Origin of the sequence: Williamsia soli (genome assembly GCF_017377795.1) — a bacterium.
Lineage (GTDB): Bacteria > Actinomycetota > Actinomycetes > Mycobacteriales > Mycobacteriaceae > Williamsia > Williamsia soli.
Window position 1 is genome coordinate 398427 of sequence record NZ_JAFRDR010000004.1, and the last position, 107742, is coordinate 506168.

Genomic DNA, 107742 nt, shown 5'->3' on the forward strand with positions numbered 1-107742 from the left:
ACGGTCACGAACTGTCCGTCGACATCACCCCGGTACAGGCGCGCTGTAGCTGGGCGGTGGGCTGGAAGAAGCCGGAGTTCTTCGGCCGCGACGCACTGCTGGCGGAGAAGGAAGCGGGACCCGCTCGCCGACTGTGGGGGCTACGCGCCCTCGGCCGGGGCGTGCCGCGCGCCGATCTGGGCGTCCTCGGTGAGGCAGGCGGCGACAGCATCGGGGTCTGCACGTCCGGTACGTTCTCGCCGACGTTGAAGACCGGTATCGCGCTGGCGCTGATCGATTCGGCAGCCGGTGTCGTGAAGGGAGACACGGTCGTGGTCGACGTCCGTGGACGTCCGCTCGAATGTGAAATCGTGTTGCCGCCCTTCGTGACAGGAAGCACCAACTGATCGGCGAACCCCTCGCGTCGCGGGGCACTGGAGGACGGGCGTTACGATTGTTCAATGACCTTGGAGTTCGTCCGGACCGAGCACCCGCAGCCGGTGTCGCAATCGCGCCGTGCCGACATCCTGGAAGCACCGGGATTCGGTAGGCACTTCACCGACCACATGGTCGTGATCGATTACACCGCGGACAAGGGTTGGCACGACGCGAACGTGGTGCCTTACGGGCCCATCGCGCTCGACCCCTCCGCGATGGTGCTGCACTACGCGCAGGAGATCTTCGAAGGGCTCAAGGCCTACCGCCAATCCGACGGCACCATCGCCTCGTTCCGTCCAGATGCCAACGCCGCACGCTTGCAGCGTTCGGCGCGACGGCTGGCAATGCCCGAGCTGCCCACCGAGGACTTCATGGCGTCGCTGCGGGCGCTGCTCGAGGTCGACCACGAGTGGGTTCCCGCAGCCGGAGGCGAATCGTCGCTGTATCTGCGGCCGTTCATGATCGCGACCGAAGCCGGTCTCGGTGTGCGTCCGGCGAGTGAGTACCGCTATCTCTTGATCGCCTCGCCCGCCGGAGCCTACTTCCCGCGGGGCGTACACCCCGTGAGTGTGTGGTTGTCCACCGAATACGTCCGCGCCGCGCCCGGTGGGACCGGCGCGGCCAAATTCGGCGGCAACTACGCGGCCTCCCTCCTCGCCCAGGCCCAGGCGGCCGATCACGGCTGCGATCAGGTGGTCTGGCTCGACGCCATCGAACGTCGGTTCATCGAAGAGATGGGCGGGATGAACCTGTTCTTCGTCTTCGGCTCCGGTGCCGACGCCAAATTGGTCACGCCCGAGTTGTCGGGGTCGCTGCTGCCGGGCATCACCCGTGAGTCGCTGCTGCAGCTCGCGACCGACGCCGGCTTCGACGTCACCGAGCGCAAGATCAGTGTCGAAGAGCTGCGCAAGGGTGTCGCGTCGGGAGAGATCACCGAGGTATTCGCCTGCGGAACTGCGGCGGTCATCACCCCGGTCGGGCACGTGAAGGGCGACACCGACGATTACACCATCGCGAACGGGGAGCCGGGCGAGGTGACGATGGCGCTCCGCGACACCCTCACCGGGATCCAGCGCGGAACGTTCGCCGATACACACGGCTGGATGTCGACTCTGTACGGGAACTGACGCTCGTCGTCTCCGAACCGGACCTGACCCGGCAGCGCGGCGAGACTGCGGCGATGAAGCGGCCTACTCGGCCGATGGCTTCGTGGCGGCAGTCTCGGTCAGGCGACGGTTGTCACTCCGACGCCGTCAACCGGCCAGCACGACGCACAGCGCGATCAAGGTGCTCAGTTCGATGAGGGAGCCGAGCACATCGCCGTTCATCCCACCGAAACGCTGCGCGCAATGGGCGCTGAACAGCCAGGCGAACAGAGTCACGACGACGACGGCGATCACACCTGGCACCGGTAGTTCAGGGCCGACCGCAAAACCTACGGCGAGCGCACCGAGTACCCAGAACGGGATGGTCAACCGCTGGGTGCCTGCGGTGAGGCCGCCGAACTTGGAATCTGCGGCAGGAGGCAGCGTGATGCGGCAGCCGATCACCGTGACCACTCGCGAGATGAAGCCGACGAAGATGAATGCCGCCCAGTTGTTCTCCTGCATCAGAGCGCCGTAGCCGACGGCCTGGGCGACCATCACGATCACCAAGGTCGCGGCGCCGAACGGTCCCGTTGAGCCGCTGTGCATCACTTGGTGGACTCGGGCCGGCGGACCGTAGCAACCGAGCCCGTCAGCGGTGTCGGACAGTCCGTCCAGGTGCATGCCGCGAGTCAGGACGGCGAGCAACCCGACGATGAGTAACCCGCACAGCAGTTCCGGGAGTTCGGTGTGGCCCAGCCCGAAGGCGGCGGCCGCGGCGATGGCACCGAGGACGCAACCGACCAGGGGCGTGGACCCGATGGCAGCACCGCCCAGAGAACGGTCGAAAGGCCCGGCGGGTTCGGGTACGGGCAGAATCGTCAGCCACGAGAACGCGGTCTGCGGGCCACGGATCGCGCCGCGCAGACTCATCTCTCCGGGTTCACCGACGTCGGATCCGCCGCGCCGCTGACCGCGGCTTCGGAGAAGGTGGCCATCGAGGCAAGGGTGGCGACCGCGGACTGGACCACAGGCAACGCGGTCAGTGCGCCGCTGCCTTCGCCGAGCCGCATCGAGAGATCCAGCAACGGTTCGAGGTCGAGTTGCCTCAGGGCGATGCTGTGTGCGGGTTCCGCGGACCGGTGACCGGCCAGCCACCATTCCCGTGCGCCCGGTGCCATGTCGTTGGCAACCAGGGCCGCGGCGGTCACCACGAGACCGTCGAGGATGACAGGCGTTCGGCGAAGGGCCGCCTGGGCGAGAAAGCCTGCCATGGCGGCTATCTCGGCTCCGGCCACCGTGCGGAGCAGCTCCAGTGGCACCCGTGCATGAGGACGTCCCCGTCGCATACCGTCACGGACCGCGCCGGTTTTGCGGATCCATCCGTTGTCGTCGATACCGGTGCCGCGACCGACCACGACCACAGGTTCGGAATCGGTGAGCAGTCCGACGAGGATCGTCGCGGGTGTGGTGTTGCCGATCCCCATCTCGCCGGCCATCAGCAGATCGGCGCCGGAATCGATCTCCTGGTCGGCGATGGTGCGTCCGGCGGATATCGCAGCCCGGGTCTCCTCGGTGGTCAGCGCATCCTCGCGGGTGAGATCTCCGGAGCTCCTGCGAACTTTGAAACGGCTGATCGCTTCAGGGGTCTGGGCATCGACCGCGAGGTCTTCGACTCGGACCCGGGCTCCATGGACGCGTCCGAGCACGTTCACGGCCGCGCCGCCGGCGGCGAAGTTCGCGACCATCTGCGCCGTGACCTCCGGAGGGAACGCCGACACGCCTGCTTTCGCAACGCCGTGATCCCCGGCGAAGACGACCACGGTCGGGGCTTCGAACGGGGCTGGTGGGCACACACCCTGGCAGGAGGCCACCCAGATCGCCACCTCTTCGAGCCGGCCGAGCGAGCCCGGCGGCTTGGTGAGCTCGCCTTGCCGGTGGCGAGCTTCGATCGCCGCAGCCCGGTCGGGCGCCGCGACGAACTCGAACTGCTCGGGAAGTTCGAACTCGGTTGCTGCGCGGATGCTCTCGGGCGGCGTCGTCCCGGCTTCGGGTGCGAAGTCAGGTGTCGCCGCCGTCTCCGGCGAATCCGAGTCCGCCGTCGCATCGATGGAAGGTTCGTTCGGAACGGCGAGCGGAAGAGCTGAGGGGGAGTAGGTGTTCGCCGTGCCCAATTCGAGAACTTGTCCGGCGACGATCAGGACCACCCGGTCGCAAGCAGCAGCGATGGCGCTGTTGAGCAGGCCCAGCTGGTCCTGGAAGAGGCGGCCTGCCGGTGTCGGTGCCACCAGGGACAGGCCCACCTCAGGACTGATGATGACCAGATCACCTGTGAACTCGGACACCGCTGAGGAGATCTCGTCTATGACGCCGGACATGTCGAAGTCGTCGTCGCTCCAGCCGCCGACCGAGTCGATATGGCGGCTGACCCAGCTCCCGAGGTCGTCGACAAGGGTGGCGGTGCGCGAGTCCGAACGCAATTCGGCAGCGACGTCGCCGGTTTCGATGGTGGTCCACTCCGCTGGACGGCGGACCCGATGTTGCGCTATCCGATCCGACCACTCGGGGTCTCCGGTGGCAGGGTTTGCCGCCGTGGCCAGATACCGAACCCCGGTGTGCGGAAGAAGCCCTTCACCGAACGCTGATTTACCCGAACGAATTCCACCCAGAACCAGAGTTCGCATCCCGGTCAGACCGCGTCACCAGGTTTGACCTTGGGCCGCGGCGCCCGCATGAACCGCATCTGCATGGCGCGGCTGAAGCCGTACCAGCCGAGTTTGAAACCACCGTCGGTGGTGCTCGGGAATCGTTCGCGGACACGGTTGTTGAGGATCCGACCGAGTAGCACGCCGTCGATCACGAGGAAGATCACGAAGATCAACATCAGCAGGGTGGCGTACACGGCGATGGCCGGGACGAACATCACGATGATCAGCATGATCGCGAACGGCATGAACAGCCCGGCGAAGTTGCGCCTGGAGTCGACGATGTCGCGGGCGAAACGTCGGGCCTCACCCTTGTCGCGCGGCATCAGATAACGCTCTTCGCCGTCCATCATCTTCTCGCGCTGATCGGCCCGTTGCCGGCGGCGCGTATCCGACTGCGCCTTCTTCTCTTCCTTGCTCAGATTGGCCGAGCTGCCCTTGAGTTCTTTCTTGCGCGCTCGGGCCTCGGCCCGCGTCGTCGGGGCTGGGGCGACCGGGCCGCGGCGCCTGCCCTCGGCGTCGCGCCGTTTCGGCGTCGGTCGGCCCTTGGCCTCGGTGTACCGGCGCTTGGCCGCAGCTTCATCCACGGTCAGCGCGACGGTGGTGTCAGCCGCGTCGTCGGCGTCGACGTCGTCTTTCTTCCAGGGCAACTTCACCCGTCCAGATTATCGCGAGCGTGCGCTGCTGGAGCGGGCCACCCTTCATATACTCGGGCGATGAAGGCTTTGATCGCCCCCGATTCGTTCGGCGACACCTTGACGGCCGTCGCGGCAGCCGAGGCGATCGCCGCGGGATGGACCCTCGGACGTCCCGCCGACGAGCTCTCGCTGGCTCCGCAATCCGATGGTGGGCCGGGTTTCGTGGCGGTGCTCGCCAGCCGTTTCGGAGACGTCCAGACCACGCGCGTCAGCGGTCCACTCGGTGCGATGGTCAGCGCGCACTGGCTTCTGGACCGGCGCGACGGCCGCTCCATCGCCTACATCGAGTGCGCACAGGCGTGCGGGCTGCATCAGCTCGGCGGGTCGCCGACGCCGCGGACCGCGCTCACTGCGGACACGTTCGGTGTCGGCGAACTGGTCGCAGCAGCAGTGGCGGCGGGCGCCGACCAGATCGTCGTGGGCTTGGGGGGCAGTGGCAGCACGGACGGTGGCCGCGGGTTGATCGACGGGCTCGGAGGGCTGGCGGAAGCTGCGAGACTGCTCGGGCCCGTGCAGCTGGTGGCGGCATCCGACGTCGAGAACCCGCTGCTCGGGCCGGAGGGTGCGGCCGCGGTCTTCGGCCCGCAGAAGGGGGCCGACCCCGCGACCGTCGCGATGCTGGAAGAGGGACTCGCGGACTGGGCCCAGGTGCTCTCCGGGCTGGCGGGCCGCGACATCTCGGTCGAACCGGGAGCGGGCGCCGCCGGTGGACTCGGTGCGGCTCTGCTGGCGTTGGGTGCACAGCGCGTGCCGGGGGCCACGGTGATCGCCGAGGCGACCGGGCAGGCCGAGATCATCGCCGGCGTCGACCTGGTCATCACGGGGGAGGGCAAGTGTGACGAACAAACCCTCAAGGGCAAGGTCGTGGCGGCGCTGACGGCGGCGGCGCGCGGCCGGGGCATCCCGACCATCGTGCTCGCCGGCCAGGTCGCGCTGACCCCGGCGCAGCTCGCCGAAGCCGGGATCACGCAGGCGCGGTCGATCGTCGAGGTCGCAGGATCGGTCCAGGTGGCCATGGACGACGCGGAGAACCAGCTCGAGAAGCTCGCCCGGCGGGTCGCAGAGGCCTGGTGATCGATCCCGGGCGCGGACGACGCGGCACGCGGGAATAGGCGGAGCAGGAGTACGGTTATAGGCGACGGAAGTTCGTATCCGATACCTGGCAACCAGGAATCGCACGCCTACGCCCCGCACACTGAGGAGAATCCATGACCGCATCGAACGACACCGCTGTGCAGACCGAGACAGAAGCGCCTGCGCACGGCGTGATTCTCACCGATGCCGCTGCTTCCAAGGCCAAGGCCCTGCGCGAGCAGGAGGGCCGTGAAGAACTCATGCTCCGTATCGCCGTCCAGCCCGGCGGCTGCGCGGGCCTGCGCTACCAGCTCTACTTCGACGACCGCAATCTCGATGGCGATCTGGTCGTGGAGTTCGACGGAGTCGGCCTCGCAGTCGATCGTATGAGCGCTCCGTATGTCATGGGAGCCAGCATCGACTTCGTAGACACCATCGAGAAGCAGGGTTTCACGATCGACAACCCGAACGCCACCGGCAGCTGCGCCTGCGGCGACTCGTTCAACTGACGCCTGAACCTCTCACCAGGTAGCTCGACCCCCGCACCGCAAGGGACCGCATCCAAGTTCTTCGGATGCGGTCCCTTTGGTTTCGATATTCTTTACGCGCGCACATCCGGTGGGGCCCACCGGGGGACACCCGGCCCCGAAGGTAGCGTTGAGCCATCTGTCAGGTGACAAGAAAGGTTCTTCTCCGTGGCCATCGCCATTTGTGGATCCATCGCGACCGATCATTTGATGCGCTTTCAGGGGAAGTTCTCCGAGCAGTTGCTCGCCGAACACCTGAGTCACATCTCCCTGAGCTTCCTCGTCGAGGAATTGGTGATCCGCCGGGGCGGCGTCGCCGGCAACATCTCCTACGCCATGGGCGTCCTGGGCGGATCCCCGTTGCTCGTGGGTTCGGTCGGTAGCGATTTCGACGACTATCGTCGCTGGCTCGAGGGCCACGGGGTGGACACCCGCGGGGTGCGGGTGTCGGACACCGCGCACACCGCCCGGTTCATGTGCACCACCGACGACGAGATGGCCCAGCTCGCCAGCTTCTACGCGGGCGCGATGAGCGAGTCGCGGGAGATATCGATCTCTGCCCTGGCCTCGGAGTTCGGCACACCGGATCTGGTGCTGGTCGGTGCAGACGATCCCGACGGGATGATCGCGCACAGTCGCGAGGCCCGAGAGCTGGGTATCCCTTTCGCGGCTGATCCGTCCCAGCAGCTGGCGCGACTCGACGGCGAGCAGGTGCGAGACCTCATCGAGGGCGCGGCGTTCCTGTTCACCAACGAATACGAGTGGGGTCTGCTCCGGCAGAAGGCCGCGCTCAGCGAGGAGCAGGTCGCCAAGACGGTCGGCTTGCGCATCACGACACTCGGCAGCGGAGGCGCAGAGATAGTCGAGGCCGACGGCTCACGCACCCACGTCCCGGTGGTGCCGGAGACGGCGAAGGTGGACCCGACAGGTGTCGGTGACGGATTCAGGGCCGGGTTCCTGGTGGGTAACGCGGCGGGACTCAGCCACGAACGTAGTGCTCAGCTCGGATCCATGGTCGCGGTCCTGGTTCTCGAGACCGTCGGCACCCAGGAATGGGTGTGGGATCGCGCGTCGGCACTGACCCGCCTCGCCGGCGCCTACGGGGACGACGCGGCTGCGGAGATCTCGGCCATCCTTCCGGCGTAAACGCCACACGCGCCGCCAATACGAAGACGCGCCACAAATATGTGGCGCGTCTTCGTATTCGTGGCGCGTGTTCGGTGGGGGGTCAGAGTTTGACGGGGTAGCGGTGATCTTCGATCGCCGGGACGATCGTGCCCTCGACGAAGATGCCGTGCCAGATCATGAACACCAGGACAGTCCACAGTCGTCGACTGTTGTCGACGGTGCCCTCGCGGTGTTCGGCCAACATCGTGCGCACTGCATCCTTGTCGAAGATGTGGTCGGTCTGCGAGTGATCGATGGTCTGATGTGCCCAATCGTAGAGTTCGGTGCCGGCCAGCCAATGCCTCAGTGGCACAGGAAAACCCAGCTTCTTCCGGTGCAGGACGTGGGCCGGGACGATTTGCTCGAGGGCCTTACGCAGTGCGTACTTCGTGGTGCCGTGCGAGATCTTCTCGTCGAATGGCAACGCTTCCGCGACCCGCATCACCTCCGGGTCGAGGAACGGCACGCGTAGTTCGAGCGAATTGGCCATCGTGATCTTGTCCGCCTTGACGAGGATGTCCCCGCGCAGCCAGGTGAACAGGTCCAGATGCTGCATCCGGGCCACCGGATCCCAGCCCGCGGAGATCGCGTAGATGGGGGCGGTGACGTCGGTGTGAGTCCACTCGGGCCGAAAGTCCTTGAGTACCGCACGGAGTCGAGCGTCGTCGAAGCTCCTGGCGTTGCCGTAGTAGCGCTCCTCGAGGGTCATCGACCCGCGGTGCAGGAGGCTTTTGCCGCGCCTGCCCTCGGGGAGTCGGTCCGACAGGCGGCCGGCGGCAGCCCGCAGGCCACGGGGGAGTCGTTCGAAGGGCTTGAGCGACAACGGCTCCTTGTAGATCGTGTAGCCACCGAACAGTTCGTCGGCCCCTTCGCCCGAGAGCACCACCTTGACGTGCTTACGCGCTTCTCTGGCGACGAAGTACAGGGGTACCAGTGCCGGGTCGGCGACCGGATCATCCAGGTACCAGACGATCTCGGGGATCGCGGCCGCGAACTCGGCGGGACCAACCACCTTCACCACGTGCTTGGCGCCGATTGCGGCGGCCGACTCCGCAGCGACATCGACCTCGGAATACCCCTCGCGCTCGAATCCGGTGGTGAAGGTGATCAGGTCCGGGTTGTGCTTGATCGCCATGGCGGCAATGGCCGTGGAGTCGATGCCTCCGGACAAGAAGGATCCGACCGTGACGTCGGCGCGCATGTGCTTGGCCACCGAATCCAGCAGAGCCTCGGCGATCTCGTCGTAGCGCGCCTGCTCGCTGCCCTTGGTGAAAGGGCGGACCGCGAATTGTGGCGTGAAGTAGCGGTAGACCTTCGGGAGCTGGCCGGGACGCAGTGTCGCGTAGCTGCCGGATTCGAGCCGCCTGATGCCCGCGTGCAGCGTTTCCGGCTCCGGAACGTACTGCAGGACGGTGTAGTGCTCGATGGCGCGGTTGTCGAGTGCGTCGGTGACGCCGACCCTGTCGATCAACTCCAGCAGGCTCTTCTTCTCGCTACCGAAGACCGTGCCGCCCGACCCCGACGCGATGAAGAGCGGCTTGATCCCGAACGGATCGCGAGCGAGGAACAGCGAACGCTCGACGGTGTCCCAGAGGGCGAACGCGAACATCCCGCGCAGTCGCGACACCGCGTCCGGACCCCAGTGATGGAAGGCGGCGACGATCGCTTCGCCGTCCCCTTCGGTGCGGAACTCGGCGCCCTCGTCGCGAGCCAACTGGGCCCGGATCTCGAGGTAGTTGTAGATCTCGCCGTTGAAGACCAGTGCGTACCGCTCAGGGGTCTCTGGAGGGCCCCAGCGCAGCGGCTGGTGTGAATGCTCGATGTCGATGATCGAGAGCCTGTTGAAACCGAAGACGACGTCGTCGTCGTTCCAGGTTCCCGGCTCATCCGGACCGCGGTGGCGCATGCAATGCGATGCCGCGGCCATGAGTTCGGCTGATTCTCCCGCTGACGCGTCGCTGGACAACAGACCTAGCAGACCACACACGAAAAATGCCTCGATTCGTCCTGGGAGAACACGCGGAACACGCCCGAGTATGCCGCAATCAGGGGTTGCTCTGCCCGTCCGGCCTGCCAAGGGGTGGACCAAGAACCCGGGCGACGGCGCGTTCGCAACCCAACTACGAATGTTGCTGTCGCTTGGTCTACGCTGCGTAGTACACGAGCTACCAATCGTGGGTGGCTGTGTGGCTGTTTCCAGTCAGAGGGCAGGGTAGGAAGGCGTGAAATTGGCACACGGTGGGCGACCTCCGGCATCGGCTACGCGTCAGCACCGCGGACGTCGAATCAAGCAAGTCAGCGCAGCCTTCTTTCTAGGCGTCGGCGCTCTTGTGTTGTCGAGCTGCAGCGCTGAAGAAGCATTGCGGTTCGGCTGGCCCAAGGGCATCACGCCTGAGGCAGAAGACATGCGGCACCTCTGGACGTGGTCGGTCATCGCCGCCCTCGTGATGGGTGTTCTGGTGTGGGGTCTCACGTTCTGGACCGTCACCTTTCACCGCAAGAAGCCCGGTGGTGACGAGTTCCCCCGGCAGACGGCATACAACGTCCCGTTGGAGTTGACCTACACGGCCATCCCCTTCGTGATCATCGCGGTCCTGTTCTACTTCACGATCATCGTGCAGAACGATGTCGAGGGTAAGCAGCCCAATCCCGATGTCGTCGTGGACGTCACCGCCTTCCAGTGGAACTGGAAGTTCGGATATCGCACCGTGACCAAGGCGGACGGCAAGGTCTACAACGGATTCGAGAAGGACGGCAGCCCGTACGACGCACAGGTCGCCGAGCCCGATCCGACCGAGGAAGAGGAAGCGCACAGCGCTCCAGACGACCAGAAGAACAACGTTCGCAACTACCTGAAGTTCGACAAGATCGAGACGATCGGTACCTCTGATGAGATCCCGGTGCTCGTATTGCCGACCGGTAAGCGGATCGAGTTCGAGATCGCTGCGGCCGACGTCATCCACTCCTTCTGGGTGCCTGAGTTCCTGTTCAAGCGCGACGTGCTGCCTTTCCCGAAGCAGAACCACACGGACAACCGTTTCCAGGTCAGCTCCATCGATCGTGAAGGCGCCTTTGTCGGCCGGTGTGCCGAGATGTGCGGCACCTACCACTCGATGATGAACTTCGAGGTCCGTGCGGTGAGCCCGGATCAGTTCGAGGACTACATCGACTTCCGTGAGGCCAACCCGAACGCGACGAATGCTCAGGCGCTCGAATCGATCGGACAGACGCCGACGGCGATCACGACCAAGCCCTTTGATACCAAACGCGGCACCCAGACAGCGTCGAACTAGTCAGCCAGGAGCTACGAGATGAGAATTGAAGCGCGGCTCTTCGAGATCCTTACCGGGTTCTTCTTCCTGGTGGCGGTCGCGTACGGACTGGCCACCGGATTGACGAGCAAGAATGTCGAGTGGGTCGGTGTGACAGGTCTGGTCATGACAGGTGGCCTGACCTTGATCATCGGAACCTACTTCCGTTTCGTGGCCCGCCGGGTGGACATCCGCCCAGAAGACTACGAAGACGCTGAGGTGGCCGACGGATCAGGCGAATTGGGCTTCTTCAGCGCAGGCAGCTGGTGGCCGGTGCTGATCGCTCTCGGCGCCGCGACTTTCGCTGTCGCGCTGGCCATGGCGAACTTCTGGCTCGTGGCATTCGCTGCGGTCTGCATCATCGGTGCAGTGGCCGGGCTGGTCTTCGAGTACCACGTCGGGCCTGAGAAGCACTGATACACGCACCCTCTCAGCTCCCAGGTCTGCACCTCGACGTGCAGCACACCTGGGAGCTGAGTGCTGTCCGGGCCACCGAGCTCAGAGCGCTCTTGGACCTGGCGTTCGCAGGCGACTTCGCCGACACAGACTATGACCACGCCCTCGGTGGGGTGCACGTGTTCGTCACCGACGCCGCCGGCACGATGGTCGGGCACGCCGCGGTTGTCGCCCGGTCGATGATGATCGACCGCGCGCCACGCCGAGTCGGCTATGTGGAAGCCGTCGCTGTGGATCCGGGCCGGCAACATCAGGGGATCGGCGATCAACTGATGACCGCGATCGAGCGAGTCATCGTGGGGGCCTACGACTTCGGTGCCCTCAGTGCCAGCCAGGCCGGACTGCGGTTGTACCGCTCTCACGGGTGGCGCCCCTGGGAGGGGACGGTGTCGGCGATGACACCAACGGGGGTGATTTCGACGCCCGACGACGCGGACAGCGTATTCGTCTTCGGGGGTCCTCAGCCTGCCATCGGTGAGCTGACGTGTGATTGGCGCTCAGGCGACCTCTGGTGACCTTCTCGCCTGAGCGGGTCCTTGGACTCCCTCAGGTCGACGCTGCGCAGGAGACCATGTGCAGCAGTGGAAACGGACGCCCGTCGGCGTCGATCTCAGACCGTCCGACGGTCACGAAACCGTGGCGCCGATAAAAAGCGACCGCATCGGGGTTCTGTTCGTTGACATCGAGCTCAAGTCGCGGGATTCGGTCGAGCGCCTCGCCGAGGAGCGCGCCACCTATGCCTCGGCCGCGGTGGTTGTCGTCGATGAAGAGCATCTCGAGCCTGTTGCCGTCGGTACCCGAGAACCCGACGGCCCGACCACCGGTTCTGGCGACGCGTAATGTGACCGCCGGGAGGTAACTGTCGGCCACCTTCGGCGCGTAGAAAGCGATGTCATCGTGCGTCAGGAACCCATGGGTGGATTCAACTGAGCGCCTCCAGATCCTGGCAAGCGCGGGAAACTCTGCCGGGTCGTGACAGCTGACAATTTCGATGGTGCTCACGAATGCACAAGAGTAACAACGGCACGGTCGGCGTGCATAACGGCACGGTCGGCAGCTGAAACGGCACGGTCGACGTGGGGGAGGGGAGCGCCCGTCTTCCGTAGGCCGGGGACAAAAAAGACCGGCCTGCAGAGTGCAGACCGGTCTTTCTCTCATGTACTGATCAGTCGATGAACGGGTCTCCGCCACGCTTCTGGAGTTCGCGCAAAGCCTCGTGCTCCTTGTGGTGAGCCTTGGCTTCGAGCTCCACGTTCTTCTGCTGCTCCTCGGGAGGGTCGGCCAGCATCAGCGAGCCGGTACCGGGGGCACCTGCGGATCCGAGCTTGTTCATTCGCTTGGGCAGAGCCGCACCCTCGTACGGCAGCGGGATCGGGTGGCCATGGTCGTCGACCGGCCCGAGTGGCTGGTGCAGCTCGATGAACTCACCGTGCGGCAGGCGCATGATGATGCCCGTTTCGATGCCGTGTTCCAGCACGAACCGGTCACTGCGCTGCAGGGCGAGAGCCCACCGGTAAGCGATGTAGTAGGCGAGTGGCGGGATGATGATCAACCCGATACGACCCATCCACGTGGTCGCGTTGAGGGATACATGGAACTTCAACGCGATGATGTCGTTCATACACGAGATCGTCAGGATGATGTAGAACGAGATCGCCATTGCGCCGATACCGGTACGCACCGGTACGTCGCGCGGACGCTGCAACAGGTTGTGGTGCGCCGTGTCGCCGGTCAGTCGCTTCTCGATGAATGGATAGGCGAAGAGTATTCCGAACACGATGCTCAGGACCACAACCACCCAGAAGATGGCTGGGATCGTGTACGCGTTGCCGAAGTAGATCTCCCAGGCCGGCATCAGTCGGGCCAGACCGTCTGTCCACATCATGTAGATGTCAGGCTGAGAACCTGCGGACACGTGTGCCGGGTTGTACGGTCCGAGCACCCAGACCGGGTTGATCTGCAGCACGCCGGCCATGATCGCCAGGATGCCGAAGGTGACCGCGAAGAACGCACCGGACTTGACCGCGAAGACCGGGAGGATGCGAACACCGACCACGTTCTTCTCCGTGCGGCCCGGGCCGGGGAACTGGGTGTGCTTCTGGTACCAGACCAGCGCCAGGTGGGCACCGATCAGAGCCAGGATGATTCCTGGGAACAGCAGCACGTGCAGGATGTAGAGCCTCGGGATGATGATGTCGCCGGGGAACTGGCCTCCGAAGAGTGCCCAGTGGATCCAGGTGCCCACCACGGGGATACCGAGGACGATGCCCGACATGGCGGCGCGGACGCCGGTGCCCGACAGCAGGTCGTCGGGGAGCGAGTATCCGAAGAAGCCCTCGAACATCGCCAGCACCAGCAGGAAGCAGCCGATGATCCAGTTGGCCTCACGCGGACGCCGGAAGGCGCCGGTGAAGAAGATGCGGGCCATGTGAATGATGATCGACGCCGCGAACAGCAGGGCTGCCCAGTGGTGGATCTGGCGGACGAAGAGCCCACCGCGCACCTCGAAGGAGATGTTCAGTGTCGTCTCGTAGGCCTTTGTCATCATGACGCCGTTGAGCGGTTCGTAGGCACCGTTGTAAGTGACCTCGGACATCGACGGATCGAAGAAGAACGTCAGATAGACGCCCGAGATCAGCAAGATCACGAAGCTGTAGAGGGCGATCTCACCGAGGAGGAATGACCAATGGGTCGGGAAGACCTTGTTGATCTGACGGCGCATACCTGCCGCGAGGTGATACCGAGAATCTACTTCCTCGGCCTGCTGTCCGATCTTGCTCATGGTCGATCCTTCCCCTTCCCGCGTTCCCAGAACGCGGGGCCTACGGGTTCGATGAAGTCGCCGGCGGCCACCATGAAGCCCTGCTCGTTGACCGTGATCGGCAGCTGCGCGAGCGAGCGTGCAGCTGGGCCGAAGATGGGCTTGCCGTATTCAAGGGCGTCGAACTGTGACTGGTGGCACGGGCACAAAATACGGTTCGTTTGCTGCTCGAACAGTGAAGTCGGGCAACCGAGGTGCGAGCAGACCTTCGTGTAGGCGTAGTAATCGCCGTAGTTGAAGCTCTCCTGGCCCTGACGCTTGATCGCTTTGGCAGCGTCGTTGGGGCGAAGGCGGATCAGCATGACGGGGTTGCTGATATAACGCAGGCCTTCGATCAACTTGTGCCGTGATTCTTCGGTCTCGCCGGTGCCGTCCGAAACCCGCCACGGGAACACGGTCTCCATACCACCGGCGTCGATGTCCTCGGGACGTACCAGCACGACGGACATCGGATTACCGGTGTCGCGGCGTAGGAAGATGGTCTCGTTCGGGTTCTCCGGGGGGTTGTAGATCGGTGACCAGCCCGTGTGCCACAGGGGCGAGTTCTTACCCTCGGCCCAGGGGTTCTTGATGATGCCGCCGAGGAGCGCAACCACGCCGGTGACCGCGAAGGTTCCGAGACCGAAGAGTCCGGCGCCGATGATCATCTTGCGTCGCGGCAGGGTCGAGGTGTTCAACGAATCGCCCAGCTCGGCGACGATCGTCTTCTTGTCGGTCTCGTTGGAGCCACCGTCGTGACGGTCCTGGACCGAGATCTCCTCGGGGATGAACTTCTTCGTGAACTGCACGGCGCCGATGCCGATTGCGAGAATCGACAGACCGAAGGTGATGCCGAGCAGCGGGGTGTTCAGGAGGTAGGCCCGGTAGTTGTCGCCTCCGGGCATCACGAACTCCCATTGGTTGAACAGGAAGATCACGAAGCAGGCGATGGCCGAGATGCCCGAGAGGGCGAACCAGAAGGCGACGCTGCGCTCAGCGCGCTTCTCGGCCTTGGTACCCGGCTCGGGGAACCGCTCGCGGCGATGGATGACCTCTACGCCGTCGAGGTTGGTACCGAGTTTGACCAGCTCATCGTTGGTCATCGCATCGAGCTCGTCCTGGGTGGGAGCTGCCTTTTGTTGATCACTCATGTTCGAGATCCCATCCACATCGCGGCGGCGACCACAGCCACTACGCCGATGACCCACATCGCCATGCCCTCGGATACCGGGCCGAACCCGCCGAGCCCGTATCCACCGGGGTTGCCCGAGGTGGTTGCGTACTTGACATAACCGATTATGTCGCGTTTTTCCTGATCCGTCAGTTGCCGGTCGGAGAACTTGGGCATGTTCTGCGGGCCGGTCAGCATGGCGGTGTATATCTCTTGCTCGTTCGGGGCGTCCAGCGCGGGGGCGAACTTGCCCGACGAGAGGGCGCCACCACGACCGGTGAAGTTGTGGCACGAGGCGCAGTTGAGGCGGAACAGTTCGCTACCACGGCCGATGTTGTCGCCGCGCAGCTCGCCCTGCTCGATGACGGGATACCCGTCTTTGAAGATCACGTTGCCTTCGGCGTCCTTGGCGTAGACGACCTGGGGTCCGCCACCGACCGACTGGATGTACGCACCGAGCTGGTCGATCTGAGCCTGCGTGAACTTGGCCGGCTTGCGCACGATCTGCGCCTCGCCGCGAACGGCGGGCATGCGGCCCGACGAGACCTGGAAGTACACGGCTGCGTCACCGACGCCGACGAGGGACGGACCGCGTTCGGCCACGCCTTCGAGGTTCGCGCCGTGGCACGTGATGCACGACGTCTCGTAGAGCTTCTTGCCGTCCTGGATGAGTGCCGCGCTGGACTCGCTGTCGGCCTTGGCGACCTGCGGGTCCGGCGTGATTGCACTCGCCAGACCACCTGCGACGACGAGTCCGGCCAACAGCAGCAAGATTCCTGATGCGCGACGGCGCAGTTTGCGACGCGACTTGGCTTTCTTCGCGTCTATCCGGCCTGCACCCTCGCTCAGGGTGCCCGGGGCCGAATCCCCGGGTGAGGTGGGTGGGGGAGATGAACTCATCTGTATCTCTCTGCTTAGCGGACTGACTTTGCCTGGGCTGAAGATCGGTCTCGGCGCGTTACCGGATGAAGTAGATGGTTGCGAACAGTGCGATCCACACGATGTCGACGAAGTGCCAGTAGTACGACACGACGATCGCAGCGGTTGCCTGCGCCGGGGTGAACTTGCTGAGCCTCGTACGGATCAGCAGGAACACGAAGGCGACGAGTCCACCGATGACGTGTAGGCCGTGGAAGCCGGTGGTGATGTAGAAGACCGACCCGTAGGCGCTCGACGAGAGCGTGGTGCCCTCGTGGACCAGGTGGTAGTACTCGTACGCCTGTCCGGCGACGAAGATCGCGCCCATGATCAGGGTGATCGTGTACCACCGGCGAAGGCCGAACACATCGCCGCGCTCCGCGGCGAACACACCGAGCTGGCAGGTGACCGAGGACAGGATCAACACCGTTGTCACGGGGATCGCCAAGGTCAGATTGAGCTCGGTGGGCTCCATCGGCCAGTTGCCGTAGTTTCCGGCCCGCGCGACGAAGTACATCGCGAATAGTCCGGCAAAGAACATCAGCTCGCTCGAAAGCCACACAATCGTGCCGACGCTGACCATGTTGGGTCGGTTCAGCGAGTGCACGCGCTGGGTGATAGCTGATCCTGTGGGTGCTGCAGCGCTAGTCACCCCAGAAGTATGACGGTTCGTAGTAACCCCTGACTACTTGGGTCCAGGTTTTTTTTCGGGCGGATACGCAGACCCTGGTAGGGGGCGGCAAAACCCCAGGATTCGGCGTGTCCCGGACATGCCAAACCGGCACCTGGGAGGCTGATGGGGTGGCACGTGACGTGAACGGGAACCCGATCGAGGCATCGCGGTGGAAGCAGTGGACCTCGCGACTGGGTGGCAACCGAAAGCCCAACGCGGAGTTGTCCGTCGACGATCCGGAGCTGGTCGTCACTGCGGAGAGTTTTGACGACAGTGTCGCCGCGTCGACGACGTTGTCCGATTCGGCATGGCGCGAAGACGAGCAGTCGGTCCTGCGCCATATTTTGGTCGTGCCTCCCGGCGCTGTTCAGAAGGCCGTCGAGCTGGCGGCGCAGGACCATTATCGACGTGTCCCGGTGCCGGCCCAGGCGTCCAGGGGGATCGATGTCGAGGGTGAGTTGTTCGCGCTTGCCCGGGTGCAGCTGATCGATGCCCTGCACGTATCGCAGGAACGGTCGCGGATGGCCGGATTGGCGCAGCGGCACGGTGGCACGGTGCTGGCCTGGCAGGTGTTGCAGCCACCTCGATAGGCTCTGGGCCGTGACCCATTCCGATGCGCAGGCCCGCACGTGGCCATTGATACTCGGTGCCCTCTCCGCCGGCCATGATCTCGACGTGGCCGATGCGGAGTGGGCGATGAACGAGATCATGTCCGACAGTGCCACCTCGGCCCAGATCGCGGCGTTCGGGGTGGCACTGAAGATCAAGGGTCCGGTCTCGGCGGAACTGCGTGGTCTGGCGGCGGGGATGCTCAGTCACTCCACCGTCGTACCGACCTCGGTTCCTTGCATCGACATCGTCGGGACGGGCGGGGACCGGTCCAACACGGTGAACATCTCCACCATGACCGCTGTCGTGGTGGCAGCGGCCGGGGTACCCGTCGTGAAACACGGGAACCGCGCAGCGTCCTCCAAGAGTGGCGGCGCCGACGTCCTCGAGGCCCTGGGCGTCAAGATCTCCCTGACCGCCGATGGTGTCGCCCGGTGCGTCGAGCAACTCGGTATCGGGTTCTGCTTCGCTCCGGTCTTTCACCCCGCTTTGCGCTTCACCGCTGCGGCCCGCAAGGAGATCGGTATCCCCACCGTCTTCAACGTCCTCGGGCCGCTCACGAACCCGGCTCAGCCGAGTAGCGGGCTGGTCGGATGCGCATTCGCTGATCTCGCGCCGGTCCTCGCGCAGATCTTTGCCGAGCGCGGACATTCGGTGTTGGTGGTGCGCGGTGATGACGGTCTCGATGAACTGACCACAACCGCGACGTCGACGGTGTGGCAGGTCGCGGGCGGCACAGTACGCAGGCAGGTGGTCGACCCGACCACCATCGGGCTGGCCCGCGTCGAACTGTCGGCCCTGCAGGGCGCCGATGCCGAATACAACGCCCGGGTCGCCCACGAGCTGTTCTCCGGGATGACCGGTCCGGTGCGCGACGCTGTATTGCTGAACGCGGCAGGGGCATTGACTGCCTACCGGCCCCGCCCCGACATCGATCTCCACATACAACTGCGGGAGCAACTGACCGTGGCGGCCGCTGCCATCGATTCAGGTGCTGCAACGGCACTGCTGGCCGACTGGGTGCGGCTGAGCAACTCTCTGTAGAGGTCTATTCGCCGATCGAGAAGCCCGCGTCGATGTCGGCGCTCGAATAGCTCTTGAAGGCGATGTGCGTCGCGCTGTGCTTGACGCCGGGCAGCCGGTTGATGCCCGCGGTGACGACGTCGGCGATGTCGCTGTGTTCGCGGACCCGGATCTTGGCGATGAGGTCGACGTCACCCGCGCACGAGAACACCTCTGTGACCCCGGCGATGTCGGCCACCGCCTGCGCGGTCTCCGGGATCTGATGAACATCGGTCTGGATCAGGACGATCGCGGTAATCATGCGTCCAGACTAGTGCCGCGAGATGCCGGTGTGCGGGGGCCGGCGGCCCCGCCGCGGTGCGACAGGACGGGCACTGGCACGGGTGCTGGAGAGCTCCTTCGCCCGGGGGAATCGTGTTCCGCGGTCTCCCGCAGGGTTCGGTGGGCCGAGCCGACCATCTCCCGCCACTGTGTCCAGCGGGCGCCACCATGCAGTGGAAGGCTCAGACCGCTTGTGGCGCAAACGATCCTGACGCCGGGTGTGGTCAGCCAGCGATAAATCAGCGCCACTTCCTCGTGCGGGGCGCCGTGGAGTGGGCCGGGGTCGGGGATCACGGTCTCGGCGGCAGCCGCGAGCGCGGCGACAACAGGCATCGGCGGGACCCCGCGCGCTGCGACACCCGCACTGGCCAGGCGGCCGTGGCGGATCACGGCGAGTTCCCAGCCGCCGCTGCCGTCCGGACCCGCCGCCACCAGTTCGGATATCCGGGCGAGGGCGGCCAGTCGTTGACACCGTTCGAGTTGTCCCACCAACTGGTCGAGTCGGTCACGCAACCGCGCCGCGTTCTCGAAGAGTTCGGCGTCCGACAACGCCATGAGGCGATCGAGGGCAGCGCGGACGGGGGTATCGGTCCGTCCGGTGAGCAGGCCGGCGGTGATCTCGGCGCGGGAGGAGTATTGCGGCGCTGACAACGGCGTCGCCGTCGCGCCGTGACATCCGCCGACCAGTCGGCGCCCGTCCGGGCCGACCTCGCACGTGTGACTACCACCGGCCTTCAGGGCGGTTCGGCAGGTCCGGAGCCCACAGCTCTCGGCGATGAGGTCGGCGACGTCGTAAGCGACCGCCCTCGAACGGAAGGGACCCAGAGCGACCGCGGACGCGTTGCGGCTGATCTTGAGCCGGGGGAAGGCCTCGTCGGTGAGGCAGATCCACCACCCGAGGTGGGGGAATTTGGATCGTCGGTTGTACGGCGGCGCGTGAGCGCCGAGCAGTCGCAGTTCGCGAACGCCCGCCTCGAGTCGGTGTGCGCATTCGACGTGATCGACCCGGGTGGCCAGCGCGACCATCTCTTTGATGCGCGTACGGCTCTCCGAGCCGGTGAAATAGCTGCGCACCCGTCGTCGCAGATCCACAGCCGTACCCACGTACAGGACCTCGTCCGAGGGACCTCGGAACATGTAGATACCTGGGCCAGGCGGCAAATGTTCTGCCAGTACTCGTTTGTCACGGGTCTCCTTGGGTACCCCGGGCAAATAATCGAGGAGATCGCGAAAGGATTCGACGCCCAGATTCCCCACGCGTTCGAACAAGCGGTGCATCACCTCGACGGTGGCGCGGGCGTCGTCAAGGGCTCGATGGGTCGGCCGCGTCTGGACCCGGAACAGATAGGCCAGCGCGGACAACTTCACAGTGGGTGCTTCGTCCTTGGTCAGTACGCGGCGGGCCAACTTCACGGTGCACAGCACCCGACGGAATGGCCAGGGGTGGCCCATGGCGGTGGCAGCGGCTCGAAGGAACCCGGTGTCGAAGCCGGCGTTGTGAGCGACGATGACCGCGTCCTTGGCGAACTCGAGGAACGCCGGGAGTACCTCTTCGATCGTGGGCGCTTGATAGACCATGGCCTCGGTGATCCCGGTCAGCCGAACGATGTGTGGCGGAATCCCGCGCTGCGGGTCCACGAGGGTGGCGAACTCGCCGATCAGCTCACCGCCGCGCACCTTCACCGCTCCTATCTCCGTGATGCGGTCGTGGGCCGAACTGCCGCCCGTGGTCTCCAGATCAACCACTACGAACGTGATGGACCGCAGCGGCGCGTCGTCCGGGTGGCTCAGCGCGGGATCTTCGAACGAGAGCTGAGTCCCATTGGCCTCATCGGTAACACTCACCCCACGAACACTAGTTCGAAGCTCTGACACATACACGCGCACCGCGCTGTGGGCGGTGATCCGGGCCACGCGTACGCCGTCGTGACAGCGACCGAAAAGGGTTGTCGGACGGTGCCGCTAGCGTCCGGGGCAATGGATCAAAAGTTGGCGATCCGGCCTCAGGGAAAACCCTGAGGGCCCCCTAAGAGGGGTCGGCGACCGAATGAGACGGAGATCACAATGCTTCTGGACTGCAGCACCTGCCCGGGCCGACACATCGCCTGCGACGACTGCATGATGACCGTTTTTTTGGGGCCTGTCGGGGTCCCGAGCAGCAAGAACTCCGAAGTTCGCTGTGATGAATTCGTTATTGACGACGCGGCCAACATCGACGCGGCCATCGCACTGTTCAGTGCGGCCGGCATGTTGTCGAAGGCTGACACACACGATCACGTTCGTCGGATCAACGCAGGTAAGGCCCCATTAGTTCCCGAAGAAGGGGCTCATTTGTGGGCCATGTGAGGCGACACGCCGCAGGCTCCTCTGTCGTCCCCCTAGTGGACACGGGCCACCACCGTTTCGTAACCTTCCTGAGACCTTACGAAAGCGTCCCCTCCAACCGGAGAGGATCGTGAGGTCGCCGCTCAATCACCTACCAAGGTGAGCCGGGGAACCACTGATGTCGACCACAAGTCACATCCGGGGTGAATCCCACCGGACCCTGAGGCCGAAAGGATCTCGGGGTTCAACGGGTAGGGCCATCTTCCGGCCCGAATCCGACAGCTAACCCGGTCGGCGGACAGGGAAGAAACAAGGAGACCTCGCTTCGTGGCGAAACATCGTTTGCAACAGCCGAACCGCGGCATGAAAAGTGCCCGTGGCGCATTGATCGCCGGTTCCATCACGCTCGGCGCAATGGGGATGGCAGCTGCACCGGCCATGGCCGCACCGATCACCGTCCCAGGCGTCGGAACATTCGACATCCCGGGCGTGACCGAGGGTCAGATCCCGAATGAACTCAAGCCCCAGAACATCCTGCCGCAGGCCGCTGCTCCGCAGGCGAAGCCCGTCGGCCAGATCGCTGCCGACGCCGCCGTGAGCAAGATCGGTTCGCCGTACGTCTACGGCGCCGCAGGCCCGGATGCCTTCGACTGCTCCGGCCTCGTCTACTGGTCGCATCAGCAGGCCGGACAGAACATCCCGCGTGACAGCTACGGCCAGCTCGGTGGCGGCACCAGCGTGAGCGCTGCCGACGCACAGCCCGGCGACGTCGTCATCTACAACGGTGGCGGACACGCCGGCATCTACATCGGCGGCGGCCAGGTCGTGCATTCCTCGACCGAGGGTGTGCCCGTGGCGAAGATGGGTCTCAACGACCAGTCGGTCCTCGACATTCGTCGCTACTGAGCGACAACAATTGAACACGGCCACTTGGGCGGGATCGCTGATCACAGCGGACCCGCCCAAGTGGCTTCCGGGCCGGGTCCTCGAGCGGGGGCGCGCCGATAGCGACGTCGCCGCCGCGGAGGGCTGTGTAGCCTGGCCGGGTTGGGGTGGGTGCTGAATTGTCACGGCCCGCGCGAGCGGGCCCGCTGCAGGTATTGAGGAGTTACATCGTCGTGGTGCGTGTTCGATATGTCGCCGTGATGCGGACACTGATCGCCGCCGTTGTGCTGGCGCTGGCGGTTGCCCTGGGGGCGGGCGTACCGGCGGGTGCCGAACCCGGTCCTCGGAGCCCAGACGACATGCTCACCGAGTACAAGTCCCTCGGTCGTGAGGCAGAGCAGGCCACCGAAGCCATCCACAGCACAACAATCGAACTGACCAAGCAACGTGAGGCGGTCGCGGCAGCCACGACGGAGGCCGCCGCCGCAGACCAGACCCTCGCGGATCTGAAGAAGCAGGCAGAAGGGCTGCAGGGTGCTGTCGACGCCCTGGTCAATGCCAGCTACAAAGGCGCCCGGGTCAACCGGTTGTACGCCGTACTCGTCAGCGACTCACCGCAATCCCTGCTCGATCAGATGTCCGGCCTCGAGATGGTGTCCCGTCAGACCGTCGACGACGTCCGCACGTTCACGCTCGCGAACGAGAAGGCGGAGGCGGCCAAGAAGTTGGCCGACGACACCAAGGCGAAGGCCGAGGCGGCGGTCGCGACCGCGGAGAAGACCAGCGCCGACCTGCAGGCCAAACAGAGTGAGCGGGTATTCAAGGCCACCGAGATCAGAGCGATGTACGAGGCCCTCACCGGAAAGCAGCTCGCCGAGCTCGCGGGCCCCAAGATCGAGTTCAACGCCGCGATGCTTCCCAAGGGCACCGCGCCCGAGGTCATCGCAGTGCGGGCCGCACTCACCCGGATCGGTGATCCGTACGTATGGGGTGCCACCGGGCCGGACCAGTTCGACTGCTCAGGTCTGATGGTGTGGGCGTACAAGCAGGCGGGCAAGACCCTGCCGCGGTCGAGCCAGGCCCAGTTGGCGGGCGGCACCGCCGTCGACAGGAACGACATGCGCCCGGGCGACCTGATCATCTACTACCCCGACGCCACGCACGTCGGTATGTACGTCGGCAACGGGTACGTCATCCACGCCTCCACCTTCGGCGTGCCGGTCAAGGTCGAATCGGTCGATGGTGCCGGCCCGTTCAACTCGGCCCGCCGGTACTGAAACCCACGGTGCGAAAACCTTCCACGCCAGAGAACGAGCAGGGCGGTGCCCGCCGTGGGCGCCGGTGGGTATGGGTTGTGGTGGCCATTGCCGTCATCGTGGCCGTTGCGGTCACGCTCACTGTCACACTCACGGGCTCCGGCGCAGACAGCGGTACGCAGACGCGAGAGAGCACGCCGCGGCCACAGAATCCGTTTGAAGAGGCCCGCACCCTGGGAGTTTCGCAAGTTCTGGCGGACTACAGTGCCGCTCTGCGCGACGGCGATGCGGCGACAGCGGACGCGGCGCTGGACGAGTCGGCGACGGAGATCCTGCGGGATCGCACCCGACGATCCGCGGAGGGAATCGGTGATCTGCCGATCTCCACCTTCGAATATCGCTTGTCGAGCACGCGTGGCCCTGAACGGCTGGTGCCCCCCGAGTTGCAGGCTCGACTCGACGCCCAGGGCAGCAGCGACTCGTGGGTGGCGCCGGTGCAGTTGCGATACGCCTATGAGGGCATCGACAGCGCTCCCGTGGTGCTCGAGGTGCCGATGGTGATGGCGAGGTACCCCGACGGCTGGAAGATCGTCGCCGACTCCGGGCCCCTGTTCGGTGAGCCGGGTCCGGCAGGCCAGGTCTGGCAATACGATGAGCCTGCTGCCAGGCCGGTGAGCACTCCGCCAAGCAAGTCGCTCGTGCTGACTAACGGCGCCTCACCGTTGACCGACGAGCTGGCGGGACTGCTGCCCGCGGCCACCGAGTCGGTGACAGGCTTCTGGGGTACGAGGTGGGCCCAGGGTGCCGGCGTGATCGTTGCGGGCTCCGACGAGGAGTTCGCATCCATCGCCGGTTCGAGCCAGGCGGATGCCGACGCTGCCGCGGCGGTGACCATCTTCGGCTCCATCGATCCCGCGGGACCGACCGCGCTGGGTCAACGGGTCGTGTTCACTCCACAAGCGGCCGGGCTCGATCCGAACACTCTCGCCGTCGTGTTGCGGCACGAGCTGTTCCACGTCGCCGCACGGACCGCTACCGCAGCAGCCGTTCCGGTGTGGGTCACCGAAGGCGTTGCCGAGTACGTGGGCAGACGTGGAACCTACACCCGACTCGAGCAGGCCGCCCCTGCGCTGGCCGCGGAGATCGCCGCGAACGGTGCGCCCGCCGATCTCCCGGCCGATGCGAACTTCGCACCGAGCAATCCCGATGCCGCGCTCGCGTACCAGTCCGCCTGGTCGGTCGCGGCGTTCATCGCCGACACCTACGGTGATGACAAACTCAAGCGCTTCTACGTCGCACTGGCCGGTGCCGACCAGCCGACCGACCCGGCTCTCGTAATCACCGCGCAGAACACCGCGGCGCAGATAGTGCTCGACACCTCGCGCGATGATCTGGTCAGCCAGTGGCGCGCCTGGCTCGGCCGGCAGGTCTGACGCAGCTACGGTGGGCCAATGCATCGGACGCTGTTGGTCACCAACGACTTTCCGCCCCGGCAGGGCGGCATCCAGTCGTACCTGCAGAATTTGGTCGACCGTCTGCCTGCCGGCGAGATCATCGTCTACGCGCCGAGATGGCGTGGTGACAGCCACGTGCGTTTCGACAAGGAGCAGCCCTACGAGGTCGTACGGCACCCCACCACGCTGATGATTCCGACGCCGATCGTCGCTCACAGGGCAGCCGAACTCGTTCGCGCACACCAGGTGGACACTGTCTGGTTCGGTGCGGCGGCTCCGCTCGCGACCCTGGCGGGAACCGTGCGCCGTGCGGGTGCGAGCCGGGTCGTCGCGAGTACGCATGGTCACGAAGTTGGTTGGTCGATGCTCCCGCTTGCCCGGCAGACGCTGGGCACGATCGGGCGTGGCACCGACGTCATCACGTACGTCAGCACCTATACCCGTGGCCGGTTCGCGGCCGCTTTCGGCCCGCGTGCGGCACTGGAACACCTGCCTCCCGGCGTCGACGTCGACCGGTTCAGGCCCGATCCGGTTGCGCGACAGAACTTTCGGGAGCGTCACGGACTGGGCGGGGCTCCGACCATCCTCTGCTTGTCACGACTGGTTCCGCGCAAGGGCCAAGACATGTTGATCCGGGCATTGCCCGAGGTACGCGCGCAAATCGACGGCGCAGTCCTGATGATTGTCGGGGGCGGGCCCGATCAGCGTCGATTGCGTGAACTGGCGGCCGCGACCGGGGTGGCCGATCACGTCGTCTTCACCGGATCTGTGCCCGCCGACGAACTCGCCGGGTACCACAACATCGCCGACGTGTTCGCGATGCCTGCCAGGACCCGCGGTCGTGGGCTCGACGTCGAGGGGCTCGGAATCGTCTACTTGGAGGCGTCCTCGACGGGGATACCGGTGATCGCCGGTGACTCGGGCGGGGCACCGGAGACCGTTCGACCGGGTGAGACCGGACTCGTGGTCGACGGCCGATCGCTTCCGGAGCTGGTCGAGGCGCTCACGACCATTCTCGGCAATCGCGAACTGGCCGAATCGATGGGGCGGGCAGGCCGCGAGTGGGTGCAGTCGCGGTGGCGGTGGGAGCACATGTCGTCGCGGCTCGCGCAGCTGCTGTGACCTCTGGATACCGGAACAAGTAAGGGTTTGTGATGGGCGTGCCGGGTCGATATGTGAAGCTAATGCGGTGACCAGAATTCAGGTTGCCGACCAGACGTTTGTCGCGGCGCCCGCAGAATCGGCGACGGAGCTGATCTCCGACCGCGCGAACTGGCGTCGCTGGTGGCCGGACCTGCAGTTGACCGTCGTCGAGAATCGAGCCGAGCAGGGAGTGCGCTGGAAGGTGAGTGGCCCGCTGAACGGAACCACCGAGCTCTGGCTGGAACCGGTGCTCGATGGGTTCGTGCTCCACTACTTCTTGCATGCGGAACCGACATCGCAGTTGCCGACCGAGCCCCGCGCACTGATGACCGAGGTCGGCAAGATCAATCATCGTCGGCGTGTTGCCGGTCGTGCGATGTCGTTCGAGGTGAAAGACCGACTGGAGGCCAGTCGCCATGTCGGGGGACCGGCGGCAGGAGAGGGCGGAGTCGCGGCATCCGGGGGTGCCAGATGACGGATCGCACTGAGCAGTCCATCGTCATCAACGCCGATGCGCAGGCCATCATGTCGGTCATCGCCGATTTCGAACAGTATCCGAAGTGGGTCTCGGCCGCCCGTGACGTCCAGGTGACGGTTCCCGGTGCGTCAGGTCGGGCCCGGCAGGTCCGGTTCGTCTTGGATGCCGGTGTCCTCAAGGACAACTACGAGTTGAGCTACGACTGGTCGACAGACGGCAATTCGGTGACCTGGGATCTGGTCAGCAGCGATCTGCAGACTGCCCAACACGGGCGTTACCAGCTGGTGCAGCAAGCCCCCGGGTCGACGAAGGTCACCTATGAGCTCAGCGTCAGTCTTTCCATCCCGATGATCGGCCAGCTCAAGCGTCGGGCTGAGAAGGCGATCACGGACGCAGCGCTCAAAGAACTCAAGAAGAGGGTCGAAGGCTGATCGATCTAGCGCCCATCCACCTCGTACTCGGTGCGGGCGGGGCGGGAACCACCACGGTCGCGGCGGCCGGCGCCGCCGGCGACCGGGAGGCTCGTCGCACCGGCCGTCGGGGAAAGACCTTGCTCGTAACGCTGGACAGGTTCCACTCGGCGGCGACTGTATTCGGTGTCTTTTCTGTTCCGGGAGAACCCGTTCCGGCCTCGCAGCAAGTTGATCTGCTCGAACTCGACACGATGGCGATGCTCGAGGACACCTGGGGGACGGTGCGCTCGGCACTGGCTGCCGGCGAGTTGACGGGTACCGGTGTGCCCGGGGTAGGTGCTTTACTCGCAGGACTCGATCCCGAAGAGGTGCTGGGCCTACCCGGCGTCGAATCGCTGCTGGCCCTGCGCCGGATCAGGGATGAGGCGGCGTCGGGGTCATGGTCGCGGGTCGTGGTGGACCTGTCGGGCGGAACTGACCCATTCGAGTTGTTGCGTGTTCCGCAGATGGTTTCCGACACCATCGAGAGGCTGTGGCCGAGGCACCGGCGACTGGCGGCGTCGGCAGACAATGCCCGCATAGCCAGGGTCGTCGCGGTGCTCGACGAGCTCGTCCGTGACTGCGCGGATGTCGACGAACTGCTGTTCGACACCGCCGGCGTCGATGTTCATCTCGTGGTCGGCGCCGATCGCCACGGGGTGGCGACAGCGGAGCGAGCACTCTCGGTGCTGCAGGTGATGGGACTCCCGCTCAGTACCGTGCTGGCCAATCGTGTTCTCCCGGAGAATCTCTCACCTGCGACGACAGGCGTCGGTGCGACGGGGCCGGCCGCGTGGTGGGATGAGCAGCTCGGTGTCCAGGCCGCTGCCGTCGAACGGATTCGGGACATCACCTCGGGTGCCGAATTCATAAGCCTGCCATGGCTTTCGGAGCCGATCGACTCGGTGTTGACGTTGCGGCGCCTTGGGGTGCGTATCGGGTCGCGGCAGATGGACACAGTGGGGCCGCAAGCGGCCAAGGTCGAGCGCGAATCGGGTTCAGGGGTCGATTCGATCTACCGGATGAGCTGGAGACAGGCGCTTCCGGACCCCTCGGGGCTGCAATTGGGTCGCAGCGGTGACGATCTGATGATCACCGTGAGTGGAGTGCGCAGGCGGGTGCGACTACCGTCGGTGCTGCGTCGATGTCTGGTCTTGGGAGCCCAGTGGGACGGCGGGGTACTGACGGTTCGATTTCGCCCTGACCCCGGTCTCTGGCCCGAGACGTAGCAGATAGGTAACAATGACGGGCATCGCATGAGCCACCCGACCGTGAAGGCAGCGTGAACGAGAGAAGGCCGGCTTGACCCATCAGCATGGCGGTGACGCAGACGGTGCTCGGTCAGGCTCGGATGCCGAGGCCTGGCGTGCCCTCATCCTCGGCGTCCTCGAGCGTTTCGACGCGCTGGCGGCAGGCCTACTCGGCGAGGGCGGCGTGCGAACCGGCGAATCCGGTGGTCGGGCAGGCGCCCGAGGTGGACCCGGGCCACCGACCGACTTCGCCGGACAGGCGCGGATCGCCCTCGACGGGATCATCGAAGAGGCAGGTGAACTGCTGTGGCAGATTCTGGGACAGCTGATCGCGATCTTGGAGGCGATCCAGGCTGCGCTGGAGCAGGTGATCGGTGCAGGCGCGGCGGCGCCCGCGCCTCGCTCGCCGGGTGAGACCGGGCGCGATGCGGCGTATCAACCCATCACAGTTCGCTTCGAACCCGTACGTGACGACGGCGTGGACAGGACGTGAGCGCCGCACCCCGGCACGGCGCGGGTAGAGGGGACATGGCCGTCGGTATCGACATCGGCGGGACGAGCATCCGGGCGGCAGTCGTCGACGAGAACGGCCAGGTGCTCGACACCGTCCGGTCTCAGACCCCCACGACGGCGACTGCGCTCGAGAGCTGTCTCGACTGGACCGTCGCCGAACTGGCAGAACGCTGGACGGTGACGGCGGTCGGACTCGCAGTGGCCGGATTTCTCACCACCGACCGGCAGGTGATCCGGTTCTCTCCGCATCTGCCGTGGCGCGAGGCCCGCGTCGCCGAGGAGATGACGGCCCGAATCGGCCTTCCCGTGTTCTGCGAGCATGACGCGAACGCCGCAGCGGTGGCCGAATATCATTTCGGAGCGGCCGCCCGCGGTCACAACACCCTGGTCATCGCGATCGGCACCGGTATCGGTGCCGGATTGCTCCTCGACGGTGAGATCTACCGCGGGAGTTTCGGCGTCGCCCCCGAACTCGGACACCTGCGCGTGATGCCCGACGGCAGGCCGTGCTCGTGCGGAAAGTTCGGATGCTGGGAACGATATTGCAGCGGTACGGCACTGGTGGACACCGTCGTCGAGCTGATCGCGGACGGCGGCATGTGGAACAGCCAGCTCGCCCGGGAGATCACCGACGATCCCGGTTCGCTGACCGGTCGCCGGATCGCTGCGGCCGCCCATGACGGCGACGCGCTCGCGTTGGCGGCGTTTGCCGAGTTCGCCCGCTGGCTCGGGCTGGGGCTCGCGATGGTGTGCGACGTCTTCGATCCCGATCTCGTGGTCTTGGCCGGGGGCGTGGGGTCGTCCTCAGGGCTTTATCTCGACGAGGCCCGGGAGCACTACTCGGCGTTGCTGACCGGAGCAGGACACCGGCGGATGGCACGCATCCGCGGAACCCAGCTCGGAGAGGCGGCGGGAATGATCGGTGCCGCTCAGATCGCCAGGATGGGGGCCAGGGCTGTGACGGACCAGCGCCCGGGTGGGTAAAGTTCTCGGCGTATGTGGTGTCGGCAACAGCGGCGGGGCGTTTGTGGCTCGTCAGAGAGTGAGAAGACATGTGGTACTGGGTCTTCAAATACATCCTGATGGGACCTGCCCTGCGGGCCCTGGGTCGGCCGAAGGTCGAAGGGCTGGAGAACATCCCGGCCAAAGGTCCGGCAATTCTCGCCAGTAATCACCTCGCGGTCGTCGACAGCTTCTACCTTCCGCTGATGGTGCCGCGCCGGATGTACTTCCTCGCCAAGAGTGAGTACTTCACCGGCACCGGTGCCAAGGGCGCGTTCCAGCGGTGGTTCTTCAATGCCTCGAGTCAGATCCCGATCGACCGCACCGGCGCCGACGCCGCGGCCGGTGCGCTCGTGTCGGCTCGTCGCAAACTCGACGTCGGTGATCTGATGGCGATGTATCCCGAGGGCACCCGGTCTCCGGACGGTCGGCTGTACAAGGGCAAGACCGGCCTGGCGCGGATCGCGATGGAATGCGGTGTCCCGGTGATCCCCGTGGCGATGATCGGGACGAGTGAACTGAATCCGCCCGGCACCACGATCCCGCGCCTTGGTCGCATCACCGTGAAGATCGGGAAGCCGCTCGACTTCAGCCGCTACGAGGGCATGGAGGGCAACAGGTTCATCGAACGCGCGGTCACCGACGAGATCATGTACGAGCTCATGCACTTGAGCGGGCAGCAGTACGTCGACGTCTACGCCGCGACACTCAAAGAGCAGCCGGCCGCCGAACCGGTGACCGAGACGCCCCCGGCGGCCTGACCCGCCGGTGCGCTACTTCTACGACTGCGAGTTCATCGAGGACGGCCGCACGATCGAGTTGGTCTCGATCGGGATGGTCGCCGAGGACGGCCGTGAGTTCTACGCCGTGTCAACAGAATTCGACCCTGATCGGGCCGGCCAATGGGTGCGGACGAACGTTCTGCCCAAGCTCCCGTCGCCGGCGTCGAAGGCATGGCGCTCTCGCGCCCGGATCAAGGAAGACCTGCTCGAGTTCGTGAACGCCGGACCCGGGACCATCGAGCTGTGGGCCTGGGTCGGCGCGTACGACCACGTGGTCCTATGCCAGCTGTGGGGTCCGATGACGGCGCTGCCCAGAGAACTCCCGCGCTACACGCGTGAGTTGCGGCAGCATTGGGAATGCAGCGGGCGCCCCGAGTTGCCCGCTGCGCCCAAGGATGCGCACGACGCGCTGGCAGACGCACGGCACAACCTCAACAAGTGGCTCGCCATCGAGAATTCGGTGAACCGGCCGCAGTGATCCGGGCATGAATTGGGTTCGGATGTCGGCGGGGCATTAGGCTGGTCTGGTGGTGAACTGGACCGTAGACGTTCCGCTTGATGAACTCCCTGAGCTGCCGCCCCTGCCCGGCGACCTCGCAGCCCGATTTGCGGCGGCGCTGACGAAGCCCGCGTTGCAGCAGCCGAGCTGGCCGGAAGACAAAGCACGCGCGATGCGTACCGTGCTCGAAAGCGTGCCGCCGATCTGCTTGCCCAACGAGGTGGAACAGCTCAAGGCCCAACTCGCCGAGGTCGCGCTCGGTCGGGCATTCCTGCTGCAGGGAGGCGACTGCGCAGAGACGTTCGCAGACAACACCGAACCCCACATCAAAGGCAACATCCGGACGCTGCTGCAAATGGCGGTGACGCTCACCTACGGCGCCAGCCTGCCCGTGGTGAAAGTGGCGCGCATCGCAGGTCAGTACGCCAAACCGAGGTCGTCGGACACCGATGCACTGGGCCTGCCGTCGTACCGCGGCGACATGGTCAACGGCTTCCTGCCCGAGTCGACCGTCCGCGAACACGATCCGTCCCGGCTGGTCCGCGCCTACGCCAACGCCAGCGCCGCGATGAACCTGGTCCGCGCGCTCACCGGGGCCGGCCACGCCGACTTGCACCGGGTGCACGACTGGAATCGGGAGTTCGTCCGTACCTCGCCCGCGGGCGCCCGATACGAGGCCTTGGCCTCCGAGATCGATCGTGGCCTCAAGTTCATGGACGCCTGCGGTGTTCGGGACTCCAACCTCGAATCGGCCGACATCTACGCCTCACACGAGGCCCTGGTCCTCGACTACGAGCGCGCGATGTTGCGCCTGGCGGACGATCCGGCAGACCCCGACAGCGGCAAGAAGGTCCTCTACGACCTGTCGGCCCACTTCCTCTGGATCGGGGACCGCACCCGCCAGCTCGACGGCGCCCACATTGCGTTCGCGGAACTGATCGCCAACCCCATCGGACTCAAGATCGGTCCGAGCACCACCCCCGAACTCGCCGTCGAATACGTCGAACGGCTCGACCCGAACAACGAACCCGGCCGGCTCACACTCGTCGCGCGGATGGGTAACGGCAAGGTTCGGGAGTTGCTGCCCCCGATCGTCGCAGCCGTCGAGGCGACCGGCCACAAGGTCATCTGGCAGTGCGATCCGATGCACGGCAACACCCACGAGGCCAGCACCGGATTCAAGACCCGCCACTTCGACCGCATCGTCGACGAGGTGCAGGGCTTCTTCGAGGTGCATCACGCCCTCGGCAGTCACCCCGGTGGCGTCCACATCGAATTGACCGGTGAAGACGTGACCGAATGCCTCGGTGGCGCGCAAGACATCTCGGACCTCGATCTCGCAGGTCGCTACGAAACCGCCTGCGACCCACGGCTGAACACCCAGCAATCGTTGGAGCTGTCGTTCCTGGTTGCGGAGATGCTGCGAGGTTGATCGCGGGTTAACTGAGTGCGCTCGGGCCTGGTTTGGTCGGGCCGGGTTTTTGCCGGGTCGGGTTTTGGGGTTTGGTTCTTGTCTCACCAGCTGTGTTTTTTCGCTCCGCTTCGCTACGCGGGGCGTGCGGCCCTTTATCGCGTGCTCTTCCTCCGTCGACTCAGTCGCTGCGCTCCCTCGCTCCTCCGTCCAGAGCACGCGGGCCGCACGCGGGCGGGGCGAGTTCGCCTTGCTCACCGCCCTAGGTGGCCTTCCGTTGAGCGTGCCGATATCACCGTTGAGCGTGCCGAAACAGCCGTTGAGCGTGCCGAAACAGCACGGTCGGCGGTCAGATCGGCACGGCCGTCGACCCGCGAGCGAAGCGAGCCAAGGACACGTCTCAGTCCTTGACCAGGCCACCGTCGACCACGAGGTTCTGTCCGGTCACCGCACGAGACCACGGTGACGCGAAGAACAGGACAGCATCTGCGAACTCCTGTGGTGTGGTGACACGTCGTAGCGGAGTGCTCTCGGCGATCAGATCGAACACCGCTTCCGGAGTCGCGGAACTGGCATCGGTGGTGCGGAGCAATCCGCCGGAGACCATGTTGACGGTGATGCCCTCCGGTCCGAGATCCGCGGACAGGGTGCGGGTCAACGCCAGCAACGCAGCCTTGGCCGCGGTGTAATCGTGGTACGGGACCACCGGGTTCTGAACGAGGTTGGTACCGATGGTGATGATGCGGCCGAAACCCGCTTCGCGCATGCCCGGCAAGGCCGCCTGGGTGGTGTGTAGTGCGGCGGCGACGCTGCCCTTCAGTTGCGCATCGAAGTCCGGCCACGTGATCGTGTCGGCTTTCGGCCGGCCGTCACCGTTGAACGAGAAGTCGACGAGGGCGTTGTTGACGACGGTGGTGATCGGTGAGCCGAAATGCGCTCGCGCAGCGTCGAACAGGGCGGCCACCGACTCGGGTTCGGTGACATCTGCGCCGACGGCAAGTGCCTGATCGGAGCCGAGTTCGGCGACGAGGGACTCCGCGGCATCCTTGCTTCGCAGATAGTTGATGACCACCTTCGCGCCCTGGGTGGCAAACCCCCTTGTGATCGACTGGCCGAGCCCACGGGCCCCGCCGGTGATCAGCACGATCTGCTGTTCGATGGATTGCGCGTTCTTCGACGGCATGATGGACATCCCTCCGCCAGTACTAACTGGTCAGGTTCAGCGGGTCTGATCTCAGCCGAGAGGATTCGGCACCCCGTGTCGCCAACAATCAGATCACAGGAGCGGGCTTGCGCGGACGTCGGGCACCGGGTGCCCGACAATTCGCTGCTCGAAACGCCCCGAAGTCAGGGGATCGAGGTGATGTCGACCGTGGTGCCCTGTTTGATGCGGGTTCCGCCAGAAGGACTCTGGCTGACGACGATCGAGATACCAGACCCTGTCAGGCCCCTACTGTTGACCTTCAGCCCGGCGTCGCCGAGTTTGCGTTTGGCCGTGCCGACTGTGTCGCCGGTGACATCGGGGACGCTGACGGCATCGGACACGAAGATTCGTACCACGGGATTGCGCGGGTCCACACGAGCGCCGAAAGCCGGGCTCGCGGAGGTGATCTCGCCGGCCTTGGCGGTGCCATCAGTGGACGTTCCGCCATCCTGGGCGATCAGTCCGGCGTCCTGCAAGGTCCGCCGTGCCTCATCGGGTGTCATGCCCGACAGATCGGGAACCGCGATGGCGTCAGAGACGATGAGGTCGACGGTGCTTCCGGGTTCGGCCATCACGCCGGCGCCGGGACTGGTGCCGATCACCTTGCCGCCGTCGATGTCCGGGCTGAACTCTTTGCGGACGTTCCCCGTCTTGAGCTTCGCTGTCCCCAACAGCTTGGTGGCATCGTCCTGGTCACGACCTGACACATCGGGGACGGAGATGGGTTCGGGGCCGCGACTGGTGGTGATCTGGATCTCACTACCGACGGGCACCGTGGTTCCGGAGTTGGGCGTCAAGGAGACCACGGAGCCCTTGGGTGCGGTGTTGCTGTATTGCTGCCGGGCCACCTTGGGTACGAGAGTGCGGTCGCGCAGGCGCTGCTCGACTTCGGGCAGGGGGTCGCCGGCGCTGAGGTCTGGAACCTTCGGCTGCCCGACCGAGTACGCCAGGGTGACGTCGGAGAACCGGCTGACGCGGGTTCCCGGGACCGGTTGCGCCGACATCACCTGGTCGACGGGGAGATCGTTGTCGAAGGTCGGGTCGTCGACCACGTCGAGTCCGGCGTCTTCGATGGCCTCCGTCGCGGCGACGCGGTCCATCCCGGTCAGTTCCGGAACAGTGGTGAAGCGGCCCGACCCCAGCCACCAGCCGCCGACCCCGAGAAGAGTTGCCACGAGCATCACGACCAGCACCCAGATGAGTGCTGTACGACGGGATTTGCGGCGTTGTTCTGCGTAGGCCGAGGCCTGCGACATCATCGCCGTCGACGGGGGAGGAGGGCCCGGTGGGCCCTGCGGGCGTGGAGGCCCTGGCAGCGGCTGCTGATGGCGGGTGTCGGGTGGGAGGGTCTGGATCCGCGTCGGATTGCGGCCACCCTGCTGCGGTGGCGCGGACGGAGAGGCGATCGGATCAGTTCCATCCGGGTCGCCAGGTGGGCCCGCCGGGGGCCGCTGCTGGCGGTCGCGGAAGGCGACCATGGTCTCCCGTTCCGCCGAGCGGGTCGGGGCAGGCACCGTGAACGCGGGCAATTCGAGGTCGGCAGCGATCTCGGTGAGCACTTCGCGCATGTGGTAACCGTCGCGATACCGGTTCTCGGGGTTGCGGGCGGTCGAAGTCAGGACGAACTCATCGAACTCCGGTGGTACGCCCGGTATGAGCGAACTCGGTGCGGGTACGTCGTTGTTGAGCCGCTGATAGGCCAGACCCAGAGCAGTGTCTCCGGTGAACGGGGTTCTGCCGGTGAGCATCTCGAAGACCAATATGCCTGTGGAGTAGACGTCGGAGCGGGCGTCGGCGGACGCGGATTCGACCTGCTCGGGGGACAGGTACGCGGCGGTCCCCAGGATCACGCTGTTCGACGTGATGCCCGCTGCGGCGATGGCGCGCACCAGGCCGAAGTCGACCACCTTGACTTCGCCTTCGTCCGAGATCAGGACGTTCTCGGGTTTGACGTCGCGGTGCACGAGGCCGGCGCGGTGGGCTGACCCGAGTGCTCCGAGGACCGGTGCCGTCACGGCGGTCACGGCGTGGGGTGGCATCGGGCCGCGTTCGCGCAACAACTCGCGCAGGGTGCCGCCCTGTACCAATTCCATGACGAGAAACGCGTAGTCGCCGTCCGCGCCCTGGTCGTAGACGGCCACGAGCCCGGGATCCTTGAGCCGGGCGACCGACCTCGCCTCGAACTCGAGGCGGGCCAGGAACTGCGGGTCTGCCGAGAATCTCGGATCCATCACCTTGACGGCGACAGGCCGATCGAGCCGCAGATCCATTCCGAGGTAGACGCTGGACATGCCGCCGCGGGCGATGAGCGCATCGATCCGGTAGCGGCGCTCCAGCAGCATGCCGATCAGCATGTCGGAGGGAGCGTTCACAGGCGTCAGATCCTTTCGCGGCCGGACAGGTGGGCAGATTTACGAGTCCACAGTAGCGACGCCCGGTCTAGAAACGATCACGAGCGCGGGTGTGTACGGACGAAGCGGAGTGGAGTTCGGCGTTTTCCCGGTCGGACAGGGGGAGCGACTCGACTGCACACCGGCCCGCTCGGTAGTGTCACCTGCGTGGGTTCCGTACCGCTCTCAGAAGACACGCTGCCTGCTGACACAGAGGTTTTGTCCGTGTCCCAGGTTTCCTCCCGAATGGGCTTTTCCAACAGCAAGGTCCTCAATCTGATCACCGATGAGCGCCTGCTCGCGGTGCGCCGTGACGGACAGGTCGCCATCCCGGCGCTGTTCTTCGACGGCCCGGAGATCACCAAGCACCTCGTCGGCTTGATCAAAGTGCTGTTCGACGGCGGGTTCAGCCGCGACGAGGCCATGAGATGGCTGTTCGAGGTCCATGATGACCTGGGCATCTGCCCGGCGGAGGCGCTGCACGGGCACCAGGCACGCGAGATGGTGCGCCGCGCCCAGGCCGAGGCTTTCTAGCAGCGTCCGCCGCGCACCAGAGCCGCGGCGATGTGGCCCATCCGGGCCGGTTTCGACAGGCGGGCTCGCTGCGTCAGGACGCGGTAACCGTCTTGTTCGACTTGATCGAGGATGGCTCGGTACATCGTCAGTGCGGCCCTGATCCCGGGTCTGCTGGCGGGGGCCAACAGGGCGATTCCGGGCTCCGCGAGCCGATACTCGGCGCGGGTGATGGCGATCAGATGCGCCAACGCCCGACGCAGCTGCGGAGGTACCTGCCCGTTGCGACGGCACCGTCGGAGCATTGCTCCATCCACCCCGAACGTGGCGAGTTCATCGGTCGGCAGATAGATACGGCCGCGGTCGAGGTCTTCCCCGGCGTCGCGGATGAAGTTGGTGAGCTGAAAGGCGTCGCCCAGCGCCCGCGCTGCCGGCATCGCACTCGCGACCTCCCCGACTGTTCCCAGGATGGGCAGCATCTGTAACCCGATCACGCTCGCCGACCCGTACATGTATTCGCGTAACTGTTCCATCGACCGGTAGGTGGCCACGTGCAGGTCGCTGTCGGGGAGGTCCATCCGCATGGATCGCAGGAAGGCGTCGAAATACTCGTGGGGGATCCCGAACGCGGCCGAGGTATCGGCGACGGCCAGCACCTCGAGGTGTTGTGCTCTGTGGTCGGGATTCTCCAGCGCGGCGTGCAGGTCTGCCTCGATGTCGTCGAGCCGACCCAGCCGATCCGGCCCGGTCGTCGTGTCGACGATGTCGTCGACCATTCGCGCGAACCCATAGAGTGCGTAGACGCCGCGGCGCCGTGCCGGAGAAAGCAATTGGGTTCCGCGATAATAGGTGCGCCCGTGAATCGCGATGAGTTGTTCACAGTGCGCGTAGGCCGTCTCGAGGCGGGTGCCGGCCGTCATGAGGCAGGATCCGCGCCGTCGGCGGACCGACCGCGGGTCAACCGCCGGATCCGCAGGGGATCGCGCCGCACCAGGGACCAGCCGGCGAGCGCCGAGAGAGCAATCGCGACGATCACATCGGTGATCTCGTACATGAAGATGTCATCGCTCGGCCCGAATACCTGGAGCAGGAACACACTGAACGCCACGATGGCGACCAGACCTCGGCGATCGATGGTGAAGACTGCGGCAATCACCAGCGCCCAGGTGTAGTACCAGGGGAGCGTCGACGGCTCGAGCAGCAGAACCGCGAGCATCGCCCACGCCATGCCCTTGACCGCATCACGTTCACTGCCCCGGAACCGCACCCAGAGTCCGATCAGCGTCAAGGCCAACACGACCGAGCCGATGGACCTGGCGACGTCGAGAACGGGAAGCAGTGGAAGGCTCACGAACGGTGACGAGACGAGAGTGGTCAGGTGTGCCATCGCGGTGGGAACCGTGAGCCAGTTGATGATCTTGGCGGCCCAGGTCAGTCCGAGCAGCCATCCGAATCCGTGGCCGACGAGCAGGGTCAGCACACCGAAGATGACTCCACTGAGTCCGACGATCCAGGCCAGTACGCCGGCGACGTCGACAGGTCGGACGCCCGTGGGGTCGCCGTCGGACGGCGCTCGTGCGTGCCGGTCTTCCCGGATGTGCGAGATCCAGATCCACAGCACGAAAGGGATCGCGACACCGGCGGTGATCTTGATCGAGGCGGCCAGTGCCAGCACGCTCACCCCCGCAATGTGTCGGCGCTGGACCACCAACGTGATCCCCGCGATGAGCACGCCCATCATCAACAGCTCGACGTGCGGGCCGCCGACGAGGTGGATCAACACCAGTGGATTGAGGACGACCACCCAGATGGCCATCGCGGGGTCGGTACCGAAGTGGCGGGCGAGCCGCGGCAGCGCCCAGAGGGTCAGCAACAGTCCGGGTAGCAGGACGACCCTCATCACCAGCACACCTGCGATCGGCTGGTCACCGGTGACGGTGGTGACCAGGCGGGTCAGTGACATGAACGCCGGGCCGTAGGGCGCGGTGGTGGTTGCCCACACCTGTGCCATCGAGTCCAGGAGCGGTCCGGGCCGGACCACCGGGCCGTCGGAGTACGGATTGAACCCGTCCCGCAACAAGGCACCCTGCGCGAGATAGGCGTACACGTCGCGGCTGTAGAGCGGCACCGCGATCATCAGCGGGGCGGACTGGGCCAACGAGGCCCAGCCGAGAGCGCGGGTGGGACGATCAGGGGATGGGTCGGCGCTCAGGGTGCGCCCCACCTGGACCCACGAGATGACCATGAGCGCCACCCCCAGCCAGAAAGCGAGGCCGCTCAACGTCTTCCCGTGACCGAAGTAGAGCCACGTCAGGTGCATCGTCTGCAACGACGTCTCGTTGCGGGGGACGTCCCCGACCCCGAAGCTGCCTGCGGCGACGAGCAGAGAACCGGCACACCCCAGCAGCACCTGGCGACCGAGGTCGGTGCGGCAGAAGTCACCCATCGACACCCGGGCGCGGGTCAGTCGCGCTCGGACACCGCTGGCCGGCATCGACGTGGACGTGGACATCGCCGTGGAGTTCCTATTCGCCTGTGATGCGCTGGGCCGCGAGTCGTCCGGAAACCAGCACGGGCGGAATCCCCACACCGGGCACCGTGGAACTACCCGCCAGCACGACGTTGTCGGCGCCCGGTACGAGATTGCGTGTGCGCAGTGGGCCGGTCTGCGGGACGGTGTGGGCTGCGGCGAACGGTGTCCCCGCCGCCATACCCGCCGCCGCCCAGGTGGCCGGATCGTCGATGCGGGCGATCCTGAAGGTCTCTCTGATGCCTGTGTAACCGCGGGTCTCGAGGACGGCCAGCACTTCCCTCACGTAGGGTCCGGCGAGCTGCTGCCACGGTAGGGGTGCCGAATCGAGGTTGGGGCATGGTGCGAGAACCGTGACCGATTCGCCGGCGGCGCTGATGCCGTGCCCGGGGTCGGAGAGGCCGGGCCTGTTGATCAGCAGGGAAGGGTCGCTCATCAGCCGGCCCCGACCGCTGCGTGCGGTCAGCTCCCGAAAGGTCTTGGACCAGGCGGCGCCGAAGTCGAGGGTGTGGTGACCGCCCGGCCACCCGGCGGTGACGTCGGTGGGAACCACGCCGTGGGCGACGACGGCGCTCGGTGAGTAGACGATCCGGCGCGAGCGCCCGGTGCGACGGTGCCCCAGGAGGCGGTCGGTGACGGGGGCGTCGGTGGTGAAGACTGCTGCGTCGCAAGTCCAGACGCGCCCGTCGGTGCTCGTCACCGAGGTGACGCGGTCGCCGGTCCACTGGACGCTCGACGCGGCAGTGCCGAGTTCGACGCGCCCGCCTGCGTCGTGCAGGGCTCCGGCCATGACCTCGGCGACGCGCCCCATCCCGCCTCGCGGGTAGTACACGCCCATACTGATGTCCATGTGGGCGATCACCGCGTATACGGCTCGCGCGCGCTCAGGCGGTACACCGGCGTAAAGGGCCTGAAAGGTGAAGGCGCGCAACAAGCGTTCGTCGGTGACGAACTCTCCCACGCGCGCAGACAACCGGCCCAGCGCGCCGAGCCGCAGCAACGCGGCAGCCCCGGCGCGCGTGGCCGGATCGCGGGCGAGAGAGAGCGCCGAGTCGAAGTTCCGGTTGATGAAGGTGTCCATCTCCACGGCGTACAACTGCCTGAGCCACTCGGTCAGTTCGCGGTAGCCGCGGGCCTGTTGCGCCCCGAACACGTCGGTGATGGCCGCCGCGAACCGATCCTGGTCGCGGTGCACGGCAAGCTCGGTGCCGTCCGCGTAGCGCATGTTGTACGTGGGATCCACATCGATGAGATCGAGCCGGCGTGCTGCGTCCTCCCGCTCGACGCCTACCGCGGCGAGGGGGGCGTGCACCAGCTCGGGCATCGTGAGAATGGTTGCGCCGGTGTCGAAATGGTTGTCGCCGATGGTTTCCGTGGCGACCCGGCCGCCCGGGTGTGCGGCGGCTTCGAGCACGGTGACCTCTCGCCCCGCGCCGCGCAGATGGAGAGCCGCGGTCAGACCCGAGAGCCCGGCGCCGACCACGACTATCCGATCGGTGGGGCCCGAGACCGAAACGACCATCACGCCCGCCGTTGCGTCATGGAGGTCGCCAGTTCAGCGAGGTCCGCCTTCGCGGTGGCGGGGGCACTGCTCGTGGACAGGGTGATCAGTGCCGATTCGACGAGCTCGCCGATCTGCGACTCGACCTCGGCAACCGCGCCGCTGTCAAGGATGATCTGGGTCGTCTCGGCCAATTCCGCCGCGTCGAGGTCTTTGCCGATGCGCCGGCGCAACACCTGCGCTGCGGCGGGGTTGTCGATGTCACTCGAATTCAATGCGGCAGCGAGCAGCGCCGTCCGTTTGCCTGAGATGATGTCGTCGCCCGCGGGTTTGCCGGTCACCTCGGGGTCGCCGAACACGCCCAGCAGATCATCGCGGAGTTGAAAGGCGACGCCCACGTCGGTTCCGAACGAGCGAAGGGCTCCGATCAGGTCTGCGTCGGCGCCGCCGATGGCGGCGCCGAGCTGCAGCGGCCGCTCCACCGTGTAGGCAGCAGTCTTGAAGCGCATCACCCGATGGGCCGCCACGGGCGACTCGTCGCCGGCGGCCTCAGCCGTGATGTCGAGGTACTGACCGGCGAGGACCTCGGTTCGCATCCCTGCCCAGATGTCCGCGACCGCGGCGACCACATCCGGGGTGAAGCCGGCGCCGAAGAAGAGGTCGTCGGCCCATGCCAAAGCCAGGTCACCGAGCAGGATCGCGACACCCTCGCCGTACGACCCTGGGGAGCCGTGCCACCCGGAGTCGCGATGGAGTCGCTCGAACTCCCGGTGCAACGTCGGATGCCCGCGCCGGGTGTCGGATCGATCGATGATGTCGTCGTGGATCAACGCGCAGGCCTGCACGAACTCGAGGGCTGCGCACACGGTCAGCATCTGGTCGGGGAGTGCCCGGGCGGGGCCCGCAGCCTGGTATCCGGCCCAGGCAAAGGTCGGGCGCACCCGCTTGCCACCCCTCAGCACGAATCCGCCCATCGACTCCACCGCCTCGGCGAACCCGGGGGCGATGTCTGAAGCTGCAGCTCGGCGCTCTGCAAAGATCTGTCGCAGTAGCGCGGAGGTCGCCGCTGGGACGTCGCGAAGGGACTCGATGGGCACCTGGTCACCTTAACCGCGGGGTGACAACCGGCTCGGCCGACCGGGCGACGTGGTCCGGCTCGCCTGGGCAATCGTATGATTGCCAGGTGAGTTCGCAGCTACCCCAGACATCGATCGTGCAGCGGCTGGCCGAGCCACATCCGGGGCCGGTTCCGTTTTCCGTCGAGTTCTACCCGCCCCGCGATGAGCAGGCCGAGGCGCGGCTGTGGCGTGCGGTGCGCATCTTCGAGCGGATGGGTCCTGCATTCGTCTCGATGACCTACGGCGCCGGCGGGTCGACCCGCGACCGCACCCTGCGGATCGTCGGGCAGCTGGCCCGCGAGACCACGTTGCTGCCGGTTGCTCATCTGACCGCGGTCGGGCACAGCGTGGAGGAGTTGCGGGCGATGGTCGGCGGCTTTGCCGATCAGGGGATCACCAACATCCTCGCGTTGCGCGGCGATCCGCCCGGTGACCCGCTGGGCGAGTGGGTCAAGCACCCCGAGGGGCTCGAGTACGCTGAGCAGCTCGTCCGACTGGTGCAAGAGCTCGGCGACTTCAACGTCGGCGTCGCATCGTTCCCCGAAGGCCACCACAGAGCTCCCGACCTCGACCACGACACGAAGTATCTGGTGTCGAAACTCCGTGCCGGAGCTCAGTATTCGATCACCCAGATGTTCTTTGACGTCGACGACTTCCTTCGTTTGCGTGACCGGGTGGTCGCGGCCGATCCCGAGCAGGGCGCGAAGCCACTCATTCCGGGGATCATGCCCATCACGTCCCTGGCGTCGGTCCGTCGCATGGTGGAACTGTCGGGTTCGGTGCTGCCCGCCGACATCGATCGGCGCCTGGCAGCGGCGGCCGGTGGCGGACCGGAAGAAGACCGGGAAGCTGTCCGGGCCGTTGGTATCGATCTCGCCACGCAGATGGCGCAGCGGCTCATCGCCGAAGGTGTGCCGTGCCTGCACTTCTGCAGTCTGAATTTCGCCAAGGCGACCAGCGAGGTGCTCGAGCGCCTCGGTATGAACGTGATGGCTGCCTGAACCATCGCGGTCAGGGCGCCAGCGCTCGTCCCTTCCAGATCAACTTTCCGGTGACACGGGCCCGCAGTGAGTCTGCGACAGCCACCGCGCTCACGACCATCGACAAAGGGTGCGCGATCGCCGAGATCACGTCGAGGCCACTCAGGGTGCCTGTCTCGGCGCGACGGGCGATCAGGCGAGAGGCGATGCCACAGGCGAGTGCTGCCGCAGCCCGTTCTCGCCGCCGTCCGGACGCGAGGTCGAGAAGTGGGATGAGGTTTGCGCAGCCGAACACAACGGCGACAGCGACGGCCCCGGCCGGACCACCGAATTCCGTTCCGAGCCAGCGTCGATAGCCCTGCCAGGTCTCGGCGGGACCGTCGTACATCCGGCAGGACGCCACGTCTTTGCCACTGCGGACGGTCGAGCCGAGCCCGATGTCGCGGTACTGCCGTGCGAGCGCGAGGTCGTCGGTGATCTTGCCGCGCACCGACGCATGGCCACCGGCCCGCCGGTAGTCGATGCTCGAGGTGATCAGGAATTGACCGTTCGCCACCGCCATTGATCTCCACTGCAGCCGTTCGGACACGCCCAAAGGCACCGAGCCCAACCATGACCAGCACAGCAACGGCTGGACGAGGTGCTCGAAGAAGGATCCGGCGCGCTGCGCGGGCCATACAGACAGCAGGCCGCCTGCGTCGATGCAGGTGCGCACGCCCCGGGCGAGGGCAGTTGGTGACAAGCGCACGTCGGCGTCGACGAATACGACCATCCCCTCGCCGACGCGATCGGCGAGCAGGGTCATGGCGTGGATCTTCCCGGTCCAGCCCGGCGGTGGTGGAATGTGATTGCGACGCAACTCGAAGCGGGGGTCGTCGGCGATCGCGGCGGTCGCGACCTCGCCGGTCCCGTCGGACGAATCGTCGTCACAGATCAGTACCCGCAGATCCGCGATCCCTGTCTGGGCCCGGAGGTCCGAGATCAAGGACGCGATCCGCGAGGCCTCGTCGCGCGCCGGGATGCACACCCAGACGGGTTCGTCGATCAGCCGGCCGGGTTCGGCCAACGATCCGACCCGCTGGACATTGGCAAGTGCCACAGCCACGTTGACTGCCGACAACCCCAGCGGTAGCCAGCCGATCAGCGGGTCGACCGGTCGTCGTCTCGAGTGCCGCCTGGCGTCGCAGAGCTCTGCCGGGTGTCCACGGGTCGTCGGGTCGGGGCGCCGGGGCGAGGTGATTGATCACGGTTGACCCAGGCCAGCGCCACGACGATCACCGTGACGGCCAACGCGATTCCCGCCATCAGTCCGGTCCATCCTGTGAACGCGGCGGTTCCGGGTTCTTCGTAATTCGCCTCGGCGGTCATGGGTGAGGCCTTGCCGATCTCAGGCTTCCACGACACCGCGTCCTCGCCGTCCTGCTGCCCGTTGGTGGCACTGACCGGCCCGGCGAACTGGACGGAGAACTCGACATAATCTCTGCCCGGCGCGAGGCCCTGCAGATCCGCGGTACCACGGAATGCGACGACATCGCCGCGACGCTGTGCGTTGAGGTCCATGGTCACCGACGTGTCCGGATACGCGTCGTCGACCAGTTCTCCGAGTTGGGTGAACTGTCCGAGGGTCGCCTCGGTGAAGGTCGCGCGGGTCCCGATCAACCCGTCTCGTTTGAACTCGGTCGCGCTGACCACCGACTCCAGCGACTGCGGGACGACGATCTGAGGGCCTTTTTCCTGGCCGACGTCCTTCTCGGCCAGCACCATGGCTCCCCAGAGGCGGTCGCCGAATTCGGTGGGCGAATTCGAGCAGGCCGCGAGTGCGGGACCGCAGACCAGGACCAGCAGGGCAAGAACCAGGCTCACGGGGCCGCGGCGCTGCCGGCCGCGGGGCTGTCGGGTGATCTGAGGCACGCGACTATCGTGCCATTAGTGCTGCGCCGGCGTGGAAAGGGCGCGCTCTCGTGCGTTCAACGTGGGGTCAGGCGGCCCCTGCCGACTGCGCCGAACAGGCAGATCGCGGCAGGAACACCGACGATGCCCATTCCGATCAGCCCGTAGGGGACTGCGGCGGGCAAGTCCGGATCGTCGAGAAAGACGAGAAAGGCCAACGCTGATCCGAGCCAGGTCCAGGTGAACCAGCCGATGGGGGTGATCGCCGAGCGCCAGGTGATGACGATCGGCTGCCGGTCGATGAACGACAGGAGCGTGAACATCACCGCGGCGACCCCGGCCCAACCGAGGAAGTTCGTGATGGGGATCTGATCGATGCCCGGCAGGCCGGCATCCCGGGCCTCCCAGGTCCACAACCCCGCGCTGACCATCTGCGGATCGAGATACAGGTCCCAGCCGACCATTCCCGCAGTTGCAAGTGGGACCCGGAACCACGGTGCTGTCGTGATGAATGAGCTGACCCACCAGATGCAGTAGCCACCGGCCGTCCAGGCCAGGCCGATGACGATCGGCACGTCAGCGATCGACGGGCCGATCCGGCCGGTGGCGTACTCGTAGGCGCCGAACGGGAAAGACGTTGCGGTACCGATGATCTCAGCGCTCCAGCCGACACCCGCAGTTGCCGCGACCATCGCCACCGTCCGAAGGGTGCCGAGGCGGGCTGCCGAATGGAGCACCATCGCCGCGGCTGAGGCGAGCACCACGGTGACAGTCACGTGATCCCGGGTGGTGCCGTCGACGAGTGGGTAGGTGATCTGCGCTGCGATGGATACGACGAGCAGTGCGGCCGATAGTGCAAACCGGGTGTCCGGTGACGTCATCCCCATCGACCGCGGGTGATCTTCGACAGGGTCGAACGTCGGCCGGCCAGCACGGCGGTGGCGGCAATCCGACCACTCGCCCCACATACTCCGCCACCGGGATGGGTGGAGGCACCGGCCAACACGAGGCCGGGGGCACCGGGGATACGGTGCTGGGCCATTTCCGGGTGGGGCCGCCAGATCATCATCTGATCCAGCGACATCTCGACGTGCATGATGTTGCCCCCGGTGAGCCCGAGTTCGGTCTCGAGATCGGCCGGCGTCTGGATCCGGGTGTGCTCGATCGAATCGGAGAACCCCGGCGCGTGCCGGTCGAGTTCGGCGACGATGCCGGCTGCGGCCTCGGCAGCGAGGTCGCTCCAGCTGCGACCCCCGGAGAGGCGGTATGGGTGCCACTGCGCCCACAGGCTTGTCGAGTGGTGCCCGGCAGGTGTCAGCGTCGGGTCGATCGCGGAATAGCTCATCGCCACCAGGGCCGGACGGCGTGGCAGATCGCCCGCGGAGGCATCGGCATACGCCCGGGCGAGTTGTCCCCGGTCCGTCACGAGCAACCCGAGTGCTGAGTGGACTCCGGCGTCATCGCCGATCCCGCGATAGCTGGGCAGTGCGGTACCGCCGAGGCGCACCGCCATCCCGATCCCGTTTCCGACCCGGATCTGTGCTGCCCAGCGATCGGCGGTCGCGGAATCGAAACCGCCGGCCCGCAGGAGCTTCAGGGTGGTGAGGATGTGACAGGCACTGACGACCGAGCGGGCCCGCTGTTCGCTGCCGTCCTCACATCGCACCAGCCAGTCGTCGCCGCGCTTCTCCAGGGCCGTCGCGGCGGCGGAGAGCCGTACCTCGCCGCCGTCTGCCTCGAGTTTGCGGACCAGGGCTTCGGTCAGAGCTCCGCTGCCACCGATCGCGCGGCCAGGTGGGATGGTGTGCATCGCGGCGGCAAAACCGACCATGGGGGCGGTTCCGGGCTCGTTCATCGGCGGCCCGGACTGAGCGCCGAACCAGGCGAGAGCCGCCTTGAGCTGTTCGGACTCGAACCAATAGTCCAGCAAGGAGTCGCCCGACATCAGGAACTCCTGGGACAGTCCGAGGCCGGACGACGCCCCTTTGCCGGGTATGCGGCCCTGCAGGCCCCAGAATGCTTTTCCGAGCGCGATGGGGGAGGGCGAGGAGGTGAATGCCGACATCATCGCAGCCGACCGCTCGGACCAGACGGCCACGAATGCGCGGTAGGCCTCGGCGTCGGCTGCGCCGCAGGCATTTTCGATGGACGCGCACGTGCGATCGAGGTCTTTGTAGAAGATGATCGGCTCGTGGGTGTCGCTCGCCGGGCTGAATGCCCACGGGTCGCAATCGATGTAGCGGAGACCGTGATCGGCCAGCGCCAGTTCTTCGAGGATCGGCGTGTGCCGGATCATCAGGTGCGCCGATGATCCACGATCCACCCGGTATCCAGGGAACCGCTCCACGGTCGACACGGCGCCACCGGGGATGCTGTCGCGTTCGACCACCACGACCCGTTGTCCCGCGGCGGCCAGATATGCGGCGGCAACAAGACCGTTGTGGCCCGCTCCGATGACGACGGTGTCGATCATTGATGCTCCTACTTCAGTGGCAGAGTTCGACCAAGTACAGCAAATGGTCGTGGGTCCCCCGAGAAAGTGAAGCGACGCAACACGTCGGCGAACCCCAGCCGACGGTAGAGCCGCCACGCGCGGTTGTTCTCCTCGCTGATCTCAGGGGTCGAGAGCAGGACTTGCGGTTCGGTTCTGTCGGCGAGCAGGCGCACCAGCAGCGCCTCGCCGATCTGCTGACCCTGGGCGGCGGGGTGCACGTGCAGTTCGGTCAGTTCGAAATAGTCGTCGGTGATCGACCGGATCCGCTCCGGATCGGCCCCCGCTCGGGTCAGCCCTGAGCGAACCTGCTGGTTCCACCATTGATCGCCCGCACCGCGGTATCCGTACGCGATCCCGACGATGGTTTCCTGCGAGGAGGCGGCGCCGGGCGACTCCACGGCCGCGACCGCTTGCCAGCCGGGACGGTGGACGTGCTCCTGCCACAGGGGAGCGCGCTGCACCTCGGTGCCCTCCGGATAGTTCATCGCGGTCACGTACACCGTCAAGGCATCGGGTAACCACGTCCGTGCGTCTTGGGCCGAAAGGTCCACGAGCCGGATGGGCACAGAAGTTTCCGCCTTCTTCGCTTGAGGGTTGTCGCCGTCGTAGGTATATTGAATATGTCGAACGGGTGTTCGAGGCTTCAACCTCCGCAAAGGCCAAGCCACATCGTTGCCCGCACGACGTGAGGGCGGTCCGGTGGTCGACGAGGGAAGCGTGGGCCACCGGACCGGACCCACACGGACACGATGCCGACGGAAGGATCACAACAGATGTCGCCGACAATCTCGCATCCGTCACGTGGGACGGCGGCTGCGCGCAGCCTGAAATCGAACCCGCTTCCGGATCCGGCCCAGATCATTTCGGCCCGCGACCTGCTGGTGCGAGCAGAGTCCCGGCTCCGCGAATCCGACGTTGTGACCGATCCCACCGAAGAATTCAGTGCGCTCTACCAGTCGGCGCTCAGGGCGGCCGGTGCGGTGCTCGCCGTGACCGAACGGCCGACGCGTCGGCGGGGCTCGCGAAGCGCCTGGTCTCGGTTGCCGCAGGCGGTTCCGGAGATGACGGGTTGGGCCACCTACTTCGCAGGTCTGTCGCGCCTTCGTGCGGACGCCGAGGTCGGGCTCCGCGCGGTCTCGGAGGAGCAGATCGCATCATTACGACCCCGCGTGGACGAGTTCCTGCACGCTGTCGAAACCGAAATCGTTCGACGCGAGCAGGGTAAGTCGTCGAAAATGCCCGCCGGAGCGGCCTGAACGCGGGAATTTCGCTCAGATGGACCAATCTTGACGAACTTGTGGCGGGGAATGGTGGTCGGGACTTCCAACACCTCGTATCATTTCAAGTGGGCCCACCGCAGTGGGCCCGGGCAACCGGAATCGTCCCCCGCGAGCTCTACGGAAACCACGTGCTGAAGGAGGGGGCGGGTGCCACTCTCAGAGCACGAGCAGCGCATGCTCGAACAGATCGAAAACGCTCTGTACGCAGAAGACCCCAAGTTTGCGTCCAACGTCCGATCGCGTCGCTTCGGCGGCTCCACTGCTCGTCGTCGCCTGCAAGCGGCGGTCTTGTTCATAGTTGGTCTGGTCCTTCTCATCGGAGGGTTGGTCGTAGACGTGATGATCGGCGGTTTCCCCATCATCAGTCTCGTCGGATTCCTGGTGATGTTCGGCGCCGGCCTGATGGCTTTGTGGGGTTCACGAAGCGGTCCGGGTCCGGCAAGCGGTGCCGCCGCGGCGGGGTCTTCCCCCCGTAGGTCTTCGGGTCGTGAGCCGCGCCAGGGCCGTAAGTTCTCCGAGCGGATGGAAGAGCGGTTCAACCGCAGGTTCGAAGAGGAGTAACCCAGGGCTCGAAAAGTTCTGCAAAACCGCGTATCGCCATTGCGATACGCGGTTTTTTTATGTCCAGACCCCGTGAGGTCCCGCTCACCCCCACCTTCCCCACTCTCGCCCACTTCGTGGCAAATATGCCGCTCCTGTGACTGCAGTGACCCATGGTGTACCCGTGCGACGTTCATATCGGTCCGAAACGCGCTGACCTAGGAATGGTGCCCCACCACTCCACGCGCCTTCTGCCTGCACAAATGAGCTGGCGTGCCGAAAATCAGCGAGTTAGGGGGTGGAAAGTGGAGAGTTGTGGGGTATGGTGGTGCTTGTTGGTGGGAGAGCCCGGAATCTCCCAATCAACTGGGTTGGAGGTGTCGACATGGCTGACGCTATGTTTTTCGGCACCTACACGCCCAAGCTCGACGACAAGGGGCGGCTGACGTTGCCCGCCAAGTTCCGAGATGCATTAGCGGGAGGCGTGATGATCACAAAAGGTCAAGATCGCAGCCTTGCGGTGTATCTGCGGGATGACTTCTACGAGTTGGCGCGAAAAGTGCTCAGTTCGCCGAAGAACGACCCGGCGGCCCGTGCGTTCCAGCGTCAGTTGAGTTCGGGCACAGACGAGCAGAGGCCCGATGGGCAAGGCCGGATAAGTCTGGCATTGGACCATCGTCGCTATGCGGGTCTGGCCAAAGAGTGTGTGGTGATTGGAAACATGAGCCACCTGGAGATCTGGGACGCGCAGACGTGGCGCGACTACCAGGACGAGCACGAGGAGAACTTCTCGAGCGTGGGCTTCGACGCGCTGGATGCGGTCGAAGGGCCGTAACGCCAAGCGGACTCACGTGGGTGAATCGAGGCCTCTGCCCGATCCGACCCTGACGCACTTCCCCAGCGCCAGGTTCGGTCGGGCAGGGACCAGGACTCATCCACGGGTAGCCGCACCAGCGATGTGAATGATGTTGCCGACCTCTTTATGTACTCAGACACACGCGAAGGGGCTCAGCATCGTGGATCACGCCGAAAATGTATTCGGACACATCCCGGTAATGGCAGAGCGCATGACAGAGCTGCTGGCTCCCGCGATCACCCGACATGATGAGCACGGTCGCGGTGCGGTGTATGTCGATGGAACGCTCGGAGCCGGTGGGCACACAGAATTGGTGGCGCGAACCTTTCCCGGAGTGTCGATCATCGGGATCGATCGTGACGAGTACGCACTTGCGCTCGCCCGAGAGCGCCTTTCATCTTTCGGCGAGCGGATCACGTTCGTGCACCTGCGATACGACGACATCGTCGAAGCGCTGCGGGTGGCCGGCGTGGCCGCTTATGACGCAGGGCTCTTCGACCTCGGCGTATCGTCAATGCAACTCGATCAGGCCGACCGCGGCTTCGCATACTCTGTCGACGCCCCGCTCGACATGCGGATGAACGCCGACGATCCGCTGACCGCGGCAGACGTGCTCAACACCTACTCGCACGGCGAGCTGGCCCGTGTCCTCTCGGAATACGGCGATGAACGGTTCGCCGGGAAGATTGCGTCTGCCGTACTGCGCGAGCGTGAGGTCGAACCGTTCACGACAAGCGCCAGGCTTGTCGAGTTGCTGTACCGGTCGATTCCGGCCGCGACGCGGCGAACGGGGGGACACCCGGCCAAGCGCACGTTTCAAGCGTTGCGAATCGAGGTCAACGGCGAGCTGACGTCACTGCGTGCGGCGTTGCCCGCCGCGCTCGATTCACTGGCCGTGGGTGGCCGGCTCGCGATCATGTCGTATCAGTCGCTCGAGGACCGCATTGTCAAACGGGAGTTCACAGCGCGTACGACGTCGACCACACCGCCCGGTCTACCTGTCGACTTGCCCGGTACCGCACCGGAATTCGCGCTTCTGACCCGTGGCGCCGAGCGCGCATCTGACCCAGAAATCGAGCTCAACCCACGATCGGCGTCCGTCCGGGTGCGGGCTGTCGAACGGATCGCCAGGAGGAATCAGTGACCATCACCGACGATCAGGCGAGTACTCGCGAGCGCAGGGCCCCGTCGGCACGGAAGGCAGACGGCACCAGGGTGCGCTCGGCGGCGGCCCAGCGGGCGCTCGACAAGCGCCGCAAACGTCTTGGGAGCGAGACGGTTTCCGAGCGCTCGGCACGCGGCGCGCGGGTCCGTTCGGTTCCGGTCGAGAAGGACAAGGCGAATCCGCGCTCGGTCGTCGGCGTCACCTTTGCGCCGTTGCGCGCCGCGAGGCGGGTACCGTTCGCGGTCGTCGTGGTGGCCATGCTCCTCGCCGGTCTCGCGCTCACCTTGTGGCTCTCGACCAAGTCCGCTCAGGACTCCTATCAACTCGGTGTCGTTCGTGAGCAGAACGAGCAGTTGTCCGATCGTCGTGACGCACTGAAAAAGGCCTACGAATCCGGGGATTCGGCTCCAGAGCTCTCCGACAAGGCGGGGGCACTGGGGATGATCCCGGGAAATGACAAGGCCCGCTTGGTGGTTGGTCCCGATGGGAAGTCGTTCGTGGTCGGTGAGGTCAAGCCGGCCGATGGACCGAAGGCGCCGTCGATGAATGATGCACCCGCTGCGTCGCCGCGAACTCCGACCACCTCGGGGCGCCCGAGCACCACGCCCATGCCGGGTGTTCAGGGCACACCGATCGGAGCCGGCACCACACCGGAGGCCACGACGCCGAATCCGGCGACCCAGGTGCAGCCGGCTCCCGATGGGCAGACTCCGGCAAATCCGGCAGCGCCACCGACCTTTTCGAATGTTCTGCCATCAACTGGCGGCGCGCCGGGCTCAAATTCGGGCCAAACACGTTAGCGCACCGGAGAATTGACAACCATGAAGTCCGTATGTGCGAGGAGCGCAGGTATCCGGTGCGCTGAACGCAAAGGGTGTGGCCGATGACCCGGCCGACCCGCGGCGAACGACGCACCGTCCGTCGCGCCGGCGGACGCGAACGAATGGGACCATCGCGGCGGCCTCGAGGCAGGCAGGGGAATGGCGGCGCCTCAGGTGCCCGCGCCACCGAAAACCCGGGAGGTGCATCGCGGTCGAACGGTGTTCGTAGCGGTTTCCCGGTGGGCGGTTCGGCGCATGGTCGGGGAGAAGCGGTCAAGGCGGGGCGGCAGTTCCTTGTGCGGCATCGCTTTGCCACCGCGCTGATCCTGCTCGTCGTGGCGGTGGTCGCCATCAAGATGGTGATGCTCCAGATCGTGGATGCGCCGGGGCTGTCGGCAGAGGCCGCGAGCCAACGAGCGGTGACCGAGGTCCTACCGGCCAAACGCGGCGCGATCGAAGACCGCAACGGTAAGGCGATCGCGTATACCGACGATGCCCGCGCACTGACCTTTCAGCCGGTGAAGGTGCGCAAGGAGATCGAGGAGGCACACACGAAGAACTCTGCCCTGCCGGACGTGTCCACCAGGATCAGTCAGATCGCAGCGGGGATCAGTGCCGAGCTCGGGGGTGAGTTCGAGGAGTCGTCTCTGCGGGAACTGCTACAGAGCGACGAGAGCTTTGTGTACCTCGCCCGTGCCGTCAGCCCGGAGGCCGCGAACAAGATCATCGACGAGTTCCCGGAGGTCGGGTCCGAACGGCAGGACATCCGCCTTTATCCCGGTGGTCCGTTGGCCGCCAACATCGTCGGCGACGTCGACTTCGACGGCAATGGTCTGATCGGACTCGAATCATCCATGGATTCCGTGCTTTCGGGTACCGATGGCTCGCGGACCTACGACCGCGGTTCCGACGGCGCGGTGATTCCAGGCAGTTCACGCAACCTGCATCCATCGGTCGACGGTGGCACCGTGGAACTCACCATCGATTCCGATGTCCAGTGGTACGTGCAGAACCAGGTGCAGCGGGCCAAGGAATTGTCCAAGGCCGAGAACGCCTCTGCGGTGGTGCTCGACGTGAAGACCGGCGAGGTTCTCGCCATGGCCAACGACGGCACCTTCAATCCCGCCAAACCCCTTGATGAGCAGGGTGATGCGCAACTCGGTGACCTGCCCGTCACGTCGCCGTTCGAACCTGGTTCGGTGAACAAGATCATCACCGCGGCAGCCGCGATCGAGTACGGCGTGACCACCGCAGATCAGGTTCATCAGGTGCCGGGCAGCATCGACATGTCTGACGTCACCGTGAAAGACGCCTGGGCGCACGGGGTCGAGCCGTACACCACCACCGGCATCTTCGGTAAGTCCTCGAACGTCGGCACCCTGATGCTGGCAGACAAGGTCGGTGAAGACCGGTTCGCCGACATGGTCAAACGATTCGGACTCGGTCAGCGTGCCAATGTCGGGCTACCGGCGGAGAGCGCCGGAGTGGTACCGGCCCGCAGTCAGTGGTCCGGCGGTACGTTCGCCAACCTGCCGATCGGGCAGGGCCTGACGATGACGTTGCTGCAGATGACCGCGATGTATCAGGCCATCGCCAACGACGGCGTCCGCATCGAACCGCGAATCATCAAGTCCATCAACGGCGACGGTCAGGAGGGCGAACTCGCACCGCCCGACGGGGTGCGCGTGGTCAGTCCGCAGACCGCCAAGACGGTGCGCGACATGTTCCGCGCAGTGATCCAGAATGACCCGATGGGTGTGCAGATGGGCACGGGGTCGAAGGCCGGGGTACCCGGGTACCAGATCAGCGGCAAGACCGGAACCGCACAGCAGGTCGACCCGAACTGTGGCTGCTACTCGCAATCGAGTTACAACATCACCTTCGCCGGCATCGCGCCCGCCGACAACCCGCGCTACGTGATCGGCATAATGCTCGACAATCCCTCGCGAAGCAGCGATGGCAGCGGCGGGCAGAGCGCGGCACCGCTGTTCCAGACCATCGCTTCGTGGATGCTGCAGCGCGAGCAGGTACCACTCTCGGCCGAGCCCACCCCACCACTGGTGTTGCAGGCGAACTGATCCGTCGGCGGTATGTTGTGGAAATGTCTGCTCCCGAGAACTCGGTGCTGCGCCCAGCCGTGGTGACACCGACCGAAGTCGCGGTGCTGTCGGCGGCGAGTGGTGCGCGGATCGATCTGATCGGCGCCGTCACCGAGAAGACCGAGGTCACCGGCGTCACCCTGCGCGCGCAGCACGTACGCACCGGCGATCTCTTCGCCGCCCTGCCCGGTAGCAAGGTGCACGGTGCTCAGTTTGCCGCCGATGCTCTGGCCGCCGGGGCCACCGCCGTGCTCACCGACCGGGTGGGCCGCGACATCGTCGAGGCCATCGCGGGGCCGATCGATTGCGCCGTCCTGGTTCATCCCCGGCCGCGTCAGGTGCTCGGGGAGCTGAGCTCGCGGATCTACGGTCAGCCCTCGCGCCGGATAACGCTGGTCGGTATCACCGGTACCTCTGGCAAGACCACCAGCAGTTACCTCACCGAGGCGGCTCTGATGGCGGATGGTCACTCCGTCGGCCTGATCGGCACGGTTGAGACACGTATCGCGGGTATCCGTCAGCCGAGCGCACTGACCACACCGGAGGCCCCGGAACTACAGGGTCTCCTCGCTGCGATGCTCGAGCAGGGCGTGGACGCGGTCGTCATGGAGGTCTCGAGTCATGCCCTCGAGCTCGGCCGGGTGGACGGCAGCGTATTCGGGATCGGAGCGTTCACCAATCTCTCGCAGGACCATCTCGACTTCCATCCCACGATGCGCGACTACTTCAACGCGAAATCGTTGCTCTTTCAACCTGATTCGGCGGTGCACGCGTTGCGCACCGTCATCTGCGTCGACGACGAATGGGGCCGGGAGATGGCCCGTATCGCCGGCGAGAACGCGATCACCCTTTCGACCGGCGACACCGCGGCCCACTGGCACGCCGGCCCATCGGACGTTGCCGTCGACGGAAGTCAGACGGTGACGCTGACCGATCCCGATGGGGACACGTTCACGATGACCGTCCCCATGCCGGGACGATTCAACGTGGCCAACGCCTTGACCGCCGTCGTGATCGCCTCCGTCGCCGGCGTGGCGACGACCGTCGCGATCGAGTCGATCAGCGAGGTCGCGGTACCAGGCCGGGTCGAACGGGTGAGTCGAGGGCAGGACTTCCTCGCTGTGGTCGACTACGCGCACAAGCCTGCTGCGCTCGAGGCAGTCATCGAGACGCTACGCGGTCAGGCGAGCGGGCGGATCGCGGTTGTGGTGGGGGCCGGTGGCAACCGGGACACGGGCAAACGGCCGCTCATGGGAGCGGCCGCGGCGCGGGGCGCGGAGCTGGTGGTGATCACCGATGACAACCCTCGAACGGAAACGCCCGCCGAGATCCGGGCACAGGTGCTGGCCGGCGCGCACGCTGTGGCCCCCTCGGCCCGACCAGACGGCGCGGAAGCCGTGCGCGAGATCGGGGATCGCGCCGAGGCCATCCGGGCAGCGGTGGCGTGGGCGCAGCCCGGCGACGTGGTGCTCATCGCCGGCAAGGGCCACGAAGCCGGACAGGAGATCCATGGCGTCAAACACCGGTTCGACGACCGGGTCGTCCTTGCCGAGTCGATCGACGAGATTCTGATTGCGCGCACTGCTCCCGCTGCCGATGGGGCGGCTCGATCCCGGAGGCACGATTGACGCCGCCGACGCGATTGACGTTGTCGGACGGACGCACGGCGGGTCATCTGCTGTCCCAGCCGACCGGGCCCGTGACCCAGCGATCCGTGCGGACGGCGCTGCGTGAACTCGCCGACGTGGTGCATGCCCAGCCGGAACGGCGCAGCTGGGCCATACTCGGTGAGCTCGATCCGCCTGACGAGTTGGACGTTCACGATGCGCTCGAGATGACGCGGTGGGTGGTTTCACACGACGAACTCGGACGACTTGCGGTACGACTCGACATCGCGCAGGTGATCTGTGTCGGCACGTCGCGGGCGATGCACGGCCTCCACCAGGGAGCGGTCATGGAAGGGTCATGGGGTTCGGAGGCGGTGCTGGTGTCGGGCCCGAAGGAGGCGCTGGACATACTGGATGCGCAACTCGGCCAAGACGACGTGGTCCTGGTCATGGGTGGACGTGAGCTGAGACTGGCCGAATCATTCGGGGCCGGCGGGGTATCGAAAGGTGAGGACTTCTAGGTGAGACAGATCCTGATTGCGGGGGTGATCTCGCTGGCTGTCGCGATCCTGCTGACCCCGGTGCTGATCAAGGTCTTTTCACGACAGGGATTCGGCCAAGAGATCCGGGTCGAAGGGCCCAAGAGCCATCAGACCAAACGCGGCACCCCGTCGATGGGCGGCGTCGCCATCGTCGCGGCTCTGTGGGCCGGGTACTGGGGCGCGCACCTGGTCGGACTCGCGACCGACGGAGGCGGTCCCACCGCGTCCGGCATCCTGGTGCTCTCGCTGGCGACGACACTGGCCTTGGTCGGGTTCCTCGACGACTTCATCAAAATACGTAAGCAGCGCAACCTCGGTCTGAACAAGACCGCGAAGTCGGTGGGCCAACTGATCGCCGCCCTCCTGTTCGGTGTCCTGGCACTGCAGTTCCGGAACGACGCCGGGTACACACCGGCGAGCACGAATCTGTCGTACGTGCGCGAGATCGACGCCATCACGATGGGGTCGGTCGCGTTCGTCGTGTTCGTCTGGCTGGTGGTCTCGGCCTGGTCCAACGCCGTCAACTTCACCGACGGACTCGATGGTCTCGCCGCGGGATCGATGGCGATGGTGCTGGGTTCCTACGTCCTGATCACGTTCTGGCAGTACCGGAATGCGTGCGTCGGTGGACCGAAGACCGCCGAACCCGGCTGTTACACCGTGCGCGACCCACTCGACCTCGCGCTCATCGCTGTGGCCGGCGGCGGCGCGTGTCTGGGATTCCTCTGGTGGAATGCCGCGCCCGCCAAGATATTCATGGGCGATACCGGCTCACTCGCACTCGGTGGCATGCTGGCCGGCCTGTCCATCACGACCAGCACGGAACTGCTGATGGTGGTGGTGGGTGCACTGTTCGTCGCGGAGATCATCTCGGTGGTCATCCAGATCGCGGTGTTCCGGACCACGGGCCGGAGAGTCTTCCGAATGGCGCCCTTCCATCACCACTTCGAACTGTCCGGGTGGGCAGAGACCACGGTGATCATCAGATTCTGGTTGCTCACGGCCATCGCCTGTGCGCTGGGGCTGTCGCTGTTCTACAGCGAGTTCCTCACCGCCAGCGGGGGATAGGCATGAGCGCAGAACCCAGGAACGCCGAACCCGGCTCGGCAGTTCCGGAACTGTGGTCGGGTCGGGTCCTGGTCGCCGGGGCCCGGGTCGCCGGTGCATCGGCTGCGCGATTCCTGCTCGACCTCGGCGCCGCGGTGACGGTCTGCGACAACAACACCGAGATCACCGCTCCGCTCGTGAGCGCCGGGGCGACCGCTGTCGGGGCAGATGAGCTCCTCGAGCGCCCCGATTGGACCGCCGACTACGATTTGCTGGTCGTTTCACCGGGCTTCCGTCCTGATGGTCCGCTGCCGACGGGCGCACTCGCGGCCGGACTGCCGGTCTGGGGCGAGGTCGAATTGGCTTGGCATATCGACAAAGCCGGACTGCTCGGCCCATCGCGACAGTGGCTGGTGGTCACGGGCACCAACGGTAAGACCACCACGACCGGGATGATCGAGTCGATCGTCACCGCCGCCGGAGTTCCGGTGGCGGCGTGCGGCAACATCGGTCTCCCGGTCCTCGACGTCCTCGTCGCCGAGCCCCGGGTCGAGGTCCTCGCGGTCGAATTGTCGTCGTTCCAGCTCTACTGGGCGCCATCGGTCCGCCCGACCGCGGGAGTCGTCCTGAACATCGCCGAAGACCACCTCGATTGGCACGGGTCGATGGCCGCCTACATCGCGGCGAAAGCGGTTGCGTTGTCCGGGCCGATCGCGGTGGTCGGACTCGACGATCCGGTGGCGGGGAAACTCACCGCGGGCACACCGGGCGCACGCACCATCGGGTTCCGGCTGGGGTCCCCGCGTGACGGAGAACTCGGTATCTCCAACGGCCACCTGGTCGATCATGTCGATTGGGACGGCAGTGGTGATCACTCGGTCGTACCCCTGATCAGGGCCGAGAAGGTTCGTCCGACGGGCCCCTCCGGCCAGCTCGATGCGCTGGGCGCTGCCGCCCTGTGCCGGGCGATCGGGATCTCTCCGCAAGCCGTCGAGCGAGGTCTGGAGAACTTCACGGTCGGTGGTCATCGCAGCCAGCCGGTCGCCGTCATCGGCGCGACCACGTTCATCGACGACTCCAAGGCCACCAACCCCCACGCTGCTCAGGCGTCGATCCTCGGACATCGCCGGGTGGTCTGGGTCGCCGGGGGACAACTCAAGGGTGCGACGGTCGACGATCTCGTCGTGGCGGTTCGCGATCGGCTCGCCGGGGTGGTGATCATCGGAGTCGATCGTGATGTCATTGCCGACGCATTGGCACGACACGCCCCTTTGGTCCCAACAGTCACAGTAGTAACAGGGGAAGATGACGGGGTGAAGACAGCTGCCCCCACTGCGATCATGGCCGGCGCGGTGCGGGCCGCCTGGGACCTGTGCGCCGCCGATCCCGACACGCCGGACGCGGTTCTCCTCGCGCCTGCGGCCGCCTCGCTGGACATGTTCGCCGGTTACGGCGCTCGCGGCGACAGCTTCGCAGCTGCGGCCCGGGCGCTGCCGGGAGCTTTGACCGCAGGGGTTTCCTGATGCGGGAGGGTTCGGACGTCGACAGCCCGGATGAGCTGGACCACATCGAGGCGCCGGACGAGAACACCGATACTTCCTCCGAACCCGACGCCGCGTCTGGTCAGGACACCGTCGCGGAGTCCGAAGAAGCCGAATCATCCACGCGCCGGACCTCTCCCACCCGTGACCGTAAGGTCGTCTCGCTGGGCGAGGGAATCGGATCGGTGATCTCGGCGGTCGCCGGAGTGCTCAGTCGTCCGCTGGCCTCGTTCCATCTCATCGTCACGCTCACCGTGCTGCTCACCACATTCGGTCTGGTCATGGTGTTGTCGGCGTCGTCGGTGGAGGGCTATTCGAAGACCGGATCGTCTTACGGACTGTTCACCACCCAGCTGGTGTTCGCCGCACTCGGGGTGGTGCTGTTCTACTTCGCGGTGAGGATGCCCGTCAGGTTGATGCGCAGACTCGCGGCGCCCGCGATCATCATCACGACGATCATGTTGATCCTGGTGCTGATCCCCGGAATCGGAACCCTCAGCCAGGGCGCGCGCCGCTGGTTTGTCGTCGGCGGTCTCTCGGTCCAGCCGTCGGAGCTCGTCAAGGTCGCGCTCTGCGTCTGGGGTGCGCACCTGCTGGCCTCCCGCCGCCGCGACAACGCTTCGCTCCGCGAACTGCTGATCCCGCTGATCCCCGTCACGTTCCTGATCTGTGTGCTGATCGTCCTCGAGCCGAACCTGAGCACCACGGTCACCATCGCGATCATTGTCGGTGCCCTGCTGTGGTTCGCGGGTCTGCCGATGAAGGTCTTCGGCTTCTTCGCGGTTTCCGGCGTGCTGCTGGCGGGCGTGCTGGCGATGACAGCCGGATATCGCAGCGAGCGGGTGCGAAGCTTCTTCGGTCACATCGACGATCCTCAGGGGGCCGGCTACCAGGCCCGGCAGGCCCGGTACGCGCTGGCGAACGGGGGTCCGTTCGGCGAGGGACTCGGACAGAGTCGCGCCAAGTGGAACTACCTGCCCAACGCGCACAACGACTTCATCTTCGCGATCATCGGCGAAGAACTCGGTCTCATCGGCGGTCTCATCGTCTTGCTGCTCTTCGGATTGCTCGCCTTCGTCGGCCTGCGGATCGCGATGCGGTCGGTCGATCCGTTCCTACGATTGTTGACGGCCACGATCACGGTGCTGGTGACCGCTCAGGCACTGATCAACATCGGCTACGTGGTCGGCCTGCTCCCGGTGACCGGGATTCAGCTCCCGCTGCTCTCGGCTGGTGGTACCTCGACCTTCACGACGCTCGTGATGTTCGGTCTGCTGGCCAACGCCGCCCGCCATGAACCTGAAGCGGTCGCAGCGCTCGCCTCGGGTGGAGACGGCAGGTTCGGCCGGATCCTGCGTCTGCCGAACCCAGTTCCGTACTCACAGACCCGCGCTGAGGCGCTCCGTGATCGGCTCGACCGGCGCCGCGGACAGCGTCCCGGCCCGGCTGTGCGGGCTCGCCGCGCAGTGGCCACCGAACCCACCCGTCGCGCCGCGCGCAGCGCACAGCCGGCGAGGAGTTACCCGCCGCAAGATCGCGGTCGTGTGCGACCGGTGCGGACCCCGGACTGGGGATATGGCGACGCAGACCCAGCGCGTCGCCGCTCGACCCGGGGTACTGCCAGCCCACCCAGGACGCGGCAGGTGCCGTTGCGCAACAATGACCCCTATGCCCGAGACCGTCAGCCACGTGAGAACCGACGAGGCCATGATCCCTATGCCCGAGGAGCTTCGCGAGAAGATCCGCGAGGGAGATATCGCGATTCGGACAGGCGCCGGTGACGGATCTGTCCCGTCCGGCCGGAATCGGAGTTCGAGGACATGAGTGAGCTGACCACACCGCTGTCGATCGTGGTGGCCGGTGGGGGCACGGCGGGCCACATCGAGCCCGCGATGGCGGTGGCCGACGCCCTGATTGACCTCGACCCGACGATCCGGGTGACCGCTCTGGGCACCGCTCGCGGACTCGAGACCACCCTGGTGCCCGAGCGTGGGTACCGCCTCGAGCTGATCCCGCCGGTTCCGTTGCCCCGCAAGCCCAATGCGGATCTGGCAAAGCTGCCACTACGTCTTCGCTCGTCGGTCTCGGCCACCCGGAAGGTGCTCGCAGAGGTCGACGCCGATGTGGTGATCGGATTCGGTGGCTACGTGGCGCTACCGGCGTACCTGGCCGCCCGTATGCGTGTGCGAGCAGGAAACCGGCTGCCGGTGGTGATCCACGAGGCGAACGCACGCGCGGGAATAGCCAACAAGGTGGGCGCCCGACTGGCGCAGCGGATTCTCGTCGCGGTTCCCGGGTCCGGGCTGGAGTCGGCCGACGTGGTGGGCATCCCGGTTCGCGCCGCGATCTCAGATCTCGATCGAGGCGCTCTGCGGGCAGAGGCACGGGCGTACTTCGGTCTCGATCCGGATGCACCGACCGTGCTGGTCTTCGGTGGTTCGCAGGGTGCGCGAAGTCTGAACGAGGCCGTGCGCGGCGCGGCACAAGTATTGGCGGACAACAAGATCGGCGTCCTGCACGCATATGGCAAGAAGAACACCATCGAGCCTTTCGACGGGTCGCCGCCGTATGTGGGGGTGCCTTACGTCTCCAGGATGGATCTTGCCTACGCCGCCGCGGACCTCGCGATCTGTCGTGCCGGCGCCATGACGGTGGCCGAGGTGTCGGCCACCGGGCTCCCTGCGGTCTACGTGCCGTTGCCGCACGGAAACGGTGAGCAGCGACTCAACGCCGCACCACTGGTGGCAGCAGGCGGCGGACTTCTCGTCGACGACGCCGATCTGACGCCCGAGTATGTGGCGCAGACCATCCCGCCACTGCTGACCGACCCCGCCAAGCTGTCGGCGATGTCACTCGCGGCGGCAGGTGCCGGTGCGCGCGGTGCGGCCCACGCCGTTGCCGCAGCAGGCATCGACGTGGCACGCGCTCGCCGCAGTGGGGGACAGCGATGAACAACTCGGCATCCCCTCAGGCGGATCAATCTCTGCCGCAAGCTCTTTCCCGGGTGCACATGGTAGGAATCGGCGGCGCCGGGATGTCCGGGCTGGCCAGGATCCTGCTGGCCCGCGGCGGTCAGGTGTCGGGAAGTGACGCCAAGGAGTCACGTGGCGTCATCGATCTGCGGACCAGAGGCGCAAAGATCCACATCGGGCATGATCCGGCGGCGCTCGAGTTGCTCGACGGCGGCCCGACCGTGGTGGTGACGACACTGGCGGCGATTCCGAAGACGAATCCCGAACTGGTGGCGGCCCGTGAACGCGGTATCCCCGTGCTGCTGCGGCCTGCGGTCCTCGCGACGTTGATGGAGGGGTACACCAACCTCTTGATCGCGGGCACACACGGTAAGACGTCGACGACGTCGATGACGGTGGTCGCACTGCAGCATTGCGGCTTCAACCCGTCGTTCGCGGTCGGCGGCGAGCTCAACGAATCCGGCACGAACGCCCATCACGGGTCGGGCGGGGTGTTCGTCGCCGAGGCCGACGAGAGCGACGGTTCGCTGCTGCAGTACGCGCCGACCGTCGCCGTGGTGACCAACGTCGAGTCCGACCATCTCGATTACTTCGGCACCACCGACGCCTACGTCCAGGTGTTCGACGACTTCGCCGACCGTATTCGACCGGGCGGCAGCTTGATCGTGTGTCTCGACGACCCGGGTTCGGCCGCGTTGGCGGCCAGGGTGTCGCCCCGACTGGCCGAACGTGGGGTCGCGGTGCTCGGTTACGGCGAAGGTGTGCACAGCGAACTCGCCGGTGGACTCGAGCCGATCGCGCGGTTGCTGAGCTGGCAGAGCAAGGACGGCGGCGGTGTCGCCCGCATCCGGTTCGCCGATCCGGCCGGTGACGGCATCGACTCCACCGAGCACACCATTGCCTTGACTGTGCCAGGAAAGCACATGGCGCTCAACGCTGTTGCGGCGTTGGTGGCAGGTGTATGCGTCGGGGCGCCCGTGGTCGAGGTCATCGAAGGCCTCGAAGGTTTCGCCGGCGTGCACCGCAGATTTCAGTTGCGTGGCCGGATCGGCAGGATTCGGGTCTACGACGACTACGCCCATCACCCGACCGAGGTGCGAGCGGTCCTGACGGCCGCGCGCGACATGGTCGACGCCGACGGCGGACGTGTGGTCGCGGTGTTCCAGCCCCATCTCTATTCGCGCACCGAGACCTTCGCGACCGAGTTCGCCGCTGCGCTCGATCTGGCCGACCAGGTGATCGTCCTGGACGTCTATGGCGCCCGAGAGCAGCCCGTCCCCGGGGTCAGCGGGTTCACCATCGCCGAGAAGGTGACAAAACCGGTTGCCTTTCAACCGGATGTCTCTGCGCTACCGGATCAGGTCGCGCACCTGGTGCAACCCGATGACGTCGTGCTGACCATCGGTGCGGGTGATGTCACCATGCAGGCACCCGAGATCGTCGATGCGTTGCGCGCGGCGTCCCGTGCACCGCGGGGTGACGCCGATCCGTCCTCCAGGGAACGCAGATGAGCGATCGCCGCCGCCCTCGTGGTGGTGACGACGACCGTCGCGGCGATCGGGCCGGACGCGACCCTGCGCCCCCAGAACTCGAGCCGGCCGACCTCGAGGATGACGACCTCACGGTGCTGGCGGATCTGACGATCCCCGCCCGCGGTGCCCATCCGTACGTCGAGGGCGCCACCGCCGACGACGTCGATCACGGCAGCGACGAGGTCGGAGATGACGAGGACAGCGACGACACGGGGACGGGTTCCCGGACGCGTCGCCGGGACCGGGCCCGTGGCGGCCGCAGGCCCGCCGTGAGTGGTATGCGCTTGCTGGTGACGACCATCGTCACGATCCTGGTGGTGATCGCCGCATTCGTCGTCGCGTACTTCACACCGCTGATGTCGGTGCGGACCATCGACGTGGCGGGCAACTCGGTGGTGCCGGCGGAAGAAATCCTTGCTGCGGCAGCCCTTTCCGAGGGGCAGCCACTCATGCAGGTCGATACCGCCGCCGCTGCTCAGCGGGTGTCGATGATCCCTCGTATCGCCACGGTCAGGGTCAAGCGCGAATACCCCTCGACGATCACGATCTCGGTTGTCGAAAGGGTCGCGGTGGTCTTCACCCAGCGCGACGGTCAGAAGTACCTGATGGACAGGTTGGGATTCGAGTTCGCTCAACAGGATCCGCCGCCCGGGCTCGCCGAACTGAGAACCGCGAATCCTGGTTCGGGCGATCCGTCCACACGGGCCGCGTTGACGGTGATGGGTGAGGTCCCTCCCTACGTGCGCGATCAGATCGCCGCCATCGAGGTGGATTCCCCGGTCGATATCGTCTTGCGGCTCAAGGACAAACGCACCGTTGTCTGGGGCGACGACGAGCGAAACGCCGAGAAAGCGGAAACCCTGCGGCACGTGCTGACGCAGGAAGGCACCGAGTACAACGTGTCCAGTCCGCAGAATCCGACCTTCAAATAGCCGTTTCGAGCGCAATTCGCAGAGTTTGTGGCGACACGCCGCGGCGCTTGCTGGCTCCACCCACCAAAGATGCTTAGCGTTTCCATCAGTACGCGACTACTTGACATAACTCTAAGCCTGTGGTTTAGGTTGAGGGTTTTGCTTTCGGAGCCGTGCGCTGCAGAGCCAGCTGGTTCGGAACTAGACCAAAAGGAAGGCGAGCGCTATGACGCCCCCGCACAACTACCTTGCCGTGATCAAGGTCGTCGGTATTGGCGGCGGCGGAGTCAATGCCGTCAACCGCATGATCGAACAAGGACTCAAAGGTGTCGAGTTCATCGCCATCAACACCGATGCACAGGCCCTGCTGATGAGTGATGCCGACGTCAAACTCGACGTCGGTCGTGATTCGACTCGCGGGCTCGGCGCCGGAGCCGATCCCGAGGTCGGTCGCCGCGCCGCCGAAGACGCGAAGGACGAGATCGAGGAGCTCATCAAGGGCGCCGACATGGTCTTCGTCACCGCAGGCGAGGGCGGCGGAACCGGCACCGGTGGCGCCCCCGTGGTCGCGAGTATCGCCCGGAAACTCGGGGCGCTGACCGTTGGTGTGGTCACCAGGCCGTTCTCGTTCGAGGGCAAGCGACGAGGCGGACAGGCTGAAGTCGGGATCACGTCGCTGCGCGAGTCCTGCGACACGTTGATCGTGATCCCCAACGATCGTCTCCTGCAGATGGGAGATGCGGCCGTCAGCCTCATGGATGCCTTCCGCAGCGCGGATGAGGTCCTGCTCAACGGCGTCCAGGGCATCACAGACCTGATCACCACGCCCGGGCTGATCAACGTCGACTTCGCCGACGTCAAGGGCGTGATGAGCAACGCCGGTAGTGCGCTGATGGGCATCGGCTCCTCGCGCGGCGAGAACCGTGCGACCAAGGCGGCGGAGTCGGCCATAAACTCCCCGCTGCTCGAGGCGTCGATGGAAGGTGCCCACGGGGTCCTGATCTCCATCGCCGGTGGCAGCGATCTCGGACTGTTCGAGATCAACGAGGCCGCGACGCTGGTGCAGGAAGCCGCACATGTCGACGCCAACATCATCTTCGGAACGGTGATCGACGACAACCTCGGCGACGAGGTACGGGTGACGGTCATCGCCGCCGGCTTCGACAGTGGGGCCCCGGCCCGAAAGCCGGTGGAGTCCGCAGCCACCGCAGCAGCCCGCACCAGTGCCGCCGCCGGCTCGGGACGCGTCGCCAACGGCAGTGCGAACGGCAAGAGCGATGCCGATCGCCGCGATCCGCTGTTCGCCCAGGTTCCCGCAGGCGATCCGTTCGCCGACGACAGGTCGCCGCGAACGTCGTCGCGTCCCGCGCACGGGATGGACGAGGCCGATGACGAGGTGGACGTTCCGCCGTTCATGAAACGCTGAGCGCTTCGGTGGGGTCCAGCGCCTCCGAGGGGTTTCGGGTCAGGCGAGTCGTCACCGCACGGGCGGGTGGCTACTCGACCGGACCGTTCGAGTCGTTCAATCTCGGTGATCACGTCGGTGACGACCCGGAGGCGGTGCGCCAGAACCGGGTTCGACTCGCCGAGAAGATCGGTGTCGATCCGGCCCGCGTGGTGTGGATGGAGCAGATCCACAGCCGCAACGTCACCAGGGTCGACGGCCCCGTTTCCGAACCTGTTCCTGCCACCGATGCACTGGTGACGACGACCAAGGATCTGGCGCTCGCCGTCTTGAGCGCAGACTGCGTGCCGCTGCTGCTGAGCGACGAAGAGGCCGGCGTGATCGCCGCTGTACACGCGGGCCGTGTCGGAGCCCGGATCGGCATCGTGCCCCGCGTACTCGAGGAGATGGAACGGGCAGGCGCCAAGGTCAGCAGGATCGGCGGATTCCTGGGTCCTGCCGCGAGCGGAGCCCAGTACGAGGTGCCTGCCGACATGCAAGCCGACGTCGAGCGGCATCTCCCCGGTAGCGCCACCCGCACTGCCAAGGGCACCCCGGGACTCGACCTCCGGGCGGGTATCAGACGTCAACTCCTGGCCGAGGGCGTCTCGGCGGTGGCGCAGGACCCACGGTGCACGATCACCGACGTCGCACTCTTCAGTCACCGACGCGATGCGCCGACCGGCCGTATCGCGTCCGTCATCTGGATGGATACAGGCAGTGCCTGATCTCGACGGAAGTGATCGTGCCGGTCGCCGCACGGAGCTCGCATCGAGACTCCGCGTTGTACGCGACCGGGTCGACGCGGCCTGCGCTGCCGCGGGGCGCGAGCCGTCCGACGTGCAACTGCTCCCGGTCACCAAGTTCTTCCCGGCATCGGACGTTGTTGCACTCGTGGAGTCCGGGGCGGCGGAGTTCGGCGAATCACGCGAACCGGAGGCCGGCCGCAAGGCCGAGGAGGTCCGGGCCACCACTGGCCGGGGTGATCTGCGCTTTCACATGATCGGTCAACTCCAGCGGAACAAGGCGAAAACAGTTGCTCGGTGGGCTGACCGGGTGCATTCGGTGGACAGTACGAAGTTGGCGAGTGCCCTCGACCGTGCCGTTGGCGGCGCCCGTGAGGGTGGGGATCGCGACGGGACGTTGGAGGTATTGATCCAGATCAGCCTGGACGACGACGAGGCCAAGGGTCGTGGTGGGGTCATAGAGGAAGAACTGCCCGCGTTGGCCGACGACATCGAGCAGAGTGCCAACCTGCGGCTGTGCGGACTGATGGTCATCACCCCGCTGCACGGATCGGCGGAGGCCTGGATGGCCAAGGCCGCCGGTATCCATCAGCGGTTTGTCGCCGACCATCCCGGTGCCGTCGAATTGTCGGCGGGGATGTCGGGCGACTTGGAGATCGCTGTCGAGTACGGATCGACATGCGTGCGTGTCGGTACCGCGATCATGGGCGATCGCCCAGTAATCTCGCCCTAACGGTTAGTCACATGAGTAACACGAGCACCATGACTAACAGGGATTGTCGAGTACCGGCCGCGGCTGAAAGAGGAAATGCGATGAGCACCATCCACAAGTTCAAGGCGTACTTCGGCATGGTCCCGCCCGGTGACTACGAAGACGACTACCTGGACGATCCCGCCCCCGCGCGGGCGCGTCGCTACGACCGCGATTACCGCGACGAGGCGGACTATCGGGACCCCGAGTACCGGGAGTACGCCGACGAGCCTGCTGCCGCGAGGCCCTTCTACCGCGACGAGGTCGAGGATCGGGACTTCCGGGAGGCCGACTTCCGCGAAGGTGAGTACGAGCGCGTTCCCGAGTACGCCTACGCCGGCGCCCGACGGCCGCAGTTCGAGGCCATCGACCGCTACGCGGCGGCTCCGGCCCGCGTCTCCGGACGCCTCGAGCCGCTGTCGTCCGCACGCCCCACCGCTTCTCGGCCTGGCCCGTCCGTCGGAGCGAGCACCCGCGGTGCGCTCGCGCTCGATTCACGCGCCGAGATCGACCGGGTCTTCGAGGAGGGCAGCCCGCTGGGCAAGATCACCACTCTGCGGCCCAGCAGCTACGCCGAGGCACGCACGATCGGCGAGCGGTTCCGTGACGGCAGCCCGGTGATCATGGACCTCGTGGAGATGACCAACGCGGACGCCAAGCGACTCGTCGACTTCGCTGCCGGTCTGGCGTTCGCGCTGCACGGCTCGTTCGACAAGGTTGCCACCAAGGTGTTCCTGCTCGCTCCGTCCGACATCGACGTCTCGCCCGAGGATCGCCGCAAGATCGCCGAGACCGGTTTCTACAACCATCAGTGAGATCGCCTCAACTGGTGGCCGTGGCCGTCGCTCACGGCTCTGAGCCCCGGCGCGTCCTGCCGTTTACCCATTCGCGTCCGATTTCGGGCACAGTTGTGTCGTGACGATCGCGCGAGAAGTTATCTACTACATCCTCTTCATCTATTGGCTCTTGTTGTTGGGACGCCTGGTGATCGAGTTGGTGAGAACCTTCGCCAGGGAGTGGCGGCCCACGGGAGCATCCGTCGTGGTGATCGAGAGCGTGTTCACGACGACCGATCCGCCCATCAAGGCCTTGCGAAAAATACTGCCGCCGATTCCTCTGGGCCCGGTCCGGCTCGACCTGTCCCTGATGATCACCATGATCGTGGTTCTGATCGCGATGTCACTCGTCGCGCCCTGACAGCTGAGGCCCGGCCATCCCGGGCGGTCTGTGAGCGGGTGCGACTCGCCGAGACGCCGCCCAGTCGCCGGCTCCGAGATCGGCGCACTAGTATCGAGTAGGTTGATAACAAACGGGTCACAGATTTCCGGCGCGCCGCAGTAAATGGTTCGTTTCGACAGGAGACGGAGCCGCCGGCGGAGCTCGACCTGCTAACCGTTTGATTTCGACATAGCAACCACAGGGTGCGACGAACGGTTCTAGTGTGACAGGATGGACGCCAGTTACAGCCTGGATGCTGATCGTGAATAATATGGCTGACCGACCCACATTGTGGGTCGATCGGAACGATGATTCGTAGATCGGCGCGCAGGTGAGCCAGCACCTACACAAGTAGAAGACCAATGCTCGACACAAGGTATAAGGGGACCGACCAATGCGGCTGACACCAGCTGATGTGCACAACGTCGCGTTCAGCAAACCGCCGATCGGCAAACGCGGCTACAACGAGGACGAGGTTGACCAGTTCCTCGACTTCGTCGAGGCCGAGCTGGCGCGTTTGATCGAAGAGAACTCCGACCTGAAACAGCGGGTCGAAGAGCTCGAGGGTGAGGTCGATCAGGCCAAGAAGTCACCCACACCGGCGGCAGAGCCTGCAACGCAGACATTCGCGCAACCCGCAGCACCGGCTCCCGAGCCCGTTGCGCAAGCCGCGCCCCAGGGTGAGGACCACAGCATTCGGGCTGCCCGCGTGCTCGGCCTGGCTCAGGAGACCGCCGATCGCCTCACGAACAACGCGCGCAGCGAGTCCGAGGCAATGGTCGCCGATGCCCGCGCTCGTGCGGATGCACTTGTCGGCGACGCCCGCTCCAAGTCGGAAGCGATGCTGAGCGACGCCCGGCAGCGTTCCGAGGCGATTTTGGCCGACTCGCAGACCCGCGCCGAGACGCAGACGCGACAGGCTCAGGAAAAGGCCGACGCCCTGCAGGCCGACGCCGAGCGCAAGCACACCGAGATCATGGGCACGATCAACCAGCAGCGGTCAGTGCTCGAAGGTCGGATCGAACAGCTCAAGACCTTCGAACGCGAGTACCGGACCCGCCTCAAGACCTATCTGGAGTCGCAGCTCGAGGAGCTGCAGCAACGGGGCAGCGCGGCACCGGTCGACAACGCACGTGGCGGCGACGCCTTCTCCTCCGATCCGGGTAATGGTGGTTTCACCAACTCGGGCGGTTTCAGCAAGCCTGGCAACTGACCGTCGGCTGACTTCGCCGACGTTATCGACTACTAGGACACTGCTGTGCTGGTGCTGGCTCTGGGGGCCACCCTGGTGGGATTCGTCCTGCTGGTGGGGGCCCTCATCAGCGGTCTGTTGTGGCTCGCGATCGCCTGCATCGTTGTGTGCGTGATCGGCGTGGGGTTCTTGATCGCCGATCTGCTCGGGATCGGTCGACCTGCCGGTGAGCCGGCCCGCGAGGACACGAGTGATGACGATCGCGCTGACGAAGACGCTGATGAGGTTCGGGATCGGTCCACAGAATCGGACCTTGAGGAAGGTCCCGAATCGCCGCAGCCCGAATCCGACAACGAGGTGACCGGACGGATGCCGCGGATCTCGCGCGACGGCAGCGACGATCCGCCGACCGAAGAAATACGGTTCGACAGACCGAGTTAGACTTGTATTTGCATTGATCCGGCCATCACCGGGGAGCACCTGGAAGAACAGGGCTGCACGGCCCTCAGTAGAACCAGGCGGGTGAGGCCCGTCAACGCCTCAGACGATTGCCGGTCCGCCGGTCGATCGAGTGAGTGGCGCCCTTTCCGGCGCAAGCGGGGTGGTACCGCGGCCGACGTGAGACGTCGGTTCGTCCCCGTGCCCAGGCAGCAACGCCAGCGCACGAGGAGACGGCAGTGAACCCACAGAACTCGACGGTCCCCGATGACAACGGACCGGGGCCGGACACCGCATCGCAGACCGGCCGGGTCTACCCGGTCGTCGATCTGACCAACGGATCGAGGTCAGGCGCGCCATCGTTCCCCGAAGTGGAGGAACGGGTCCTTGCTTACTGGCAGTCCGACGACACTTTCCGCGCGTCCATCGACAATCGCAGCGACGCCCCCGAGTTCGTCTTCTACGACGGCCCGCCCTTCGCCAACGGTTTGCCGCACTACGGTCATCTACTGACCGGCTACGTCAAAGATCTCGTCCCGCGCTTTCAGACCATGCGTGGCAAGAAGGTGGACCGGCGTTTCGGGTGGGACACCCATGGTCTTCCCGCCGAACTCGAGGCCGAGCGGCAGCTGGGCATCACCGACAAGTCACAGATCGAGACGATGGGCGTCGCGAAGTTCAACGACTACTGCCGCGCCTCGGTGATGCGGTACGCCGACGAGTGGCGTGAGTACGTCACCCGCCAGGCGCGCTGGGTCGACTTCGACAACGACTACAAGACCCTCGACATCGACTTCATGGAGTCGGTCATGTGGGCGTTCAAAGCCCTCCACGACAAGGGACTCGTCTACCAGGGATACCGTGTTCTCCCGTACTCCTGGTACGAGCAGACGCCGCTCTCGAATCAGGAGAGCAAGCTCGACGACGCGTACAAGATGCGCCAGGACCCGGCCGTCACGGTGCGGATGACGTTGGACACGGGCGACTCCGGTCCCGCCGAGCTGAACGGTGTCGACGCGTTGATCTGGACGACGACGCCGTGGACACTTCCGTCAAACCTCGCAATCGCCGTCAATCCCGTCACCGAGTACAGCCACGTGCGCGCCGAGGACGGAAAGCAGTATCTGCTGGCGGCTGCACTGGTCGGTGCCTACGCGCGCGAACTGGGTGAGGACCCCGAGGTTCTCGGAACTTACACCGGAGCGCAGCTCGAAAACCTGGAGTACCGGCCCCCGTTCGACTTCTTCCTCGGTCACGACGGTGCTCACCGGGTGTTGCTCGGCGACTACGTCACCACCGAGAGCGGCACCGGAATCGTGCACCTGGCGCCGGCCTTCGGTGAAGAGGACATGGAGCTCGCGACGGCCTACGGCATCGAGGTGGTCCAACCGCTCGATCCCGGCGGCAAGTTCACTGCGCTCGTGCCGCCGTATGAGGGCCTGATGGTCTTCGACGCCAACCCGGTGATCATCAAAGACCTCAAGGCGGCGGGAAAGATCCTGCGCCACGAGACGATCGAGCACTCCTACCCGCACTCGTGGCGGTCCGGTAAACCGTTGATCTACATGGCTGTTCCGTCATGGTTCGTCGCCGTCACGACGTTCCGTGATCGCATGGTGGAGCTGAACAAGCAGATCGAATGGTCACCGGAACACATCCGTGACGGCCAATTCGGCAAATGGCTCGAAGGTGCTCGCGACTGGAACATCAGCCGCAACCGCTACTGGGGTGCACCCATCCCGGTGTGGGTTTCGGACGATCCCGAGTACCCACGTGTGGACGTGTACGGCAGCCTCGATGAGCTCGAGCGCGACTTCGGGGTGCGCCCGGACAATCTGCACCGGCCGCACATCGACGAGCTCACGCGCGCCAATCCCGATGACCCCAGCGGTAAGTCGACCATGCGTCGGGTACCCGAGGTCCTCGACTGCTGGTTCGAATCGGGATCGATGCCCTTTGCCCAGGTGCACTATCCGTTCGAGAACACCGATTGGTTCGAGGGCACCGATACCGAACCCGGACACAGTCCCGGCGATTTCATCGTCGAGTACAACGGGCAGACGCGCGGGTGGTTCTACAACCTGCACGTGCTCTCGACCGCGCTGTTCGACAGGCCGGCATTCCGAACCGTCGCCGCCCACGGCATCGTCCTGGGCGATGACGGCCAGAAGATGTCGAAGTCGAAGCGGAACTACCCCGACGTGAACGAGGTGTTCGACCGCGATGGCAGCGACGCCATGCGGTGGTTCTTGATGGCTTCGCCGATCCTGCGGGGCGGCAATCTCGTTGTCACAGAACGCGGTATCCGTGAAGGTGTCCGACAGGCGCTGCTGCCCCTGTGGAACGCCTACAGCTTCTTGCAGTTGTATGCCGAGCGGCCCGCGCAGTGGAGTACAGCCTCGACCAATGTGCTGGACCGGTACATCCTGGCGAAGGCCGCGGCCACGCGCGAGGTGATGACCGCACAGATGGAGACCTATGATGTCGCTGGTGCGTGCGAGGAGTTCCGGCACTTCTGTGACGCCCTGACGAATTGGTATGTGCGACGGTCACGTTCGCGGTTCTGGGCCGGCCAGGACGAGGCCCCGGAAGCATTCGACACGCTCTACACGGTGCTCGAGGTGGCTTGCCGTCTCGCGGCTCCGTTGCTGCCGCTGGCCACCGAGGCGATCTGGCGTGGGTTGACGGGGGAGCGGTCGGTTCATCTGACCGACTGGCCGACCGAAGACGAACTGCCCGCCGATCAGGAGCTCGTCGCGGCGATGGATGATGTGCAGGCGGTGTGCTCGGTCGCGTCCAGTCTGCGCAAGGCGAACAAACTGCGTGTGCGACTTCCGTTGCCGTCGTTGACGATCGCATCGGCCGATGCCGCGCGGCTGGCACCGTACACCGACCTCATCGCCGACGAGATGAATGTGAAGTCGGTGCAGTTGACCGACGACGCCGATCAATACGGGCGGGTGGAGCTGGCGGTGAACGCGAGGGTCGCCGGACCACGGCTGGGCAAGGACGTGCAGCGAGTCATCAAGGCGGTCAAGTCGGGGAACGTCAGCATCACCGAGCGTGACGGCGTCGAGGTGGTGAGCGCCGACGGCATCGAACTGTTGGACGGCGAGTTCACCCGCAAACTCGTTGCGGTGAAACCGGAGTCCACGGCCGAGCTCCCGGCCGCCGCCGGTCTGGTCGTGCTCGACACCGCGGTCACCGAGGAGCTCGAGGCCGAGGGCTGGGCCAAGGACAGGATCCGCGAACTCCAGGAGGCCCGCCGATCGGCCGGGTTCGACGTGTCCGACCGGATCGCAGTGCAGCTCGCTGTGCCTGCTGATCACCTCGAGTGGGCGCAGCGACATCGCGACCTGATCGCCGGAGAGATCCTGGCGGTGCAGCTCGACCTGGTCGACGCGCGGACGGATGAACCGTTGGGGAACTGGGTCGCCCTCGGCGACGGTGTCCAGGCCACGCTCACCAAGGCCTGACCCCCATCATCGGGGGGCGGGGAGGCCGAGTCGGCCGAGTAGCCCGTCGATCTGCACGGTGAACAGCACCGACAGGTCGACGGGAGGCTCGGCGCCGAACTGACCGAACACCTCGAGACTCGTGAGCCCGACGGTGATGGCCCACAGCGCGAGTGCCGCGTGCATGGCGTCGTCGCTCATCTGCACATCGAACTCGGAGGTGACCGAGTCGAAGTCCAACACCGGGGTGGCGTCCTCCGGCGGAGCGAACACGATGTGCTCGTCGGCCGCGGCGAATGTGCGGACGAGGAGCCCGACCACGCGGGTGCCTGGTTCGGTTGTCTGCTCGGCGGGTGCCTGATATCCGGGAACCGGGCTGCCGTACAGCAGCGCGTACCGGGCCGGCTCGGCCACCGCCCAGTCGCGGAAGGCGTGGCAGCTCAGTCTCAACTGCTCGCGGGAGTCGTCGGCGGGTGCGGTGGCGTGCGCCGCGAGGACTCGATCGGCGAGCTCTGTGTAGGCATCGACGACCAGCAGGGTCAGCAGGTCATCCCGAGAGGCCACGTAGCGATACACCGCTGAGGACACCAGGTCGAGATCGCGCGCTATGGCGCGCAGGGACAGCGCGGCCGCGCCGTAGGTGGCGAGGTGTTCACGACCGAGTTCGAGGATCCGTTGCTGCGTGCGTGCCCTGGCCTGTGCTCGTGGCGTCAGTTGATCAGGGATCGAGGAATCGGTCATCTGCCGATCGTGCCATAAAGAGAGCGGTGCTCTTGCTTTTCCGGGTCGAGGGGTGCACACTCGTGACAACAGAGAGCAGTGCTCTCTAATCTGATTTTACGATCGAGGAGCCCACCATGACCGCAATGACCCACTACAACCGCCCCGGCAAGAGCGTCCACCTCTTCAACGGCATGGTCGCCTGGCTGGCCGATCGCGGCATCACGCTCGCCGGCGCCAGGACGCTCGAGGTCCGGGGACGCAAGTCCGGTAATCTGCAACGTATTCCGGTCAATCCGCTCCGGCTCGGTGGCCGTACCTACCTGATCGGCGCACGCGGCGACACCCAGTGGTCGCGCAACGTTCGTGCGGCGGGGAGTTGCGCCTTGCGTGGCGGCAGGAACGCAGTCACCTACCGTGCGCTCGAGGTGGCCCTCGAGGACAAGCCGGTAGTACTGCGGCCCTACCTCAAGCGGTGGGGCTGGGAGGTCGGGGCGTTGCTGCCGGTCAAGATCACGGCCACGTCAACCGACGCAGAGTTGCTGTCTGCGGCTGGTTCGATACCGGTGTTCGAACTGATCGCGCAGCCGCGCACCTGAGCGAGCCGAGGAGGCTTACCATCGACCTTGTGCGGCAGCAAGACGGGAACACCAGTTCCCGATGGGTGATGCACATCGATATGGATGCGTTCTTCGCGTCCGTCGAGCAGCTCACGCGGCCGACACTTCGCGGCCGCCCAGTGCTGGTCGGGGGACTGGGCGGCCGCGGGGTCGTGGCCGGCTGCAGCTACGAGGCGCGGGTCTTCGGAGCGCATTCTGCGATGCCGATGCACCAGGCGCGACGACTCGTCGGATCTGGCGCCGTGGTGCTGCCACCGCGCGGATCGGTCTATCGGGCGGTCAGTGTCCGCGTGTTCGGCCTCATCCGTGAATTGGTGCCCGTGATTGAGATGCTCTCGTTTGACGAGGCGTTCGGTGAACCCGCGGAGTTGGCCGGTGCGGACGCCGACGATGCCCGGCAGTTCGCGGAGCGGGTGCGTAAACGGATCAGCGATGAAGTAGGCCTGGCCGCGTCGGTGGGCTTCGGGAGCGGCAAGCAGATCGCCAAGATCGCCTCCGGGATGGCCAAGCCGGATGGGGTTGTCGTCGTCACTCCCGCCGAGCAGCGGGAGTTTCTCGCACGGCTGCCGGTGCGCAAGCTGTGGGGTATCGGCCCGGTTGCGGGAGAGCGGTTGCAGCGGTTGGGAATCGACACCATCGGGGACCTCGCGCGCATGTCGCCGGTCGAGGTGTCCTCGGTGCTCGGGGCCACGGTGGGCCCGGGGTTGCACCTGCTGGCACAGGGTGTCGATGACCGACCCGTTGCCGAACGTGCTTCGGCAAAGCAGATCAGCGCGGAATCGACCTTTGCCGAGGACATCACCGACCTCGTCCGGCTGCGGGTGGCGGTGGAGCGCGCCGCGGCATCGGCCCACCGCCGACTACTGAGTGACGGGCGTGGATCTCGGACGGTGGTCGTCAAACTGAAGAAGTCGGACATGTCGGTACTGACCCGATCGAGCACGTTGCCGGCGGCCACGACCGAATTGCCGGTCCTGGCCGCGGCGGCGCAGCGACTGGCGATCGATCCGCAGGAGATCGGACCCATCAGGCTCGTCGGGGTCGGGTACTCGGGTTTGACCGCGGTGCAACAGTTCTCGATGTTCCCCGAGCTGGATGAGTTCGAGGGGGCAGAGGCCACCGCCGACGAGTCATCGACCGAAGAGGCGTTCCATCCCGGTGGCCGCAATCCGGAAGCAGACCGACTGCGCTGGTCGACCGGCAACGACGTGCGACACGCCGAACATGGACTGGGCTGGGTGCAGGGCAGCGGCCATGGCCGGGTGACCGTCCGGTTCGAGACCCGCGGCAGTGGCCCCGGATTCGCGAAGACCTTTGCTCTCGACGATCCAGCGTTGGAAGAAGCGGACTCGCTGCACACCTTGGATTGGCCGGACGAGTTCCTGAAAGCGGCGACGGCAGAGGAAGAGTGATGCGGGACGTGCCCGGGTCATGCGGTAGCGAAGAACTCGGCAACCTCAGAGCGGTTACCGCCGCCGGCGAGCACGGCCTGCAACGCAATTCGCGCCTGGGATGCGCGTAGCCACGGTGAGATGATTGCGCCCCTGTTCACCAGGTCGACGGCCCCACCGCCACCGCCGTAGTGCGCGATGACAGGGCCCTTCGGAACCCGTGAGCACACCACCACGACCACTCCTCGATCGATGACCCGCGCCACCGCGTCGACGACGTCGGTGTGGGTGTTGCCGGAACCCGTTGCGGCCAGGACGATTCCCGCAGCACCCTGATCGGCGCTCCAGTCGAGCAGTGCCGGGTCGACGCCCGGATACAGCGACAGCAGGTCGACCCTGGTTCCGGCGATGAGAGTCGGCGGTATCACCGGGCGGGGCAGATCGACTCGGACCACAGAGAACGGAGCGGGGGCCCCGCTGTCGAGTTTGGTCGCCCCGCGCGCCGGCGTCAGCGAGTCGCTCATCGCGATCAGCACTCCACGGTCCCGAAGATGGGCGTCCGCGGCCGCCGCGACGGCCGCCGACAGGTTTGCGGGGCCGTCGGCATCGGGGGAGTCGGCGGGACGCTGGGCCCCGGTCATGATCAGCGGACGTGGATCGTCGTGCATGAGATCGAGCAACATCGCCGTTTCTTCCATGGTGTCGGTGCCGTGGGTCACGACCACACCGCAGACGTTCGGATCGGCGAATTCAACGTCGACCGCGAGCCGGATGGAGTCCTGATCCGCCGGCAGGATGGCCGACGAGTCGACGTGCAAGACTTCGCGGACGCGGAGTGCGATGTCAGGTGGCGCGATGCCTGCGACGAGATCGTCGCCGCGGACGTCCGGCCGGGCGCCGCCGGCAAATCCACGGCTGGCAATCGTTCCACCGGTGGTGAGAACCGACACCACCGCACCCGTCTTGACCATGCCCGATAGCTTCTGCCGACGGTGGGCACGCGTCAAATCCATATGTTTTTGGCATAGTGGTGCAGGACCAATGGCCCCAGCGGCCTCACGACCAGATCTCACCTGCACACTTTTCGGGTGTCGGGTGTCAATGAGAAGGACGGATTTTGAAGTTTCGCAAGTTCGTGACCGCCGGCGTTGCCGTGTGCGCCTTTCTGTCCATCGCTGCCTGTTCCGATGACGGCGGCAGCGACGACCCGACCACAACGACCAGCACGACCGCGGCCTCGGAGACGAGCACCGGCGGCGGTGGCCTGACCGACGCCAAGAAGCCCCCGACGGCTGCTGCTCTCAACCAGATGCTGGAGAAGGCCCTCGATCCGAACATCCCGGCGACGGAGAAGACCGAACTCGTCGAGGGTTCGGAGAAGGATCCGGCGCTCTTCGACAAGCTCGTCGCAGGTCGCGAAGCGAACCCTGACCTGACCTACGAAATCGTCGCACCGGTTCGTCCGGCCGGGACGAACCAGGCCAAGGCCAACGTCAAGGTCCAGCTGCCGGACGCTCCTCAGCAGCAGGTCGAAGCGCTCATCGTCTTCGACAACGGCACGTGGAAGCTGTCGTCCACGACCGTGTGCCTGCTCCTGAGTGGCGCCAACGTCAAGAGCCCGATGTGCCCGGCGAGTAGCTAGTCTGCCGAGAGCAGTAAGACCCTGAAAACGGCGTCCCCGCGATTCGATCGTGGGGACGCCGTTTTTCACTGTCCGGGAGACCAGGTCGATTCGAAGCCGAGCAGCTGACTGAAGGGCTGGCTCGCGTCCGCACCGATCAGCGTGCGCCCGCCCGAGATCTTCGACTGCCCGGACACCGGGACGCCGCGGGCCAGGTCGACGACCACGGTTCCGGTGCCTGTCATCGAGTAGCTCTCGATCGTGAGCACACCCCCGTCGGGGAGACGGAACGTGGAATCGACGGGCGATTCATCCACGCTGTAATCGACGGTCAGCACGTCACCCTCCCGTTTTGTGAGGGTTGCGGTGATCGTCTGACGGACGGTGGCGCCGGCGTTGACCGTGCGGACCGCCTCCCAACGCGCGCCCACGCCCACGGGTTCTGTGGGAAGTGTCACCGACCGCTGGAATGTGGCGAACAGGGATTCCTCGACCGCCTGCCGCGCGGTGTCGTCGGCGTCTTCACCCGGAAGGATGCGCAGGGAGATCGGGACGACGCCGGGGCCGATGCTCATACCCGCCCGCGACCCGTCCTGGGCTTTGAGGGCTTGGTTGAGGGCGGTGTCCGGTGACCCCGCAGCCCCGATCCGCAGATCGATGTCGGTGGCGTCGGAGCAGTTCACCCGTGCGGTCAAGGGCAGATCCACCGTGGTGGCCGTCGTCGCCGGACCTTGGTCGGTGGTGGGTGACGATGACGTGGATGTGGTGACCAGCTGCGCGGACTGCGCGTTTGCGCGGTCGAAGCCGCTCAACGGGACAGACCTTGGCTCGGCGCCGGGATCGACGATGGTGACTTTCGCCGGAGGAACCGGTAGCAGCGCCGCTGCGCTCTGCCCGGCCGTGGAGTCCGTGGCGCAACCGGTCGGTGCCGGTGGCGGCGGCTGGTCGTCGTCCGAGCCACAACCCGCCAGTCCGAGGGTCAGCAGGGTCACCGCAGCGACCACGACTGGTGGGGTGAGCAGGCGGGAGATCCGGAGGCGATGGGGGATGCGCGCAGGAGCTGGAGAGGACACGGCAGCCAGCGTATCGAGCCGATCGTGGATGATGGACAGGTGACGACCGACCCCACCCCACCCGCCGCGGACGATTCCGTCGACCAGACCGATGTCCGACCGCGGCCCAGAATGTGGCTGGTGTTGCTGATTGTCGCCGCGATCGTGTTGACCGCCGACCTCATCACCAAGATCCTCGCCGTCGCCCTCATCGAGCCCGGCGATCCCGTCGAGATCATCGGCGACACCGTCACCTTCAAACTCGTTCGCAACAGCGGCGCCGCGTTCTCGATGGCCACCGGCTACACCTGGATTCTGACGATCGTCGCCCTTGCGGTGGTCGTGGGCATCATCCGCTACAGCAAGCGACTCGGGTCGATCTGGTGGGCCCTGGGCCTCGGCCTGGTGCTCGGCGGTGCGCTGGGCAATCTGATCGACCGGATCTTCCGTGCGCCGGGCCCCCTGCGCGGGCACGTTGTGGACTTCATGTCCGTCGGCTGGTGGCCGGTGTTCAACATCGCCGATTCGGCGGTCGTGTGCGGTGCGGTGCTGCTGGTCGGTCTGACCTTGTTCGGGTTCGAGTTCGACGGCACCCGCACCGGAAAGAATGCACCGCCGGAGTCTGAGGCGGACCTGTCCGCACCGCAGGAGTCGGAGAGTGCGTCGAATCCGTCGGCGAACGAGCGGTCCGAGGCCTCGGACAACGGCAAGCGACAGGAACGTTGATGCGCGAAGCACGATCCATGCCGATTCCCGAAGGGCTCGAGGGCATGCGGCTCGACGCCGGGGTGGCACGCCTGCTCGGTCTCTCCCGCACCGTGGCGGCCACCCTGGCCGATGACGGGGACATCAGTGTCGACGGTGTCGCGGTGGGTAAGTCGCACAAACTGGTCGGCGGGCAGTGGCTTGATGTCCTGTTGCCCGCACCCGCCCGGGTACTCGCCATCGAGGCCCAACCGGTCGAGGGTATGGAGATCATCTACTCCGATGACGACATCGTGGTCGTGGACAAACCGGTCGGGGTGGCCGCCCATGCATCGGTGGGCTGGACCGGATCGACCGTGATCGGCGGCCTCGTCGCCGCGGGTTTCCGAATCTCCACGTCGGGTTCCCAAGAGCGACAGGGCATCGTGCACCGTCTCGACGTCGGGACGTCCGGGGTGATGGTCGTGGCGGTCTCCGAGCGGGCCTACACCTTGCTCAAGCGGGCCTTCAAGCAGCGGACCGTCGACAAGCGATACCACGCCATCGTGCAGGGACATCCCGACCCTCCGAGTGGCACCATCGACGCACCCATCGGCCGCAGCCGGGGCAATGACTGGAAGTTCACCGTCTCCGCCACGGGAAAGCCGAGTATCACCCACTACGACACGGTCGAGATGTTCCGTTCGGCAAGCCTGCTCGACGTCCATCTCGAGACCGGCCGGACCCATCAGATTCGGGTGCATTTCTCCGCCTTGCACCACCCGTGCTGCGGCGACCTGACCTACGGCGCCGACCCGGTGCTCTCCAAGCGTTTGGGGCTCGAGCGGCAATGGCTGCACGCCCGAGCGCTGTCTTTCGCTCATCCTTCCGACGGTCGACTGGTGGAGTTCACGAGTCCGTATCCCGCCGATCTCCAGCACGCGCTGGACGAATTGCGGGCCGGTTAGCTCGGTGAACTCCGCCGCCCGTACCGCATGTGCCGTGGTGCTCGTCGTGGGGGTGCTCGTCGCAGGGCTCTATGTCGTCGGCCGGCTCAACCCGGTACCCGCTCCGGTGATCGCCGGCGATGTGCTCGGCCCGGACAACGGCGAGGAGGTATCGGCGTATCTCGTCCGTGCCGAGGCCTCGCTGAGCGGTGCGGATGACGAGCGGTGGGCGCTGATCTCGTTGGCGAGTCCCATGGAGACCATGGCCGTCTGGTCGCTGACCCAGAACGTGTCGACGCCGGCCCTCTCGATATTGTCGCAGAGCATTTTCAACGTGCCGATCGATCGCGTGCAGACGCCGACCGTGGCGGTACCCAGCGGCAACACCGAATCGTCCTTCATCGCCTCGTCTCAGGTCGCCGCGGAATCGGTACGTCAGCGGTCCACCGGTACCGAACGCGCCCGCGCCGTCGGCGAGGTCGCCGCAGCGCGCCTGCGCGCGGGCTGTGTGTGCGTGATCGGCGTCGTGGTGCGGGCGTCACTCGATCGGCTGCGGACGTTGGCCGAGACGTCGCAGGTACGGGCTGTGCAGGCGCTACCCGCAGACGCCTCTGCCGGGCTCTTTTCTGTGGTCCCGTTGTTGCCGACGATGACGACCGTTGTCGCACCGACCCCTGACGATGGACCGATTCCTGCAGCGTAGGTCGTTATAGGGTGTCCCCTAGAAATCGACGAGATGGATGGACACAGACCAGGCGGGGCGCAACTCGAGCGCGGTGCCCGCGGGCCGATAGGGGAGATCATGTTGCAGCCGGGGTCCTGGATCGCCGGTTACCGGGTGGAGCGGGCGCTCGGCAGCGGTGGGATGGGTGCCGTCTACCTCGCGAAACATCCGGAACTGCCGCGCAGCGACGCGATCAAGGTTCTTGGCGAGCAGGTCGGTGAGGACGAGCAATTCCGCAAGCGCTTCCTGCGTGAGGCAGAGGTCGCCGCCGGGCTTGATCACCCGAACATCGTGACCATCTACAACCGCGGACGCAGCGACGGCATGCTGTGGATTTCGATGCAGTACGTCGCGGGTACCGACTGCGCGCAAGAACTGCACCGGACACAGGAGAAGGCCGGTGCGCAGGTCGGGCTGCCACCCGAGCGGGTGGTCCGGATCGCGTCGGAGATCGCGCGAGGGCTGGACTACGCCCATCGCAAGCAGCTACTGCACCGTGACATCAAACCTGCCAACATCTTGCTGTCCGAGGTCGATGGAAGCCTCGATCCCAGCCTGGCCGACGAACAGCGGGTATTGCTCACCGACTTCGGCGTGGCGAAGGCTGCGAACGAGACCGAGTCGCTCACGGTCGTCGGCACCGTGCTGGCGACGTTGTCGTACGCGTCGCCCGAACAACTCAAGGGACAGCAGGTCGACCCTCGGACCGATCAATATTCGCTGGCGGCGACGACCTTTCATCTCATCGCCGGTCGGGTGCCGTTCAAGGGTGACAGCACCGCCGATGTCATCACCGGGCATCTGAGCAAACCTGTTCCCAAGTTGTCGGAGCTGGTGCCCGCGGTCCCTCCGGCCGTGGACTCGGTGATCGCCAAGGCGATGGCGAAGGAAGCCGATGACCGTTTCGCCAATTGCCGACAGTTCACCGATGCCTTGCAATCTGCCTTCCGACAGAGCGCCGGTCAGGCCTCGTATCACAGCGCGCCCACCCGGTCGTCGTCGAATCCGTCGAGACCGGGTCAGCAGGGCGCGACGCGGTATTCGACACCGCTGCCGAGGCAGGCCGGTTCCGGATCACACACGCCCGCTCAAAGTTCCCACTACGGCAAGGGTGCCCAGTATGGCCAGAGCTCCCTCTACGGCCAGAGCTCCCAATACGGCCAGGTCTCGCGTCCCGGACAGGGGGCCTCTCAGCATTCCGGGCCCCAGCAGAACTCGCCGCACCACCAGGGTGCGCCGCACCGCGCCGGTGGCAGGGATGCCCAGTCGGGCTCGAACGCCGTGATGATCGCGCTGTTCATCGGGTTGGTGGTCATCGCCATCGCCATCTTGGTGGCGATCCTCCTCGTCGCCTGAGCCGTACTCGTCGCCCGAGCCGTACTCGTCGCCCGAGCCGTTCTGGGGCGACGGTGGGGAGGTCTCGATCCGAGTCACATCCGACCCACCGTCACCACTTCGGTGTCGCTGCGCCGCGCCTGTCGAACAGCGTCGGTGGCCCCGCCTAGACTGAGAGTTCTTGCGGCGTCGGAGTGATCTCGGCAGACCGCAGGCGTTCGTGGGTTCGAAATGAGAGGCGACGCGTGTCGGATTCGTTTGTCCATCTGCACAACCACACCGAGTACTCGATGCTCGACGGGGCGGCCAAGGTCAGCCCCATGATCGCCGAGGCCAAGCGCCTCGAGATGACGTCGATCGGCATGACCGACCACGGAAACATGTTCGGCGGCAGCGAGTTCTACAACGTCGCGACCAAGATGGACATCAAGCCGATCATCGGTATCGAGGCGTACATCGCGCCGGAGTCGCGGTTCAACACCAAGCGGGTGCTATGGGGCAACCGGGATCAGAAGGGTGACGACGTCTCCGGTAGTGGCGCCTACACCCACATGACGATGGTGGCCGAGAACGCGACGGGCCTGAAGAACTTGTTCAAGCTGTCCTCGCTCGCCTCGATCGAGGGTCAGCTCGGTAAGTGGTCACGTATGGACGCGGAGATCATCGCCTCCCACGCCGAAGGCATCATCGCGACCACCGGGTGTCCCTCAGGTGAGGTGCAGACCCGCTTGCGCCTCGGCCACGACCAGGAGGCCCTCGAGGCCGCGGCCAAGTGGCAGGACATCTTCGGCAAGGAGAACTTCTTCCTCGAGCTGATGGAGCACGGCCTCGAGATCGAGAGCCGCGTCCGCGAAGGGCTGCTCGAGATCGGCCGCAAACTCGGGATCCCGCCGCTGGTGACCAACGACTGTCACTACGTCACCAAGGGGCATGCCGCCAGCCACGAGGCGTTGCTGTGTGTCCAGACCGGCAAGACGCTCTCGGACCCGACCCGCTTCAAGTTCGACGGCGACGGCTACTACCTCAAATCCGCCGCCGAGATGCGCGAGCTCTGGGACTCCGAGGTCCCGGGTGGTTGTGACAACACCCTGCTCATCGGCGAGCGGGTGCAGAGCTACGCCGAGGTCTTCGAGCACCGCGACCGGATGCCGGTCTTCCCGGTGCCGGAAGGACAGACCCAGCAGACCTGGCTGCGCAAAGAGGTCGCCGAAGGTCTCAAGAACCGGCGGTTCCCCGGTCGCGAGGTGCCGCAGGAGTACCTCGAACGCGCCAACTACGAACTCGACGTCATCATCCAGATGGGTTTTCCCGCGTACTTTCTCGTCGTCGGTGACCTCATCCGCCACGCGAACGAGGTCGGGATCCGGGTGGGTCCGGGTCGCGGTTCCGCCGCCGGATCACTGGTGGCCTGGGCTCTGGGCATCACGAACATCGACCCCATCCCGTACGGACTGCTCTTCGAGCGATTCCTCAACCCCGAGCGTGTGTCGATGCCCGACATCGACATCGACTTCGACGACCGCCGCCGGGCAGACATGGTGCGGTACGCGACCGAGCGCTGGGGCAGCGACAAGGTGGCCCAGGTCATCACCTTCGGCACCATCAAGACCAAGGCCGCCATCAAGGACTCGGCCCGCGTCCAGTTCGGTCAGCCCGGGTACGCGATCGCCGACCGGATCGCGAAGGCGCTGCCACCGCCGATCATGGCCAAGGACATCACCATCGCCGGCATCACCGACAGCTCGCACGAGCGGTACAAAGAGGCCAGCGAGGTCCGCCAGCTGATCGAGACCGACCCGGACGTCAAGAAGATCTATGACACCGCGCTGGGGCTGGAAGGCCTGATCCGCAACGCGGGCGTACACGCCTGCGCGGTGATCATGTCGTCCGAGCCGCTGACCGAGGCGATCCCCGTCTGGAAGCGTGCCCAGGACGGCGCCATCATCACCGGCTGGGATTACCCGTCCTGTGAGGCCATCGGGCTGCTGAAGATGGACTTCCTGGGGCTTCGCAACCTCACGGTCATCGGCGATGCGATCGACAACCTCAAACTCAACCGCGACATGGATCTGGACCTGGATTCGTTGCCGTTGGACGATCCCAAGACCTATGAACTGCTGGCCAGGGGCGACACGCTGGGCGTCTTCCAGCTCGACGGTGGCCCGATGCGCGAGCTCCTCAAGCGCATGCAGCCCACCGGTTTCGGGGACATCGTCGCCGTCCTCGCGCTGTACCGCCCCGGCCCGATGGGTATGAACGCCCACAACGACTATGCCGATCGCAAGAACAACCGGCAGCCCGTCTCGCCCATCCACCCCGAACTCGAGGAACCCCTCAAAGAGATCCTTGCCGACACCTACGGCCTGATCGTCTACCAAGAGCAGATCATGCAGATCGCCCAGAAGGTCGCCGGATACTCGCTCGGTCAGGCCGACCTCCTGCGTCGCGCCATGGGTAAGAAGAAGCTGTCCGAGCTCGAAAAAGCGTATGCCGGTTTCCGCCAGGGCATGCTGGACAACGGCTTCTCCGAGGCGGCCATCAAGGCGCTGTGGGACACCATCCTCCCGTTCGCCGGCTACGCCTTCAACAAATCGCACGCCGCCGGCTACGGCCTGGTCTCGTTCTGGACTGCCTACCTCAAGGCGAACTATCCGGCCGAGTACATGGCCGGTCTGCTCACCTCCGTGGCCGACGACAAGGACAAGGCCGCAATCTATCTGGCCGACTGCCGTCGGCTGGGTATCACCGTGCTGCCGCCCGACGTCAACGAGTCACAGCAGAACTTCGCCGCGGTCGGCGGCGACATCCGCTTCGGCCTGGCCGCGGTGCGCAACGTCGGTACGGGCGTGGTGGCCTCGATCCTGGCTGCGCGGGAAGAGAAGTCGAACTTCACGAGTTTCTCGGATTATCTGGGCAAGATCAGCGTCACGGCCTGCAACAAGAAGGTCACCGAGTCCCTCATCAAGGCGGGGGCGTTCGACTCCCTCGGCCATGCCCGAAAGGGCCTCTTTCTCGTGCACGCCGATGCCGTCGATGCGGTTCTGGGCACCAAGAAGGCCGAGGCGGTCGGTCAATTCGACCTGTTCGGTGATGCCGGTGGCGGCGAAGGTGTGACCGACGACGCCTTCGCGGTCAAGGTGCCGGAAGAAGAGTGGGACACCAAACACAAACTCGCACTGGAGCGCGAGATGCTGGGACTCTACGTGTCCGGGCATCCGCTGAACGGCGTCGAGCACGTCATCTCCGCGCAGACCGACACCTCGATCAGCTCGTTGCTGGAGGGCAACGTCAAGGACGGCGCCCAGATCGTCATCGGCGGAATCATCTCGGCGGTCACCCGACGGGTGAACAAGAAGGGCGAGTCCTATGCCGTCGTGCAGATCGAGGACATGGTCGGTGGGGTCGAGGTGTACTTCTTCCCGCGCGCCTATCAGGCCTACGGCATGGACATCGCCTCCGATGCGGTCGTCCTGGTCAAGGCTCGGGTGAACCTGCGCGACGACAGTATGATGATCTCCGCCAATGATCTTGCGGTGCCGGATCTTTCGCACGTGGGTGTGGACAAGCCCCTCTCGCTGATCATGCCGACCAGGCTGTGCACCGCGGACCGGGTCAGCGCTCTCAAGCAGGTGCTGGTGCGTCATCCGGGGACAGCCGACGTGCATGTGCGGCTGGTCAGCGGCAACAAGCAGACCACTCTGAAGCTCGACGATCAACTACGCGTGAACCCGACGTCGGCGCTGATGGGCGACCTGAAAGCATTGCTCGGACCGGCCTGTATGGCCAGCTGACCCTGCCCCCGGCCTGGAATACTGGACTCGCGAGTGTGGTTGACGGAAAGCGACGCTTCACGCGCTCCCGAGACCTCGGGTGCAGGTGAGAACAACATGGAGGTTGATCGATGCCACTTCAGGGCGAGTACGAGCCGAGTACCAGCGATTGGGCACGGGAACAGGCCGAGAAGTACGAGAAGTCTGGCGGCACCGAAGGCACGGAGCTCAACGGTATGCCGGTCGTGGTCCTGACCACTGTCGGTAACAAGTCGGGCAAGCTTCGCAAGTCCCCACTGATGCGTGTCGAGCACGACGGGAAGTACGCGGTGGTCGCCTCACTCGGTGGTGCTCCGAAGAACCCGGTCTGGTACTACAACGTGGTCGCGCACCCGCAGGTCGAACTGCAGGACGGTCCGAATGTGCAGGACATGGTCGCTCGTGAGATCACCGGCGACGAGAAGGCGCTGTGGTGGGAGCGGGCCGTGGCAGCTTTCCCCCCGTACGCCGACTACCAGGAGAAGACGGACCGGGAGATCCCGGTGTTCGTCCTCGAACCCGTGAAGTAATTTCTGTTGGGGTGGCGCGAGACGAAGCCGAAGGCGGAGCTCGACCAGATCGTCTGAGACGAAGCCGAAGGCGGAGCTCGACCAGATCGTCTGAGACGATTGGTGGCGTGACTATCGGACAGCCGGTCGACTCGACCACCACATCGCACGGACACACGGCTCTGGACGCCGCCGCCATCGACGCGGCGGCCGAGCGGATCGGCGGTGTGGTGGTCGCGACTCCCCTCCAGATCTCGGAGCGTCTGTCTGCGGCCACAGGTGCGCAGGTGTACGTCAAGCGCGAGGATTTGCAGTCGGTGCGGTCGTACAAGATCCGCGGCGCCTACAACGTGATGTCGATGCTCACCGAGGCCGAACGAGCCGCCGGGGTGGTGGCGGCGAGCGCGGGGAATCACGCACAGGGTGTCGCGTATGCGGCCCGCACCATGAAGATCCGTAGCAGGATCTACGTGCCGACCAGTACGCCGAAGCAGAAGCGCGATCGGATCCGTTGGCACGGAGGGGATTTCGTCGAGCTGATTTCGGTGGGCGACACCTATGATGCCGCGGCCGCGGCGGCGCAGGCCGATGTCCTCGAAACCGGAGCCACCTGGATCCACGCTTTCGACGACACCCGCACCGCCGCTGGTCAGGGGACGATCTCGAAAGAGATCGTCGAGCAGCTGGGACGGATGCCGGATCTGGTCATCGTTCCGGTCGGCGGCGGCGGCGCCATCGCCGGCATGACCACCTATCTTCGTTCGCTCAGTGACGAGGTCCGCATCGTCGGTGTGGAGCCGACCGGTGCTGTGTCATTGTCTGCAGCTCTGGTCGACGGTGGACCGGTCACCCTCAGCGACATAGACCCCTTCGTCGACGGTGCCGCGGTCAAACGGATCGGCGGACTCGGGCATCGGGTGATGTCGCAGGCCGGTGCCACGGTCGCTCAGCATCCCGATCTGCCGCCGTCAGCCACCGTTCATCGTGGCCACGAGAAGCTGCCGGCCGGTGCCGTGCACGTCACCCACGTCGATGAGGGTGCGATCTGTTCGGCGATGCTCGAGCTCTATCAGAACGAAGGCATCATCGCCGAGCCGGCAGGAGCACTTGCTGTGACAGCGCTCGAAGATCTGCCCATAGAACCGGGGTGGACGGTTGTGTGCCTGTTGTCAGGTGGAAACAACGATGTGTCCCGCTACAACGAGGTCATCGAGCGGTCGCTGGTCCACCGGGGGCTCAAGCACTATTTCCTGGTGGACTTCCCGCAGGAGCCCGGCGCGTTGCGAGGTTTCCTCAACGAGGTGCTGGGTCCCGACGACGACGTCACCTTGTTCGAGTACGTCAAACGCAACAACCGCGAGACCGGCGCTGCCCTGGTGGGTGTCGAACTCGGTGCACCCGGCGGACTCAGTCCGCTCTTGGATCGTATGAACAGTTCGCGCTTGACCTGCGAGCGGCTCGAACCGGGATCACCGGCCTACCGCTACCTGACCTGACCCCACACGCGCCACGTATCGGAAGACGCGCCACCTACACGTGCAGGTGGCGCGTCTTCCGATTTCCGGCTCGTTGGTGGTCAGGCGCGGCGGACGACCACGGCATTGTGCCCACTCAGGGTGCCGTCGTCCGAGGGTGGTTCCCACGCGAGGAGCACGTCGCCACGGAAGGGATTCGGGACCGGTGTCTCGGTCAGTGTCACGACGGTGGTGAGCGCACCTCGGTGCATGGCGAACCACATGCCTTCGGAGTCGAAATCGATGGCGACCGAGGCGAAGTCGTCGTCCGAGAATTCTGGTTCGCCCTTACGCAGGGCGATGAGGGCGCGGTAGAACTCGAGTACCCGCGCGTGTCCGGGCGCGTCGATCTCGTCCCAGCGGAGCTTGGATCGCTCGAATGTCTCAGGGTCCTGTGGGTCGGGAACCTCGTCCGCATCCCACCCGTGCTCGGCGAACTCGGCTTTGCGCCCGTTGGCGGTGGCCTCGCCCAATTCGGGTTCGGGATGGGAGGTGAAGAACTGGAACGGCGAGCTCGCTGCCCATTCCTCGCCCATGAACAGCATCGGTGTGAACGGAGAGGTCAGGACCAGTGCCGCCTTCGCGGCCAACTGTCCCGGAGTCAGATATGCGCTGGGGCGATCACCGATCGCGCGGTTACCGATCTGATCGTGATTGCACGTGTAGACGACGAGAGATGTGGTCGCGACATGCTGCGGATCGATCGGGCGACCGTGCCGTCTGCGTCGGAACGATGAGTATGTCAGTGCGTGAAAGAAACCTTCGCGCAGCACTTTTGACAAACACTCCAGACTGCCGAAATCTGCGTAGTACCCCTGCCGCTCGCCGGAGATGGTGGTGTGGATGGCATGGTGGCCGTCATCGCTCCATTGGGCGGCGAGGCCGAATCCGCCCTCCGACCGCGCGGTGATCAACTTCGGATCGTTGAGATCGCTCTCCGCGATCAGCGCCAGCGGCCTGCCGACGCGTCGGGAGAGTTCGTCGGTCCGAATCTGCAGTTCCTCCAGCAGGTGGAGTGCGGTCCGGTCGACGAGCGCGTGTACTGCGTCGAGTCGCAGGCCGTCCACGTGGAACACCTCGAGCCATCGGAGTGCGGAGCCCAGGATGTATTCGCGGACCTCGTCGGAGTCGGCCTCGTCCAGGTTCACCGACTGTCCCCATGAGGTGGCGCCCGTGGTCAGATACGGCCCGAACTCGGGAAGATAGTTGCCGGATGGCCCGAGATGGTTGTACACGGCGTCGACGATGACGCCGAGACCTCGTAGGTGGCACGCGTTCACGAACCGCGCCAGTGCGTCGGGTCCGCCGTAGGTTTCCTGGACCGCGTACCAGCCGACTCCGTCGTACCCCCAGTTGTGGGTGCCGTTGAAGGCGTTCACCGGCATCAGCTCGACGAAGTCGACTCCCAACTCGACCAGGTGATCGAGTCGATCGATAGCACTGTCGAGGGTGCCGGCGGTGGTGAAGGTGCCGATGTGCAGTTCGTAGATCACCGCGCCTGCGATAGGACGCCCCGTCCACGTGGAGTCGGACCAGATCTCCGGATCGACTTCGTGAACCTGGGACAGCCCGTGCACCCCGTCCGGCTGCCGGGTGGACCGGGGGTCGGGCCGTGGATCCGCGGCGTCATCGATCAGGTAGCCGTACCTGGCACCGGCTTCGGCGGAGACCGGGGATTCCCACCAGCCTCCGTCTGTCGGGCGCATCTCGTGGGTGCGGTCGTCGATCACTACGCGAAGCTGCCGGGCGTCGGGGGCCCATACCGGAAGATTGGTCACCTCTGAACGGTAGTTGGTGGGCCACGTCGATGCCGAGCGGAGGGGCGGCCGGGGTCGCCGTCCGAATCCGGTAAGTTAACCGGGAATCGCGGCGTTGATACGCTTTGCGGCGTTGATGAGTTAATGTGACAACGCCTGATTCAGATCCAGGTGAACAGAGTCTCCGCTGCACAACGCATAACTTTCGTTATGGTGACGAGTTCTTCGGATAAATAACGCGTTAGTCGGATGCTCCGATTAGCTATGTGGCACTATGAGCGAACTCATACGCACCGGGTGCGTGTGACGGGGACAACGAAGGCAGGGTGTGAGTACAGCAACCGTGGCGGCAGGTGCAGGGGGCACTTCGCGAACGCGTGGTCGTTTCGGGCCGCTACGTCGGTGGTTCCGCGAGCACGTGATCGCCTCGTTCGAGACATTCGGGCGTCAGATGACGCTCTTCCTCGAGGTCTTCAAAGTGCTGTTCGTCGATATAGCCAAACGGCGATTTCCGTTCGGCGAGTTCATCCGGCAGTGCGCGTTCATGGCCAACACGTCCGTGATGCCGACGCTGTTGGTGGCCATCCCGGTAGGGGTCATCGTGTCGATCCAGGTCGGCAACATCGCCAACCAGATCGGCGCAACGTCGTTCTCGGGAGCCGCCACCGGGCTCGGCGTGATCCGCCAAGGCGCGCCGCTGGTGACCTCGCTGCTACTGGCAGGGGCAGTAGGCTCGGCCATCGCCGCCGATCTCGGATCCCGCACCATCCGCGACGAGATCGATGCGATGAAAGTGATGGGCGTCAATCCGGTCCAGCGGCTGATCTCCCCACGACTCCTCGCCACGATGGTGGTCAGTTTTCTGCTGTGCGGCTTCGTCTGCTTCATCGGCTTCGTCACCGGTTATGTGTTCAACGTCTACTTCCAAGGCGGAACGCCGGGTAGTTACACCGGCACCTTTGCGTCCTTTGCATCCCCGGCCGACCTCGCGTTCGCCATCACCAAGGCGGTCATCTTCGGCGCCATCGTTGCGGTGGTCGCCTGCGACCGTGGACTCACGACGAAGGGCGGGCCCTCTGGAGTCGCCAACTCGGTCAACGCCGCAGTGGTGAACTCTGTGATCCTGCTGTTCACCGTGAACGTGATCCTCACCCAGATCTTCGCCGTGGTAGTCCCGACGAGGGTGGTCTAGATGGTCGCGTCCAAGTACACGCCCCCGGTCCTCAAGCCGCTGGAGTGGAGTAAGAAACTCTACGAAACTCCGCGTGACCTGTTGGTCCTCATGGGGCACCAGCTCACCTTCCTGGTGCGCTCGGTCGGTGCGGTGCCGATCGCCTTCAAGCACTACAGCAAAGAGATCTGGCGGCTGCTGTCCGACGTGACGTGGGGCAATGGGGCGATCGTGGTCGGTGGCGGCACCATCGGCGTCATCATCCTGCTGGGGGTGATGGGCGGGGCCACGGTCGGTATCGAGGGTTACACCGCACTGAACCTGCTCGGTATGTCACCGGTGACCGGCGCGATTTCCGCCTTTGCGACAACCCGCGAACTCGGCCCCCTGTTGGCCGCGGTCGCGTTCACGGCCCAGTCGGGGTGTCGTTTCACGGCACAACTCGGTTCGATGCGCATCAGCGAGGAGATCGATGCCCTCGAATCCATCGCGATTCGTCCGATGCCGTACCTCGTCACGACCCGCATGATCGCCGCCGTCATCTCGATCATCCCGCTGTACACGGTCTCACTGGCCGCGAATTATCTGGCGTGCCAGTTCATGTTCCAGATCCAGAGCGGTCAGGGGCGGGGTGCGTATCTGTCGTACTTCTACCAGTTCATCTTGTCGAAGGACATGGTGTATTCGGTCATCAAAGTGGTGGTGTTCGTGCTCCTCACCACCTTCATCCAGTGCTACTACGGCTTCTTCGCCTCGGGTGGACCAGAAGGCGTCGGGGTGGCGGCCGGCCACGCCATTCGGCTCGCGATCATCGTGCTGGTGTTCGCGAATCTGCTGTTGACCCTGGTGTTCTGGGGTCTGTCGCCGGGTATCAGGATTTCGGGGTGAACGCATGTTTGTAGACACAACCGGGCGCAACCCCTCCACGGCGCAGTACGCCCTGCGTGGAGTCGTGTTCCTCATCGTCGTCGCACTGGTCCTGGTGGGATTGATGCTGCGGTACCAGGGCACGTTCGAAACCAAGGTCGAGGTGACAGCCACCCTCGACGACATCGGCGACGGCTTGGTCAGCCAGGCCGACGTGCGTTACAACGGTCTGATCGTGGGTTCGGTGACCTCCATCGACGCGACAGAGACCAACCTGTCCGACGTCAACATCGAGATCGTTCCCGAGCAGGCCGAGGGTATTCCGGCGAACGTGACGGCCCGCACGGTGCCGAGCAATTTGTTCGGCGTCAACTCCATCGAACTCATCCCACCGGCCGATCCGAAGGGGCATCTGTCGAACGGCAGCAAGGTGGTGGCCGACGAATCCAAAGAGACGATCGCGCTGCAATCGGTCCAGAACGACCTGCGCGAACTGTTCACCGCCGTGCCACCCGAGCAGATCGGGCGGGTCCTGGGGACGATTGCCGACACCTTGCGTGGCGGCGGAAATGTGTTCAGCGCGTTCGTCGGAACACTCAATCAGTACTGGGAGCAGATCAACGCGCAATTCCCTGACGGTGCACCTCCAGGATTCGACAACTTCAACGACTCCTTGCGCGGGATCGAGCAGTCGACCCCGCAACTCCTCGACGCGATGGGGCGCGCGGTGATCCCGTCGATCACGATCATCGAGCGCCAGCGTGAACTGGCAGGGACGTTGACCGCAGCCCAGGGCATGATCGACAGGATCCAAACCCTGTTCGCCCGCAACGGGGACTCGGGTATCCAGATCGTGGAAAACCTCAACACCATGACAGGCGCGATCGCGGTCGATTCTGAAGCGTTGCCCGGCGCGCTTCGCGCTCTCAACAATCTCGCAGGCAAGGTGCTCACGGTGTTCACGGGCGTCAACGGCAAGCCGCAACTCAACATCGGGGTCAGCTTCAGTCCGTTTGTGATGTACAACAGGCAGAACTGTCCGGTGTACGACGGCGGAAAGTACGGGATGACCAGGGGGCCGGGGTGTTCGGGTCCGGGTACGGGTACCGGCCCGACGAGTTCAGGGCCGCTCGTCATCACCCCGAGCAGCGCACAGGGTGACCTGGACGTGGTCCCGGCGGACACGCCCGTCGCGGTCACCACGGCGAGTGACAACAAGACACTCAAGGCCGCACTCGAGCGGGAACCCTCGGCCGCGGACACCCTGATGCTCGGCCCACTCGTGCAGTCGGTCCAGGTCGCCGAAGGTGGTGAGGGCTGATGGGTTACAGCAAGCCGCTCATCGGATTCAGCCTGTTCGCGGTGCTCGCACTCGTGCTGACCTGGACGATCTGGTCGACCCTGGAGCGATCGGTTCCCGGCGAGACCAACGAGTTCACAACGTATTTCAACGATGCCTCCGGCCTGCACGAAGGCGATGACGTCCGGATGGCCGGTGTTCGCGTCGGCCGGGTGGCGTCGATCGAACTCGACACCGATCGCGCCGAGGTGACCTTCGAGGTTCAGAAAGATCAGTCGATCTACTCCAACACCAGGGCGTCGATCAAGTACCAGAACCTGATCGGGCAGCGGTACGTCGGGCTCGACCTGGTCGAGGACGCCGAGCAGAGGCGACTGTCACCGGGATCGACCTTGAAGGAACCCTCGCAGGACTCGTTCGACGTCTCTGCGTTACTCGCCGGGTTTCAGCCCGTCTTCGACACCCTTGATCCGGATCAGGTGAATGCGTTGTCGGAGAGCTTGGTTCAAACGTTCCAGGGCAACGAGGTCTCGCTGAGCTACACCATTGAACAGGTCGGTAAAGTGGCCACCAATTTCGCCGACAACGACCAGGTGATCGGGGCCGTGATCACCAATCTCAGTGCGGTCATGGGGGATCTGAGCAAGCAGGGCGAACAGATGCAAGAGCTCGTCGCCAATCTCGCCGGACTGATCGAAGGCCTCAACGCCAACTCGCCTGCGCTCGGGTCGGCAGTGCAGAGCATCGGCAGTGCGACCGACCGGCTCGGCAACCTGCTCGGCACGATCCGTCCCGATGTCCAGGAGTTGGGTCAGGACCTCAAGAACACCACCGACCGCATGATCGACATCGGTCCCAAGCTCGATCAGCTCGCGATCGATCTCCCTCTGTTCCTGGTGCACTTCCCGATGGTCATGGGCGAAGGTGCCTACCTCAACATCTATGCGTGCGAGCTGGATGTGTCGATCGGAGGAGTTCTGTTCCCGCCGGGTTTGATCAGCCAGATCGGTGGCACCAACCACTCGGTGGTGTGTCGATGAGCCGGGCGGGGGCAGTGGGCCGCAGCTGGCGCAGCCATCGATTCTTCTGGCTCGGTGCGATCGGTACGGTGGTGCTGATCGTGATCGTGTTCGCGACGTTCGCCATCTCGGACTCGGGAATCGGCAAGCGGGAGTACACCGCTGACTTCTCACAGGCCGGTGGCATCCGGCCCGGCGACAAGGTGCGGGTCGCGGGCATCGACGTCGGTGAGGTGTCGAAGACCGAGTTGGCACGTGACCACGTCACGCTGACGATGGAGGTCGACAAGAAGGTCGAGGTGCGCGACGACGGGTCCGCCGAGATCAAGCTGTCGACGCTGCTCGGTCAGCGCTATGTCGACATCAGGATCGGTGACTCCACCGCACCCCTCGAAGGATCACGGATCCCGCTGACCCAGGTTCCCTACGACCTGCAGGAAACCATCGAGCGCGGGACGCCCATACTCGCCGGCGTCAACGCCGAAGAACTCAGTGACAGCGTCAGCGCCCTGAACAGTCAGCTCAAAGATGCGCCCGGGGTCACCCGGACGACGTTGGACGCACTCACCGAGATGTCGAAGGTGATCAGCAACCGCAGCGACCAGATCAATCTGCTCATCAAGGACACCGAGACGGTGACCGATGTGATCAACAGCAGCCAATACCAGCTGTCCGTCATCGTCGGCCAGGGGCAGCTGCTGGCGCAGAAGATCGCCACCCGCCAGCAGTTGGTGGTCCAGCTACTCGACGGCGTCGCGAATCTTGCCCAGCAGATGGAAGCGATGGGCGCGGAGAACAACAACCAGTTCGCGCCGTTGATCGGCAACCTCAACACCGTCTCCGAAGGACTCGAGAAGAACCGGGACAATCTGCGGCACATGCTCGAGGTGCTGCCGCTGACGGTGCGGTCGATCGCCAACACCACCGGATCCGGACCGTACGCGATGGGATATCTGCCGTGGGGCATCTTCCCCGACAATTGGCTCTGCGCAGCCCGGGTGGTGAACGGATGCTGAATCGATCTGTCGGACAACTACGCCGGACCATCACTGTCGTCACAGTGCTGATGAGCACCGCACTGATCGCGGCCGGGTGCACCTTGATTCCGGCAGACCTGAAACATGCGGTGGGGCAATCGATCAAGGTGACCGCCTACTTCGAGAGCGTGGCCGGTCTCTACGCCGACAACGACATCGACGTGCTGGGCATGCCGGTCGGGCGGGTGCTGTCGATCACCCCGCAGGGTGGCCGCGTCAAGGTCGAGTTCACAGTCGACAAAGACATTCCGATCCCCGCCGACGCCACGGCCGCGATCATCAACACCTCCCTGGTGACCACCCGCCACATCGAGCTCTCGCCGCCGTATTCCGAGGGACCAAAACTGCAAGACGGTGACGTCATCACCGACGCGAAGAGCCCGGTCGAGATCGGCACCCTGTTCGACACCGTCGACAACCTGGTCGAGCAGTTCGAGGCCGATCCGGACGGAAACGGTCCACTGAGCGACATGCTGTCGATCAGCTCGGGAATCTTCGGTGGCAACGGAGCTCGCATGAAGGCCGCGATCGACGAACTGAGCAAAGCGGCCCAGGTCGGTGTCGACAACGGCGACGCACTGGTCGAGGTCATCAAGAACATGGATCAGCTGACGTCGGTACTGGTCGAGAACTACCCGAAGATGACTGCGTTCTCCTCCTCGATCACCCAGGTGTCGCAGATGCTCGGTGATCAGGCGCCCGGACTGCAGGCGACCATGGAAGGTCTCAACCAGACCCTGAACAACACCGCGACCTTTCTCGAAGGCAACACCACCACACTTGGTGGCTCGATGGGACGGTTGGCTGCCGTGATCAGCAACCTCAGTGACTACTCCCGGCAACTCGTCGACACGATCGACGTGGCGCCCTTGGCATTCGACAACCTCGCGAACTCGGTCTCCGTCGAACAGCGGGCCTGGCGAGCGCAGGTGTTGATCGACAAGTCGTTGTTCGACAACGAGCTGCTCTCGACGTTCTGTGAGGCCATCAACTTGCAGCAAGACGGTTGCCGGACAGGAAAGTTGACCGGCTTCGGCCCCGATCTGGGCGTGTTCTCGGCTCTTGTGGAGATGACCAAATGAGCGCGCTCTCCGGTGGCGCCCACAGGGCGAAGGCCGCCGTCGTCACCGGTCTGGCCGGAATGATGTTGCTGTCCGGGTGTGGGGTGATACCCGGCCTGACAATCGATCAGATCCCGTTGCCTGCGCCCGGTGGCGTCGGCGGCGGTTACGAGATCAAGGGTTCCTTCGGCAACGCCCTGAATCTGCCGTCGCGGGCGAAGGTCAAGCTCAACGGCAACGACGTCGGCCTCGTGGAGTCGATCTCGGCGAACAACTACGCCGCCGACATCACGATGCTGGTTCGCAAGGACATCGAGTTGCCGGTGGGGACCGGCGCCGAATTGCGTCAGGGCACGCCGCTCGGTGACGTGTTCGTGGCCCTGTTACCTCCCGAAGGTGGCGATGCCGCCGGCGTCATGAAGCCCGGAGATTCGCTGAGTGGCGAGACCTCGGAGGCCGCAACCGTCGAAGACCTCCTCGTCACCGCCACGGCATTCGTCGACGGCGGGGCGATCAAGAACCTCACCGAGATCATCAACGAACTGTCGAACGCGGTGGGCGGCAAAGCTCCTGAACTGACCGGCCTGATCACCGGGATGACAACGGCGATCAGCAGGCTCGCACAGAACACGACCGAGATCGACACCGCGCTGGCGTCGCTGGACGGGCTGTCCACCGACCTCGCGAACGGCCGCGAGCAACTCGTCGCCTCCATCAACACCGTCGGGCCTGCGCTGAGCGTCGTCGACGCGCAGATCCCGTCGATCGTGACAACTCTCGACAAGACAAAGGTCGTCACCGATGCACTCAACGACTTCCTCGATTCCCAGACCGGGAACACGGTGGAGCTGACCAACAACCTGCTCGTCGACGTCGAGGCCCTCGGGCGTGCCATCGGAGAGCTCGGCCCGGTTGCCGACAAGTTGAAGGTCTTGACGCCGAAATGGGTCAACGCGACCCCGGGCAGCGCCGCGACCGTCGCAGCCAGGGTGTGGTTCCTCTCACCGGGATTCGGATTCGACGCGGCCAGCCGCCTCCCGGAAGTCGGAGACATCGATCAGGGTGTCAACTCACTGCACCAGACCCTGGTGCGAGTGTTGGCCCGGCTCACCGGTACCCAGGGATGCTGCGGGTGATGCGACGATGACTGCCTGGTTGCTCAGAAACAAGATCCTGCTCTCCAACCTCGCGTTGGTGCTGGTGATGCTGGTCGGTGTCGCGTACCTGAGTCTCGGCGTGCTGCGATGGCGACCGCTCGCGGACTCGTATTCGTTGACGGTCGAGTTCGCCAATTCCGGTGGCGTGCAGACGACGTCCGACGTCACGCTCCGTGGCGCCCGGGTCGGTGAGGTCGACACCATCCTCACGACACCGAACGCGGTCGAGGTCAAGGTGACCATCGACAGCAAGTACAAGATCAACAAGGACGCAGCGGTCGAGGCTCTGGGTCTGTCCGCTGTAGGTGAGCAGTACGTCGACTTCCAGCCATCGACCGACGCAGGCCCGTACTTCTCCGATGGAGACAAGATCAGCACACGGCAGACGTCGTCGACCGTGGCGTTCCCGAAGCTCCTCGAGTCCACCGTCAACGTCGTCAACCAGATAGATCCCGATGAGCTCAAGGTGACGATCGACGAACTCGACGTCGCGCTGGACAGCGGTGGCAAGAATCAGCTGCGCGCCCTGTTCAACAGTGGCGGAGTGATCTTCGCCGATCTGTATCGGGTGTTGCCCGAGACCGTGTCGCTGATCCAGAACACCGGCACGATCCTCGAGACCACCTCAGATGTTCAACCTGATCTGGGGACGTTGACCGGTGGCATCAGCAGCCTGATCGACGCGCTCGTGGCGTCCGATCAAGAATTGCGTACTTTTCTGGGCAGTGCGCCCGCCCAGCTGACGACGCTCGGTGGGTCACTGAACACCCTCACCGATCCGCTGACCGACGTGCTCAAGCAATTTCTCGACATCGCCCAGCAGGGCGCGCTGAGGGCTCCCGCTCTGGTCAACCTGCTGCCTTCGATCCGAGATGGCGCGATCACGTCACTCGCGATGTTCCACGACGGTGCCTGGTGGGCCTATGGGTCGATCTATCCGCGACCGTATTGCGACTATCCGGTGTTGCCGCAGCCGCCGACCGAGATCTTGCAGAGCTCTGTTCCGGTCAACATGTACTGCGTCACCGAAGACCCGACGCAACAGATCAGAGGCGCGGCCAATGCTCCGCGGCCACCTGGCGACGACACTGCCGGACCGCCACCGAACTTCGATCCGAACGCGCGTACCGCCCCGTTGGGCTGAGCTCTGTAGCGCTGTCCGACAAACCCGAGAGTGTATGAGGTAGAAACGCCGTATGGCCGACAACAATGTGCCCGAAAACCCTGACACCGGAGCCGAGCCCACGGAGGGTGTCTCGGTGAGCAAACGGCCGACGGGAAAGTCGCGGAAGAAGCCGGCGGAATCCACTTCGTATGCTCCGACCGTCGAGGCGGCCGTCCCCGCGTCGACCGGTTCGGGGGCAGCGAGGCCCGGCAAGCAGATCACGATCAACGTGTCCTCTGTCGGCAAGATCGTTGCGGGCGCGCTGGTGGTGGCGTTGATCGCGGTCGCCATCTTCTTCGGCGTCAAATGGAAGTCGGATGCCGATGAGCTGGCCGCGGCGTCAGACGCCAAGCACGCGTCCGACTACTTCGTGACGCAGTTGTTGAACTCCATGAACACCGCTACGGCGAGCGAGTACGTCGACACGATGTCGCCGCTCACGACGGGTCAGTTCCGGGACAACCTGACCAAGGAACGCGACAAGACGCAGGCCGACATCACGCAGATGCAGCTGAAGATCACGCCGGACATCTGGTCGTCGGGTGTCGTCTCGGTCAACGGCGACTCGGCCACCACCTTGGTTGTCGCCGAGATCAGCGGCACGAGCAGCGTGGCTACCCAGCCGGTTACCAACGTCGGTATGTTCCGGTTGACGCTGGAAAAGCACGACGGTAAATGGCTTGTCTCACAGATGGATCCAGGTCCGTCGAGTACCGGGGTGGGATCGGACCCCGCCGCGCCCGGTGGCGAGACGCCCGCTCCCGCTCCCGCTCCGACCGAACCGGTGCCTGCGCCTGCACCTGCCGGCTGAGCCCGCTGGGTTCGTCTCCGATCAGAGGCTGATGCGCTCTCCGGTTTCCGGGTGGAACAGGTGCACCTTGCCGCTGTTCTGCCGGAGCCGGACGGCTTCACCGAGTTTGGCCGGGGAGCGTTGTCCCGATCGTGCGACCAGGGTCAGTGGACCGCCTTCGAGGCTGCGGACGTTCTGGTCCTCGAGGGTGGCGTAGACGTAGGTCTCGCTGCCGAGTTCTTCCATCAGGGCCACGGTGACGCCGAGGCCGTCGCCGCCGTCGCCGAGGGAGAGCTCCTCGGGGCGGATGCCGACCGTGACCTCCTGCAGCCCGGACTTCTCGAGCAGGGTTGTCGAGTCGGCGTCGAGGTCGATGGTGGCGCCGGCGACCGACACTCGGCCGTCGCGCACTGGTGCGGTGAACAGATTCATCGCGGGCGAGCCGATGAAGCCTGCGACGAAGGCGTTCTTCGGGCGGTCGTAGAGCTCGGTGGGTGTGCTGAACTGTTGCAGAACACCCTTTTTGAGGACCGCGACGCGATCGCCCATGGTCATGGCCTCGACTTGGTCGTGGGTGACGTAGACGGTGGTGGTGCCGAGTCGCCGCTGTAGTGCCGCGATCTGGGTGCGGGTCTGCACACGCAGTTTGGCGTCGAGGTTGGAGAGCGGCTCGTCCATGCAGAAGACCTGTGGCTCGCGGACGATCGCGCGTCCCATCGCCACGCGTTGGCGTTGACCACCGGAGAGCTTGCCGGGTTTGCGGTCGAGGTAATCGGTGAGGTCGAGGACCTTGGCGGCCTCGGCGACCTTGCGCTTGCGCTCCTCGATGCCGACGCCGCGCATCTTGAGTGCGAATCCCATGTTCTCGCCGACGGTCTTGTTGGGGTAGAGGGCGTAGTTCTGGAAGACCATCGCGATGTCGCGGTCTTTGGGCGCGACGCCGACCATGTTGTCGCCGCCGATCTTGATGGCGCCGCTGTCGATCTCCTCGAGGCCGGCGAGCATACGTAGGGCGGTGGATTTGCCCGAACCCGATGGTCCGACGAGGACCACGAACTCGCCGTCTTCGATGTCGAGGTTGAGGGAGTCGACGGCCAGTGAGTCGGCGCCGGGGTAGACGCAGCAGGCGTTTTCGTAGCTGATGGTTGCCATGATTGTGTGCTCCTGTTTATTTGGTTGCCTGAGCGAAGTTCATTTGATTGCCTGAGCGAAGTTCATTTGATTGCCTGAGCGAAGCTCATTTGATTGCACCGAAGGAAAGGCCGCGGACGAGTTTGTTTTGGGCGATCCAGCCGCAGATGACCACCGGCAGGGCGGCGATCACGGAAGCCGCGGAGAGTTGGGCCCAGAACAGGCCCTGCCCGGACATGAAGCCGGTCAGTGCCACCGGCATGGTCTGGGCGTTGACGGCAGTCATGTTCACCGCGAAGAAGAACTCATTCCACGAGAAGATGACGCAGATCAGTGCGGTGGCAGCGATGCCGGGAGAGATCAGCGGGAGGATGACCTCGCGTACCGAGGTCCACAGGCTGGCGCCGTCGATCTCGGCGGCCTCCAGTAGCTCGCTGGGGACCTCCAGGAAGAACGAGCGCATCATCCACACCGCGATCGGGAGGTTCATCGAGGTGTAGAGCACGATGAGCGTCCAGACGTTGTCGAGCATGCCGATCTGCCCGACGATCACGTAGAGCGGGATGATCACCGCGACCACTGGCAGCATCTTGGTACTGATGAAGAAGAACAGCGCGTCGCTGGTCTTCTTCACCGGGCGCAGCGACAACGCGAACGCGGCCGGAACACCCAGGAGCAGAACGAAGATCGTGGAGACGGTGGTCACGAACAGCGAGTTCAGCAGTGCGGTACCGACTCCGGCGTCGAAGACCGCCTTGAATTGGTCGAGGGTCGGGGTGAAGAAGAACGTCGGGGGATTGGTTGCGGCGTCGCTCTCCTGTTTGAATGCCGTGAGCACCATCCACGCGACCGGGAAGAAGAACCCGATGGCGATGAGCCAGGTGAAAGCGGTCAGCAGGCTTCCTCCGGTGTTGCGCCTCTTCTTGATGTCCTTGATGTCGGTATGTGTTTGTGCCGGTGGCTTGTTCAGTGTCCTGGACATCAGGCCGCCTCCTCTTTTCCGCTGAAGCTCTTGAAGATCAGGCGCAAGGCCAGACTGGACAAGATGATGGTCGCGACGACCGTCACGACGCCCATGGCCGCGGCCTGCCCGACGTCGAAGCCGAGGAATGCGCGCTGATAGATGTAGAAGGGCAGGTTCGAACTCGCGACTCCGGGTCCGCCGGCGGTCATCATGTAGACCGCGTCGAATGTGTTGACCAGGTAGATGGCCCCGAGCACCGAACCGAGTTCGATGAACCGTCGCAGATGCGGCAGCGTCAGTTCCCGGAACAGGCGGAAGCTGGTGGCGCCGTCGACGCGGGCCGCCTCCTGGATGTCCTTGGGCATCGATTGCAGTCCGGCCAGGATCAGAAGCATCATGAACGGTGTCCATTGCCAGACCAGTTCGGCCATGACGCTCGCGAGGGGGAACTCGCTGAGCCAGTCGACGTCGCCGAGCCCGAAGGGGCTCAACGCCCAGTTGACGAGGCCGTTGGTGGGGGAGAGCAGGCTGGTCTTCCACAACAGGGCCGCGGCGACCGGGGTCACCAGGAACGGTGTGATCAACAGGGTCCGGACGATGCTGCGGCCGATGAACTTGCGGTCCAGCAGAATCGCGAAGAACAGTCCGAGCACCACCGAGATGACCACGGTCCCGACGATCAAGATGACCGTGTTCAGGGCGACGGTACGAAACTGGCTGTCGGTGAAGACATCGACGTAGTTGTTGAGCCAGTTGAACTCTCGTGAACCCGGACGGACGAGGTTCCATGACTGGGTCGAGTAGTACAGCGTCACGATGAACGGGATCTGCGTGACGATGATCATGAAGATCAACGCCGGCAGCAGTGGTCCCCGTCGGCGCCAACCCTCGGCGCGCGAGATCTGATCGCGTTTGGATTTTATCGGTGGCGCGGACCCGGGATCGGGCTCGGTGTCGCGCTCGGCGAGTGCGGTGGCCATGTCCTCACTGCTCCTTCTGATAGGACTCGCCGACGACCTCGGCGTACTTCTGGGACTGCTCGAGGGCTTCGTCGACGGAGATCTGACCGGCGATCGCCGCACTGATCTGTTGACTGACCCGGGTACCGAAGTCCTGGAACTCCGGAATCGCCAGGAACTGGACTCCGGTGTAGGGCACCGGATCCACGGTGGGCTTGTTCTGATCTGCGCCCTGCATCGACTTCAGGGTCGGCTCCGCGAATGCGCCGGAGATCTCCTTGTAGGCCGGGAGTTCGTAGGTCGACAGCCGGCTCCCCGGTGGGACGCTGGCAGCACCCAGCTGATCCGCCACCATCTTGATGTAGTCCTTGCTGGTCATCCATTCGATGAACTTCCAGGCGTCGTCCTTCTTCTTGCTGCTCTCCGGGATGCCGAGTGACCAGGCGTAGAGCCAACCGTTGTCACCCTTGGCCATGCTCGGCGCCAATGCATAGCCGACGTTGCCCGCGATGTTGCTGTCGTCGGGGCTCTCGAGCACCGACACCGCCGATGTCGCGTCGTACCACATGGCGACCTGCCCCTGCGACATCAAGTTGGCGCATTCCTGGAAACCTGTTGACGCTGCGCCGGGTTCGCCGTATTGGCGCACGGTGTCGACATAGAAGTTGACGGCTTCCTTGACCTCCGGACTGTCGAGCTGGGCGTTCCAGTTCTCATCGAACCAGCGACCGCCGAAGGCGTTGATCACGGTGTCGAGCGGCGCGAGGGTCTCACCCCAACCGGGCTTGCCGCGCAAGCAGATCCCGGAGACGTCACCGGTGTTCAGCTTCTTGGCCGCGTCTTGGACCTCGGGCCAGGTCGGCTCGGCCGGCATGGTGATGCCCGCGTCGGCGAGCATCTTCTTGTTGTACATCAGGAACGACGACTCGCCGTAGAACGGTGCCGAGTACATGTTGCCCTCGTAGGACAGAGCCTCGCGAAGAGTAGGGATGAAGTCTTCTTGGTCGTACCCTGGGCTGGACACCATGTACGGGTTCAGGTCGACCAGCCAGCCGTTCTCGGCCCAGGTCGCTGTCTCGTAATTGCTGATCATCACGACGTCGAACTCGCCGCCGCCGGTGGCGACCGAGGCGGTGATCTTTGCGCGGGCCTCGTTCTCGGAGAGGGTGACGAACTTGAGCTTGATTCCCGGGTTCTCCTTCTCGAATTGGGGAGACAACGCGATGGCATCTTGCATCTGGGAGTTCGACACCAGTGCGATGGTGACGGCTTCACTGCCGCCGTCCGTGAAGGATCCGGCGCCGGCGCAGGCGGTCGCTGTCAATGCGACGGCGGATGCGAGCGCCACGGGAGCGAAGAGGCGCCGCCATCGGCTCTGTCGCGGGGGTGCGGAGCCGGCGCTCGCTGCGTCGGGCTCGGGTGAACCAGTCATCGTTGACCTTTCTGTTGCGAGATGAGCCAGTGCGCGCAGGTCAGGTCGGTCACCAGAGTGGTGGCCAATCCGCCCCGCACGGCGCCCAGAATCGACTCTTGGCGGTGCGCTCCACCGGATACGAGAATGGTTGTGCGGCAGTTGCGAACGGCGTCCAGGGAGACCGACACCGTGCGGTCGACGAGTGAGGATTCGACCGCGGTGCCGTGTACGTCGTAGAACCGGCCGCCGATTTCACCGACCGCGTCCAGGCCGGCCAGTTCGTCGAGGACCGCCGCATCGAGGTAGGCGCCTTCGAAGAGAGTCGTCGACGTGGAGACCGAACCGACGCCGAACACCATGACATCGGCTTCGTCTGCGGCACCCAGGGATTGGGAGAGGATCGAGTCCCGGCGCATCGCGGTGACGGTCTCGGCGTCGGCGTACAGCGGTGCCATCAGGCGAAGTGGCTGGGCACCGAGTCGCTCGGCGAACCGGGACAGCGCGTGGTCGACGCCGGTGTGATATTCAACCGAGGTCATCGAACCGTCCATCTGGACGACGCGGCGGCAGTTCGCAGCCCGCGATCCGAGAGAGTCCGCGACCGCGACGGTCTCGGGTCCCCACGTGAACCCCAGTGTGTCGGAGGGAAGCAGTCGCCGGGTCAGCACCGAGGCGCCGGCTCTCCCGAGCGCGGCGTTGCCGGTGTGTGTTCCGTCGGCGGACTGATCGATGATCAGGACTTCGTCGAGCCCGAACAGTGACTCGATCTCGCGTTCTTCGTCGGTGTGGATGGATCCGGCGAGATGCGGGGGTGCATCGATGACCACACGTACCAGGCCCTGAGCGCGGGCCCGAGCGATGAGACGTCCGGCCGTCGGGCGCGAGAGTCCGAGACGACCGGCCACCTCGGCCTGTGTGAGCCCTTCGAGGTGGTACATCGTGGCCGCACGGACCAGCAGGCGCAGGTCTTGACCTGTGTCGACGGATGGCTCAAGTGGTGACGCGTTCACGCGCCCTCCTCGCTGGATCGTGAGCATATGCTCACTAGTCGTGGATATGCTCAGTAAGCTAACATCCACGCTGTGACGTACGCAACACCTCAGGAGAAACGTGACATGGTGCCCTCGACGATGACCGCCAGCGTGCTGACAGCGCCGGGTCTGCTGACCCTGGAGCGGCGAGACGTCCCGACTCCGACGGACGGGCAGGTGTTGGTGCAGGTCAGCGCGGTCGGGGTCTGTGGATCCGACGCCCATTACTACCGGCACGGACGCATCGGCGATTACATCGTGGAGGATCCGCTGGTGTTGGGACATGAGGCCGCCGGACGGATCGTCGCGGTGGGGCCCGGGGTGTCGCCCGATCGGATCGGCGAGCGGGTCTCCATCGAGCCGCAGCAACCCGACCCGAACAGCGCGCCCAGTCGCCGCGGCGACTACAACCTGTGTCCGCACATGCGCTTCTACGCGACCCCACCTGTGGATGGCGCGCTCGCGGAGTACGTGACGATCGGTTCATCGTTCGCCCATTCCGTGCCGGACTCGGTGAGCGACGAGGCCGCCGCGCTGTTCGAGCCGTTGTCGGTGGCGATTGCAGCAAGTCGTAAAGCATCGATCGGAGTGGGTGACCGGGTCCTGATCGCCGGCGCCGGCCCGGTCGGATTGCTGTGCGCGCAGGTCGCGACTGCGGCCGGGGCGACAGAGGTGATGGTCACCGACATCAACCCCGATCGGTGCGCCGCAGCGTTGGGATTCGGAGCCACCACGGCGGTCGGGCCGGGCGAGGTGCCGAGCGATCTCGATGCGGACTCCTTCATCGACGCGTCCGGCGCTGAACCGGCCATCCTCGCCGGCATCGCATCGGTGCGTCCGGGTGGGCGGGTTGTGCTGGTCGGTATGGGATCGTCGTCGACCATGACCTTTCCGGTGGCGTTGATCCAGAACCGGGAGTTGGTCGTCACCGGGGTGTTCCGATACGCGAACACGTGGCCGGCCGCTCGGGCTCTGGTGACGTCGGGCAAGGTGGACCTCGATGCGATGGTCACAGCACGGTTCGGACTCGACAAGGTCGCCGAGGCCCTGGACGCCGATCGCACACCGGGCAGTATCAAAGCAGTTGTGTACCCAGGTCGAACCGGGACCCCGTCGTGAGGAGTTGGTAGGCAATGACACTGGACAACGAGCATCTGTCTTCGATCACGTCGATTGCAGTGCCGGACTATCCGCGAGGTGAGCTCACCTGCGGCATCGTGCATTTCGGTGTCGGCGGGTTCCATCGTGCTCACGAGGCGATGTACCTCGACCGGCTGATCAGCGCGGACCCGGGGTCCCGCGAGTGGGCGATCTGCGGGGTCGGAGTGTTGCCGAGTGACGCGCGCATGCGCGACGCCCTCGTGCCGCAGAACGGCTTGTACACCCTGACTCTCAAACATCCCGATGGCACCGTGGAGACCTCGGTGATCGGGTCGATCGCCGAATACCTGTACGCCCCGGATGATCCCGAGGCGGTGATCGCGAAGATGGCGGCGCCGGAGACCCACATCGTGTCATTGACCGTCACCGAGGGCGGCTACAACTTCTCGCCGACGACCGGTGAGTTCGACAAGGGCAATCCGGCTGTGGTCGCGGACCTCGAACCGGACGCGGTGCCGGCGACCACGTTTGGTCTGGTGACCGCGGCGCTGGCCCGCCGCCGGGAGCAGGGGCTGCCGTCCTTCACGGTGATGTCGTGCGACAACATCCAGGGCAACGGCGACATCGCCCGCGCGACGTTCACGGCGTTCGCCGAACTCAAAGACCCCGAACTGGCATCGTGGATGACCGAGAACACCTGTTTCCCGAACTCGATGGTCGATCGGATCACGCCGGCCACCGCGCCGGAGTTGCTGGTCGAGGTCGAAGACCGCACGGGTGTCGCAGACCGCTGGCCGGTGGTCGCGGAACCGTTCACCCAGTGGGTCCTCGAAGATTCGTTCTCTGACGGCCGTCCGGCGCTGGAAACCGTTGGTGTCCAGGTGGTATCCGATGTCGGGCCCTACGAGCTGATGAAGCTCCGCCTGCTCAATGCGAGCCATCAGGCCCTCTGCTACTTCGGATATCTGATGGGCCACCGGTACGTCCATGACGCCGCACAGGATCCGCTGCTGCAGGCACTGCTCCGCGGCTACATGAACAACGAGGCCCGGCCCACCTTGCTGCCGGCGCCCGGAGTCGACCTGGACGATTACATGGAAACCCTGATCGAGCGGTTCTCGAACCCGGCCATCGGCGATACCATCGCGCGGCTCTGCCAGGATTCGTCGGACCGCATTCCGAAGTGGCTGGTCCCGGTGATCAATAGTCGGTTGGCCAGTGGTGGTGACGTCGAACTGGCGGCCGCCGTGGTGGCGAGCTGGACCCGCTACGCCGAGGGCGAGGACGAGAACGGCGACCCCATCGACGTCGTCGATCCGCTGGCCGATGTCCTGGTCCCGCTGGCGAAGAAGAGCCGCAACGATCCACTGGCGTTCGTCGGGAACACAGATCTGTTCGGTGATCTCGCCGAGGACAACCGCTTTGCCCGGCCGTACCTCTGGACTCTGGAATCGTTGCGCGACAAAGGTGCTCGTGAGACCCTGACCCAGCTCACGGCCGCCGGATAAGGCACGCTCGACGACCGTTTCGGCACGCTCGACGGCGTTCGGCTCGGGGCCTTCCGCCGACCGTGCCTTTGTGTACGTCTTGGGCTCAAGGGAACGTCGCAACACCCTGAGAAAAGAGGGTGATTCGATGGGCACACCGCCTGTTCCGGTGATGAAGGTTCGGATGTTTTGGCAGTTGAAGGCTGGCGGGGTGTCGACGAAG

At 65.3% G+C, this 107742-nt stretch carries 99 protein-coding genes and 2 riboswitches (1 of these 101 cut by a window edge); of the genes, 68 read left to right on the forward strand and 31 right to left on the reverse strand.

The window, feature by feature from the left end; translation table 11 throughout:
- A protein-coding gene (gene gcvT, locus J3S28_RS13855; RefSeq protein ID WP_207841307.1) for a glycine cleavage system aminomethyltransferase GcvT crosses the window boundary here: on the forward strand, positions 1-386 show its 3' portion. It extends 733 nt beyond the left edge of the window; the window shows 386 of its 1119 coding nt (coding positions 734-1119); the start codon falls outside the window, past its left edge; its stop codon occupies positions 384-386.
- 54 nt (positions 387-440) lie between these two features.
- A complete protein-coding gene (locus J3S28_RS13860; protein WP_207841308.1) occupies positions 441-1544 on the forward strand; it encodes a branched-chain amino acid aminotransferase in 1104 nt (367 codons plus the stop codon).
- A gap of 126 nt (positions 1545-1670) precedes the next feature.
- Here the strand turns inward: J3S28_RS13860 and J3S28_RS13865 are convergent, their stop codons facing one another.
- Genes J3S28_RS13865 through J3S28_RS13875 form a run of 3 tightly spaced genes read right to left on the reverse strand, consistent with a single transcriptional unit; the run spans position 1671 to position 4863 of the window.
- The gene (locus J3S28_RS13865; RefSeq protein WP_207841309.1) at positions 1671-2435 is read right to left on the reverse strand and encodes an adenosylcobinamide-GDP ribazoletransferase; all 765 of its coding nucleotides are present in this window, start codon (positions 2433-2435) and stop codon (positions 1671-1673) included.
- Positions 2432-4186, reverse strand: coding sequence for a nicotinate-nucleotide--dimethylbenzimidazole phosphoribosyltransferase (gene cobT / locus J3S28_RS13870; RefSeq protein WP_207841310.1), 1755 nt, complete (start codon positions 4184-4186; stop codon positions 2432-2434). The genes J3S28_RS13865 and cobT overlap by 4 nt, the downstream gene beginning before the upstream one ends.
- Before the next feature lie 5 nt (positions 4187-4191).
- Positions 4192-4863, reverse strand: coding sequence for a DUF3043 domain-containing protein (locus J3S28_RS13875; RefSeq protein ID WP_207841311.1), 672 nt, complete (start codon positions 4861-4863; stop codon positions 4192-4194).
- A gap of 60 nt (positions 4864-4923) precedes the next feature.
- Here J3S28_RS13875 and J3S28_RS13880 point away from each other — a divergent pair, with 60 nt between their 5' ends.
- The 3 genes from J3S28_RS13880 to J3S28_RS13890 all read left to right on the forward strand — a co-directional run bounded on the left by J3S28_RS13880 (position 4924) and on the right by J3S28_RS13890 (position 7652).
- Complete coding sequence (locus J3S28_RS13880) at positions 4924-5979, forward strand: glycerate kinase family protein (RefSeq protein WP_207841312.1); 1056 nt, start codon at positions 4924-4926, stop codon at positions 5977-5979.
- A gap of 134 nt (positions 5980-6113) precedes the next feature.
- The gene (locus tag J3S28_RS13885; RefSeq protein WP_084837109.1) at positions 6114-6488 is read left to right on the forward strand and encodes a HesB/IscA family protein; all 375 of its coding nucleotides are present in this window, start codon (positions 6114-6116) and stop codon (positions 6486-6488) included.
- 186 nt (positions 6489-6674) lie between these two features.
- On the forward strand, positions 6675-7652 hold the full coding sequence (locus J3S28_RS13890; RefSeq protein ID WP_207841313.1) for a carbohydrate kinase family protein: 978 nt from the start codon (positions 6675-6677) through the stop codon (positions 7650-7652).
- Between the two features lie 82 nt (positions 7653-7734).
- Here the strand turns inward: J3S28_RS13890 and asnB are convergent, their stop codons facing one another.
- Positions 7735-9660 (reverse strand): asparagine synthase (glutamine-hydrolyzing), encoded by a 1926-nt coding sequence (gene asnB / locus J3S28_RS13895; protein ID WP_207841314.1) that lies wholly within the window; start codon positions 9658-9660, stop codon positions 7735-7737.
- 298 nt (positions 9661-9958) lie between these two features.
- On the opposite strand from asnB, the gene ctaC reads away from it, so the two are divergent.
- From ctaC to J3S28_RS13910, 3 genes are read left to right on the forward strand one after another with little or no spacing between them, the layout of a single operon-like run.
- A complete protein-coding gene (gene ctaC, locus J3S28_RS13900) occupies positions 9959-10966 on the forward strand; it encodes an aa3-type cytochrome oxidase subunit II (RefSeq protein ID WP_307797139.1) in 1008 nt (335 codons plus the stop codon).
- Between the two features lie 18 nt (positions 10967-10984).
- Positions 10985-11401, forward strand: coding sequence for a cytochrome c oxidase subunit 4 (locus J3S28_RS13905; RefSeq protein ID WP_084893060.1), 417 nt, complete (start codon positions 10985-10987; stop codon positions 11399-11401).
- Between the two features lie 38 nt (positions 11402-11439).
- On the forward strand, positions 11440-11955 hold the full coding sequence (locus tag J3S28_RS13910) for a GNAT family N-acetyltransferase (protein WP_207841316.1): 516 nt from the start codon (positions 11440-11442) through the stop codon (positions 11953-11955).
- Positions 11956-11986: 31 nt separating this feature from the next.
- On the opposite strand, the gene J3S28_RS13915 is transcribed toward J3S28_RS13910, so the two are convergent.
- From J3S28_RS13915 to ctaE, 5 genes are all read right to left on the reverse strand, one after another.
- A complete protein-coding gene (locus J3S28_RS13915; protein WP_307797118.1) occupies positions 11987-12442 on the reverse strand; it encodes a GNAT family N-acetyltransferase in 456 nt (151 codons plus the stop codon).
- Between the two features lie 163 nt (positions 12443-12605).
- Complete coding sequence (gene qcrB, locus J3S28_RS13920) at positions 12606-14222, reverse strand: cytochrome bc1 complex cytochrome b subunit (protein ID WP_207841318.1); 1617 nt, start codon at positions 14220-14222, stop codon at positions 12606-12608.
- Entirely contained in the window at positions 14219-15391 is a 1173-nt protein-coding gene (qcrA, locus tag J3S28_RS13925; RefSeq protein ID WP_207841319.1) for a cytochrome bc1 complex Rieske iron-sulfur subunit, read from the reverse strand. The genes qcrB and qcrA overlap by 4 nt, the downstream gene beginning before the upstream one ends.
- Complete coding sequence (gene qcrC / locus J3S28_RS13930; protein WP_207841320.1) at positions 15388-16311, reverse strand: cytochrome bc1 complex diheme cytochrome c subunit; 924 nt, start codon at positions 16309-16311, stop codon at positions 15388-15390. The genes qcrA and qcrC overlap by 4 nt, the downstream gene beginning before the upstream one ends.
- 58 nt (positions 16312-16369) lie before the next feature.
- Positions 16370-16981, reverse strand: a complete 612-nt coding sequence (gene ctaE / locus J3S28_RS13935; RefSeq protein ID WP_081729571.1) for an aa3-type cytochrome oxidase subunit III — start codon at positions 16979-16981, stop codon at positions 16370-16372.
- A 149-nt stretch (positions 16982-17130) separates the two neighbouring features.
- On the opposite strand from ctaE, the gene J3S28_RS13940 reads away from it, so the two are divergent.
- Entirely contained in the window at positions 17131-17592 is a 462-nt protein-coding gene (locus tag J3S28_RS13940) for a hypothetical protein (protein ID WP_307797120.1), read from the forward strand.
- A gap of 10 nt (positions 17593-17602) precedes the next feature.
- A complete protein-coding gene (gene trpD, locus J3S28_RS13945; protein ID WP_307797122.1) occupies positions 17603-18655 on the forward strand; it encodes an anthranilate phosphoribosyltransferase in 1053 nt (350 codons plus the stop codon).
- A 4-nt stretch (positions 18656-18659) separates the two neighbouring features.
- Here the strand turns inward: trpD and J3S28_RS13950 are convergent, their stop codons facing one another.
- The gene (locus tag J3S28_RS13950; RefSeq protein WP_084837096.1) at positions 18660-18935 is read right to left on the reverse strand and encodes an Lrp/AsnC family transcriptional regulator; all 276 of its coding nucleotides are present in this window, start codon (positions 18933-18935) and stop codon (positions 18660-18662) included.
- Positions 18932-20800 (reverse strand): DEDD exonuclease domain-containing protein, encoded by a 1869-nt coding sequence (locus tag J3S28_RS13955; RefSeq protein ID WP_307797123.1) that lies wholly within the window; start codon positions 20798-20800, stop codon positions 18932-18934. The genes J3S28_RS13950 and J3S28_RS13955 overlap by 4 nt, the downstream gene beginning before the upstream one ends.
- Positions 20801-21019: 219 nt before the next feature.
- Here J3S28_RS13955 and J3S28_RS13960 point away from each other — a divergent pair, with 219 nt between their 5' ends.
- The 13 genes from J3S28_RS13960 (at position 21020) to J3S28_RS14020 (ending at position 32426) form a co-directional block, all read left to right on the forward strand.
- The gene (locus tag J3S28_RS13960; protein WP_207841322.1) at positions 21020-21301 is read left to right on the forward strand and encodes a hypothetical protein; all 282 of its coding nucleotides are present in this window, start codon (positions 21020-21022) and stop codon (positions 21299-21301) included.
- A gap of 109 nt (positions 21302-21410) precedes the next feature.
- A riboswitch (cyclic di-AMP (ydaO/yuaA leader) is annotated at positions 21411-21592 on the forward strand.
- Between the two features lie 15 nt (positions 21593-21607).
- Positions 21608-22186 (forward strand): C40 family peptidase, encoded by a 579-nt coding sequence (locus tag J3S28_RS13965; RefSeq protein WP_207841323.1) that lies wholly within the window; start codon positions 21608-21610, stop codon positions 22184-22186.
- A 212-nt stretch (positions 22187-22398) separates the two neighbouring features.
- Positions 22399-23442 (forward strand): C40 family peptidase, encoded by a 1044-nt coding sequence (locus tag J3S28_RS13970; RefSeq protein ID WP_307797125.1) that lies wholly within the window; start codon positions 22399-22401, stop codon positions 23440-23442.
- A gap of 8 nt (positions 23443-23450) precedes the next feature.
- Positions 23451-24854: a hypothetical protein gene (locus tag J3S28_RS13975; protein ID WP_207841324.1), complete on the forward strand. Its 1404-nt coding sequence runs from the start codon at positions 23451-23453 to the stop codon at positions 24852-24854.
- Positions 24855-24872: 18 nt separating this feature from the next.
- On the forward strand, positions 24873-25997 hold the full coding sequence (locus J3S28_RS13980; protein WP_207841325.1) for a glycosyltransferase family 4 protein: 1125 nt from the start codon (positions 24873-24875) through the stop codon (positions 25995-25997).
- Positions 25998-26064: 67 nt separating this feature from the next.
- Positions 26065-26493 carry an SRPBCC family protein gene (locus J3S28_RS13985; RefSeq protein WP_207841326.1) on the forward strand — a complete coding sequence of 143 codons (429 nt, stop codon included), beginning with the start codon at positions 26065-26067 and terminating at the stop codon, positions 26491-26493.
- The gene (locus J3S28_RS13990; protein ID WP_207841327.1) at positions 26490-26927 is read left to right on the forward strand and encodes an SRPBCC family protein; all 438 of its coding nucleotides are present in this window, start codon (positions 26490-26492) and stop codon (positions 26925-26927) included. The genes J3S28_RS13985 and J3S28_RS13990 overlap by 4 nt, the downstream gene beginning before the upstream one ends.
- 14 nt (positions 26928-26941) lie before the next feature.
- A complete protein-coding gene (locus J3S28_RS13995) occupies positions 26942-28177 on the forward strand; it encodes an ArsA family ATPase (protein ID WP_307797140.1) in 1236 nt (411 codons plus the stop codon).
- Positions 28178-28250: 73 nt separating this feature from the next.
- Positions 28251-28691 (forward strand): hypothetical protein, encoded by a 441-nt coding sequence (locus J3S28_RS14000; RefSeq protein WP_207841329.1) that lies wholly within the window; start codon positions 28251-28253, stop codon positions 28689-28691.
- Between the two features lie 35 nt (positions 28692-28726).
- Entirely contained in the window at positions 28727-29695 is a 969-nt protein-coding gene (locus tag J3S28_RS14005; protein WP_084893080.1) for an ROK family protein, read from the forward strand.
- Positions 29696-29763: 68 nt separating this feature from the next.
- Positions 29764-30474 carry a lysophospholipid acyltransferase family protein gene (locus J3S28_RS14010; RefSeq protein ID WP_207841330.1) on the forward strand — a complete coding sequence of 237 codons (711 nt, stop codon included), beginning with the start codon at positions 29764-29766 and terminating at the stop codon, positions 30472-30474.
- 7 nt (positions 30475-30481) lie between these two features.
- Complete coding sequence (locus J3S28_RS14015) at positions 30482-30973, forward strand: polyadenylate-specific 3'-exoribonuclease AS (protein WP_207841331.1); 492 nt, start codon at positions 30482-30484, stop codon at positions 30971-30973.
- A gap of 49 nt (positions 30974-31022) precedes the next feature.
- Positions 31023-32426, forward strand: coding sequence for a class II 3-deoxy-7-phosphoheptulonate synthase (locus J3S28_RS14020; protein ID WP_084837084.1), 1404 nt, complete (start codon positions 31023-31025; stop codon positions 32424-32426).
- A gap of 379 nt (positions 32427-32805) precedes the next feature.
- Here the strand turns inward: J3S28_RS14020 and J3S28_RS14025 are convergent, their stop codons facing one another.
- Both J3S28_RS14025 and pknB read right to left on the reverse strand, forming a co-directional pair.
- Positions 32806-33588, reverse strand: a complete 783-nt coding sequence (locus J3S28_RS14025; protein WP_207841332.1) for a 3-oxoacyl-ACP reductase — start codon at positions 33586-33588, stop codon at positions 32806-32808.
- Positions 33580-33674: riboswitch (TPP riboswitch) on the reverse strand. (Overlaps the previous gene by 9 nt.)
- Positions 33675-33752: 78 nt before the next feature.
- Positions 33753-35963 carry a Stk1 family PASTA domain-containing Ser/Thr kinase gene (gene pknB / locus J3S28_RS14030; RefSeq protein ID WP_207841425.1) on the reverse strand — a complete coding sequence of 737 codons (2211 nt, stop codon included), beginning with the start codon at positions 35961-35963 and terminating at the stop codon, positions 33753-33755.
- Positions 35964-36167: 204 nt separating this feature from the next.
- Between pknB and J3S28_RS14035 the strand changes: the two genes are divergently transcribed.
- Positions 36168-36533, forward strand: coding sequence for an Rv2175c family DNA-binding protein (locus J3S28_RS14035; RefSeq protein ID WP_207841333.1), 366 nt, complete (start codon positions 36168-36170; stop codon positions 36531-36533).
- On the opposite strand, the gene J3S28_RS14040 is transcribed toward J3S28_RS14035, so the two are convergent.
- From J3S28_RS14040 to J3S28_RS14055, 4 genes are read right to left on the reverse strand one after another with little or no spacing between them, the layout of a single operon-like run.
- Positions 36530-37432: a phytoene/squalene synthase family protein gene (locus tag J3S28_RS14040; protein ID WP_207841334.1), complete on the reverse strand. Its 903-nt coding sequence runs from the start codon at positions 37430-37432 to the stop codon at positions 36530-36532. The two genes, J3S28_RS14035 and J3S28_RS14040, sit on opposite strands and share 4 nt — an antisense overlap.
- Entirely contained in the window at positions 37429-39024 is a 1596-nt protein-coding gene (locus J3S28_RS14045; RefSeq protein ID WP_272874182.1) for an alpha-(1->6)-mannopyranosyltransferase A, read from the reverse strand. The genes J3S28_RS14040 and J3S28_RS14045 overlap by 4 nt, the downstream gene beginning before the upstream one ends.
- Before the next feature lie 13 nt (positions 39025-39037).
- Positions 39038-40564, reverse strand: coding sequence for a phytoene desaturase family protein (gene crtI, locus J3S28_RS14050; protein ID WP_207841335.1), 1527 nt, complete (start codon positions 40562-40564; stop codon positions 39038-39040).
- A complete protein-coding gene (locus tag J3S28_RS14055; RefSeq protein ID WP_307797128.1) occupies positions 40564-41640 on the reverse strand; it encodes a polyprenyl synthetase family protein in 1077 nt (358 codons plus the stop codon). The genes crtI and J3S28_RS14055 overlap by 1 nt, the downstream gene beginning before the upstream one ends.
- 86 nt (positions 41641-41726) lie before the next feature.
- On the opposite strand from J3S28_RS14055, the gene J3S28_RS14060 reads away from it, so the two are divergent.
- Positions 41727-42662 (forward strand): methylenetetrahydrofolate reductase, encoded by a 936-nt coding sequence (locus J3S28_RS14060; RefSeq protein WP_094647513.1) that lies wholly within the window; start codon positions 41727-41729, stop codon positions 42660-42662.
- Positions 42663-42672: 10 nt separating this feature from the next.
- Here J3S28_RS14060 and J3S28_RS14065 read toward each other — a convergent pair whose 3' ends face one another.
- From J3S28_RS14065 to J3S28_RS14085, 5 genes are read right to left on the reverse strand one after another with little or no spacing between them, the layout of a single operon-like run.
- Positions 42673-43746, reverse strand: coding sequence for a glycosyltransferase family 2 protein (locus tag J3S28_RS14065; RefSeq protein ID WP_207841336.1), 1074 nt, complete (start codon positions 43744-43746; stop codon positions 42673-42675).
- A gap of 35 nt (positions 43747-43781) precedes the next feature.
- Positions 43782-44552 carry an LppM family (lipo)protein gene (locus J3S28_RS14070; RefSeq protein ID WP_207841337.1) on the reverse strand — a complete coding sequence of 257 codons (771 nt, stop codon included), beginning with the start codon at positions 44550-44552 and terminating at the stop codon, positions 43782-43784.
- A gap of 56 nt (positions 44553-44608) precedes the next feature.
- On the reverse strand, positions 44609-45412 hold the full coding sequence (locus J3S28_RS14075; RefSeq protein ID WP_237341501.1) for a carotenoid biosynthesis protein: 804 nt from the start codon (positions 45410-45412) through the stop codon (positions 44609-44611).
- The gene (locus J3S28_RS14080) at positions 45409-47004 is read right to left on the reverse strand and encodes a phytoene desaturase family protein (RefSeq protein WP_207841339.1); all 1596 of its coding nucleotides are present in this window, start codon (positions 47002-47004) and stop codon (positions 45409-45411) included. Before J3S28_RS14080 ends, J3S28_RS14075 begins: the two co-directional genes overlap by 4 nt.
- Positions 47005-47012: 8 nt before the next feature.
- Complete coding sequence (locus J3S28_RS14085) at positions 47013-47591, reverse strand: GNAT family N-acetyltransferase (protein ID WP_207841340.1); 579 nt, start codon at positions 47589-47591, stop codon at positions 47013-47015.
- A gap of 207 nt (positions 47592-47798) precedes the next feature.
- Between J3S28_RS14085 and J3S28_RS14090 the strand changes: the two genes are divergently transcribed.
- From J3S28_RS14090 to ileS, 22 genes are all read left to right on the forward strand, one after another.
- Positions 47799-48281: an SAV_6107 family HEPN domain-containing protein gene (locus J3S28_RS14090; protein WP_207841341.1), complete on the forward strand. Its 483-nt coding sequence runs from the start codon at positions 47799-47801 to the stop codon at positions 48279-48281.
- A gap of 171 nt (positions 48282-48452) precedes the next feature.
- Positions 48453-48866, forward strand: a complete 414-nt coding sequence (locus J3S28_RS14095; protein WP_207841342.1) for an SCO2097 family morphological protein — start codon at positions 48453-48455, stop codon at positions 48864-48866.
- 376 nt (positions 48867-49242) lie between these two features.
- Complete coding sequence (gene mraZ / locus J3S28_RS14100; protein WP_084837072.1) at positions 49243-49680, forward strand: division/cell wall cluster transcriptional repressor MraZ; 438 nt, start codon at positions 49243-49245, stop codon at positions 49678-49680.
- A 232-nt stretch (positions 49681-49912) separates the two neighbouring features.
- Positions 49913-50845: a 16S rRNA (cytosine(1402)-N(4))-methyltransferase RsmH gene (rsmH, locus tag J3S28_RS14105; RefSeq protein WP_372436005.1), complete on the forward strand. Its 933-nt coding sequence runs from the start codon at positions 49913-49915 to the stop codon at positions 50843-50845.
- A complete protein-coding gene (gene ftsL, locus J3S28_RS14110) occupies positions 50842-51666 on the forward strand; it encodes a cell division protein FtsL (RefSeq protein WP_237341503.1) in 825 nt (274 codons plus the stop codon). The genes rsmH and ftsL overlap by 4 nt, the downstream gene beginning before the upstream one ends.
- Before the next feature lie 83 nt (positions 51667-51749).
- Entirely contained in the window at positions 51750-53765 is a 2016-nt protein-coding gene (locus J3S28_RS14115) for a peptidoglycan D,D-transpeptidase FtsI family protein (RefSeq protein WP_207841344.1), read from the forward strand.
- Positions 53766-53788: 23 nt separating this feature from the next.
- A complete protein-coding gene (locus J3S28_RS14120; protein WP_207841345.1) occupies positions 53789-55414 on the forward strand; it encodes a UDP-N-acetylmuramoyl-L-alanyl-D-glutamate--2,6-diaminopimelate ligase in 1626 nt (541 codons plus the stop codon).
- On the forward strand, positions 55411-55914 hold the full coding sequence (locus J3S28_RS14125; RefSeq protein ID WP_207841346.1) for a UDP-N-acetylmuramoyl-tripeptide--D-alanyl-D-alanine ligase: 504 nt from the start codon (positions 55411-55413) through the stop codon (positions 55912-55914). The genes J3S28_RS14120 and J3S28_RS14125 overlap by 4 nt, the downstream gene beginning before the upstream one ends.
- On the forward strand, positions 55915-57003 hold the full coding sequence (gene mraY, locus J3S28_RS14130) for a phospho-N-acetylmuramoyl-pentapeptide-transferase (protein WP_207841347.1): 1089 nt from the start codon (positions 55915-55917) through the stop codon (positions 57001-57003).
- 2 nt (positions 57004-57005) lie between these two features.
- Positions 57006-58505 carry a UDP-N-acetylmuramoyl-L-alanine--D-glutamate ligase gene (gene murD, locus J3S28_RS14135; RefSeq protein WP_207841348.1) on the forward strand — a complete coding sequence of 500 codons (1500 nt, stop codon included), beginning with the start codon at positions 57006-57008 and terminating at the stop codon, positions 58503-58505.
- Entirely contained in the window at positions 58505-60304 is a 1800-nt protein-coding gene (gene ftsW / locus J3S28_RS14140) for a putative lipid II flippase FtsW (protein WP_207841349.1), read from the forward strand. The genes murD and ftsW overlap by 1 nt, the downstream gene beginning before the upstream one ends.
- 39 nt (positions 60305-60343) lie before the next feature.
- Positions 60344-61474, forward strand: coding sequence for an undecaprenyldiphospho-muramoylpentapeptide beta-N-acetylglucosaminyltransferase (gene murG / locus J3S28_RS14145; RefSeq protein WP_207841350.1), 1131 nt, complete (start codon positions 60344-60346; stop codon positions 61472-61474).
- Positions 61471-63006, forward strand: coding sequence for a UDP-N-acetylmuramate--L-alanine ligase (gene murC, locus J3S28_RS14150; protein WP_207841351.1), 1536 nt, complete (start codon positions 61471-61473; stop codon positions 63004-63006). The genes murG and murC overlap by 4 nt, the downstream gene beginning before the upstream one ends.
- A complete protein-coding gene (locus J3S28_RS14155) occupies positions 63003-63959 on the forward strand; it encodes a cell division protein FtsQ/DivIB (protein ID WP_207841352.1) in 957 nt (318 codons plus the stop codon). The genes murC and J3S28_RS14155 overlap by 4 nt, the downstream gene beginning before the upstream one ends.
- A gap of 205 nt (positions 63960-64164) precedes the next feature.
- On the forward strand, positions 64165-65364 hold the full coding sequence (ftsZ, locus tag J3S28_RS14160) for a cell division protein FtsZ (RefSeq protein WP_084893026.1): 1200 nt from the start codon (positions 64165-64167) through the stop codon (positions 65362-65364).
- Positions 65365-65372: 8 nt separating this feature from the next.
- A complete protein-coding gene (gene pgeF, locus J3S28_RS14165; protein WP_207841353.1) occupies positions 65373-66110 on the forward strand; it encodes a peptidoglycan editing factor PgeF in 738 nt (245 codons plus the stop codon).
- Positions 66103-66861: a YggS family pyridoxal phosphate-dependent enzyme gene (locus J3S28_RS14170; protein WP_307797130.1), complete on the forward strand. Its 759-nt coding sequence runs from the start codon at positions 66103-66105 to the stop codon at positions 66859-66861. The genes pgeF and J3S28_RS14170 overlap by 8 nt, the downstream gene beginning before the upstream one ends.
- Before the next feature lie 80 nt (positions 66862-66941).
- Positions 66942-67694 carry a cell division protein SepF gene (locus J3S28_RS14175; RefSeq protein ID WP_207841355.1) on the forward strand — a complete coding sequence of 251 codons (753 nt, stop codon included), beginning with the start codon at positions 66942-66944 and terminating at the stop codon, positions 67692-67694.
- A 100-nt stretch (positions 67695-67794) separates the two neighbouring features.
- Positions 67795-68076 carry a YggT family protein gene (locus J3S28_RS14180; protein WP_207841356.1) on the forward strand — a complete coding sequence of 94 codons (282 nt, stop codon included), beginning with the start codon at positions 67795-67797 and terminating at the stop codon, positions 68074-68076.
- Between the two features lie 415 nt (positions 68077-68491).
- Entirely contained in the window at positions 68492-69310 is an 819-nt protein-coding gene (gene wag31 / locus J3S28_RS14185; RefSeq protein WP_207841357.1) for a DivIVA-like cell division protein Wag31, read from the forward strand.
- A 45-nt stretch (positions 69311-69355) separates the two neighbouring features.
- Positions 69356-69730, forward strand: coding sequence for a hypothetical protein (locus J3S28_RS14190; protein WP_207841358.1), 375 nt, complete (start codon positions 69356-69358; stop codon positions 69728-69730).
- A gap of 236 nt (positions 69731-69966) precedes the next feature.
- Complete coding sequence (gene ileS, locus J3S28_RS14195) at positions 69967-73203, forward strand: isoleucine--tRNA ligase (protein ID WP_207841359.1); 3237 nt, start codon at positions 69967-69969, stop codon at positions 73201-73203.
- A 6-nt stretch (positions 73204-73209) separates the two neighbouring features.
- On the opposite strand, the gene J3S28_RS14200 is transcribed toward ileS, so the two are convergent.
- Positions 73210-73923, reverse strand: a complete 714-nt coding sequence (locus tag J3S28_RS14200; RefSeq protein ID WP_207841360.1) for a TetR/AcrR family transcriptional regulator — start codon at positions 73921-73923, stop codon at positions 73210-73212.
- A 116-nt stretch (positions 73924-74039) separates the two neighbouring features.
- Here J3S28_RS14200 and J3S28_RS14205 point away from each other — a divergent pair, with 116 nt between their 5' ends.
- Entirely contained in the window at positions 74040-74501 is a 462-nt protein-coding gene (locus J3S28_RS14205) for a nitroreductase/quinone reductase family protein (protein WP_207841361.1), read from the forward strand.
- A gap of 68 nt (positions 74502-74569) precedes the next feature.
- Positions 74570-75934 (forward strand): DNA polymerase IV, encoded by a 1365-nt coding sequence (locus J3S28_RS14210; protein ID WP_207841428.1) that lies wholly within the window; start codon positions 74570-74572, stop codon positions 75932-75934.
- A gap of 17 nt (positions 75935-75951) precedes the next feature.
- On the opposite strand, the gene J3S28_RS14215 is transcribed toward J3S28_RS14210, so the two are convergent.
- Positions 75952-76884: an asparaginase gene (locus tag J3S28_RS14215; RefSeq protein WP_207841362.1), complete on the reverse strand. Its 933-nt coding sequence runs from the start codon at positions 76882-76884 to the stop codon at positions 75952-75954.
- A 146-nt stretch (positions 76885-77030) separates the two neighbouring features.
- Here J3S28_RS14215 and J3S28_RS14220 point away from each other — a divergent pair, with 146 nt between their 5' ends.
- Positions 77031-77555: a WKL family lipoprotein gene (locus J3S28_RS14220; RefSeq protein ID WP_207841363.1), complete on the forward strand. Its 525-nt coding sequence runs from the start codon at positions 77031-77033 to the stop codon at positions 77553-77555.
- A 65-nt stretch (positions 77556-77620) separates the two neighbouring features.
- On the opposite strand, the gene J3S28_RS14225 is transcribed toward J3S28_RS14220, so the two are convergent.
- Positions 77621-78607 carry a hypothetical protein gene (locus tag J3S28_RS14225; protein ID WP_307797132.1) on the reverse strand — a complete coding sequence of 329 codons (987 nt, stop codon included), beginning with the start codon at positions 78605-78607 and terminating at the stop codon, positions 77621-77623.
- Between the two features lie 111 nt (positions 78608-78718).
- Between J3S28_RS14225 and lspA the strand changes: the two genes are divergently transcribed.
- The 7 genes from lspA to ilvA all read left to right on the forward strand — a co-directional run bounded on the left by lspA (position 78719) and on the right by ilvA (position 88090).
- A complete protein-coding gene (gene lspA, locus J3S28_RS14230) occupies positions 78719-79312 on the forward strand; it encodes a signal peptidase II (RefSeq protein ID WP_237341601.1) in 594 nt (197 codons plus the stop codon).
- The gene (locus tag J3S28_RS14235) at positions 79312-80238 is read left to right on the forward strand and encodes an RluA family pseudouridine synthase (protein ID WP_207841365.1); all 927 of its coding nucleotides are present in this window, start codon (positions 79312-79314) and stop codon (positions 80236-80238) included. Before lspA ends, J3S28_RS14235 begins: the two co-directional genes overlap by 1 nt.
- Positions 80239-80242: 4 nt before the next feature.
- Complete coding sequence (locus J3S28_RS14240; protein WP_207841366.1) at positions 80243-80920, forward strand: hypothetical protein; 678 nt, start codon at positions 80243-80245, stop codon at positions 80918-80920.
- Positions 80921-81019: 99 nt separating this feature from the next.
- Positions 81020-82297, forward strand: coding sequence for a serine/threonine-protein kinase (locus J3S28_RS14245; RefSeq protein ID WP_207841430.1), 1278 nt, complete (start codon positions 81020-81022; stop codon positions 82295-82297).
- Between the two features lie 224 nt (positions 82298-82521).
- Complete coding sequence (gene dnaE / locus J3S28_RS14250; protein ID WP_207841367.1) at positions 82522-86067, forward strand: DNA polymerase III subunit alpha; 3546 nt, start codon at positions 82522-82524, stop codon at positions 86065-86067.
- A 110-nt stretch (positions 86068-86177) separates the two neighbouring features.
- Complete coding sequence (locus J3S28_RS14255) at positions 86178-86615, forward strand: nitroreductase family deazaflavin-dependent oxidoreductase (RefSeq protein WP_207841368.1); 438 nt, start codon at positions 86178-86180, stop codon at positions 86613-86615.
- Between the two features lie 113 nt (positions 86616-86728).
- Positions 86729-88090 (forward strand): threonine ammonia-lyase IlvA, encoded by a 1362-nt coding sequence (gene ilvA, locus J3S28_RS14260; RefSeq protein ID WP_207841431.1) that lies wholly within the window; start codon positions 86729-86731, stop codon positions 88088-88090.
- 80 nt (positions 88091-88170) lie between these two features.
- Here ilvA and treZ read toward each other — a convergent pair whose 3' ends face one another.
- On the reverse strand, positions 88171-89886 hold the full coding sequence (gene treZ, locus J3S28_RS14265; RefSeq protein ID WP_207841369.1) for a malto-oligosyltrehalose trehalohydrolase: 1716 nt from the start codon (positions 89884-89886) through the stop codon (positions 88171-88173).
- A 430-nt stretch (positions 89887-90316) separates the two neighbouring features.
- Between treZ and J3S28_RS14270 the strand changes: the two genes are divergently transcribed.
- From J3S28_RS14270 to J3S28_RS14310, 9 genes are read left to right on the forward strand one after another with little or no spacing between them, the layout of a single operon-like run.
- Positions 90317-91057 carry an MlaE family ABC transporter permease gene (locus J3S28_RS14270; RefSeq protein WP_237341604.1) on the forward strand — a complete coding sequence of 247 codons (741 nt, stop codon included), beginning with the start codon at positions 90317-90319 and terminating at the stop codon, positions 91055-91057.
- A complete protein-coding gene (locus J3S28_RS14275; protein ID WP_207841370.1) occupies positions 91058-91924 on the forward strand; it encodes an ABC transporter permease in 867 nt (288 codons plus the stop codon).
- Positions 91925-91928: 4 nt separating this feature from the next.
- Positions 91929-93224, forward strand: coding sequence for an MlaD family protein (locus tag J3S28_RS14280; protein ID WP_207841371.1), 1296 nt, complete (start codon positions 91929-91931; stop codon positions 93222-93224).
- Positions 93224-94243: an MCE family protein gene (locus tag J3S28_RS14285; RefSeq protein WP_207841372.1), complete on the forward strand. Its 1020-nt coding sequence runs from the start codon at positions 93224-93226 to the stop codon at positions 94241-94243. The genes J3S28_RS14280 and J3S28_RS14285 overlap by 1 nt, the downstream gene beginning before the upstream one ends.
- Positions 94240-95238 carry an MCE family protein gene (locus J3S28_RS14290; RefSeq protein WP_207841373.1) on the forward strand — a complete coding sequence of 333 codons (999 nt, stop codon included), beginning with the start codon at positions 94240-94242 and terminating at the stop codon, positions 95236-95238. The genes J3S28_RS14285 and J3S28_RS14290 overlap by 4 nt, the downstream gene beginning before the upstream one ends.
- Positions 95232-96341, forward strand: coding sequence for an MCE family protein (locus tag J3S28_RS14295; RefSeq protein WP_207841374.1), 1110 nt, complete (start codon positions 95232-95234; stop codon positions 96339-96341). The genes J3S28_RS14290 and J3S28_RS14295 overlap by 7 nt, the downstream gene beginning before the upstream one ends.
- Positions 96338-97456 carry an MlaD family protein gene (locus tag J3S28_RS14300; RefSeq protein WP_207841375.1) on the forward strand — a complete coding sequence of 373 codons (1119 nt, stop codon included), beginning with the start codon at positions 96338-96340 and terminating at the stop codon, positions 97454-97456. Before J3S28_RS14295 ends, J3S28_RS14300 begins: the two co-directional genes overlap by 4 nt.
- Before the next feature lie 7 nt (positions 97457-97463).
- A complete protein-coding gene (locus J3S28_RS14305; protein WP_207841376.1) occupies positions 97464-98621 on the forward strand; it encodes an MCE family protein in 1158 nt (385 codons plus the stop codon).
- 52 nt (positions 98622-98673) lie between these two features.
- Positions 98674-99453, forward strand: coding sequence for a hypothetical protein (locus J3S28_RS14310; protein ID WP_207841377.1), 780 nt, complete (start codon positions 98674-98676; stop codon positions 99451-99453).
- Positions 99454-99474: 21 nt separating this feature from the next.
- On the opposite strand, the gene J3S28_RS14315 is transcribed toward J3S28_RS14310, so the two are convergent.
- The 5 genes from J3S28_RS14315 to J3S28_RS14335 form a co-directional block, all read right to left on the reverse strand.
- Entirely contained in the window at positions 99475-100584 is a 1110-nt protein-coding gene (locus J3S28_RS14315; protein ID WP_207841378.1) for an ABC transporter ATP-binding protein, read from the reverse strand.
- 85 nt (positions 100585-100669) lie between these two features.
- Positions 100670-101545 (reverse strand): carbohydrate ABC transporter permease, encoded by an 876-nt coding sequence (locus tag J3S28_RS14320; RefSeq protein WP_207841379.1) that lies wholly within the window; start codon positions 101543-101545, stop codon positions 100670-100672.
- Positions 101545-102507 carry a carbohydrate ABC transporter permease gene (locus tag J3S28_RS14325; RefSeq protein ID WP_207841380.1) on the reverse strand — a complete coding sequence of 321 codons (963 nt, stop codon included), beginning with the start codon at positions 102505-102507 and terminating at the stop codon, positions 101545-101547. The genes J3S28_RS14320 and J3S28_RS14325 overlap by 1 nt, the downstream gene beginning before the upstream one ends.
- A 4-nt stretch (positions 102508-102511) precedes the next feature.
- A complete protein-coding gene (locus tag J3S28_RS14330; protein ID WP_207841381.1) occupies positions 102512-103918 on the reverse strand; it encodes an ABC transporter substrate-binding protein in 1407 nt (468 codons plus the stop codon).
- Positions 103915-104937, reverse strand: a complete 1023-nt coding sequence (locus J3S28_RS14335; RefSeq protein ID WP_372436006.1) for a sugar-binding transcriptional regulator — start codon at positions 104935-104937, stop codon at positions 103915-103917. Before J3S28_RS14335 ends, J3S28_RS14330 begins: the two co-directional genes overlap by 4 nt.
- 93 nt (positions 104938-105030) lie before the next feature.
- Here J3S28_RS14335 and J3S28_RS14340 point away from each other — a divergent pair, with 93 nt between their 5' ends.
- The gene (locus J3S28_RS14340; protein ID WP_207841434.1) at positions 105031-106050 is read left to right on the forward strand and encodes an NAD(P)-dependent alcohol dehydrogenase; all 1020 of its coding nucleotides are present in this window, start codon (positions 105031-105033) and stop codon (positions 106048-106050) included.
- Positions 106051-106064: 14 nt separating this feature from the next.
- Complete coding sequence (locus J3S28_RS14345; protein WP_207841382.1) at positions 106065-107540, forward strand: mannitol dehydrogenase family protein; 1476 nt, start codon at positions 106065-106067, stop codon at positions 107538-107540.
- Positions 107541-107742: the final 202 nt, after the last annotated feature.

Coding starts and splice junctions, on each gene's coding strand:
- J3S28_RS13860 (WP_207841308.1), top strand. CDS start 441: ATGACCTTGGAGTTCGTCCGGACCGAGCACCCGCAGCCGGTGTCGCAA.
- J3S28_RS13865 (WP_207841309.1), bottom strand. CDS start 2,435: ATGAGTCTGCGCGGCGCGATCCGTGGCCCGCAGACCGCGTTCTCGTGG.
- cobT (WP_207841310.1), bottom strand. CDS start 4,186: ATGCGAACTCTGGTTCTGGGTGGAATTCGTTCGGGTAAATCAGCGTTC.
- J3S28_RS13880 (WP_207841312.1), top strand. CDS start 4,924: ATGAAGGCTTTGATCGCCCCCGATTCGTTCGGCGACACCTTGACGGCC.
- J3S28_RS13885 (WP_084837109.1), top strand. CDS start 6,114: ATGACCGCATCGAACGACACCGCTGTGCAGACCGAGACAGAAGCGCCT.
- J3S28_RS13905 (WP_084893060.1), top strand. CDS start 10,985: ATGAGAATTGAAGCGCGGCTCTTCGAGATCCTTACCGGGTTCTTCTTC.
- qcrB (WP_207841318.1), bottom strand. CDS start 14,222: ATGAGCAAGATCGGACAGCAGGCCGAGGAAGTAGATTCTCGGTATCAC.
- qcrA (WP_207841319.1), bottom strand. CDS start 15,391: ATGAGTGATCAACAAAAGGCAGCTCCCACCCAGGACGAGCTCGATGCG.
- qcrC (WP_207841320.1), bottom strand. CDS start 16,311: ATGAGTTCATCTCCCCCACCCACCTCACCCGGGGATTCGGCCCCGGGC.
- J3S28_RS13950 (WP_084837096.1), bottom strand. CDS start 18,935: ATGATTACCGCGATCGTCCTGATCCAGACCGATGTTCATCAGATCCCG.
- J3S28_RS13960 (WP_207841322.1), top strand. CDS start 21,020: ATGCTTCTGGACTGCAGCACCTGCCCGGGCCGACACATCGCCTGCGAC.
- J3S28_RS13980 (WP_207841325.1), top strand. CDS start 24,873: ATGCATCGGACGCTGTTGGTCACCAACGACTTTCCGCCCCGGCAGGGC.
- J3S28_RS13990 (WP_207841327.1), top strand. CDS start 26,490: ATGACGGATCGCACTGAGCAGTCCATCGTCATCAACGCCGATGCGCAG.
- J3S28_RS14005 (WP_084893080.1), top strand. CDS start 28,727: ATGGCCGTCGGTATCGACATCGGCGGGACGAGCATCCGGGCGGCAGTC.
- J3S28_RS14010 (WP_207841330.1), top strand. CDS start 29,764: ATGTGGTACTGGGTCTTCAAATACATCCTGATGGGACCTGCCCTGCGG.
- J3S28_RS14025 (WP_207841332.1), bottom strand. CDS start 33,588: ATGCCGTCGAAGAACGCGCAATCCATCGAACAGCAGATCGTGCTGATC.
- pknB (WP_207841425.1), bottom strand. CDS start 35,963: ATGCTGATCGGCATGCTGCTGGAGCGCCGCTACCGGATCGATGCGCTC.
- J3S28_RS14040 (WP_207841334.1), bottom strand. CDS start 37,432: ATGACGGCCGGCACCCGCCTCGAGACGGCCTACGCGCACTGTGAACAA.
- J3S28_RS14045 (WP_272874182.1), bottom strand. CDS start 39,024: ATGTCCACGTCCACGTCGATGCCGGCCAGCGGTGTCCGAGCGCGACTG.
- crtI (WP_207841335.1), bottom strand. CDS start 40,564: ATGGTCGTTTCGGTCTCGGGCCCCACCGATCGGATAGTCGTGGTCGGC.
- J3S28_RS14075 (WP_237341501.1), bottom strand. CDS start 45,412: ATGACGTCACCGGACACCCGGTTTGCACTATCGGCCGCACTGCTCGTC.
- J3S28_RS14080 (WP_207841339.1), bottom strand. CDS start 47,004: ATGATCGACACCGTCGTCATCGGAGCGGGCCACAACGGTCTTGTTGCC.
- J3S28_RS14090 (WP_207841341.1), top strand. CDS start 47,799: ATGTCGCCGACAATCTCGCATCCGTCACGTGGGACGGCGGCTGCGCGC.
- mraZ (WP_084837072.1), top strand. CDS start 49,243: ATGTTTTTCGGCACCTACACGCCCAAGCTCGACGACAAGGGGCGGCTG.
- rsmH (WP_372436005.1), top strand. CDS start 49,913: ATGACAGAGCTGCTGGCTCCCGCGATCACCCGACATGATGAGCACGGT.
- J3S28_RS14115 (WP_207841344.1), top strand. CDS start 51,750: ATGACCCGGCCGACCCGCGGCGAACGACGCACCGTCCGTCGCGCCGGC.
- J3S28_RS14120 (WP_207841345.1), top strand. CDS start 53,789: ATGTCTGCTCCCGAGAACTCGGTGCTGCGCCCAGCCGTGGTGACACCG.
- murD (WP_207841348.1), top strand. CDS start 57,006: ATGAGCGCAGAACCCAGGAACGCCGAACCCGGCTCGGCAGTTCCGGAA.
- ftsW (WP_207841349.1), top strand. CDS start 58,505: ATGCGGGAGGGTTCGGACGTCGACAGCCCGGATGAGCTGGACCACATC.
- murG (WP_207841350.1), top strand. CDS start 60,344: ATGAGTGAGCTGACCACACCGCTGTCGATCGTGGTGGCCGGTGGGGGC.
- murC (WP_207841351.1), top strand. CDS start 61,471: ATGAACAACTCGGCATCCCCTCAGGCGGATCAATCTCTGCCGCAAGCT.
- J3S28_RS14155 (WP_207841352.1), top strand. CDS start 63,003: ATGAGCGATCGCCGCCGCCCTCGTGGTGGTGACGACGACCGTCGCGGC.
- ftsZ (WP_084893026.1), top strand. CDS start 64,165: ATGACGCCCCCGCACAACTACCTTGCCGTGATCAAGGTCGTCGGTATT.
- J3S28_RS14175 (WP_207841355.1), top strand. CDS start 66,942: ATGAGCACCATCCACAAGTTCAAGGCGTACTTCGGCATGGTCCCGCCC.
- wag31 (WP_207841357.1), top strand. CDS start 68,492: ATGCGGCTGACACCAGCTGATGTGCACAACGTCGCGTTCAGCAAACCG.
- J3S28_RS14200 (WP_207841360.1), bottom strand. CDS start 73,923: ATGACCGATTCCTCGATCCCTGATCAACTGACGCCACGAGCACAGGCC.
- J3S28_RS14205 (WP_207841361.1), top strand. CDS start 74,040: ATGACCGCAATGACCCACTACAACCGCCCCGGCAAGAGCGTCCACCTC.
- J3S28_RS14210 (WP_207841428.1), top strand. CDS start 74,570: ATGCACATCGATATGGATGCGTTCTTCGCGTCCGTCGAGCAGCTCACG.
- J3S28_RS14215 (WP_207841362.1), bottom strand. CDS start 76,884: ATGGTCAAGACGGGTGCGGTGGTGTCGGTTCTCACCACCGGTGGAACG.
- lspA (WP_237341601.1), top strand. CDS start 78,719: ATGTGGCTGGTGTTGCTGATTGTCGCCGCGATCGTGTTGACCGCCGAC.
- J3S28_RS14235 (WP_207841365.1), top strand. CDS start 79,312: ATGCGCGAAGCACGATCCATGCCGATTCCCGAAGGGCTCGAGGGCATG.
- J3S28_RS14245 (WP_207841430.1), top strand. CDS start 81,020: ATGTTGCAGCCGGGGTCCTGGATCGCCGGTTACCGGGTGGAGCGGGCG.
- J3S28_RS14255 (WP_207841368.1), top strand. CDS start 86,178: ATGCCACTTCAGGGCGAGTACGAGCCGAGTACCAGCGATTGGGCACGG.
- J3S28_RS14270 (WP_237341604.1), top strand. CDS start 90,317: ATGACGCTCTTCCTCGAGGTCTTCAAAGTGCTGTTCGTCGATATAGCC.
- J3S28_RS14275 (WP_207841370.1), top strand. CDS start 91,058: ATGGTCGCGTCCAAGTACACGCCCCCGGTCCTCAAGCCGCTGGAGTGG.
- J3S28_RS14280 (WP_207841371.1), top strand. CDS start 91,929: ATGTTTGTAGACACAACCGGGCGCAACCCCTCCACGGCGCAGTACGCC.
- J3S28_RS14285 (WP_207841372.1), top strand. CDS start 93,224: ATGGGTTACAGCAAGCCGCTCATCGGATTCAGCCTGTTCGCGGTGCTC.
- J3S28_RS14290 (WP_207841373.1), top strand. CDS start 94,240: ATGAGCCGGGCGGGGGCAGTGGGCCGCAGCTGGCGCAGCCATCGATTC.
- J3S28_RS14295 (WP_207841374.1), top strand. CDS start 95,232: ATGCTGAATCGATCTGTCGGACAACTACGCCGGACCATCACTGTCGTC.
- J3S28_RS14300 (WP_207841375.1), top strand. CDS start 96,338: ATGAGCGCGCTCTCCGGTGGCGCCCACAGGGCGAAGGCCGCCGTCGTC.
- J3S28_RS14305 (WP_207841376.1), top strand. CDS start 97,464: ATGACTGCCTGGTTGCTCAGAAACAAGATCCTGCTCTCCAACCTCGCG.
- J3S28_RS14310 (WP_207841377.1), top strand. CDS start 98,674: ATGGCCGACAACAATGTGCCCGAAAACCCTGACACCGGAGCCGAGCCC.
- J3S28_RS14315 (WP_207841378.1), bottom strand. CDS start 100,584: ATGGCAACCATCAGCTACGAAAACGCCTGCTGCGTCTACCCCGGCGCC.
- J3S28_RS14320 (WP_207841379.1), bottom strand. CDS start 101,545: ATGTCCAGGACACTGAACAAGCCACCGGCACAAACACATACCGACATC.
- J3S28_RS14325 (WP_207841380.1), bottom strand. CDS start 102,507: ATGGCCACCGCACTCGCCGAGCGCGACACCGAGCCCGATCCCGGGTCC.
- J3S28_RS14330 (WP_207841381.1), bottom strand. CDS start 103,918: ATGACTGGTTCACCCGAGCCCGACGCAGCGAGCGCCGGCTCCGCACCC.
- J3S28_RS14335 (WP_372436006.1), bottom strand. CDS start 104,937: ATGCTCACGATCCAGCGAGGAGGGCGCGTGAACGCGTCACCACTTGAG.
- J3S28_RS14340 (WP_207841434.1), top strand. CDS start 105,031: ATGACCGCCAGCGTGCTGACAGCGCCGGGTCTGCTGACCCTGGAGCGG.
- J3S28_RS14345 (WP_207841382.1), top strand. CDS start 106,065: ATGACACTGGACAACGAGCATCTGTCTTCGATCACGTCGATTGCAGTG.